This is a genomic window from Ideonella oryzae (assembly GCF_024055665.1).
Taxonomy (GTDB): domain Bacteria; phylum Pseudomonadota; class Gammaproteobacteria; order Burkholderiales; family Burkholderiaceae_C; genus Ideonella; species Ideonella oryzae.
Map to the genome: position 1 here is coordinate 57,250 of NZ_JAMXMC010000004.1, position 111,188 is coordinate 168,437.

General features: G+C 67.1%; 101 protein-coding genes, 9 tRNA genes and 1 other RNA gene (2 of these 111 only partly in view). 38 read left to right on the forward strand and 73 right to left on the reverse strand.

All coding sequences use genetic code 11. The features are described from left to right. The 13 genes from lpxA to rpsB form a co-directional block, all read right to left on the reverse strand. Positions 1–65, reverse strand: the start of a protein-coding gene (gene lpxA / locus M0L44_RS07120) for an acyl-ACP--UDP-N-acetylglucosamine O-acyltransferase (RefSeq protein WP_252768960.1). Its footprint begins 724 nt before the window's first position; 65 of the gene's 789 nt are visible here — the first part of the coding sequence; its start codon is at positions 63–65; its stop codon lies beyond the left edge, outside the window. 15 nt (positions 66–80) lie between these two features. Beyond that, positions 81–530, reverse strand: a complete 450-nt coding sequence (fabZ, locus tag M0L44_RS07125; RefSeq protein WP_252768961.1) for a 3-hydroxyacyl-ACP dehydratase FabZ — start codon at positions 528–530, stop codon at positions 81–83. Continuing rightward, entirely contained in the window at positions 527–1,579 is a 1,053-nt protein-coding gene (gene lpxD, locus M0L44_RS07130; RefSeq protein WP_252768962.1) for a UDP-3-O-(3-hydroxymyristoyl)glucosamine N-acyltransferase, read from the reverse strand. Before lpxD ends, fabZ begins: the two co-directional genes overlap by 4 nt. A gap of 16 nt (positions 1,580–1,595) precedes the next feature. After that, a complete protein-coding gene (locus M0L44_RS07135; protein ID WP_252768963.1) occupies positions 1,596–2,102 on the reverse strand; it encodes an OmpH/Skp family outer membrane protein in 507 nt (168 codons plus the stop codon). Beyond that, the gene (bamA, locus tag M0L44_RS07140) at positions 2,102–4,411 is read right to left on the reverse strand and encodes an outer membrane protein assembly factor BamA (protein ID WP_252768964.1); all 2,310 of its coding nucleotides are present in this window, start codon (positions 4,409–4,411) and stop codon (positions 2,102–2,104) included. The genes M0L44_RS07135 and bamA overlap by 1 nt, the downstream gene beginning before the upstream one ends. A gap of 14 nt (positions 4,412–4,425) precedes the next feature. Continuing rightward, complete coding sequence (gene rseP / locus M0L44_RS07145) at positions 4,426–5,793, reverse strand: RIP metalloprotease RseP (protein ID WP_252768965.1); 1,368 nt, start codon at positions 5,791–5,793, stop codon at positions 4,426–4,428. 3 nt (positions 5,794–5,796) lie between these two features. After that, entirely contained in the window at positions 5,797–6,990 is a 1,194-nt protein-coding gene (locus tag M0L44_RS07150; protein ID WP_252768966.1) for a 1-deoxy-D-xylulose-5-phosphate reductoisomerase, read from the reverse strand. A gap of 11 nt (positions 6,991–7,001) precedes the next feature. Continuing rightward, positions 7,002–7,838, reverse strand: a complete 837-nt coding sequence (locus tag M0L44_RS07155; RefSeq protein ID WP_252768967.1) for a phosphatidate cytidylyltransferase — start codon at positions 7,836–7,838, stop codon at positions 7,002–7,004. Positions 7,839–7,848: 10 nt separating this feature from the next. Next, on the reverse strand, positions 7,849–8,589 hold the full coding sequence (gene uppS / locus M0L44_RS07160) for an undecaprenyl pyrophosphate synthase (protein ID WP_252768968.1): 741 nt from the start codon (positions 8,587–8,589) through the stop codon (positions 7,849–7,851). 5 nt (positions 8,590–8,594) lie between these two features. Beyond that, complete coding sequence (frr, locus tag M0L44_RS07165; protein WP_252768969.1) at positions 8,595–9,155, reverse strand: ribosome recycling factor; 561 nt, start codon at positions 9,153–9,155, stop codon at positions 8,595–8,597. A gap of 23 nt (positions 9,156–9,178) precedes the next feature. Next, entirely contained in the window at positions 9,179–9,889 is a 711-nt protein-coding gene (pyrH, locus tag M0L44_RS07170; protein WP_252768970.1) for a UMP kinase, read from the reverse strand. 100 nt (positions 9,890–9,989) lie between these two features. Then, positions 9,990–10,886: a translation elongation factor Ts gene (gene tsf, locus M0L44_RS07175; protein ID WP_252768971.1), complete on the reverse strand. Its 897-nt coding sequence runs from the start codon at positions 10,884–10,886 to the stop codon at positions 9,990–9,992. Between the two features lie 117 nt (positions 10,887–11,003). Further along, on the reverse strand, positions 11,004–11,750 hold the full coding sequence (rpsB, locus tag M0L44_RS07180; RefSeq protein ID WP_252768972.1) for a 30S ribosomal protein S2: 747 nt from the start codon (positions 11,748–11,750) through the stop codon (positions 11,004–11,006). A 510-nt stretch (positions 11,751–12,260) separates the two neighbouring features. Here rpsB and M0L44_RS07185 point away from each other — a divergent pair. Then, the gene (locus M0L44_RS07185) at positions 12,261–13,475 is read left to right on the forward strand and encodes an NAD(P)/FAD-dependent oxidoreductase (protein WP_252768973.1); all 1,215 of its coding nucleotides are present in this window, start codon (positions 12,261–12,263) and stop codon (positions 13,473–13,475) included. 45 nt (positions 13,476–13,520) lie between these two features. Further along, positions 13,521–15,104, forward strand: coding sequence for an NAD(P)H-hydrate dehydratase (locus M0L44_RS07190; RefSeq protein ID WP_252768974.1), 1,584 nt, complete (start codon positions 13,521–13,523; stop codon positions 15,102–15,104). 40 nt (positions 15,105–15,144) lie between these two features. On the opposite strand, the gene rnr is transcribed toward M0L44_RS07190, so the two are convergent. Further along, the gene (rnr, locus tag M0L44_RS07195) at positions 15,145–17,397 is read right to left on the reverse strand and encodes a ribonuclease R (protein ID WP_252769286.1); all 2,253 of its coding nucleotides are present in this window, start codon (positions 17,395–17,397) and stop codon (positions 15,145–15,147) included. Positions 17,398–17,515: 118 nt separating this feature from the next. Between rnr and M0L44_RS07200 the strand changes: the two genes are divergently transcribed. Beyond that, a tRNA-Leu gene (locus M0L44_RS07200) sits at positions 17,516–17,600 on the forward strand. Between the two features lie 159 nt (positions 17,601–17,759). Here M0L44_RS07200 and M0L44_RS07205 read toward each other — a convergent pair. The 20 genes from M0L44_RS07205 to M0L44_RS07300 form a co-directional block, all read right to left on the reverse strand. Further along, positions 17,760–18,281: a phosphoribosyltransferase gene (locus M0L44_RS07205; RefSeq protein ID WP_151124749.1), complete on the reverse strand. Its 522-nt coding sequence runs from the start codon at positions 18,279–18,281 to the stop codon at positions 17,760–17,762. Positions 18,282–18,327: 46 nt separating this feature from the next. Then, positions 18,328–19,668 (reverse strand): adenylosuccinate synthase, encoded by a 1,341-nt coding sequence (locus tag M0L44_RS07210; RefSeq protein WP_252768975.1) that lies wholly within the window; start codon positions 19,666–19,668, stop codon positions 18,328–18,330. A 46-nt stretch (positions 19,669–19,714) separates the two neighbouring features. Beyond that, complete coding sequence (locus tag M0L44_RS07215; RefSeq protein WP_252768976.1) at positions 19,715–20,881, reverse strand: ATP phosphoribosyltransferase regulatory subunit; 1,167 nt, start codon at positions 20,879–20,881, stop codon at positions 19,715–19,717. 69 nt (positions 20,882–20,950) lie between these two features. Further along, positions 20,951–21,148, reverse strand: coding sequence for a DUF2065 domain-containing protein (locus M0L44_RS07220; protein ID WP_252768977.1), 198 nt, complete (start codon positions 21,146–21,148; stop codon positions 20,951–20,953). Between the two features lie 28 nt (positions 21,149–21,176). Continuing rightward, the gene (gene hflC, locus M0L44_RS07225; protein ID WP_252768978.1) at positions 21,177–22,067 is read right to left on the reverse strand and encodes a protease modulator HflC; all 891 of its coding nucleotides are present in this window, start codon (positions 22,065–22,067) and stop codon (positions 21,177–21,179) included. A 23-nt stretch (positions 22,068–22,090) separates the two neighbouring features. Continuing rightward, positions 22,091–23,398: an FtsH protease activity modulator HflK gene (gene hflK, locus M0L44_RS07230; protein WP_435526394.1), complete on the reverse strand. Its 1,308-nt coding sequence runs from the start codon at positions 23,396–23,398 to the stop codon at positions 22,091–22,093. Between the two features lie 26 nt (positions 23,399–23,424). After that, positions 23,425–24,651: a GTPase HflX gene (gene hflX / locus M0L44_RS07235; protein ID WP_252768980.1), complete on the reverse strand. Its 1,227-nt coding sequence runs from the start codon at positions 24,649–24,651 to the stop codon at positions 23,425–23,427. 40 nt (positions 24,652–24,691) lie between these two features. Then, positions 24,692–24,934, reverse strand: coding sequence for an RNA chaperone Hfq (gene hfq, locus M0L44_RS07240; RefSeq protein ID WP_252768981.1), 243 nt, complete (start codon positions 24,932–24,934; stop codon positions 24,692–24,694). 93 nt (positions 24,935–25,027) lie between these two features. Then, on the reverse strand, positions 25,028–26,368 hold the full coding sequence (gene der / locus M0L44_RS07245) for a ribosome biogenesis GTPase Der (protein ID WP_252768982.1): 1,341 nt from the start codon (positions 26,366–26,368) through the stop codon (positions 25,028–25,030). Between the two features lie 27 nt (positions 26,369–26,395). Then, positions 26,396–27,484 (reverse strand): outer membrane protein assembly factor BamB, encoded by a 1,089-nt coding sequence (bamB, locus tag M0L44_RS07250; protein WP_252768983.1) that lies wholly within the window; start codon positions 27,482–27,484, stop codon positions 26,396–26,398. 38 nt (positions 27,485–27,522) lie between these two features. Then, complete coding sequence (locus M0L44_RS07255) at positions 27,523–28,185, reverse strand: YfgM family protein (protein ID WP_252768984.1); 663 nt, start codon at positions 28,183–28,185, stop codon at positions 27,523–27,525. A 68-nt stretch (positions 28,186–28,253) separates the two neighbouring features. After that, positions 28,254–29,552, reverse strand: coding sequence for a histidine--tRNA ligase (gene hisS / locus M0L44_RS07260; RefSeq protein WP_252768985.1), 1,299 nt, complete (start codon positions 29,550–29,552; stop codon positions 28,254–28,256). A 110-nt stretch (positions 29,553–29,662) separates the two neighbouring features. Continuing rightward, positions 29,663–30,967 carry a flavodoxin-dependent (E)-4-hydroxy-3-methylbut-2-enyl-diphosphate synthase gene (gene ispG, locus M0L44_RS07265; protein WP_252768986.1) on the reverse strand — a complete coding sequence of 435 codons (1,305 nt, stop codon included), beginning with the start codon at positions 30,965–30,967 and terminating at the stop codon, positions 29,663–29,665. 10 nt (positions 30,968–30,977) lie between these two features. Next, entirely contained in the window at positions 30,978–31,928 is a 951-nt protein-coding gene (locus M0L44_RS07270) for a helix-turn-helix domain-containing protein (protein WP_252768987.1), read from the reverse strand. Beyond that, on the reverse strand, positions 31,921–32,721 hold the full coding sequence (gene pilW, locus M0L44_RS07275; protein ID WP_252768988.1) for a type IV pilus biogenesis/stability protein PilW: 801 nt from the start codon (positions 32,719–32,721) through the stop codon (positions 31,921–31,923). Before pilW ends, M0L44_RS07270 begins: the two co-directional genes overlap by 8 nt. 3 nt (positions 32,722–32,724) lie before the next feature. Then, the gene (rlmN, locus tag M0L44_RS07280; RefSeq protein WP_252768989.1) at positions 32,725–33,861 is read right to left on the reverse strand and encodes a dual-specificity RNA methyltransferase RlmN; all 1,137 of its coding nucleotides are present in this window, start codon (positions 33,859–33,861) and stop codon (positions 32,725–32,727) included. A gap of 39 nt (positions 33,862–33,900) precedes the next feature. Then, on the reverse strand, positions 33,901–34,326 hold the full coding sequence (ndk, locus tag M0L44_RS07285; RefSeq protein ID WP_022979854.1) for a nucleoside-diphosphate kinase: 426 nt from the start codon (positions 34,324–34,326) through the stop codon (positions 33,901–33,903). 78 nt (positions 34,327–34,404) lie between these two features. Further along, positions 34,405–36,327: a pseudouridine synthase gene (locus M0L44_RS07290; RefSeq protein WP_252768990.1), complete on the reverse strand. Its 1,923-nt coding sequence runs from the start codon at positions 36,325–36,327 to the stop codon at positions 34,405–34,407. Beyond that, positions 36,324–37,034 carry an SMC-Scp complex subunit ScpB gene (gene scpB, locus M0L44_RS07295; RefSeq protein ID WP_252768991.1) on the reverse strand — a complete coding sequence of 237 codons (711 nt, stop codon included), beginning with the start codon at positions 37,032–37,034 and terminating at the stop codon, positions 36,324–36,326. Before scpB ends, M0L44_RS07290 begins: the two co-directional genes overlap by 4 nt. Before the next feature lie 319 nt (positions 37,035–37,353). Further along, complete coding sequence (locus tag M0L44_RS07300; RefSeq protein WP_252768992.1) at positions 37,354–38,349, reverse strand: RluA family pseudouridine synthase; 996 nt, start codon at positions 38,347–38,349, stop codon at positions 37,354–37,356. A 64-nt stretch (positions 38,350–38,413) separates the two neighbouring features. Between M0L44_RS07300 and M0L44_RS07305 the strand changes: the two genes are divergently transcribed. Then, on the forward strand, positions 38,414–39,220 hold the full coding sequence (locus M0L44_RS07305; RefSeq protein ID WP_252768993.1) for an outer membrane protein assembly factor BamD: 807 nt from the start codon (positions 38,414–38,416) through the stop codon (positions 39,218–39,220). Between the two features lie 69 nt (positions 39,221–39,289). Here M0L44_RS07305 and yoaA read toward each other — a convergent pair whose 3' ends face one another. Then, positions 39,290–41,296: a DNA repair helicase YoaA gene (gene yoaA, locus M0L44_RS07310; protein WP_252768994.1), complete on the reverse strand. Its 2,007-nt coding sequence runs from the start codon at positions 41,294–41,296 to the stop codon at positions 39,290–39,292. 4 nt (positions 41,297–41,300) lie between these two features. Then, a complete protein-coding gene (locus tag M0L44_RS07315; RefSeq protein ID WP_252768995.1) occupies positions 41,301–41,456 on the reverse strand; it encodes a YdcH family protein in 156 nt (51 codons plus the stop codon). 97 nt (positions 41,457–41,553) lie between these two features. Between M0L44_RS07315 and M0L44_RS07320 the strand changes: the two genes are divergently transcribed. Next, positions 41,554–42,315 (forward strand): PP2C family protein-serine/threonine phosphatase, encoded by a 762-nt coding sequence (locus M0L44_RS07320; protein ID WP_252769287.1) that lies wholly within the window; start codon positions 41,554–41,556, stop codon positions 42,313–42,315. 34 nt (positions 42,316–42,349) lie between these two features. On the opposite strand, the gene zapE is transcribed toward M0L44_RS07320, so the two are convergent. From zapE to M0L44_RS07355, 6 genes are all read right to left on the reverse strand, one after another. Beyond that, the gene (gene zapE / locus M0L44_RS07325) at positions 42,350–43,447 is read right to left on the reverse strand and encodes a cell division protein ZapE (RefSeq protein ID WP_252768996.1); all 1,098 of its coding nucleotides are present in this window, start codon (positions 43,445–43,447) and stop codon (positions 42,350–42,352) included. A gap of 100 nt (positions 43,448–43,547) precedes the next feature. Further along, entirely contained in the window at positions 43,548–44,975 is a 1,428-nt protein-coding gene (gene lpdA, locus M0L44_RS07330; RefSeq protein ID WP_252768997.1) for a dihydrolipoyl dehydrogenase, read from the reverse strand. Between the two features lie 15 nt (positions 44,976–44,990). Further along, positions 44,991–46,265, reverse strand: coding sequence for a 2-oxoglutarate dehydrogenase complex dihydrolipoyllysine-residue succinyltransferase (odhB, locus tag M0L44_RS07335; RefSeq protein WP_252768998.1), 1,275 nt, complete (start codon positions 46,263–46,265; stop codon positions 44,991–44,993). 74 nt (positions 46,266–46,339) lie between these two features. Further along, positions 46,340–49,198 carry a 2-oxoglutarate dehydrogenase E1 component gene (locus tag M0L44_RS07340; protein ID WP_252768999.1) on the reverse strand — a complete coding sequence of 953 codons (2,859 nt, stop codon included), beginning with the start codon at positions 49,196–49,198 and terminating at the stop codon, positions 46,340–46,342. A 658-nt stretch (positions 49,199–49,856) separates the two neighbouring features. Then, entirely contained in the window at positions 49,857–50,786 is a 930-nt protein-coding gene (locus M0L44_RS07350) for an electron transfer flavoprotein subunit alpha/FixB family protein (RefSeq protein ID WP_252769001.1), read from the reverse strand. Positions 50,787–50,788: 2 nt separating this feature from the next. Then, complete coding sequence (locus M0L44_RS07355) at positions 50,789–51,538, reverse strand: electron transfer flavoprotein subunit beta/FixA family protein (protein WP_252769002.1); 750 nt, start codon at positions 51,536–51,538, stop codon at positions 50,789–50,791. Positions 51,539–51,767: 229 nt separating this feature from the next. Here M0L44_RS07355 and murI point away from each other — a divergent pair, with 229 nt between their 5' ends. Next, positions 51,768–52,580, forward strand: coding sequence for a glutamate racemase (murI, locus tag M0L44_RS07360; RefSeq protein WP_252769003.1), 813 nt, complete (start codon positions 51,768–51,770; stop codon positions 52,578–52,580). 23 nt (positions 52,581–52,603) lie between these two features. Here the strand turns inward: murI and M0L44_RS07365 are convergent. The 12 genes from M0L44_RS07365 to M0L44_RS07420 form a co-directional block, all read right to left on the reverse strand. Beyond that, positions 52,604–52,692, reverse strand: a tRNA-Leu gene (locus M0L44_RS07365). A gap of 89 nt (positions 52,693–52,781) precedes the next feature. Then, positions 52,782–52,857 (reverse strand) — tRNA-Gly (locus tag M0L44_RS07370). 62 nt (positions 52,858–52,919) lie between these two features. After that, a tRNA-Gly gene (locus M0L44_RS07375) sits at positions 52,920–52,995 on the reverse strand. Positions 52,996–53,011: 16 nt separating this feature from the next. Continuing rightward, positions 53,012–53,085, reverse strand: a tRNA-Cys gene (locus tag M0L44_RS07380). 73 nt (positions 53,086–53,158) lie between these two features. Further along, a tRNA-Gly gene (locus M0L44_RS07385) sits at positions 53,159–53,234 on the reverse strand. Positions 53,235–53,405: 171 nt separating this feature from the next. Then, complete coding sequence (lon, locus tag M0L44_RS07390) at positions 53,406–55,832, reverse strand: endopeptidase La (RefSeq protein ID WP_252769004.1); 2,427 nt, start codon at positions 55,830–55,832, stop codon at positions 53,406–53,408. A gap of 103 nt (positions 55,833–55,935) precedes the next feature. Then, complete coding sequence (gene clpX / locus M0L44_RS07395) at positions 55,936–57,207, reverse strand: ATP-dependent Clp protease ATP-binding subunit ClpX (protein ID WP_252769005.1); 1,272 nt, start codon at positions 57,205–57,207, stop codon at positions 55,936–55,938. Positions 57,208–57,264: 57 nt separating this feature from the next. After that, the gene (clpP, locus tag M0L44_RS07400; RefSeq protein ID WP_290429042.1) at positions 57,265–57,873 is read right to left on the reverse strand and encodes an ATP-dependent Clp endopeptidase proteolytic subunit ClpP; all 609 of its coding nucleotides are present in this window, start codon (positions 57,871–57,873) and stop codon (positions 57,265–57,267) included. A 157-nt stretch (positions 57,874–58,030) separates the two neighbouring features. Then, positions 58,031–59,338: a trigger factor gene (tig, locus tag M0L44_RS07405; protein ID WP_252769006.1), complete on the reverse strand. Its 1,308-nt coding sequence runs from the start codon at positions 59,336–59,338 to the stop codon at positions 58,031–58,033. A 42-nt stretch (positions 59,339–59,380) separates the two neighbouring features. Continuing rightward, positions 59,381–59,467 (reverse strand) — tRNA-Leu (locus M0L44_RS07410). Between the two features lie 193 nt (positions 59,468–59,660). After that, a complete protein-coding gene (locus M0L44_RS07415) occupies positions 59,661–62,807 on the reverse strand; it encodes an efflux RND transporter permease subunit (RefSeq protein ID WP_252769007.1) in 3,147 nt (1,048 codons plus the stop codon). Positions 62,808–62,825: 18 nt separating this feature from the next. Then, a complete protein-coding gene (locus M0L44_RS07420) occupies positions 62,826–63,905 on the reverse strand; it encodes an efflux RND transporter periplasmic adaptor subunit (RefSeq protein ID WP_252769008.1) in 1,080 nt (359 codons plus the stop codon). Positions 63,906–64,064: 159 nt separating this feature from the next. On the opposite strand from M0L44_RS07420, the gene hpnC reads away from it, so the two are divergent. From hpnC to M0L44_RS07440, 4 genes are all read left to right on the forward strand, one after another. Beyond that, a complete protein-coding gene (gene hpnC / locus M0L44_RS07425) occupies positions 64,065–64,907 on the forward strand; it encodes a squalene synthase HpnC (RefSeq protein ID WP_252769009.1) in 843 nt (280 codons plus the stop codon). Next, positions 64,904–65,752 carry a presqualene diphosphate synthase HpnD gene (gene hpnD, locus M0L44_RS07430; RefSeq protein ID WP_252769010.1) on the forward strand — a complete coding sequence of 283 codons (849 nt, stop codon included), beginning with the start codon at positions 64,904–64,906 and terminating at the stop codon, positions 65,750–65,752. Before hpnC ends, hpnD begins: the two co-directional genes overlap by 4 nt. Next, positions 65,749–67,062: a hydroxysqualene dehydroxylase HpnE gene (gene hpnE, locus M0L44_RS07435; RefSeq protein ID WP_252769011.1), complete on the forward strand. Its 1,314-nt coding sequence runs from the start codon at positions 65,749–65,751 to the stop codon at positions 67,060–67,062. Before hpnD ends, hpnE begins: the two co-directional genes overlap by 4 nt. Before the next feature lie 90 nt (positions 67,063–67,152). Next, positions 67,153–67,941 (forward strand): IclR family transcriptional regulator, encoded by a 789-nt coding sequence (locus tag M0L44_RS07440; RefSeq protein ID WP_252769012.1) that lies wholly within the window; start codon positions 67,153–67,155, stop codon positions 67,939–67,941. A gap of 72 nt (positions 67,942–68,013) precedes the next feature. Here M0L44_RS07440 and pbpG read toward each other — a convergent pair whose 3' ends face one another. From pbpG to M0L44_RS07470, 6 genes are all read right to left on the reverse strand, one after another. Further along, positions 68,014–69,192, reverse strand: a complete 1,179-nt coding sequence (gene pbpG / locus M0L44_RS07445) for a D-alanyl-D-alanine endopeptidase (protein ID WP_435526395.1) — start codon at positions 69,190–69,192, stop codon at positions 68,014–68,016. Between the two features lie 168 nt (positions 69,193–69,360). Continuing rightward, positions 69,361–70,902, reverse strand: coding sequence for a 2-isopropylmalate synthase (locus M0L44_RS07450; protein ID WP_252769013.1), 1,542 nt, complete (start codon positions 70,900–70,902; stop codon positions 69,361–69,363). A gap of 270 nt (positions 70,903–71,172) precedes the next feature. After that, positions 71,173–71,955, reverse strand: coding sequence for a CDP-diacylglycerol--serine O-phosphatidyltransferase (gene pssA, locus M0L44_RS07455; RefSeq protein ID WP_252769291.1), 783 nt, complete (start codon positions 71,953–71,955; stop codon positions 71,173–71,175). Positions 71,956–72,128: 173 nt separating this feature from the next. Further along, a complete protein-coding gene (ilvC, locus tag M0L44_RS07460) occupies positions 72,129–73,145 on the reverse strand; it encodes a ketol-acid reductoisomerase (protein WP_252769014.1) in 1,017 nt (338 codons plus the stop codon). A gap of 59 nt (positions 73,146–73,204) precedes the next feature. Next, complete coding sequence (ilvN, locus tag M0L44_RS07465) at positions 73,205–73,696, reverse strand: acetolactate synthase small subunit (RefSeq protein ID WP_022979884.1); 492 nt, start codon at positions 73,694–73,696, stop codon at positions 73,205–73,207. A gap of 162 nt (positions 73,697–73,858) precedes the next feature. Further along, on the reverse strand, positions 73,859–75,664 hold the full coding sequence (locus tag M0L44_RS07470) for an acetolactate synthase 3 catalytic subunit (RefSeq protein ID WP_252769015.1): 1,806 nt from the start codon (positions 75,662–75,664) through the stop codon (positions 73,859–73,861). A 257-nt stretch (positions 75,665–75,921) separates the two neighbouring features. On the opposite strand from M0L44_RS07470, the gene M0L44_RS07475 reads away from it, so the two are divergent. From M0L44_RS07475 to M0L44_RS07500, 6 genes are read left to right on the forward strand one after another with little or no spacing between them, the layout of a single operon-like run. After that, complete coding sequence (locus tag M0L44_RS07475; protein ID WP_252769016.1) at positions 75,922–76,494, forward strand: RNA polymerase sigma factor; 573 nt, start codon at positions 75,922–75,924, stop codon at positions 76,492–76,494. Next, a complete protein-coding gene (locus tag M0L44_RS07480; RefSeq protein ID WP_252769017.1) occupies positions 76,491–76,964 on the forward strand; it encodes a DUF3619 family protein in 474 nt (157 codons plus the stop codon). Before M0L44_RS07475 ends, M0L44_RS07480 begins: the two co-directional genes overlap by 4 nt. A gap of 10 nt (positions 76,965–76,974) precedes the next feature. Beyond that, a complete protein-coding gene (locus tag M0L44_RS07485) occupies positions 76,975–77,733 on the forward strand; it encodes a DUF3106 domain-containing protein (protein WP_252769018.1) in 759 nt (252 codons plus the stop codon). Between the two features lie 2 nt (positions 77,734–77,735). Next, positions 77,736–78,269, forward strand: a complete 534-nt coding sequence (locus M0L44_RS07490) for an RDD family protein (RefSeq protein WP_252769019.1) — start codon at positions 77,736–77,738, stop codon at positions 78,267–78,269. Continuing rightward, the gene (locus M0L44_RS07495) at positions 78,266–78,655 is read left to right on the forward strand and encodes a diacylglycerol kinase (protein ID WP_252769020.1); all 390 of its coding nucleotides are present in this window, start codon (positions 78,266–78,268) and stop codon (positions 78,653–78,655) included. The genes M0L44_RS07490 and M0L44_RS07495 overlap by 4 nt, the downstream gene beginning before the upstream one ends. Beyond that, complete coding sequence (locus M0L44_RS07500) at positions 78,652–79,248, forward strand: LOG family protein (RefSeq protein ID WP_252769021.1); 597 nt, start codon at positions 78,652–78,654, stop codon at positions 79,246–79,248. Before M0L44_RS07495 ends, M0L44_RS07500 begins: the two co-directional genes overlap by 4 nt. A 13-nt stretch (positions 79,249–79,261) precedes the next feature. Here the strand turns inward: M0L44_RS07500 and M0L44_RS07505 are convergent, their stop codons facing one another. Then, entirely contained in the window at positions 79,262–79,600 is a 339-nt protein-coding gene (locus M0L44_RS07505; protein WP_252769022.1) for a P-II family nitrogen regulator, read from the reverse strand. A gap of 45 nt (positions 79,601–79,645) precedes the next feature. Then, entirely contained in the window at positions 79,646–81,346 is a 1,701-nt protein-coding gene (locus tag M0L44_RS07510; RefSeq protein WP_252769023.1) for an NAD+ synthase, read from the reverse strand. On the opposite strand from M0L44_RS07510, the gene M0L44_RS07515 reads away from it, so the two are divergent. Continuing rightward, a complete protein-coding gene (locus M0L44_RS07515; protein WP_252769024.1) occupies positions 81,345–82,529 on the forward strand; it encodes a GNAT family N-acetyltransferase in 1,185 nt (394 codons plus the stop codon). The genes M0L44_RS07510 and M0L44_RS07515 overlap by 2 nt on opposite strands. 64 nt (positions 82,530–82,593) lie before the next feature. Here M0L44_RS07515 and ppa read toward each other — a convergent pair whose 3' ends face one another. Next, positions 82,594–83,127 carry an inorganic diphosphatase gene (ppa, locus tag M0L44_RS07520; protein ID WP_252769025.1) on the reverse strand — a complete coding sequence of 178 codons (534 nt, stop codon included), beginning with the start codon at positions 83,125–83,127 and terminating at the stop codon, positions 82,594–82,596. Between the two features lie 102 nt (positions 83,128–83,229). On the opposite strand from ppa, the gene aat reads away from it, so the two are divergent. The 6 genes from aat to M0L44_RS07550 all read left to right on the forward strand — a co-directional run bounded on the left by aat (position 83,230) and on the right by M0L44_RS07550 (position 88,502). Then, complete coding sequence (aat, locus tag M0L44_RS07525; protein WP_252769026.1) at positions 83,230–83,997, forward strand: leucyl/phenylalanyl-tRNA--protein transferase; 768 nt, start codon at positions 83,230–83,232, stop codon at positions 83,995–83,997. Continuing rightward, positions 83,994–84,752: an arginyltransferase gene (locus tag M0L44_RS07530; protein WP_252769027.1), complete on the forward strand. Its 759-nt coding sequence runs from the start codon at positions 83,994–83,996 to the stop codon at positions 84,750–84,752. The genes aat and M0L44_RS07530 overlap by 4 nt, the downstream gene beginning before the upstream one ends. 96 nt (positions 84,753–84,848) lie before the next feature. Beyond that, positions 84,849–85,598 carry a head GIN domain-containing protein gene (locus tag M0L44_RS07535; RefSeq protein WP_252769028.1) on the forward strand — a complete coding sequence of 250 codons (750 nt, stop codon included), beginning with the start codon at positions 84,849–84,851 and terminating at the stop codon, positions 85,596–85,598. Positions 85,599–85,687: 89 nt separating this feature from the next. Continuing rightward, a complete protein-coding gene (locus M0L44_RS07540) occupies positions 85,688–86,041 on the forward strand; it encodes a hypothetical protein (RefSeq protein WP_252769029.1) in 354 nt (117 codons plus the stop codon). A 35-nt stretch (positions 86,042–86,076) separates the two neighbouring features. Beyond that, the gene (locus M0L44_RS07545; RefSeq protein ID WP_252769030.1) at positions 86,077–87,597 is read left to right on the forward strand and encodes a thymidine phosphorylase family protein; all 1,521 of its coding nucleotides are present in this window, start codon (positions 86,077–86,079) and stop codon (positions 87,595–87,597) included. Further along, positions 87,594–88,502, forward strand: a complete 909-nt coding sequence (locus M0L44_RS07550; protein ID WP_252769031.1) for a ribose-phosphate diphosphokinase — start codon at positions 87,594–87,596, stop codon at positions 88,500–88,502. Before M0L44_RS07545 ends, M0L44_RS07550 begins: the two co-directional genes overlap by 4 nt. Positions 88,503–88,582: 80 nt before the next feature. Here the strand turns inward: M0L44_RS07550 and M0L44_RS07555 are convergent. The 4 genes from M0L44_RS07555 to lgt form a co-directional block, all read right to left on the reverse strand. Next, positions 88,583–88,657: transfer RNA gene (locus M0L44_RS07555), tRNA-Val, on the reverse strand. 27 nt (positions 88,658–88,684) lie between these two features. Next, positions 88,685–88,759, reverse strand: a tRNA-Val gene (locus tag M0L44_RS07560). Between the two features lie 91 nt (positions 88,760–88,850). Beyond that, positions 88,851–89,558: a DNA polymerase III subunit epsilon gene (dnaQ, locus tag M0L44_RS07565; protein WP_252769032.1), complete on the reverse strand. Its 708-nt coding sequence runs from the start codon at positions 89,556–89,558 to the stop codon at positions 88,851–88,853. Further along, positions 89,555–90,391, reverse strand: coding sequence for a prolipoprotein diacylglyceryl transferase (gene lgt, locus M0L44_RS07570; RefSeq protein ID WP_252769033.1), 837 nt, complete (start codon positions 90,389–90,391; stop codon positions 89,555–89,557). Before lgt ends, dnaQ begins: the two co-directional genes overlap by 4 nt. 122 nt (positions 90,392–90,513) lie before the next feature. Between lgt and ilvD the strand changes: the two genes are divergently transcribed. After that, positions 90,514–92,373, forward strand: a complete 1,860-nt coding sequence (gene ilvD, locus M0L44_RS07575) for a dihydroxy-acid dehydratase (protein WP_252769034.1) — start codon at positions 90,514–90,516, stop codon at positions 92,371–92,373. A gap of 45 nt (positions 92,374–92,418) precedes the next feature. Here the strand turns inward: ilvD and M0L44_RS07580 are convergent, their stop codons facing one another. Next, positions 92,419–92,667 (reverse strand): TIGR04438 family Trp-rich protein, encoded by a 249-nt coding sequence (locus M0L44_RS07580; protein WP_252769035.1) that lies wholly within the window; start codon positions 92,665–92,667, stop codon positions 92,419–92,421. Between the two features lie 124 nt (positions 92,668–92,791). Here M0L44_RS07580 and M0L44_RS07585 point away from each other — a divergent pair, with 124 nt between their 5' ends. Next, the gene (locus M0L44_RS07585) at positions 92,792–93,100 is read left to right on the forward strand and encodes a c-type cytochrome (protein WP_252769036.1); all 309 of its coding nucleotides are present in this window, start codon (positions 92,792–92,794) and stop codon (positions 93,098–93,100) included. Between the two features lie 68 nt (positions 93,101–93,168). Here M0L44_RS07585 and acs read toward each other — a convergent pair whose 3' ends face one another. After that, complete coding sequence (gene acs / locus M0L44_RS07590; protein WP_252769037.1) at positions 93,169–95,136, reverse strand: acetate--CoA ligase; 1,968 nt, start codon at positions 95,134–95,136, stop codon at positions 93,169–93,171. 240 nt (positions 95,137–95,376) lie between these two features. On the opposite strand from acs, the gene M0L44_RS07595 reads away from it, so the two are divergent. After that, entirely contained in the window at positions 95,377–95,958 is a 582-nt protein-coding gene (locus M0L44_RS07595; RefSeq protein ID WP_252769038.1) for a TIGR00645 family protein, read from the forward strand. Between the two features lie 3 nt (positions 95,959–95,961). Here the strand turns inward: M0L44_RS07595 and nhaA are convergent, their stop codons facing one another. Next, a complete protein-coding gene (gene nhaA / locus M0L44_RS07600; RefSeq protein WP_252769039.1) occupies positions 95,962–97,125 on the reverse strand; it encodes a Na+/H+ antiporter NhaA in 1,164 nt (387 codons plus the stop codon). Positions 97,126–97,258: 133 nt separating this feature from the next. Between nhaA and M0L44_RS07605 the strand changes: the two genes are divergently transcribed. Further along, a complete protein-coding gene (locus M0L44_RS07605; RefSeq protein ID WP_252769040.1) occupies positions 97,259–98,785 on the forward strand; it encodes a fumarate hydratase in 1,527 nt (508 codons plus the stop codon). Positions 98,786–98,851: 66 nt separating this feature from the next. Here M0L44_RS07605 and M0L44_RS07610 read toward each other — a convergent pair whose 3' ends face one another. Both M0L44_RS07610 and M0L44_RS07615 read right to left on the reverse strand, forming a co-directional pair. After that, a complete protein-coding gene (locus M0L44_RS07610; protein WP_252769041.1) occupies positions 98,852–100,144 on the reverse strand; it encodes a mechanosensitive ion channel family protein in 1,293 nt (430 codons plus the stop codon). A gap of 39 nt (positions 100,145–100,183) precedes the next feature. After that, a complete protein-coding gene (locus M0L44_RS07615) occupies positions 100,184–101,119 on the reverse strand; it encodes a histone deacetylase family protein (protein ID WP_252769042.1) in 936 nt (311 codons plus the stop codon). An 83-nt stretch (positions 101,120–101,202) separates the two neighbouring features. Between M0L44_RS07615 and M0L44_RS07620 the strand changes: the two genes are divergently transcribed. The 10 genes from M0L44_RS07620 to rpsU all read left to right on the forward strand — a co-directional run bounded on the left by M0L44_RS07620 (position 101,203) and on the right by rpsU (position 108,870). Beyond that, positions 101,203–102,132, forward strand: a complete 930-nt coding sequence (locus tag M0L44_RS07620; RefSeq protein WP_252769043.1) for an AAA family ATPase — start codon at positions 101,203–101,205, stop codon at positions 102,130–102,132. A gap of 7 nt (positions 102,133–102,139) precedes the next feature. Beyond that, entirely contained in the window at positions 102,140–103,120 is a 981-nt protein-coding gene (locus M0L44_RS07625; RefSeq protein ID WP_252769044.1) for a DUF58 domain-containing protein, read from the forward strand. Further along, on the forward strand, positions 103,114–105,150 hold the full coding sequence (locus tag M0L44_RS07630) for a transglutaminase TgpA family protein (protein ID WP_252769045.1): 2,037 nt from the start codon (positions 103,114–103,116) through the stop codon (positions 105,148–105,150). The genes M0L44_RS07625 and M0L44_RS07630 overlap by 7 nt, the downstream gene beginning before the upstream one ends. 8 nt (positions 105,151–105,158) lie before the next feature. Beyond that, positions 105,159–106,307, forward strand: coding sequence for a lytic murein transglycosylase B (gene mltB / locus M0L44_RS07635; RefSeq protein ID WP_252769046.1), 1,149 nt, complete (start codon positions 105,159–105,161; stop codon positions 106,305–106,307). A gap of 57 nt (positions 106,308–106,364) precedes the next feature. After that, positions 106,365–106,583, forward strand: a complete 219-nt coding sequence (locus tag M0L44_RS07640) for a cell division protein ZapB (RefSeq protein WP_252769047.1) — start codon at positions 106,365–106,367, stop codon at positions 106,581–106,583. Further along, positions 106,580–106,918, forward strand: a complete 339-nt coding sequence (locus tag M0L44_RS07645; protein ID WP_252769048.1) for a cell division protein ZapA — start codon at positions 106,580–106,582, stop codon at positions 106,916–106,918. Before M0L44_RS07640 ends, M0L44_RS07645 begins: the two co-directional genes overlap by 4 nt. A gap of 87 nt (positions 106,919–107,005) precedes the next feature. After that, a non-coding RNA gene (gene ssrS, locus M0L44_RS22270) (6S RNA) lies at positions 107,006–107,190 on the forward strand. 16 nt (positions 107,191–107,206) lie between these two features. After that, positions 107,207–107,680 (forward strand): EVE domain-containing protein, encoded by a 474-nt coding sequence (locus M0L44_RS07650; protein WP_252769049.1) that lies wholly within the window; start codon positions 107,207–107,209, stop codon positions 107,678–107,680. Then, on the forward strand, positions 107,677–108,486 hold the full coding sequence (locus M0L44_RS07655) for a sulfite exporter TauE/SafE family protein (protein ID WP_252769050.1): 810 nt from the start codon (positions 107,677–107,679) through the stop codon (positions 108,484–108,486). The genes M0L44_RS07650 and M0L44_RS07655 overlap by 4 nt, the downstream gene beginning before the upstream one ends. A 171-nt stretch (positions 108,487–108,657) precedes the next feature. Continuing rightward, a complete protein-coding gene (rpsU, locus tag M0L44_RS07660; RefSeq protein WP_012346814.1) occupies positions 108,658–108,870 on the forward strand; it encodes a 30S ribosomal protein S21 in 213 nt (70 codons plus the stop codon). 117 nt (positions 108,871–108,987) lie between these two features. Here rpsU and M0L44_RS07665 read toward each other — a convergent pair whose 3' ends face one another. Further along, on the reverse strand, positions 108,988–109,905 hold the full coding sequence (locus M0L44_RS07665) for a LysR family transcriptional regulator (RefSeq protein WP_252769051.1): 918 nt from the start codon (positions 109,903–109,905) through the stop codon (positions 108,988–108,990). Between the two features lie 69 nt (positions 109,906–109,974). On the opposite strand from M0L44_RS07665, the gene lysA reads away from it, so the two are divergent. Continuing rightward, positions 109,975–111,188, forward strand: partial view of a diaminopimelate decarboxylase gene (gene lysA / locus M0L44_RS07670; protein WP_252769052.1) — the 5' portion only. It continues 25 nt past the right edge of the window; 1,214 of the gene's 1,239 nt are visible here — the first part of the coding sequence; its start codon is at positions 109,975–109,977; its stop codon lies off the right edge, out of view.

A 111,188-nucleotide genomic window follows, 5' to 3' on the forward strand; every position in this document is an offset into this window, starting at 1 on the left:
ACAGTCACCGAGCCGTCCAGCTCGGCGGCGGGGTCCACCAGCGCTGTGGAATGGATGCTGGCCATGGCCGCGTCCCTCACTCAGGTGATGCTGCGCACCGCGCACATCAGCGAAGCCTCGGCCGCCAGCTCCTCGCCCACCAGGGCACGGGCGCTGTACTTGTAGATGCCAGCCTTGGCACGCTCGATGGTCGCCTCCAGGATCAGTTGGTCACCCGGCTCCACCGGACGCTTGAAGCGCGCGCCATCGATGCCGGCAAAGTACACCACCGTGTCTTCGCCGGGGTACTGATCCACCGAAGCAAAGGACAGCAGCGCCGCCGCCTGGGCCATGGCTTCCAGGATCAGCACGCCCGGCATGACCGGACGGTGCGGGAAATGGCCGGTGAAGAAGGGTTCGTTGATCGTGACGTTCTTGATGGCCCGGACGCGCACGTTCTTTTCCAACTCCAACACCCGGTCCACCAGCAGGAACGGATAGCGATGGGGCAGGCGCTTGAGGATGTCGTGGATGTCCATTGTGCTTGTCATGGTGTGAGCTTCTTCTCGAGCGCGCGCACTCGGCTGCGCAGGGTGTGCAACTGGCGCAGCGTGGCCGCGTTCTTTTCCCAGTTGCTGTTTTCATCGATGGGGAAAAAGCCGGTGTAGTGTCCCGGCTTGGTCAGGGAAGCCATCACCAGGCTGCCGGCGGTGACATGCACGTCGTCGACGATCTGCAGGTGCCCGCTGATCATGGCCGCACCACCGAAGGTGCAACGGGCGCCGATGCGTGCGCTGCCGGCCACGCCCACGCAACCCGCCATGGCCGTGTGGTCGCCAATCTGCACGTTGTGGGCAATCTGGATCAGGTTGTCGAGCTTGACGCCGTTGCCCAGCACAGTGTCATCCAGGGCCCCGCGGTCCACGCAGGTGCAGGCACCGATGTCCACATCGTCGCCAATGCGGACCACGCCCAGCTGCTCGATCTTCTGCCAGCCCTGCGCGGAAGGCGCGAAGCCGAAACCATCTGAGCCGACCACGGCGCCGCTCTGCAGCTTGCCGCGCTGGCCGATGAGGCAGCCCTCGCCAAACAGAGCTCGCGGGGCCAGGACCGTGAAGGCGCCAATGCTCGCATGCGCCCCCACATGACATTGGGCCCCCACCACGGCGCCCTCGCCCACCACCGCACCATCACCGATGAAGGCCAAAGGACCGATCGAGGCACTGGGGTGAATCAGGACGCCTTCGCCGATCACCGCCGACGCATGGACGCCAGCAACGGGTGCCGGACGCACCCGCTTGGCCCACCAGCCGGTGAGGCGTGCGTGGTAGAGGTAAGGGTCGGGGGTGACGATCACCGCCCCCCGCGCTGCGGCCTCGTCGCGCCATTCCGGGCGCACGATCACGCAGGCAGCTTCGGTGGTCTGCAGCAGAGGCTTCAGCTTGGCCTGGGCCAGGAAGCTGATGCTGTGCTCGTCGGCGGCCTCGAGCGAGGCCAAGCGGGTGATGACGCCATCGCCATCACCGATGAGTTCGCCGCCCAGGTCCTGAACGATGTCAGCCAGACGGACCGGAGCGGCCACGCCCGGCAGAGAGTTCATGGAAGGACGGCCTTTCTCACTTGCCGGCGTTCAGCGCGTCGATCACCTTCTTGGTGATGTCGACACGGGGGCCGGCGAACACGACTTCCTGCAGGATCAGGTCGTACTTGTCCTGCTCGAAGATCTGCTTGATGACCTTGCTGGCACGCTCGGTCACTGCAGCGAGTTCCTCGTTCTTGCGCGTGTTGAGGTCTTCCATCAACTCGCGGCGCTTGCGTTCGAAGTCGCGCTGCTGCTCCGACAGATCACGCTGCCGACGGGTGCGCTCGGCTTCGGAGAGGGTCGGGCCTTCCTTGTCGAGCTTGTCCATGTCGGCGCGCAGCTTGGTGCCGGTGTCGTTCAGTTCACCCTCGCGCTTCTTGAATTCGGCCTCCAGCCGGGCCTGGGCGGCCTTGGCGGGCGTTGCCTCGCGCAGCACGCGCTCGGCGTTCACATAGCCGATCTTGAGTTCCTGTGCCGAGGCGCCCACGGCCAGGGACAGGGCCGCGCAGGCCAGCACGGATTTCACGAGCGAAGTCATCATCAGAAAGAAGTTCCGATCTGAAACTGGAAGCGTTGGATTTTATCGCTGCTGAAGGCCCGCAAGGGCACGCCATAGCTCATCTTGAGGGGGCCCACCGGCGATACCCAGCTCAGGCCAAAGCCCGCCGAGGCGCGGAGATCGTCCAGATGCACCTGTTGCGAGGTGCCCCAGACGTTGCCGGTGTCGGCGAAGGCGAAGATGCGCAGGCTCTTGTCGTTGCCGGTGCCAGGCACCGGGAAGTACAACTCGGCGTTGGCATTGAACTTCTTGTTGCCGCCGATGTAGGCGCCGGTCACGTCGGTGGTGCCAAAGGAGTTCTGCTCGAAGACCCGCACCGAACCCAGGCCACCACCGTAGTAGTTCTTGAAGATGGGGTAGGAGCGGCCATCCAGTCCGGTGCCCACACCCAGTTCGGCGTTCAGGCCCAGCGTGAGCTTCGGGAAGTAGGGAACCGCCAGGTACTGCTGGATCTGACCGTTCATCCGGGCATAGCGCACGTCGCCCACCAGACTGAAGTCGATGTTCAGTCGCTGGTAGCGGCCGCGCGTGGGGGCCATCGGGTTGTCGCGCTCTTCGCGCGCCCAACCGATCGTGAACGGCAGATCCCAGCTGTGGGTGCCGAACTCGTCAGCGAACTTGGTGTAGCTCAGCGGCAGGCCCTTGGAGGTGCCGATGATGGTGGCCTCGGCCCCGACCCCGAAGAACACGGTGTCGAATTCGCTGAACGGCACGCCGAAGCGGATGGCCACACCCGGGGTAGCCAGGTCGTAGGAACTACCGCGGCTGTTGTAGGGCTTGGACTGCCGATAGTAGATGTCGATGGCGCGCGACACACCGTCATCGGTGAAATAAGGATCCACCGTGGAGATGGCCAGGGACCGGCTGGACTTGGCGGTGTTCACGCCGAAGGACAGCGAGTTGCCCGAGCCGAAGATGTTCTCCTTGCTGATGGACGCCGACAGCGACAGCCGGTCCGCGCTCGAATAGCCTGCGGAGAGGTTCAGGCTGCCGGTGGGCTTCTCCTTCACGTTCAGCGTCAAGTCCACCTGATCGGGGGCCCCCGGCACCTCGTTGGTGTCGACCGTGACCTCGTCGAAGTAGCCCAGGCGCTCCACCCGGTCACGCGACAGCTTGATGCGGTTGCCGTCGTACCAGGCCGACTCGAACTGGCGGAACTCCCGGCGGATCACCTCGTCCCGCGTGATGGTGTTGCCTGCCAGGTTGATGCGGCGCACGTTGACCCGCACGCCGGGGTTGGCCCGCAGCACCACCACGACCTGGCCGGTCTGGCGGTCGATCTGGGGCTGGGACTCCACCTTGGCAAAGGCATAGCCGTAGGAGGCATACAGGTCGGTGAAGCGGCGCACCGTGCCCGACACGTCGTCGCCGCGGTATGGCTCGCCCGGCTGGATCGACACGCGTGCCTGGAATTCGTCTTCCTTGCCGAGGTAGTTGCCTTCCAGGCGCACACCGGTCACGGTGTAGGGCAGGCCTTCGTCCACGACGATGCCGATGTCGATGTGCTGCTTGTCAGGCGAGATGGTGACCTGGGTGGACTTGACCTGGAACTCCAAGTAGCCGCGGTTCAGGTAATAAGACCGGATCTTCTCGAGATCGGCATTCAGCTTGGTCCGCGCGTAGCGGTCGGTCTTGGTGTACCAGGTCAGCCACCCGGTGGTGGTCAGGTCCATCATGTCCAGCAGCGTGGACTCATCGAAGGCCTGCGCACCCTGGATGTGGATGCTGCGGATCTTGGCGACGTTGCCTTCAACCACGTTGAAGGTCACATCCACCCGGTTGCGCGAGATCGGCGTGGCCGTCGTCACCACCTCGGCACCGTAGTAGCTGCGGGACAGGTACTGGCGCTTGATTTCCTGCTCGGCCCGATCGATCACCGCCTTGTCGTAGGGCTGGCCGTCGCTGATGCCGTTGTCCTTCAGGGCCTTGGCCAGGGTGTCCTTGTCGAACTCCTTGAGCCCACTGAAGTTCACCGAGGCGATGAAGGCGCGCTCCTGCACCACCACCACCACGACCCGGCCCTCGAGCTCGATGCGCACATCCTTGAACAGGCCGGTGGCGAACAGGGCACGCAGGGCCGCGGCGGCCTTGTCGTCGGTGTAACTGTCCCCCACGCGGAATGGCAGGGCGGCAAACACGCTGCCGGGGTCGCTGCGCTGCAGGCCTTCCACGCGGATGTCCGCGATGTCGAAGGGCTCCACCGCATGCACCAGGGGCGCATGGGCGACGGTCAGCAAGGCCACGCAGGCAGGAACCGGCCGAAGCCAGCGCTCAAGGGGGGATGATCGCATCGGAAAGAGTGTCACTACAGGCCCAGCAACCGGGCCACATCGTTGGATAGGGCAATGGACATCATCAGCAGCAGCACGATGGCACCACCGCGCTGCAGCCATGCCTGCCAATGGTCCGGGACCGGGTGGCCGGTCACCCCCTCGAAAACGTAATATATCAGGTGACCACCGTCGAGCATGGGCAGCGGCAGCAGGTTCAGAACGCCCAGGCTCACGCTGATCATGGCGAGAAAAGCCAGGTAGGGAACCAAGCCCATCTGGATCGATTGACCGGCATAGTCGGCGATGGTCAGCGGCCCGCTGAGCTGCTTGAGCGAAGCCTGACCGACCAGCATGCGCCCCAACATGCGCAGGCTGGTCCAAGCGGTGTCCCAGGTCTGTGCGAAGGCTTGCTGCAGGCCTTCCAACGAGCCCAGCCGCACCATCACCATCGCGGGCGCGCGGCCCACGTAGGCATCAATGCGGCCAATGGGGCCGCTGGCGTCACGGTCCTCGACACGCCGGGGCGTCACGGCGATCGACAGCCGCTGCCCCTGGCGTTCCACCAGCCACTGCATCGTGCCAGGCGCATGGGCGCCTGCGCCACGGATCGACTCACGCAGAGACTGCGCATCCGCCACCGGCCGTCCATCCACCGTGAGCACCCGGTCGCCTTCGTGCAGGCCGGCCTGCTCGGCCGGGCCACCGGCCTCCAGGCGCCCCAGCACCGGCTCGCTGAACGCATTGCCGATGCCGATGCGGCGGATCAGCGGCCCGTCCAGCTCGGCGCCCTCCAATTGCCCCACCGGCAGCACCACCACCCGCCGGTGAGCGCCCTGGGCATCGGCCACAGCCAGTTGGATGGACTGCCGATCCAGCACCGCCTGGGCCAGGGCCCTGCGCACATCGTTGAGCGAGCGTGCTGCCTGCCAGTCTCCCTCGCCCACATGGAAGGACTGCACACGGTCCCCGGCCTGAAGACCGGCGCCCTCGGCCAGGCTGCCGGCAGTCGGCGCGGCCAGGACTGGCTCGGCCTCCAGGGTCCCGATCCAGCCCGCCCCGGCATACAGCAGCACGGCCAGCAACAGATTGGCCACCGGTCCCGCCGCGACGATGGCCATTCGACGCCGCAGCGGCTGTCGGTCGAAGGCCTGCGCCGCCTGGTCGGCTGGCACCTCGCCTTCCCGGCTGTCCAGCATGCGAACGTAGCCACCCAAAGGGATCAAGGCGAGCGTGAATTCGACACCATCGCGCGAGACACGCCGCAAGAGCACACGGCCAAACCCCACGGAGAAGCGCAGGACCTTCACACCACACCAGCGGGCCACCTTGTAGTGGCCAAATTCGTGCACGACGATGAGCACCCCCAAGGTCAGCACAAAGGCCAGTGGCGTGATCGGCATGGGTCAGTTCAGGCGGGCAATGATCTCGCGTGCACGAAGGCGGGCCTGCTCATCCAGCGCGAGCAGGGCCTCCACCGGCACATCCAGCGACAGACTCAGGCGAGGCACCTCAAGTTCCAGCGTCCGGGCCACGACTTCGTGAATCTCGGTGAACCGCAGGCGGCGCGCCAGGAACGCCGCCACGGCTTCTTCATTGGCAGCATTGAGCACGGCCGTGCTGCCATGCGGACCTTCCAAAGCCTCCCAGGCCAGAAAGAGGCCAGGAAAACGGGCACGCTCGGGCGCCTCGAAAGTCAGGGATTTGAGGCTCAAAAAATCCAGCGCGGCGGCCCCCGAGGCGATGCGCTCCGGGAAGGACAGACCGTAGGCAATGGGCACGCGCATGTCGGGCGTGCCCAACTGGGCCAACACCGACTGGTCGCGGCAGACCACCATCGAGTGGATGATGCTCTGAGGATGGATGACCACCTTCACCTGGGACGGGGTCAGATCGAACAGCCAACGGGCCTCGATGACCTCCAGCGCCTTGTTCATCATCGTGGCCGAATCCACCGAAATCTTGCGACCCATCACCCAATTCGGGTGGGCACAGGCCTGATCCGGTGTCACCTCTCGCAGACTGGCCGGCTCGGCTTGGCGAAATGGGCCGCCGGAGGCGGTCAGCACGATGTGATCGATGCGTTGCGCCCAGGTCGAGCGGTCTTCGGGCAGGCACTGGAAGATGGCCGAGTGCTCGCTGTCGATGGGCAGCAGTTGCGCCCCTCCATCACGCACCGCGGCGATGAACTGGGCACCGCCCACGACCAGGGCCTCCTTGTTGGCCAGCAGCAGGCGCTTGCCCGCGCGGGCTGCGGCCATGCAGGCCGGCAGGCCGGCGGCACCGACGATGGCGGCCATCACGCTGTCCACCTCGCCGTGGGCCGCCAGGGCCACCAGGGCCTGCGGCCCGGCCAGCACCTCGGTGGGCAGCCCCTCGGCGCGCACCGCAGAGGCCAGCCGCTGCGCAGCATCCATGTCACTCATGGCCGCCCAGCGGGGCCGCCATTGCCGGCATTGGGCCAGGAGTTCGTCCACGCGCGAATGCGCGCTCAGAGCGACCACCTCGAACCGTTCGGGGTGGCGTGCCGCCACATCCAGCGTGTTGGTACCGATCGACCCGGTCGACCCCAGAATGCACAGCCTCTGCCGCGTCGTCATCGTCTTCTCCCTCACAGGCTGGCCAGCGCCATCACGGCTGGCAGCACCGGCAACAGGGCGTCCACCCGGTCCAGCACACCACCGTGTCCCGGCAGCAAGCCACTCGAATCCTTCATGCCCGCCGCCCGTTTGGCCAGCGACTCCAGCAGATCGCCCATGATGCCCAGCGCGACGAGGGCCGCCAGGGCCAGCACGGCGCCCAGCCCCCCCAAGCCGGACCACAGGCGGTCAAACAAGCTTGTCGCAGCGGCATCCACCCAGTGCTCAGCCCCCGCCCAGGCCAGGGCCAACAGGCCCACACCGACCAAGCCGGTCCAGGCCCCCTCCCAGGTCTTGCCCGGACTGATCGTCACGGCCAGCTTGCGCCGCCCCCAGGTCTTGCCACCGAAATAGGCGGCGATGTCCGACATCCAGACCAGGCACAGCGCCGAGAGCAGAAAGTTGAGCCCCAGCCCGCGGGCGTTGCAGAAAGCCAGCCAGGCGGCCGGCAGCACCAGCACCCCGATGAACCAGCGTGCACCGCGGGGCAGATGAGGCCAGGCCTGCGGGCCGCTGCGCAGGCCCAGGGCGCCGCCCACCACCCAACAGACCGTGGCCGCCCACCAGACCCAGGCGGGCGCCTGGACGGACCAGCCGGCCCAGGCGCCCAGGGCACACAAGGCCACCACCACCGCCCCCGTGCCCCAGGTGCGCCAACCTGAGAAACCGTTCAGGCGGGCCCATTCCCAGCCCCCAGCCCCGATGAGCACCAAGGTCAGCAAGGCGAAGGGCCAAGGCGAACTGGCCAGCAGCGCAGGCAGAAGCAGCGCCAGCAGGACCAGCGCGGTGATGACTCGTTGGATCAGCATGGAGACCCGATCAGGCCGACTGCTCGGGCGCCTGCGCCTGCTTGACACCGCCGAAGCGCCGATCCCGGCGGGCGAAATCGGCAAAGGCCTTGTCCAGCTCGGCTTCGTCGAAGTCCGGCCAGAGGCAGTCAGTGAAATACAACTCGGCGTAGGCCAGTTGCCAGAGCAGGAAATTGCTCACCCGCACCTCGCCACCCGTGCGGATGAACAGATCCGGATCCGGCGCATAGGCCAAGGCCATGTGACGAGACAGCGCTTCCTCGGTCAGCGCCTCGGGCGAGACACCTTCGGCCAGCGCGCGCTGGCAGGCCTGGACGATGTCCCAGCGGCCGCCGTAATTGAAGGCCACCGTCACATGCAGACCGGTGTTGTTGCGGGTCTGTTCCTCGGCCTCATTCCAAGCATGACGCACCCGCTCGGACACCTTGCTGCGGTCTCCAGCCACATGGATGCGTACGCCACGTGAGGCCAGCTTGGCCAGGTACTTCGAGATCCCGACCAGGACCAGATTCATCAGGCCGGAAACCTCGTCCTCGGGACGCTTCCAGTTCTCCGAGGAGAAGGCGTAGACCGTCAGGTATTCGACCCCGCGCTTCTGGCAATGGTCGATCACCCGCACCACGGTCTCCATGCCGTATTTGTGGCCGAAGATGCGAGGCATGAAGCGCTTGCGCGCCCAGCGCCCGTTGCCATCCATCACGATAGCCACGTGGCGCGGAATGCTGCCCTCAGGCGGAACCGAGGAGGTCATCCGTGTCAGACGGCCAGGATGTCGGCTTCCTTGGCCTGCACCGTTTTGTCGATCTCGGTGATCGTGCGGTCGGTCAGCTTCTGGACATCGTCCTGAGCGCGACGCTCGTCGTCCTCGGTGATGGCCTTGTCCTTGAGCAGCTTCTTCAGATGCTCGTTGGCATCGCGGCGCAGGTTGCGCACGGCCACCTTGGCGTCCTCGCCTTCGCCGCGGGCGACCTTGGTCAGCTCCTTGCGACGCTCTTCGGTCAGCGCGGGCATCGGCACGCGGATCAGATCGCCTTGCGAGGCCGGATTCAGGCCCAGATCCGACTCGCGGATGGCCTTCTCGATCTTGGAGGCCAGGCCCTTTTCCCAGGGCTGCACGCTGATCGTGCGGGCGTCGAGCAGGCTCAGGTTGGCCACCTGGCTCAGCGGCACCATGGAGCCGTAGTACTCGACATGGACCTGGTCCAGGATGCCCGGGTGGGCACGGCCGGTACGGATCTTCTGCAGCTCGTTCTTCAGGGCCTCGACCGACTTGGCCATCTTGGTCTCGGCGGTCTTCTTGATGTCAGCAATGGTCATGATCGTTCGCGTTCCGTAAATCCTCAGACGTGCACCAGGGTGCCCTCGTCCTCGCCCAGCACCACCCGCTTGAGGGCGCCCGGCTTGAAGATGGAAAAGACCTTGATCGGCAGCTTCTGGTCGCGGCACAGCGCGAAGGCGGTGGCGTCCAGCACCTGCAGGTTCTTGGAGATCGCCTCATCGAAGCTGATCTGGCTGTAGCGGGTGGCCGAAGGATCCTTCTTCGGGTCGGCGGTGTAGACGCCATCCACCTTGGTGGCCTTGAGCACCACCTGGGCGCCGATCTCGGCTCCGCGCAGGGCGGCGGCGGTGTCGGTGGTGAAGAAGGGGTTGCCGGTGCCCGCAGCAAACACGACCACCTTGCCCTCTTCGAGGTACTGCAGCGCCTTGGGCCGCACGTAGGGCTCGACCACCTGCTCGATCGAGATGGCGGACATCACGCGGGCGGTCATGCCTTCCTGGCGCATCGTGTCAGCCAGGGCCAGCGAGTTCATCACCGTGGCCAGCATGCCCATGTAGTCGGCGGTGGCGCGGTCCATGCCCACCGAGCCGCCAGCCACGCCGCGGAAGATGTTGCCACCACCGATCACCACGGCCACCTCGCAGCCCATCTCGGTGATCTCCTGCACTTCCTTGACCATGCGGACCATGGTCGCGCGGTTGATGCCGTAGGCATCGTCGCCCATCAGGGCCTCACCGGACAGTTTGAGCAGGATGCGCTTGTAGGCTGGCATGCGGGGTTCCCCAGAGCGGCGTGGATCTCGTGAATCGGCGGAAAGTGTACGCGGCGCGCTCCTGGTGAGGGTTGCAGCCGCGTACCGGTCAGGGCCTGACTTATTGGCCCTTGGCGGCGGCCACCTGGGCAGCCACTTCGGCGGCGAAGTCGTCCACCTTCTTCTCGATGCCCTCGCCCACCACATACAGGGTGAAACCCTTGACGCTGGTGTTGGCCGACTTCAGGTAGGCACCCACGGTCTGCTTGCCGTCGGAGGCCTTCACGAAGACCTGGTCCACCAGCGAGACTTCCTTCAGGTACTTCTGCACCGAACCTTCAACCATCTTGGCCACGATCTCGGCCGGCTTGCCGGATTCGGCTGCCTTGGCTTCGGCCACCGAGCGCTCGCGGGCGATCAGGTCGGCCGACACTTCGGCGGAGGTCAGGGCCACCGGCTTCATGGCGGCGATGTGCATCGCCACGTCCTTGGCAGCCACGGCATCGCCGTCGAACTCGACGACCACGCCGATGCGGGTGCCGTGCAGGTAAGTGGCCAGGGAGCCACCGTTGGCCCAGCGCTGGTAGCGGCGGAAGGACATGTTCTCGCCGATCTTGCCGATCAGGCCCTTGCGCACGTCTTCCAGGGTGGGGCCGAAGCCGTCCTGCTCGTAGGCCAGGGTGCCCAGGGCCGCGATATCGGCCGGGTTGTGCTTGGCCACCAGTTCGGCAGCGGCCTTGGCCATGGCCAGGAAGCTGTCGTTCTTGGTCACGAAGTCGGTTTCGCAGTTGACTTCGATCATCGCGCCGGTCTTGCCGTCGATGAAGGAAGCGACCACGCCTTCGGCGGTCACGCGGGCGGCGGCCTTGCCAGCCTTGGTGCCCAGCTTGACGCGCAGCAGCTCCTCGGCCTTGGTCATGTCGCCTTCGGCTTCGGTCAGGGCCTTCTTGCACTCCATCATCGGGGCATCGGTCTTGGCGCGCAGTTCAGCAACCATGCCGGCGGTAATAGCAGCCATGTTTCTCTCTCCGTGTGAGGTGGTCTTCGCAACCACCCGAGGTTCAATCAGAAATCGTTTCGGGGGTGTGAAAAAGGGGCTGTAGCAGCCCCTTGGTCACTGGCGCGATGCGCCTGCTCAGGCTTCTTCGCTGACTTCGACGAATTCGTCACCGTCGGCGGCCACGGCCTGCACCAGCTCGGTGGCGGCGTTGGCCTTGCCTTCCAGCACGGCGTCAGCCATGGCCTTGGCGTACAGGGCCACAGCCTTGGCGGAGTCGTCGTTGCCGGGGATCACGTAATCCACGCCATCGGGCGAGTGGTTGGTGTCCACCACGCCGACGACCGGGATGCCCAGCTTCTGGGCTTCCGCCACGGCGATCTTGTGGAAGCCCACGTCGATCACGAAGATGGCATCCGGCAGCGCGCCCATGTCCTGGATGCCGCCGATGTCCTTTTCCAGCTTGGTCAGCTCACGGTCGAACAGCAGCGCTTCCTTTTTGATGCGCATTTCGGCGCCAGAGTCCTTCTGGGCCTGCATGTCCTTGAGCTTCTTCAGCGAGCCCTTGACCGTCTTGAAGTTGGTCAGCATGCCACCCAGCCAACGCTGGTCAACATAGGGCATGCCGCAGCGGGCGGCTTCCAGAGCCACCACGTCACGCGCCTGACGCTTGGTGCCCACGAACAGGATGGTGCCGCGCTTGGCCGACAGCTGACGCACGAACTTCAGAGCTTCCTCGAACTTCGGCAGCGTCTTTTCGAGGTTGATGATGTGGATCTTGTTGCGATGGCCGTAAATGAACGGCGCCATCTTGGGGTTCCAGAAGCGGGTTTGGTGACCAAAGTGGACACCGGCTTCCAGCATTTCGCGCATCGAAACAGACATGGAGTACTCCAAAGGTTGGGTCTAGAAGCCCGGTCCTGATTGCCGCGCCGCAGAAAACCATCCGCAGGCCACACGCAACACCTTGAGAGACCGGGTTCGCGATTGAGGCAGCCACCACCACGGCAGCCACCTGTTCACCCCGCGGCAAACATTCGAAAAAGCGCCCAGAAGAAGGCCCTCAAAGAATTCCGCAGAGGTAAACCGCAAGATTGTAGCAGAAACTGCGACGCCGCCCCACCCGTTGGCGACAGCGACGGGAGACCGAGGAGAACCGTGTCCAAACGCAAGGCACAATGCCACTTGTCAACAACGCGATGCCGGGCGCCACGCCACCGCTGCACAGCGGTTCCAGCGTGCCTGGGGCACTGGGGGTCCCGCTCCCACCCCTGCCGCCCGCGGCTTTTCTGATGCAATCCCGGTTTCTGATCCCGTTCTCACCACAGCGCCCTCAGGGCTCAGCCGCCCGGCCACCGAGCCGCCCTCATCTCTGTTCAGACCGGAGCGCCTGACATGCACATTGGCATCGTGGGCGCCGGATTTGTCGGTGTTTGCACCGCCTTGGAGTTGTCCCTGCGCGGGCACCGGGTGGAGGTGTTTGAACGCCGCAGCGGGATCGCCGCCGAGTCGAGCTTTGCGGGCGCCGGCATCCTCTGCCCGACGGTGTTGCCCAGCCTGACCCGACACCCTCGGTGGCAGCAGCGCGCGCCGTGGAATCCCCAGGCCCGCCACCAGGCCCGCGCCCGCAAACAGCCGGATTGGCTCGCCCGTCAGCAGGTGCTGGTGCGTCTGTCCGAACTGGGCGAGCGCTGGCTGGAGCGGCTCGAAAGCGAGCACCACCTGGAGTTTGAGCAAAGGCGCGGCTGGCTGATCCTGCATTCCGATGAACGCAGCCTCAAGCTCGGCCCGGCGGATGCCGCCCACCTGGTCAGCCTGGGCCTGCCTCATCAGGTGCTTGGGCGCGAGGCGCTGAGCCAGGCCGAACCCGCGCTCGACACCGGCCGCCCCGCGGCGGGAGGGCTCTGGCTGCCCCAGGTCCGGGTGGTGAACACCCGCCAGCTGGCGCAGCTGCTCAGGCAACTGGCCCAGCAGGCTGGCGCCCTCTTCCACCTCAACACCGAGGTGGACGAAATCGACCCCCGGCACCCGACCCGACTGAGCCATGGGGCGATGGGCAGCAATCCACGGCAGGAGACCCGATTCGACGCCGTGGCGCTCTGCACCGGCACCACCTCCATGCAATGGCTGAAGACCCAGGGCCTGCGGCTGCCCCTGCGCGCCGCCCCCGGCTGCTCGGTGACCGCCCCCCTGAACCTGCCCGAGGCGATGCCGGATCCGGGACCGCAGGGGGCTGTCACGGACGCCCAGACGGGTCTGGTCCTGTCACGGCTGGGCACACGGGTGCGGATCACCGACCCGTGGGCCGAGCTGGACGCCAAGGGTCGGCCGTCCAGCCGCACACAGAGCCGGATGTACGGCGCGCTGGAGCGCTGGTTTCCGGAAGCCGGGCACGGCAATCCAGCCCAAGCCTGGCAAGGCACACGCGCAACGCTGCCTGACGACGCTCCGGTTGTGGGCCCCAGCCCCTGGCCGGGCCTGTGGTTGAACCTGGGCCACGGCGACCAGGGCAGCGCCCTGGCTGGCGGCTGTGCCCACCTGCTGGCCGACGGCCTGGAAGGGCGCCCCGCCCAGGATGGGCAGGACTTGCTGAGCTGCACGCGCTGGTGAGCGCTCGGGGGTGACAGCGCTGCTGACGCCCGCCACACTCCCGACATGGCGCTTCTCCCCGTTCTCGCACCAGCCTCAACCCAGCTGCCCCGCACAACGCTGCGTGTGCACGACACCGCGCATTCGCGGCAGATCGAGGCCAGCGCCCTGAAAAGGCAGACCGGCGCCGGTCAACTGATGGCACGGGCCGGACTGGCCGTTGCGCGCTTGGCCCTGGCCCTGGGGCAACCCCAGGGCACCTTCTGGGTGCTCTGCGGACCGGGCAACAACGGCGGCGACGGCCTGGTGGCCGCCCGGCTGCTGCACCAGCAGGGCCTGGCGGTCCGCGTGGTTCTGGCCGGCACGACGGAGCAGCAACCGCCGGACGCCCGTCAGGCATGGATCGATGCCCAAGCCGCCGGCGTTCCGTTCACGGATGAACTTCCCCCGCCCTCGCCCCCTCCGCGGGCCGTGATCGACGCCCTGCTGGGGCTCGGGCAGACCCGCCCCCTGGAGGGCCGGCTGGCCGAACTGGCCCACTGGTGCAACACCCAGGCCAGCCCGGTGCTGTCCGTGGACCTGCCCAGCGGGATGAACAGTGACACCGGGCAGGCCACCGGTGAGGTGGTGGTCCGGGCCCAGGCCACGCTGTCCCTGCTGACCCTCAAACCTGGACTGTTCACGGGCCGCGGGCGTGACCTGACCGGCGCGCTGTGGTGGGATGACCTGGGCATTCAACCCGATCCCGCCCTGCACCCGGCCTCGGCGTGGATCACAGGGCAGGAAACGGCCCTGGCCGTCTGGCCACCGAGACAGCACGCCCAGCACAAAGGCAGCTTCGGCGACCTCTGGGTGCTGGCTGGTGCGCGCGGCATGACCGGCGCCGCCTTGCTGGCGGGGCGAGCCGGCCTGGCCGGCGGTGCCGGGCGCGTCTATGTGAGTCTGCTGGACGAGAACCCACCACTGGACTGCGACCTGGTGCACCCCGAGCTGATGTTCCGTCGTCCCGCGGATTGGCAAGCGCCCGAGGTGCTCGAGAAGGCCACGGTGGTGTGCGGCTGCGGCGGCGGCCTGTCTGTGCGCCAACTGCTGCCGGAAGTGCTGAGTCGGGCACGTCGGCTGGTGCTGGACGCAGATGGCCTGAACGCCGTGGCAGCCGATCCAGGGCTGCAGCAGGCCCTGAAGGCCCGCGCCCAACACGGGCAAGCCACGGTGCTCACCCCCCACCCGCTGGAGGCCGCCCGTCTGGCCGGCTGCAGCAGTGCCGCCATCCAGGCAGATCGCATCCACCATGCCCAGGCACTGGCCAGACAGCTGGGGGCTGTGGTGCTGCTCAAGGGCTCCGGCACCGTGGTGGCGCCGCCGTCGGGTCCATGCTGGATCAACCCGACGGGACACGGTGGGCTGGCCAGCCCCGGCAGCGGCGATGTGCTGGCTGGCTGGCTGGGTGCCGCCTGGGGGGCGGCACAGGAAGCCGCCGACGACGAGATGGCGCTGGCAGGCCGGGTCGCAGCCGCCTCGGCATGGCTGCACGGCGCGGCAGCCATGCGGGCCCTGCCCGAGGCCCATGGCCCCCTCCTGGCCGGCGCACTGATCGACGCCATGGCCGGGCAGCTCGAAGCAGCCGCCATGGGACCTGACTCACGCTGAAGGCACGTGGCAGGACACAAAGGTTCCAGGGCGCCTCTCTTCAGCGACGTTTGGTGGCGTTCTTGCGCCCCGCGCCGGCAGCTCGCCCCACCTCGCCACCTTTGGCCGTCGTGGTGCCCTCGCCATTGCGGGCGCCTCGGCCGGACTTGCCCCGTGCCACCTTGGCTGCGCGCTTGTGGACGCGGTCTGCCTGTTCCAGCTCCGCCAGTTCCTCGGTGGCCTTCTTGCCACCGCCGCGCGCGGGGCTCTGACCGGATGCACTCTTGCGAGGCGCGGCACCCGGCCGCACCTCCTCGCCATCGCGCACCATCCGGAAATCGATCCGACGCCCATCCAGATCGACACGGCTGACCTGGATGCGCACCCGGGTACCGATGGCGTAGCGCACGCCGGAACGCTCGCCACGCAGCTCCTGGCGCACTTCGTCGAAGCGGAAGTACTCGCCGCCAAGTTCGGTGATGTGGACCAGGCCCTCGACGTAGAGCGCGTCCAGCGTCACAAAGACGCCGAAGCTGGTGACTGCCGTCACCGAGCCACTGAACTCTTCGCCCAGACGCTCGCGCATGTAGCGGCACTTGAGCCAGGCCTCCACGTCGCGGGACGCCTCGTCCGCCCGCCGCTCATTGGTGCTGCAGTGCAGACCCGCCGCCTCCCAGCGCTCAGTCTCCGCCATCTGGACCTTGGTGGGCCTGCCGTTCTTGCGTGTCGGCGCCGGCCCATGCTCCCCCTTGCCCAGGTGGTAGTGCTTGCCCGCCAGAATTGCCTTGAGCACCCGGTGCACCAGCAAGTCGGGATAGCGGCGGATCGGGCTGGTGAAGTGGGCATAGGCCTCGTAGGCCAGCCCGAAGTGGCCGCTGTTGACCGGGGTGTAAAGCGCCTGCTGCATGGTCCGCAGCAACATGGTGTGGATCTGCGCGGCATCCACCCGATCCTTGGTGGCCTCGGCGATGGCCTGGAACTCCGCTGGCGTGGGTTCCTCACTCAGGGACAGGCCGATGCCCTGCGCCTTCAGGTAGTTCTGAAGGGCCAGCCGCTTCTCGGGCGTGGGGCCCTCGTGCACCCGGAACAGGCAGGGGTGCTGGTGCACATTGATGAAGTCCGCCGCGCAGACATTGGCCGCCAGCATGGCCTCTTCGATCAACCGATGGGCATCGTTGCGCACCCGGGGCACGATCTTTTCGATGCGGCCGTTCTCGTCGCAGACGATCTGCGTCTCCGTGGTGTCGAAATCGACCGCACCGCGACGCTCGCGGGACTTGAGCAGTGCCCGATAAACCTCGTGGAGCTGCAGCAAATGCGGCAGCAGTGCGGCGCGTCGGGTGGCCTCTGGGCCACGGGTGTTGCTCAAGGCCGCCGCCACCTCGGTATAGGTGAGCCGAGCATGCGAGCAGATCACCCCCGGGTAGAACTGGTAGGCCGTCACCTCGCCCAGGTCGCTGACCACCATGTCGCAGACCATGGTCAGCCGGTCGACTTCGGGATTGAGTGAACACAAGCCGTTGGAGAGCTTCTCCGGCAGCATCGGGATGACCCGGCGCGGGAAGTACACCGAGGTCGCGCGCTCGTAGGCATCGCGGTCCAGCGGCTCGCCCGGCGTGACGTAGTGCGACACGTCGGCGATGGCCACCAGCAGACGCCAACCCTTGACCGCGGCGGCCCCGCGACCGCTGGCAAAGGGTTCGCAGAACACCGCGTCATCGAAGTCGCGCGCATCTTCCCCGTCGATGGTGACAAAGGGAACGTCCCGCAGATCCACCCGCTGCTTCAGATCCGCAGACTTGAGCTTCTCGGGCAGGGCGGCCGCCTGGGACAGGGTTTCTGGCGAGAATCGGTGCGGCACCTCGTACTTGCGCACCGCGATCTCGATCTCCATGCCCGGGTCGTCGATCTCGCCCAGCACCTCGCTGACCCGGCCCACGGGCTGCGAGTACATCGAAGCCGGCTCGGTGAGTTCCACCGCCACCACCTGGCCCACGGAGGCATTGGCGATGCCGTTCTTCGGGATCAGGATGTCCTGCCCGTAACGCCGGTCCTCAGGGGCCACCAGCCAGACACCGTTCTCGAGCAGCAGGCGACCGATGATCGGTACCTTGCGACGTTCAAGGATGTCGACCACACGCCCTTCGGGCCGCCCTTTGCGATCCAGCCGCTGGATGCGCACCCGCACGCGGTCCCGGTGCAGCACCGCCCTCATCTCCTGGGGAGACAGGTAGATGTCCCCCTCCCCATCGTCACGGCGCACGAAGCCGTGACCATCGCGGTGGCCCATCACCACCCCTTCGACATCCCCCAGCGAAGCGCTGGCCGCTGTCGAAGCACTTGTGTTCTGCTTTGTTTTAATGGTAAAGTCCTATCTTTCGCTTTCGGAGCGACTCAACACGAGTCACCCTTGAGCGGCAAAATCCTGAAATGCCCAGGTGGCGGAATTGGTAGACGCACTAGTTTCAGGTACTAGCGGGTAACTCCGTGGAGGTTCGAGTCCTCTCCTGGGCACCAAGAATAACGAGAATTTCTCGGAAATTCTTCTTCGAAGGCTGGCACGTTGTGCCGGCCTTTTTGTTTTGGGCTGCCGAGACCGGGTCGTTGTGGTGTTTCCCACACGGCACCCGATCATGCCCAGCCCCGCACCGTGCGCGGGCTGGGTCGGTCATGCGGTCAGATCGCGTGCTTGCGCTCCAAACCTTCGGGACGCAACGAGTCGTACTCCTCGAAAGGCTGATGGATCCAGGGGCTGGTGACCAGCTCCTCGACGAAGTAGTCGGGCTTGTAGGTCGACACGGCCTTGGTCCACAGCACCGCCGAGCGCAGCTCGGCGATCTGCGGCATGCCGCGCAGGCGCTCCACGACCGCCTTGAGGGTTTCGCCGGAATCGGCCAGATCGTCCACCAGCAGCACGCGGCCGGCCAGTTCACCCTTGGGCATGGTGATGTACTTGGCCATGTCCAGACGCCCCTGGATCGTGCCGGCTTCGGCCCGGTAGGAACTGGTCGACATGATGGCCAGCGGCTTGTCGAACACGCGCGAGAGCACATCGCCCGGCCGCATGCCGCCACGTGCCAGGCACAGAATCTGGTCGAACTGCCAGCCAGAGTGGTGCACCTTCAGAGCCAGCCGCTCGGTGAGCAGGTGGTACTCGTCCCAGGACACGTAAAGATGCTTGCCGTCGTCGGTGAGCATGGGTTCTCCAATCAGTCGGTGTGCGTGTGGCGCAGGGGTTCCGCGTTCAGCCCTGGTAGGGGTGGCGCAGCAGGATGGTGTGGTCGCGATCGGGGCCGGTGGAGACCATGTCGATCGGTGCGCCGATGAAGGCCTGGACGCGCTCCAGGTAGCGGCGCGCGTTGACGGGCAGGTCGTCCCAGCGGGTCAGGCCAAAGGTGCTGCCTTCCCAGCCCGGGAAGGTCTCGTACACCGGTTCGCAGGCGGCGATGTCGTCGGCATCCAGCGGCAGGATGTCCACGTCCTGCCCGTGCAGACGGTAGCCCGTGCAGACCTGGATCTCCTTGAGGCCGTCCAGCACGTCGAGCTTGGTGATGCACAGGCCGGAGATGCCGTTGATGATGATGGCGCGCTTGAGCGCGGCCGCATCCAGCCAGCCGCAGCGACGGGCGCGGCCGGTCACGGTACCGCGCTCCTGGCCGACGGTGGACAGGTGGTGGCCCACCGTGCCCTCGGCGTTGATGTCCAGTTCGGTCGGGAAAGGCCCCGAGCCCACGCGCGTCGTGTAGGCCTTGGTGATGCCCAGGATGTACTGCAGCATCTGCGGGCCTAGGCCCGAACCTGCGGCCGCATTGCCGGCCACACAGTTGCTGGAGGTCACGTAGGGGTAGGTGCCATGGTCGATGTCCAGCAGCGTGCCCTGCGCACCCTCGAACAGCAGGTTCTGGCCCGCCAGATGGGCCTTGTGCAGCGCGTAGCCCACATCGGCCATCATCGGACGCAGCTGTTCACCCATGGCCATGGCCTGGTCGAAGATCGGCTGGAATTCCAGCGCCTCGGCCTTCAGGTAGCCCTGGAGCATGAAGTTGTGCATGTCCAGCAGTTCGCGCAGCTTGACCGCGAAGCGCTCGGGGTGCTTCAGGTCCTGCACGCGCAGGGCGCGGCGGGCCACCTTGTCCTCATAGGAGGGGCCGATGCCCTTGCAGGTGGTGCCGATCTTGCCGGCACCGCTGTTCTCGCGCAGCGCCTCGCGCGCCTTGTCGACGGCCACGTGGAAAGGCAGGATCAGCGGGCAGGACTCGCTGATGTACAGGCGCGAACGCACCTCCAGCCCCACCTTCTCCAGGCGCTCGATCTCGCTGAGCAGGTGGGTCGGGTCGACCACCACTCCGTTGCCGATGTAGCAGGCCACGCCCTCGCGCATGATGCCCGAGGGGATCAGCTGCAGTGCAGTCTTCACGCCCTTGATGACCAGGGTGTGGCCGGCATTGTGGCCACCCTGGAAACGCACCACGCCCTGCGCGTGGTCCGTCAGCCAGTCCACAACCTTGCCCTTGCCCTCGTCACCCCATTGGGTCCCGACGACCACGACGTTGCGCCCGCGCGCAGAAGTATTGCCTTGTTGCATGGCGTTCCAGCGATTCAATGAAAACAGTAGGGGGTGGGTACAGCGCTCAGAGCGCCCGCACCAGCCAGTGGCCGTCGACCTGGGTCAATTCCCGGTCGCAATCAAATTCCTCGGTCTCCTGCTCGTGTCCGGGCAGGATGCAGACCACGGTCTCGCCCTGGCTGCGCAGCGTCCGGATCATCGAGCGAAGCCCGTCGTCCTCGGCCCAGGGCGCACGAATGGCAGCCCGGGCCGGGCCCGCAGGCACCAGGGCCGCCAGGTTCTTCAGGTCGATCACGCTGAAGCCCACGGCCGGACGGTTGCGACCGAACACGGCGCCGATTTCGTCGTAGCGACCTCCACGCGCCAGCGCGTCGGCCGAACCGCCGCCGTAGATGGCGAAGCGAACACCGCTGTAGTAGGCGTAGCCGCTCATGTCGGAGAGGTCGAAACCAATCTGCACCTCGGGGTAGGCCCGGCGCAGATGACCTGTCAGCCAAGCCAGATCGGCCAGCGCCGCCTGAATGGGGCTGCGTGCAGGCAGCAGGCGCCCTGCACTCTCCAGCACCTCCTCGCCGCCGTACAGATCCAGCAGGGCCACCAGCCCTTCCCGGGTCTCAGCGGGGCAGCGCGCAGCCATTGCGCGCACCGTGCTGCCATCCTTGGCGGTCAAGGCAGCCACCAACTCGGTCAGGGCTTCGCCATCCAGCAGGGCACCGGCCAGCACGGAACGGACGATGCGCGCATCGCCCAAGTCGATGGTCAGTTGCGGCACACCGGCCGCCTGCAGCCCGCCCAGCGCCAGTTCCTGCACCTCCAACTCGGCCTCCAATCCGGCGTGACCGAAGATCTCGGCGCCGAACTGCAATTGCTCACGGGTCGAATACAGGCCCGAAGGACGGGTGTGCAGCACCGGGCCGCAGTAGCACAGACGGGTCACGCCCTCACGGTTGAGCAGGTGAGCGTCAATGCGGGCCGCCTGAGGCGTGGTGTCGGCACGCAAGCCCAGCGTGCGGCCACTGAGCTGGTCGACCAGCTTGAATGTCTTGAGACTGAGCTCCCGGCCCGTCCCAGACAGCAGGGACTCCAGATGTTCGAGCAGCGGCGGCATCACCAGCTCGAAACCGTAACCGCGCGCCAGATCCAGCCACTGGCGGCGCAACTCCTCGATGCGCCTGGCCTCCGCGGGCAGGACATCGGCAATGTGCTCTGGCAACAGCCAAGCAGAGGACATGAAATGGCACCGGGGTTAAAAGCAGCATTGTACAGACCCTGGCTACCGATGACAGCCAGGCCCGTCAGCTCACCCGCCCGCCGGCCCCCACAACCACAACAGCAGCAAACCCAGGCACAGGCTGGCGCCGCCCAGGAAGCGGATCTGGCCATCGCTGAGCTGGGCCGCACGCAGGAAGATCGCCCGCCACTGCTGTGGCCCGAGAAAGGGCAGCAGCCCTTCCATCACCAGCATCAGGCCGAATGCGGCCCAGAACAGATCCGACACGGCAGCCAGATATCCCGTCGGGACGCGCTCACTTGCGCGGCGCCGGGCCGGCCGCAGCACCGCTGCCGCGCATGGCCTTGAAGAAATCGGAACTCGGGTCGACCACCATCACGTCGCTCTTGCTGTGGAAGGTGGCGCGATAGGCTTCCAGGCTGCGGTAGAACTGCGCGAACTGCGGGTCCTTGCTGAAGGCCTCGCCGTACAGGGAGGAAGCCTGTGCATCCCCCTCGCCCTTGATCTTCTGGGCGTCCCGGTAGGCCTCGGCAACGATCACCTCGCGCTGCCGGTCAGCGTCAGCACGGATCTTCTCTCCCTCGGCCTGCCCTTGCGAGCGGAGCTCATTGGCCACCTGCTTGCGCTCGGACTCCATGCGACGGTAGACCGAATCGGTGATGTTGGCCACGAAATCCACGCGCTTGATCCGCACGTCCAGGATCTCGATGCCGAACGAAGCGGCCTCGTCGGCCAGTCGCTTCCTCACGTCGGTCATGACCTTTTCGCGCTCGGTGGCCAGCACGCCGCCGACCGTTCGCTTGGTCACTTCCTCGTTGAAGGCCGCCTGCACCACCGGGCTCAGCCGGTTCTCCAGCACCCGGATGTCGGTGCCGTTGTTGCGGATGAACTGGCGCGGCTCGCGGATGCGCCACTTGACCAGCCAATCGATGATCAGACTCTTCTTCTCAGCGGTGAAGATCGGGCGGTTCTCCGGGCTGTCCAGCGTCTGGATGCGGCGATCCAGGAAGACCACGTTCTGGAACAGCGGCAGCTTGAACTTCAGCCCCGGCTCGGTGATGACTTCCTTGATCTCGCCCAGCATGTAGACCACCGCCACCTTGCGTTGATCCACCACGAACATCGTCGAGGCAGCCACCATCAGGGCCACCAGGACGCCTCCCACCAGCAATGCAATGCGGTTCATCGTGTTCTCGTCCCGTTCAGGGTTCAGCGGGTTTCACGGTCTCGGGTGCGCGCGCTGTCGCGGCTGCGCGAGTCGACGCTGCCGTTCGACGTGTCCGGCAGGGACACCGCCGGCGGATTGGTGGCAGCCGCCCCCGTGGCCGGCGCCTGCGCAGCGGCCCCCGACTGCTGCATCAGCTTGTCCAGGGGCAGATACAGCAGGGGCGACGAGGAGCGGGTATCGACCAGCACCTTGCTGACGTTGGAATAGACCTCACGCATGGTGTCGGTGTAGAGGCGATCCCGGGTGACGGCAGGAGCCTTCTGGTACTCGCGGTACACCGACAGGAAGCGCTGGGAATCCCCTTCAGCCTGGGCGACCACGCGGGATTTGTAGCCCTGCGCTTCCTCGGCCAGCCGAGCGGCCGTGCCCTGCGCCTTCGGGATGACGTCACTCGCGTAGGCCTGACCCTCGTTCTTGAAGCGATCCCGGTCGGCCCCGGCCTTCACGGCATCGTCGAAGGCCGCCTGCACCTGTTCGGGCACCTGTACGTTCTGCAGGTTCACGTTCTTGATGCTCACGCCGGCATTCAAGCGATCGAGTTGGTTCTGAATGGACTGGACCAGCTCGGCCGCGATCGCATCCCGACGCTCGTACAGCACGCCGTCGACCTTGCTGCGCCCAACGATCTCGCGCACCGCGGACTCGGCCGCCTGCACCACCGCCTGCTCGGTGTCCCGGTTCTCAAACAAGAAGGCACGGGCATCCTTGAGTGTGTACTGCACCGTGAAGCGGATGTCGACGATGTTCTCGTCCTGGGTCAGCATCGACGAATCGCGCAAGCCGGTGGCTGGCACGACGCCGGTGCCGCCCACCTCGACCGAACGCAACTGCGTCACTGGCACGATCTCATGGGCCTGGAAGGGATAGGGCAGCCGCCACTGGAAACCGGCGCCCAGGGTTGTGCTGTAGCGGCCGAAGGTCGTGATCACGGCCTGGTGGCCTTCCTGCACGATGAAGGCGCCGCTGCCCAGCCAGATGAGCGCCACCACGCCGACAATCAGGACCACGCCCTTGCCTGCACTTTTCATGTCGGGCTGGAAGTTGCCCGAACCACCCCCTTCGGGAGCGGAGGGCCCCGAGGGCTTGCCACCGAACAAGCCGGAGAGCTTGCGGTTGAAGTCACGCCAAAGTTCATCCAGGTCCGGCGGACCCTCGTTGCGTCCGTTGTTGAGGACCACCGTCGCCCCGCGCAGCCGCCCCCAACCGCCCTGCAACAGATCTCGGGCGGCCAGCGCCAGCGCGTTGAAACGCTGCGGCCAGGAAGGAGGTGCCAGGGTGTGGTCTCGCATGGTCATGCCAGTTTGAAATCGTGGTTTCAATGATAGTCAGCCGGAGGCCGCGGCGCGCCAGCGGGGCTGCCGTCGGGCAACAGATGCACCGTGCCAGCGTCCTCCTGATCGGGGATGGGCGCGGCATGCTCGGCGATGATCTGCCGCAGCACGTCCAGCCCCTCGCCGGTGAGGGCGCTGACGAAGACCCGGGGCACGCGACGCCCTGCCCCCAGTTCGAGCTCATCGCGCAGGACGCGGGGCCGCTGCCCCGCCTCGATCGCATCGAGCTTGTTGTAGACCAGGATCTGGGGGACCGATTCAGCGCCGATTTCCTCCAGCACCCGCTCCACCTCAATCTGCTGCTCGTGCAGCAAGGGGCTCGAAGCATCGATGACGTGCAGCAGCAGGTCGGCGTCGGCCGCCTCCTGCAGAGTGGCCCGGAAGGCCTCCACCAGCTTGTGAGGCAGATCGCGGATGAAGCCCACGGTGTCCGACAGCGACACGGAGCGCCCAGCTTCGCCCAGGTAGAGCGAACGGGTGGTGGTGTCCAGTGTGGCAAAGAGCTGGTTGGCCGCGTAGGCGCGGGCCTTGACCAGTGCATTGAACAGCGTGGACTTGCCCGCATTGGTGTAGCCCACCAGAGACACCCGGAAGGTCCCGCTGCGCTCGCGCGCTCGCCGCTGCGTGCCGCGTTGCCGCTTGACCTTCTCGAGCCGCAGCTTCACCTGCTTGATGCGGTCCCCAATCATCCGGCGGTCCAGCTCGATCTGGGCCTCACCCGGGCCACCACGTGTGCCGATGCCGCCCTGCTGCCGCTCCAGGTGGGTCCATCGTCGAACCAGCCGGGTGGCGATGTACTGCAGACGAGCCAGCTCCACCTGCAGCTTGCCTTCGTGGCTCTGGGCACGCGCGGCAAAGATCTCGAGGATCAGGGCCGTGCGGTCCGACACGGGCACGCCCAGGTGGCGCTCCAGATTGCGTTGCTGCGCGGGCGACAGCGCCTGATCAAAGATGACACCGTGCGCGCCATGGGCCTGCACAAGCAGCTTGATCTCATCGGCCTTGCCCGACCCCACGAAGAGGGCCGGATCAGGCGACTTGCGCTTGGCCAAGACTTTGGCGACCACACAGTCACCCGCCGACTCGGCCAACAGGCCAAGTTCATCCAGCGTGGGATCAAAAGAGGAACCAGGCCCCAGATCCACGCCCACCAGCACGGCCCGGGCCTGACCCGCAGACGCGCCAGCCTCTTCCGGCACAGCGCTCACCATGGGCACACCCCGAGTCGCAGGCCCCTCGTCAGGACGGCGCTCAGGTGGCGTCGCCGGACTCGGCCGGATGGAAGTTCACCGCCCGCCCGGGCACCACCGTGGAAATGGCGTGCTTGTAGACCATCTGGGTGACGGTATTGCGGAGCAGAACGACGTACTGGTCGAAGGACTCGATATGCCCTTGCAGCTTGATGCCATTGACCAGGTAGATGGACACCGGAACATGCTCCTTGCGCAGCAGGTTCAGGAACGGGTCTTGTAGAAGTTGCCCTTTGTTGCTCACGATATGCTCCGTGTTGAAGAGAGAAGGAATGTTGGCACGTTAACACAGGCGCCGTGCCCCCACAGACCGTGGAGATTGGCGCGGCTTCCTGTGTCAGTGTTCGGATTCGTTGAAAGGGTTCCGTGAAAGCTTCATTTCAATGCGCAGTGGCGTGCCCACCAGCTTGAAATGCTCACGGAAGCGCCCTTCCAGGTAGCGCTTGTAGACGTCCGTCACGTGCTCCAGGGAATTGCCGTGGATCACGATGATGGGCGGATTCATGCCGCCCTGGTGAGCGTAGCGCAGTTTGGGGCGGAAGGTACCGCTGCGCTTGGGCTGCTGATGCTCCACCGCCTCGTGCAGCAGACGGGTCAGCACCGGAGTGGGCATCTTGCAGGTGGCCGAAGCGTGGGCATCGGAGATGGCCTTCCACAGCGGCCCCAGGCCCTGGCGCTTGAGCGCCGAGATGTTGATGATCGGCGCAAAGCGCAGGAAGGCCAGGCGCTGTTCGATCGAGCGCTCCAGCAGCTGGCGCTGGTAGCTGTCGATGGCGTCCCACTTGTTGATCGCGATGACGACGGCCCGACCGGAATCCAGCACGTAGCCGGCAATGTGGGCGTCCTGCTCGCTCACCCCCTGGGTGGCATCGATCATCAGGACCACGACGTTGGCGTCCGCGATGGCCTGCAGCGTCTTGACCACCGAGAACTTCTCGATGGCCTCGAAAACCTTGCCCTTGCGGCGCAGGCCGGCGGTGTCGATCAGCTCGAACTTCTGCCCATTGCGCTCCAGAGGCACCTTGATGGCATCCCGGGTGGTGCCCGGCATGTCGAAAGCGATCAGGCGGTCCTCGCCCAGCCAGGCATTGATGAGGGTGGACTTGCCGACGTTGGGGCGGCCTGCCACCGCCAACCGGATGGGTTTGTCCCCCTCCTCGCCGTCCAGGGCTTCCTCATCCTCCTCCGGAAAGTCCTCCAGCGCGGCCTCCAGCAGGCTGCGGATACCCTGGCCATGCGCGGCGGAGACGGGATGCGGTTCGCCCATGCCCAACTCGTGGAATTCGCCCAGCAGGGGCGATTCGCTCATGCCCTCGGCCTTGTTCACCGCCAGCAGCACCCGCTTGTTGCATTGCCGCAGATAGCGCGCGATGTCCTGGTCCTGCCCCGACAGGCCGGTGCGCACGTCGGTCACGAGGATCACCACGTCCGCCTCCGCCACGGCCTGGCGGGTCTGCTTGGCCATCTCCTTGACGATGCCGGTGGAACTGTCTGGCTCGAAGCCACCAGTGTCGATGATGATGAACTCACGCGAGCCCAGGCGACCATCACCATAGTGGCGGTCGCGGGTCAGACCGGCGAAGTCCGCAACGATGGCGTCGCGGCTCTTGGTCATCCGGTTGAACAACGTCGACTTGCCCACATTGGGGCGGCCGACCAGGGCAATAACGGGCTTCAAGACAGACCTGGCAATCAGAAAAACGGGTTACTCGGGACGGAAGGCGAACAGCCCACCATCTTCAGTGGCCACCAACAACGTGGTGTCCGACAGCGCGGGCGCAGCCACCACGGGCGAGCCATCGGTCGGCAGCCGCAGCAGGATGTCTCCGCTGCTGCGCGACAGGAAATGCACCTGGCCTTCCAGATCGGCAAAGACGACCGTGGGGCCGACCACCACTGGGGCACTGAGGCGACGATTGAGCAGGCGCTCGTTGGACCACAGGCTGACACCATCGCTGCGACGGCGCGCCGTCACCCGGTCGGCCGCATCGGTCGCGTAGACCGCATCATTGTCCGCCGCCACACCCATGCTTCCGGTGGTGTTGACGTTCCACAGCGTGCTGCCACGCTCGCCATCCACACAGCCCACGGCGGTCTGGTAGGCACGCGCACAGAACACATTGCCCACGCGGCCAGCCGGACCGACCAGGTCAGACAGGCGCTCGATCTCGTTCGTGCCACGGGGCATGGCCACCGTGGCCTCCCAGCGCACCGTGCCCTTGAGGGGATCCAGGCCCGCCAGGCGGTTGCCCTGCCCGACCAGCAGGGTGTCCTTGTAGGCGGTCAGCACCGAAGCCTGGCCCAGGGTGAGCGCATCACCCGGGCGGCGCATGACCCAAAGCAAGCGCCCGGTCGCAGCGTCGAAGGCCTGCACCGAACGGTCCACGCCCACGATGAAGACGCGCTCTCCAGCCACCAGCGGCGCGGTCACCACCTGGATACCCAGCTTGGCACGCCAGCGCTCGGTTCCTTCCTCCAGGGTCACCAGCTCATTGCCACGGGTCACCACGGACGCCCAGTGACCATCGCTGCCCACCCCTGCGCTGAGATCATCTCCCACGCGGGCACGCCACAGTTCACGACCAGACGCGGCCTCCAAGGCCACCACATGGCCACCGTCGTCCGCGGCCAAGAACTGGCCCTTGACCGACGCGATGGCCAGCGGGAAGCGGACCTTGTCCGGCAGGCTCGCATGCCATACCTGCTTGCCAGCGATCTGCGGCTTGATCTGCTGCAGCGGCGCCGGCGGCAGACGGTCCTTGGACGCGCAGCCCCCCAGCAGGGCGAGCGCCATCGCGCCCAGGGCTGCCCCGTGAATCCAGCGAGCCCCCCTCATTCAGCCGCTCCCGAGGCCGCCGGCTGAGCGCCCACAGCGGTCAGCTTGGCCTCCACCACCCGGCGGTAGTCCAGCTTCTCGCTCAGCGCGTCCCAACCCTTCTTCCAGGCAGTCACGGCCTCGGCCTGCTTGCCTTGCGCCATCAGCACGTCACCGCGCCGATCATTGACCAAGCCTGCAAATTCCGACGACTTCACCGCATCCAGTTGCTTGAACGCACCGTCGTAGTCCTTCTTGTCCAGCAGCAGCCCCGCCAGCCGCAGGTGCGCCAGACTGCGGTAGTCCTCATCGGACGCGTCCTCTGCCACCCAGCTCAGGCTGGCGACCGCGGCGTCGGCCTGGCCCTTGTCGGCCTGCACCTTGGCGACCAGCAGACCGGCCTGCTGGGCATAGGCGGTCCGACCAAAGCGGTCCTTCAGATCCTTGAAGACCCGCCCCGCCTTGTCGGCGTCGCCCGCTTGAACCGCCTGGTCCATCTCGTCGAACATGGCACTGGCCTTCACCGCCTGCTCGCGCTGCCACCAGTTCCAGCCATTCCAGCCGGCAAAGGCCACCAGCACCAGCGTCACGGTCCAGGTGATCAGATTGCCGTACTGGCCCCAGAACGCCTTGACCGCGTCAATCTGTTCCTGTTCCTGAAGATCGAGATTCGTTGCCATGAAAACAGAGGCCCGCAGAACGCGGGCGAGAGGTGAAGTTGCGCCCCGCCAGGTGACGGGGCTCCCGATTATGCTTCGGCGCCAGAGGCCCGCAGGCTGGGGCCCCAGTCGGCCAGTTCGGCCAGGGGGCGTTGGGCCTGGATTGCCCCCGCATCCCGCAGCGGCTTGACGGTCACCATGCCCTGCGCCAACTCATCGGCACCGAAGATCAGTGCATGCCGTGCGCCACTGGCATCCGCCTTCTTGAACTGGGACTTGAAGCTGCCCTGCCCGTCCTTGCCGCCCGCATGCATCTGCACCGTGACTCCCTGGCCGCGCAGGAGTTCCAGCGTCGCGATGACCTGGGGCAGCGCCGTGGCATCTGGCACCACGGCATAGACGTCTGGCACCGCGGCCGGCACGGCCGCACCGCTGTCCTCCAGCAGCGCCAGCACGCGCTCGATGCCCAGGCCCCAGCCGACGGCCGGGGCGGACTTGCCGCCGATCTGCTCGATCAGCCCGTCGTAACGCCCACCGGCGCAGACGGTACCCTGCGATCCCAGACGGTCCGTCACCCACTCGAACACGGTGAGGTTGTAGTAATCCATGCCGCGCACCAGGCGCGGGTTGACGGTGAACGACTGCCCCACGGCCGTCAAAGCAGCCTTCACGCCCTCCAGGTGGGCCAGCGAGGCCTCACCCAGGTGGTCGATCAGCTTGGGCGCCGCTTCCACCAGGGCCTGCATGGCGGGGTTCTTGGTGTCCAGAATGCGCAGCGGGTTGCTGTGCAGGCGACGCCGCGCATCCTCGTCCAGCTGGTCCGCGTGCGCCTCGAAGTAGGCGATCAACGCGGCCCGGTGGGCCAGCCGCTCGGCCGGCTGGCCGAGGCTGTTGATCTCCAGGCGCACATCGCTGAGGCCCAGCTCACGCCAGAGCGCCCGTGCCATCAGGATGACTTCGACGTCCAGATCCGGTCCGGGGAAGCCCAGGGCCTCCACACCGACCTGGTGGAACTGACGGTAGCGGCCCTTCTGGGGACGCTCGTGGCGGAACATGGCGCCAATGTAGAACAGACGCTTGGGGCCGTCGTACAGCAGAGAGTGCTCGTTGACCGCGCGCACCACACCAGCGGTGCCCTCCGGGCGCAGGGTCAGCTGATCGCCATTGAGTTTGTCCTCGAAGGAGTACATCTCCTTCTCGACGATGTCGGTCACCTCGCCCAGCCCGCGCACGAACAGCGGTGTGGGCTCCACCAGCGGCGTGCGCACATTCTGGTAGGCGTAACGCTGCATCACGCAGCGCACGGTCGCCTCGAACCATTCCCAGCGCGCCGATTCTGGCGGCAGGATGTCGTTCATGCCTTTGACGGCCTTGAGTTGTTCGCTCATGTCAGATCATGGAAAAAGGCAGATGCCGCGCCAGGGGGCATCCGCCAGGAACAGGTAGGGAGCTTGCCGTCAGGGCGCAACGGCAGCGTCGAAATGAATGGCGATCCGCGTCAATGCGCGTCGGTCGCACGCCCGTAGCGGCGCTCGATGTATTGCTCGACGAGGGCCTGGAACTCGGTGGCAATGCCTTCGCCACGCAGGGTCAACGCCTTTTCTCCGTCGATGAACACGGGGGCGGCTGGGGCCTCGCCAGTGCCGGGCAGGCTGATGCCGATGTCGGCGTGCTTGCTCTCGCCCGGGCCGTTCACGATGCAGCCCATCACCGCCACCTTCATCTGCTCGACGCCCGGATAGTGGGCCCGCCAGACCGGCATCTGCGCCCGCAGGAAGTCGTCAATCTGCTTGGCCAACTCCTGGAACACCGTGCTGGTGGTGCGGCCACAGCCCGGGCAAGCCGTCACACTGGGGTTGAAGCTGCGCAGCCCCAGGGCCTGCAGGATCTCCATGGCCACCACCACCTCCTGGGTGCGCGCCTCACCCGGCTGCGGGGTCAGGGAGACACGGATCGTGTCGCCGATGCCTTCCTGCAGCAGCACCGACAGCGCCGCCGCAGAAGCCACCGTGCCCTTGGTGCCCATACCAGCCTCGGTCAGCCCCAGGTGCAGCGCATAGTCGCAACGTCGCGCCAGCGCCCGGTAAACGGCGATCAGGTCCTGCACGCCGCTGACCTTGCAACTGATGATGATCTGGTTGGGGTCGAGGCCCACATCCTGGGCCTGGGCCGCAGACTGCAGCGCCGACTGCACCAGGGCCTCGTACATCACCTGCCGGGCCTCCCAGGGCTGAGCGCGCCGGCCGTTGGTGTCCATCAGGGTCGCCATCACTTCCTGATCCAGGCTGCCCCAGTTCACGCCGATGCGCACAGCCTTGTCGTAGCGGCAGGCCGCCTCGACCATCTGAGCGAACTGCCGGTCGCCCTTGTCACCCTTGCCCACGTTGCCCGGGTTGATGCGGTACTTGGACAGGGCTTCGGCGCAAGCGGGATGCTCGGACAGCAGCCGGTGTCCGTTGTAGTGGAAGTCGCCGACCAGCGGCACATCCACCCCCATGCGGTCCAGCTGATTGCGGATCTCCGGCACAGCCGCAGCGGCCTCGGGCGTGTTGACCGTCAGGCGCACCAGCTCGGAACCCGCGCGCGCCAGCTCCTTCACCTGGATGGCCGTGCCGATGACATCCACCGTGTCGGTGTTGGTCATCGACTGCACCCGCACGGGCGCGTCACCGCCAACGGTCACCACCCGGTCGCCCCAGACCACCCGGGCCTGACGCGAACGGCGCGGCGCCGGAGCAGCCAACGCGATGGGCTGAGACTCTTCGGTGGGCAGAACCGTGGCGGGGCGGGTTTGTTCAGTCATGTCGATGCGATCACTTGAGTTCGAGCCGTGCCACGTTGTCACGTGCCAGCGGCTTCAGGTCCACCGGGTGGCCCTGAAAGACCACCTCGGTACCCGCCACATTGCCCACCTTGATCCGCAGGGGCAAGGCCCCCTCCAGGTTGATCATCTCACCCTGGTGCAGGATGCGCCCGACCAGGGACTGTCCGGAGGCGTCCACCACCTCGACCCAGCTCGGCGCCATGGCGCGAAGCTGCACCATGCCCCGCCCGCCAGTGGGCGCCACGGCGGGCGCCGAAGCCACTGCCGGCAGCACGCCGGAAGCCCCCAGAGGGGCCCCCGCCACCGCCGCCTCGCGCACTTCCGAGGCGCTCAGCACCGGCGAAGCTGCGGACGCGGCCGCCGCGACGGGCCCACCGGTCTCGGTTGCCGACACCGCGGCACTGGCGTCCGGTGAGACAGCACTCGCTTCCGGAACCACCGCCGACGCCACGGCAGATGCGGGCAGCACGGCCTCCACCTGGGCCGCCAGCGGCCCCCACTGGAAGAAGTTGCGAGGCAGCAGGAACATGGCCAGCGCCGCCAACACCAGCACCAGCACCAGGATCAGCAAACCGCGGCGCGGCGAAGCGCCATCGGACAGCTCGCGCGCTGGCGCGCTGCCCTTGAAGCTGGCATTGATGCCCGGGCCGATGGAGCCGAGCGGCATGACCTCCACCTTCGGCAGGCGCACCAGCACCGGGTTGGGATCGATCTTGAGGGCACGGCAGGCGGCCTGGGCCAGCGCACGCACAAAGGTCGCGCCCTGCAGCTCGTCATAACGATCCGCCTCCAGTGCCTCCAGCTTGGCCGGCGGCACCTTCAACACCGCGGCCAGCGAGGCCACATGCATGCCTTGGGCCTCGCGGGCAGCGCGCAGAAGCTGCCCGGCGCTGCGGCCATTCGAAGCGCCTTCCTGTGGCCCTTCGTTGGATTCAGTCATCGAATCGACCCTTTTCGAACAGCAGGGTTTCGGATGCGTCCGGGTACCGGTTGCGCAGCTGGTTGCCCAGCAGTTGCACCTGATCGTCCCGCCCCAACTTTCTCTCAATGCGCATGGCCAGCCACAGCGTCTGGGACGTCACCAGCTCATCCACGGCATTGACCCGGCGGATATAGAAGCGTGCCCGCTCGAACTGCTGTTCGCGGTAGAGCACCTCGGTCAGGTTGACCGCCACGGCCGGGTTGGCAGGGTCCAGCTCATAGGCACGGCGCAGGGCCTGCTCGGCATCGCCCCAATGTTGGTTCCTGGCAAGGCACACCCCCCGGGCCAGCTGGCTGCGCACGATGTCCCGGTAGGAAGGCTGGGCCAGCAGCTTGGCGAACTCGGCGTCGGCCTCGTCGTACCGGCGCTTCTGGCAAAGAAACCACGCATAGTTGTGCGCCGCATCAAAATCGCGCGGATTGAGCTGCATGGCGCGCTGGAAACTGCTTTCCGCCAGATCGTTCTGGTCCATGCTGGCGTAGATCAGCCCGCGCAGGTTGTAGGCTGCGCTCGCGTCTGGCTTGGCGGCCAGCACCTTCTTGACATCGTCCAGCGCCGCCTCGTTGTTGCCGCGCCCGAAGTAGGCCGCCGCCAGTTCCATGTGGAGCTGAGCCGCACGGTCGGCCTTGGTCTGGTCCGAATCGGTCACCAGATCATTGCTCGGCGGCTGCGAAGCGCAACCTGCCACCAGCACCACGATCGCCGCAACAACACCCGCCCACGCCCTACGGCGGCAGCCCATCCAGTTCATCGGCTACTTGACTCCCAACGGGACAATCGGAACGGGCAAACGCTTCATGCGCTCGCCCACGCGGGTCCGGTCCTGGACCTCCCCCGCAAGTTGACCACAAGCGGCATCAATGTCGTCGCCACGCGTCTTGCGGATCGTGGTCACCAAGCCAGCATCCTGCAGCACCTTGGCAAAGCGCAACACACGTTCACGCGAGGAGCGCCGCAGGCCGGAGGCCGGGAAGGGATTGAAGGGAATCAGGTTGAGCTTGCACGGCACGCGGTGCTCACCGCGGCCATGCACCAGCGCCAGCAGGGCCTGGGCATGCTCTTCGGTGTCATTGACGCCTTCGAGCATGCAGTACTCGAAGGTGATGAAGTCGCGTGGCGCAGCCTGCAGGTAGCGCTTGCAGGCCGCCATCAGCTCATCCAGCGGGTATTTGCGGTTGAGCGGCACCAGCTCGTCGCGCAGGGCATCGGTGGGTGCATGCAGGGACACCGCCAGTGCCACCGGGCAATCCTCACGCAAGCGGTCCATCATCGGCACCACGCCCGAGGTGGACACCGTCACGCGACGGCGCGACAGACCATAGCCATGGTCGTCCAGCATCACCCGCAGCGCCGGGATCAAAGCCCCGTAGTTCTGCAGCGGCTCGCCCATGCCCATCATCACCACATTGGTGATGACCCGTTCACCGGCGGGCAACTGCAGCCGCTCGCGCAACCGGTGTTCGGCAAACCACAGCTGGGCCATGATCTCGCCGGTGCTCAGGTTGCGGCTGAAGCCCTGGTGGCCGGTGGAGCAAAAACGGCAGCCCACCGCACAGCCCGCCTGGGAAGACACGCACAGCGTGCCACGGTCATCCTCGGGGATAAAGACGGTTTCGACGGCGTTGCCGCCGCCCACGTCGAACAGCCACTTGGTGGTGCCATCCGACGACACCTGCTCGGTCAAAACCGGCAGGCCCCGGATCTCGGCCCGTCCGGCGAGCTTTTCGCGCAGGGACTTGGCCAGATCGGTCATGGACGCGAAATCCTTCGCGCCCTTCTGGTGAATCCAGCGGAAGAGCTGGGTGGCGCGAAAGCGCTTTTCGCCCAGCCCTTCACAGTACGCACTCAGGCCATCCAGGTCGTGGTCGAGCAAATTGACGACATCGCCCATGGACCAGCCTCCTCTGACGTGCGTAAACCCTCGCGCCGATCAGCGCGAGTGGATGTTCATCGCCGGGAAGAAGAAGGCGATTTCGACCGCAGCAGTTTCGGCGGCGTCGGAGCCGTGCACGGCGTTGGCGTCGATCGAATCCGCGAAGTCGGCACGGATGGTGCCCTTGTCGGCCTTCTTCGGGTCGGTGGCACCCATCAGGTCACGGTTCTTCAGGATGGCGCCTTCGCCTTCCAGCACTTGCACCATCACCGGGCCTGAGATCATGAAGCTCACCAGATCCTTGAAGAAGGGGCGAGCCTTGTGCACGGCGTAGAAGGCCTCGGCATCGGCCTGAGACAGCTGCATCATGCGGGCAGCAATCACCTTCAGGCCAGCGCCTTCGAAGCGGCTGTAGATCTGGCCGATGACGTTCTTGGCCACGGCGTCGGGCTTGATGATAGAGAGGGTGCGTTCGATGGCCATTGTGGTTTTCCTCGAAAGTTCGATGAGGGTTTGGACAAAGCCTTGAATTTTAGCCTTGCCCGTTGACATTCCTGTGCGTCAGCGACGACCACGTCCGCCACCACCACCCCCGCGCCCCTGGAGCTTGCGGGTGAAGGCGTCTGCGCCGATGTAGCCCACCGAGGTCTGCATCGGGTCGGGCTGGCGCTGGTTGCCACCGCCACCGCCGCCGCCCTTGCCCTTGCCACCGCGGCCACCGCCCCGATTTTCTTGGACAAAACGGCGGTCATAGGTCTGCTGCAGCGGATTCGGGATGGGACCATCCTCGAAATCGTCGTCACGCACCGAAGCCGCGCGCTCGCGCTGGATGGCGCGGCGGTCATAGGTCTGCTGCAACGGGTTCGGAATGCGACTCGGATCGCCCGGCTCCCGCTGTGGCGCCAGATCACCCTGCTCACGGCGGCGCTTGTCATTGCTGTTGTTGTTGCGGTTGCCGCGGGCATTCTCGGGGCGAGCCCCCTCGGCGCGGCCCTCAGGGCGCTCACGGCGCTGCTCGTTGCCCCGCCCCTTCTTGCCACCCCGGTCATCGCCACGCACCGGCCGACCGCCCTGGGCGTCGCGTCCTTCGCGGCGGCCTTCGCCACGCGGTGCCCCGGCACCGTCGGTCAGGCGGCGCAGCGCCTTCACGTCGGCCTCGCCCAGGTCCACCCAGTCGCCTCGCTTGAGCCCGCGCGGCAGCACGACGCAGCCATAGCGGATCCGGATCAGGCGGCTGACCGTGAGGCCCACCGCATCGAAAAGCTTGCGCACTTCCCGGTTGCGACCTTCGGTGATCACCACGCGATACCAGTGGTTGACCCCCTCGCCGCCACCGTCCTCGATGCTCTTGAACGCGGCGGCCTGACCTTCGATCTCCACGCCGGCCAGCAGGCGCTCGCGGGCCTCCTTCTCGAGGGTGCCCAGCACGCGCACGGCGTACTCGCGCTCCACGCCAAAGCGCGGATGCATCAGCTTGTTGGCCAGATCACCGGAGGTCGTGAGCAGCAGCAAGCCCTCGGTGTTCATGTCCAGACGGCCCACCGACTGCCACTTGCCCTGCTGCAGGCGCGGCAGCTTGCGGAACACCGTGGGACGCTGTTGCGGATCGTCGTGGCTGACCACTTCACCGGCCAGCTTGTGATAGGCAATGACCCGGGCAGGCGGCGGGGCGATGCGGATGCGCACCGGCTTGCCGTCCACCGCCACTCGGTCCCCAAAGGACACGCGCATGCCGGTGTGGGCAACCTCGTCGTTCACGGTGACGCGCCCGTCCTGGATCATCTGCTCCATGTCGCGGCGGGAGCCGATGCCGGACTGCGCCAGCACCTTGTGCAGCTTGGGGGCATCCGCGTCCGGCAGCAGCACACGCTTTTCCGCGACGGCTTCGCCGGTCTCGGCCATGGCTTCAGGCTCGACCGCGCCGTCAAAATCACCAGCCACCACACTGGCAAACAGCTCGCCGACTTCGGCGGGCGGCACGGAAGCCATCTCGGCTCCCTGCGCCTGGGTGGTTTCCCCGCCCTCCGTGTCCTCGCCCCGGCCAGCACCACGCCGGCCCCGGCGGCGATTGCGCGAACGCCCTCCGGCGCCGTCTTCGGCGCCCTCACCCTCTTCGGGCGACTGGGCGGCGGCCTGCGGCGAAGCCTCGGCAGACGCCACCGGCATCGGCACGTCCTGACGCACGTCCTGAACAGCCTCCTGCGGCGCGACTTGCTGCGAACCGCCATCGGCCTCAGGCGCCTGCGGGGACTCAGCCGCCTCCATAGAGACTGGCTCGACCGCTGCGGCAGCCGTCTTGCGCGGAGCGCGGGGCTTGCGGGCCGGCTTGGCCGCCTCTGCCGCCGCCTCCGGCGCTGCTGCGCCGGCAGGCGCTTCCTCAGCGGCGGCACTCACCGGCTTGCGCGTGCGGGTGCGCTTCTTGGGTGCCTCGGCGGGAGCTTCTGCCGAGGGCAGTTGCGGGTTGTCTTGGTCAGCGTCGTTCATGCTTCAGGTGGGGTTGATGCGTTGTCCGCCTGCACGCCCTCAGTGGCTTGCGCGGAAGATTCGGTGGCGGCGGGCAGGTCGCCTGGATGGGTTGCCTCTCCAGAGGGTGCTTCCGGCGGATCCAGCGCCAGTTCCCCCTGCTCCGCCAACAGGTCAGGCTGGGTGCTGGTCAGCCCCGCCAGTGCTTCGAGGCCGCCCGGGCCTTCCAGCAGCGGCAGCTGATCCAGGCTGCCCAGCCCCAGATCGTCCAAGAATTGGCGTGTCGTGGCATAGAGGGCTGGCCGCCCCGGTGCGTCTCGGTGCCCGATGGCTTCGATCCAGTTGCGATCCTCGAGCTGCTTCATGATCTGGCTGGACACCACCACGCCCCGGATGTCCTCGATGTCCCCACGGGTCACCGGTTGCCGGTAGGCAATGATGGCCAGCGTCTCCAGCACCGCGCGGGAATAGCGGGGCGGCTTCTCCGGATTCAGGCGATCCAGATACTCGCGCAACTCCGGACGGCTCTGGAAGCGCCAGCCGGAAGCCACCCGGACCAATTCCACGCCGCGTTCACGCCAGTCCTGCATGAGCTCATCCAGAACCATCCGAAGCGAATCTGCCCCGAGCTGATCCTCGAACAGCACGCGCATTTCCCGCAGCGACAGCGGCTGGCTGGCACAAATCAGTGCGGTTTCGAGAACGCGCTTGGCATCCTGTGTGTTCATCGACAAGGGATCGAAACGCTGCCCGTCGGGGCAGTGGACTCGTCAGGCCGCTGTACCGCGGCGGCATGTGCTCGTGGCGTCCGCGCCGACTCGAGGCGACAGCAGGACGGGCATGGATACAGTTTCTTCGCCGGGCCGGTGGAGACCACAATCTGCGGCTGGGGAAGCCCCGTGACACACGGCGGCTCGTCCCATTCACCGGAAAGACAGCGGGGGGTGCAAACCGGATCTCTTCGGCACTCGCCTTTCGGTGCATGCCGGCAGCCGCTGTCAGGGCTTGGTTCCCGATTGTATTACAAGCCGAGGCACAGGCGATGCCTCATTGCGCAGTGGCCAGCACCTGTTGCCAGGCCGCTGCCAGATCGGACGGCATCGGCGCCTCGAAGGACAGCGGCTCGCGGGTGATGGGGTGGGCGAACGCCAGTTCGGCAGCATGCAGGGCTTGGCGCTGCATGCCCCGCAGCGGACGCCCCCCGTACAGCGCATCGGCGAGCAGCGGGTGTCCTTCATGAGACAAATGCACCCGAATCTGATGCGTGCGCCCCGTATGCAGCTTGCACCGGATGGCACTGACCTCGCCGTCGAAGGCCACCGGCTGGACATCGGTCCGGGCAGGCTTGCCACCCGTCGACACCGCCATGCGGGTGCGAAGGGCAGGATCCCGACCCACCGGCGCATCGACGGTGAAAGGCGCCTTCCCCACGTCGCCATGGGCCAGGGCCAAATACCGGCGGTGGATGTCGCGCTGGGCCATGTCGCGCACCAGGGCGGTCACGGCTTCCAGAGTCCGCCCCACGACCATCAGGCCCGAGGTGTCCTTGTCCAGCCGGTGCACGATGCCCGCCCGTGGCAGCTGCGCGGCTCGGGGATCCCGCGCCAGCAAACCATTGAGCAAGGTACCCGACCAGTTGCCCGCGGCCGGATGCACCACGAGCCCCGCGGGCTTGTTCACCACGAGCACATGCATGTCCTCGTGGACGACATCGAGCGCCATGGGCTCCGGCCGGAAGGCCAAGCTCTCGGCGGGAGGCACCAGGTGGACCTCGAGGCGCTGCCCGGCCCGCACCTTGCGGGAGGACAGGGTCGCCACCACGCCATCCAGGCGAACCTGCCCCGCTTCGACCAGTCCCTGCAGATGGCTGCGGGAGAACTCCGGCGCGAGGGCGGCCAGCACCCGGTCCAAGCGCTGCGCGTGCGCAGAAGCCCCCAGCACCTGCGCGCGCAGCTCAAACTCCGACTCGGCTTCGCCGTCCTCCGGAGCCAGGATGGCATCACCCTGGCAGGACGCGTCCAGGGACGCCCAGTTGCCACTCATATAATCAATCGACCTTTTGTCTGCACTCCGCGCTCCGCGGCCAACTCCGGTGGCCGCCCGATTCATGACCGCACACCCCCTGTTCCGTGCCCTCACCCGCGGCGCGCTCGCTGCGCTGATGGTGACCCTGGCTGCCTGCAGCTCCCTCAAGGACCCTGAAATCAAGGGAACGGCCGAAGAATTGTATGCATCGGGCAAGTCGGAGATGAGCTCCGGCAACTGGCCCAGCGCCATCAAGTACCTTGAGAAGGTGGAGGGCCGCGCGGGCGGCGGCCTGCTCGCCCAGCAGTCGCAGCTGGACCTGTCCTACGCCTACTGGAAGTCGGGCGAGAAGGCCCAGGCCATCAGCACGCTGGACCGATTCATCAAGCTCAACCCGTCGAGCCCCGGTCTGGACTATGCGCTCTACCTGCGCGGCATGGTCAACTTCAACGACGATTTCGGGCTCATCGGCGCGCTGTCGCGCCAGTCCCCGGCCGAGCGCGATCAGCAAGCCTCGCGGGAGTCCTACCAGTCCTTCAAGCAGTTGGTCGATCAGTTCCCGGAGTCGAAGTACGCTGCCGATGCGCGCCTGCGCATGGACTACATCGTGAACGTGCTGGCCGAGTATGAGGTCCATGTGGCCCGCTACTACCTGCGCCGTGGTGCACTGGTGGCGGCAGCCAACCGGGCCCAGCAGACGATCACCGTCTACCCGCAAACCCCAGCCACCGAGGAAGCCCTCTACATCCTGGCCCAGGCTTATGACCGGCTGGGCCTGGACAAGCTGCGCGACGATGCCACCCGGGTGCTGGCGCACAACTTCCCCGAAAGCCCGCTGCTCAAGCAGGGCATCCAGGAACGCGAAAAGCCCTGGTGGCAGCTCTGGTGAGCCGACCAGGCAGATGACATGACGACAACGGCCCCGCTTCGGGGCCGTTGTGCTTTCAAGCCCCCGCGGTCAGACCTGCGCGTGGGCTGCGGCCAGTTCGCGCAGCCAGGCCAGGGCCTGCTCGCCACTGGACAGCATGGTCATCGGCGGCAAGGCCGCCAGCAGGCGCCCCCCGTAGCGGGCCTGCAGCAGGCGCACATCGCACAGCACCAGCAGGCCGCGGTCGGTCTCGGTGCGAATCAGGCGCCCCGCCCCCTGCTTGAGCGCGATGGCGGCCTCGGCCACAAAATAATCGTTGAAGGCGTCCCGGCCCTGGCTCTTGAGCTGGCGCACGCGCGCCTCCACCAGCGGATCGTTCGGCGGCGGAAAGGGCAGCTTGTCGATCACCACGCACTGCAGCGCCTCACCAGGCACGTCGATGCCTTCCCAGAAGCTGGCCGAACCCACCAGCACACAGCGCCCCTCCTGGAAGCGCTGCAACAGGCTGCGCTTGGCCGCCGTGCCTTGCACCAGCACCTCCAGTGAACTGCCCAGGCTCTGCAGTTCGCCCTGCAGGGCCTCGGCCACCGTGCGCATGGCCCGCAGCGTGGTGGTGAGCACGAAGGTGCGCCCGCCCAGCGCGTGGGCGCAATGCGCGGAGGCCCGCCCCACCATCACCGGGTGCGCCGCCTCGTTGGGCTGTGGAAAGCGTGGCGGCACATAGACACGGGCATGGTCGGCATAGGCAAAGGGACTGCCCACCCGCAGCTTGCGGGCGTCGTCCAGACCGGCGGCTTCGCTGAACCAGCTCAGCGCCTCGTCGTCGCCCAGCGTGGCCGAGGTGAACACCCAGGCCCGGTGCCCCTGGGCACGCTGCTCACCCATCATGCTGCGGATGTCCAGCGGCGACTCGATCAACCGGGCCTGGTGCGGCGTCAGATCCACCCAGCGCACACGCTCCGGCGGAGTCTCCAACCCGAAGCGGGCCACCAGGGCCTGCAGGGCCTGCATCCGCGACTGCAGTCGCACAAAATCGGGTGAGCTGGCAGCCACCAGTTCGAGTGCGGCCCCAGCCACCCGCAGGGCCTCGGTCAGCCCGCTCAGCCCCTGATCGAGCAACTCTTGCCGACTGCCGCCCGCCACCTCCTCCCAGCGCAGACGCAGCACGCCCTTGGGCTCCCGGTGCGGACCGGCCACCGCCAGTCGCAGGGCCTTGGCCGCCTGCTCGCAGGCCGCAGCAATGTCGATCCAGGGCGCCTGGCCGCGGGCCTGCTGCTGCCCCGCGGCCAGCAGATCCTGGGCGAAATCGTGGACCTGGCCGGTCCCCAGGGTCTGGCCGAGAAACTGCACGCCAGCTTCCACCATCTGGTGGGCCTCATCGAAGACCGCGATGTCCACCGTGGGCAGCAATTCGGCCACGCCGCTGTCGCGCAGGGCCAGGTCGGCGAAGAACAGGTGGTGGTTCACCACCACCACGTCGGCGGCCATGGCCTCACGGCGAGCCTTCATCACATGGCAGGCGTGGTATTCGCCGCACTCGCTGCCCAGGCAGTTGTCGCGGTTGGAGGTCACCAGGGGGATGACCTCGGAGCGCTCGTCCAGGCCCTCCAGCTCCCCGATGTCGCCGCTGGTGGTGGCCTGGGCCCAGGTCTCAATGCGGGACAGCGCCCGCACGGCGTAACGGTCCGACAGGGTGGCCCCTTCACGCGCCTGCATCAGCCGATGCCGGCACAGGTAGCTGGCCCGCCCCTTGAGCAGTGCCACGGTCACCGGCAACTTCAGGATGTCGCGCAGCCGCGGCAGATCGCGGAAGAACAGTTGGTCCTGCAGGCTCTTGGTGGCGGTGCTGACCAGGGTGCGCCGACCAGACAGCAGGACCGGCAGCAGATAGGCGTAGGTTTTGCCCACCCCGGTGCCGGCTTCGGCCACCAGGGCTTCGCGCCGCTCGATGGCCTCGGCCACGGCCTGGGCCAGCCGGTCCTGCGGCTCACGCGGCATGAAGCCGTCGTCGGCATGGGCCAGCGGCCCCTCGACAGACAATGCCTCACGGACCGCCGAGACCAGATCGGCGGAAGGGGCTGCAGCGGGATCGGACATCCGTTCAGGCGGGTTCGGGGGGTTCCAGCATCGCCTCCAACTGGGCGATCTGGTCACGCAGTACCAGGCGCTGCTTCTTGAGCCGACGCAAGGCCAACTCGTCCGGACCCGACAGGGAATCGGCACCGTCGATGCGATTGTCCAGTTCGGCGTGTGCCATGCGCAACTCGATCAATCGCCTGAGGGGCGAATGCAGGTTGTCGGCAGGAAGAAGATCGGCATCCACAGTGGCTTGAGTTTATATTGCGCCCATGACAATGACATCCCAGGGCTACCGGATCACGGCAGCCACCGGCCTGCACAAGGGCGACCGGGCCTACCAGCAGGATCAGGTGCTCATCCTGGCCAACCCCCGCGTACCGGGTTGCGCGCTGGCCCTGGTGGCTGACGGCATGGGAGGCAAGAGCGGCGGGCGCACCGCCTCCGACCAGGTCATCATGACCGCCAAGCAGGTGTTCGACCGCTACACACCGGCCACCGACGACCCCACCGAGATGCTGCGCCAGCTGGTGGTGGAGTCCCACCTAATGATCAAGCTGACCGCCATCACGGCCGACGAGGAACCCCACAGCACACTGGCAGCCTTTCTTGTCTTGCCGGACCGCAGCGCCTACTCGGCCCACGCGGGCGATTCACGGGTCTATCACTTCCGCGGCGCCGAGATGCTGCGCCGCACGGTGGACCACTCCTATGTGCAGCGCCTGATCGACGAAGGCAAGATCACCGAGGCCCAGGCCAACACCCATCCGCAGGCCAACCTGTTGACGGGCTGCCTGGGCACCCAGCAGGACCCTCCTGTGGAGATCACTCCGCTGGACCGCCTGGAGGTGGGCGACAGCCTGCTGGCCTGCTCCGACGGCCTGTGGCATTACCTGACCCCCCGCGAGCTGGGCGCCATCGTCAGTGCCCTGGCCCCGCGAGAAGCCAGCGAGATGCTCATCGGCAAAGCCCGCCAGCGCGCCCGCGGCATGGGCGACAACCTCTCCCTCGCGCTGGTGCGCTTCGACCCCATCCATTGAGACCGGTCCGGCCGGGCGCCGGATTCCGAGGAGTTCAGGTCAGCGAGGTATCCACCGTCCTGCGCTCCAACGCCAGATACTCGGCCGAGCGCATCTCGTTCAGACGGGACACCGTGCGCGGGAACTCGTGGGCCAGCGGGCCATCGGTGTAGAGCTGCTCGGCCGGCGTGGCCGCCGAGACGACGAGCTTGACCCGGCGGTCGTAGAGCACATCCACCAGCAGCGTGAACCGCCGGGCTTCCGAGGCCAGGCGCGGTGGCATCTGGGGCACCCCCGACAGCAGCAGGGTGTGGAAGCGCGAGGCCAGTTCCAGATAGTCGTTCTGCGAGCGCGGGCCGCCGCAGAGGGTCTGAAAGTCGAACCAGATCACCCCCCCAGCGCGACGGCGGGCCTTCAGCTCCCGGTGCTCGATGTTCAGCACCGGGTCCTCGTCGGGCACCTCGGCCAGATCGTCGAAGGTCCGGGCCATGGCCACCTCGGCCTCAGGCCCCAGGGGCGTGTGGTACAGGTCCACCTGCTCCAGCGTGCGGCGCCGATAGTCGACGCCGGCATCGACGTTGATCACCTCCAGGTTGGCCTTGAGCAACTCGATGGCTGGCAGGATCCGGTCGCGGTGCAAGCCATTGGGATACAAACCGTCCGGATGGAAGTTGGAGGTGGTGACGATGGACACCCGGTGGGCGAACAGCGATTCCAGCAACCGGTAGAGGATCATCGCATCGGTCACGTCGGCCACATGGAACTCGTCGAAGCAGATCATCCGGTAGCGCCGGGCGATGCGCGCGCCCAGTTCCTCCAACGGGTTCTGGCGGCCCTTGAGCTCCTGCAACTGCCGGTGCACCTCGCGCATGAACTCGTGGAAGTGCAGCCGCGTCTTGCGGGTCAGCGGCACCGAGCGGTAGAAGCAATCCATCAGGAAGCTCTTGCCCCGCCCCACCCCACCGTACATGTAAACGCCGCGGGGGATGGCCGGCTTGACCAGGGCCTTGGTGATCGCATTGCTGCGGCGGGCCTTGTAGGCCGCCCACTCGTTCTCGCAGCGTTCCAGCGCGGCCACCGCGCGCAGTTGGGCCTCGTCGGCCTGGAAGCCGTTCTCGGCGAGCAGTTGCTCGTACAGCTGACGAACGCTCATCGTTCAAACCATCTCAAAGGACAAGAAAAGGCCCGCCGGCCTGGCAGGCGGGCGGGCCGGAGAACGGCCGGGAGCAGACAGCCCCACGGCAGCCCGGAGCTCAGAAGTTCAGCGTGCGCTTGTCCACCGCCAGGGCGGCTTCCTTGGTCGCCTCGCTCAGGCTGGGGTGGGCGTGGCAGATGCGCGCGATGTCCTCGGCCGAGGCCTTGAACTCCATCGCCACCACGGCTTCGGAGATCAGCTCCGAGGCCATCGGGCCGATGATGTGCACGCCCAGGATTTCGTCCGTCTTGGCATCGGCCAGGAACTTGACAAAGCCGGTGGTGTCGCCCAGCGCACGGGCGCGGCCGTTGGCCAGGAAGGGGAACTGGCCCGCCTTGTAGGCCACGCCCTCGGCCTTGAGCTGCTGCTCGGTCTTGCCGACCCAGGCGATCTCCGGGCTGGTGTAGATGACCCAGGGGATGGTGCCGAAGTTGACATGACCGTGCTGGCCGGCCATGCGCTCGGCCACCGCCACGCCCTCTTCTTCCGCCTTGTGCGCCAGCATCGGGCCGCGCACCACGTCGCCCACAGCCCACACGCCCGGCAGGTTGGTCTTGCACTCGGCATCGACCACGATGGCACCGCGCTCATCGAGCTGCAGGCCCACAGCCTCGGGGTTCAGGCCGATGGTGTTGGGCACGCGGCCGATCGAGACGATCAGCTTGTCCACTTCCAGCGACTGGGCCTCGCCCTTGGCGTTGGCATAGCTGAGGGTGACGCTCTTCTTGCCCTTCTTGACCTCGGCGATCTTCACGCCCAGCTCGATCTTCAGGCCTTGCTTGGTGAAGACCTTCAAGGCCTCCTTGGCCACGGCCTCATCAGCCGCGCCCATGAAGGTGGGCATGGCTTCGAGGATGGTCACTTCGGCACCCAGGCGGCGCCAGACCGAGCCCATTTCCAGGCCGATCACGCCGGAGCCAATCACGCCCAGCTTCTTGGGCACGGCGCCGACGCGCAGCGCGCCGTCGTTGGACAGGATCAGGTCCTCGTCGAACTCGGCACCCGGCAGCTGGCGGGCATTGGAGCCGGTGGCGATGATGACCTGCTTGGCCACCAGCACCTCCTCGGCAGCGCCGGCCACCTTGATCTCATAGGCGCCATCCTTGGCACCGGCGAAGGAACCGCGGCCGTGGAAGAAGCTGACCTTGTTCTTCTTGAACAGGTAGAGGATGCCGTCGTTGTTCTGCTTCACGACGGAATCCTTGCGGGCCACCATCTTGGCCACGTCCATCTTCACCGTGCCGGTGCTGATGCCGTGCTCGGCGAAGTGGTGGGTGGCGTGCTCGAAGTGCTCCGAGGACTGCAGCAGGGCCTTGGACGGGATGCAGCCGACGTTGGTGCAGGTGCCGCCCGGAGCCGGGCCGCCAGCGGCGTTCTTCCACTCATCGATGCAGGCCACGTTGAAGCCCAGCTGGGCCGCGCGGATGGCGGCGATGTAGCCACCGGGGCCGCCGCCGATGACGACGACGTCAAATTGTTTGGACATGGAAACTCCCGGGGATCAGATGTCGAACAGCAGGCGGGCCGGGTCTTCCAGCGCTTCCTTCATGGCCACGAGGCCCAGCACGGCTTCGCGGCCGTCGATGATGCGGTGGTCATAGGACATGGCCAGGTAGTTCATCGGGCGCACCACGATCTGACCGTTCTCCACCACGGCACGGTCCTTGGTGGCGTGCACGCCCAGGATGGCCGACTGCGGCGGGTTGATGATCGGGGTCGACAGCATGGAGCCGAAGGTGCCGCCGTTGGAGATGGAGAAGGTACCGCCGGTCAGCTCTTCCAGACCCAGCTTGCCGTCCTTGGCCTTCTGGCCAAACATGGCGATGGTCTTCTCGATCTCGGCAAAGGTCAGCTGATCGGCGTTGCGGATGATGGGCACCACCAGACCACGGGGCGAACCCACGGCGATGCCGATGTCGAAGTAGCCGTGGTAGAGGATGTCGTTGCCATCCACCGAGGCGTTCAGGATCGGGTACTTCTTCAGGGCGTGCACAGCCGCCTTGACGAAGAAGCTCATGAAACCCAGCTTGACGCCGTGTTCCTTCTCGAACTTCTCCTGGAACTTCTTGCGCATCTCCATCACCGGGGCCATGTTGACCTCGTTGAAGGTGGTCAGGATGGCGTTGGTGGATTGCGACTGCAGCAGACGCTCGGCGATGCGGGCGCGCAGGCGCGACATCGGCACGCGCTGCTCCGGACGGTCACCCAGGTTCTGGGCCACGGGCGCGGCCACGGCGGGCAGCGGCTTGGCCACAGATGCCGCCACCGGCGCGGCGACGGGCGCCGCCACGGCCGGCTTGGCGCCACCGGCCACGGCGGCCAGCACATCACCCTTGGTGACGCGTCCATCCTTGCCGGAGCCGGCCACGGAACCCGTGGCCAGGCCGTTGTCGGCCATCAGCTTGGCGGCGGCCGGCATGGCTACGTCGGACTTGCTGCCGCCGGTGGCGGCAGGTGCGGCCACAGCAGCGGCGGCGGCGGCCGGCGCAACGGCGGCAGCAGCCGGCGCGGGCGCGGCCACGGCACCTGCAGCAGCCTCGGTGTCGATCTTGGCGATCACCTGGTCGCTGACAACGGTGCCGCCATCGGCGACCACGATCTCGGTGATGACGCCAGCGGAGGGCGCCGGCACTTCGAGCACGACCTTGTCGGTCTCGATCTCGATCAGGATCTCGTCGATGGCGACGGCCTCACCGGCCTTCTTCTTCCACTGCAGCAGGGTGGCCTCGGCCACGGACTCGGACAGCTGCGGAACCTTGACTTCTACGATTGCCATGATGGGGGAATTCTTTGTAGGGTGTGACAAGGCTCCGGCGCACACGCGCCAGAGCCACGGTCAATGCATGGGGTTTACTTGGAGAGCACGAAGCCCTTGAGCTTGCCGAAGGCCTGATCCAGCAACGCCTTCTGCTGCTCTTGGTGCAGGTGGGCATAGCCGACGGCCGGCGACGCCGAGGCAGGACGGCCGGCATAGCCCAGCTTCTGACCCTCGAGCATGTTCTCGTGGATCTGGTGCTGCACGAAGAACCAGGCGCCCTGGTTCTGCGGCTCGTCCTGGCACCACACGATGTCCGTCGCGTTCGGGTACTTCTTGACCTCGGCGGCGAAAGCCTTGTGCGGGAAGGGGTAGAGCTGCTCGACACGGAGGATGGCCACGTCGTGCGACTTCTTCTCCTCGCGCTTCTTGACCAGGTCGTAGTAGACCTTGCCCGAGCAGGCGATCACGCGCTTGACCTTGGTCGCATCGATCTCGGCATTGCGCTCGCTGATCACCGTGTGGAACTCGCCCTTGGTGAACTCCGACAGCGGCGAGGTCGCGTCCTTGTTCCGCAGCAGCGACTTCGGGGTCATGATGACCAGCGGCTTGCGGAACTGGCGGACCATCTGCCGGCGCAGCAGATGGAAGATCTGGCTGGCCGTGGTCGGCTGCACCACCTGCATGTTGTTGTCGGCGGCCAGCTGCATGAAGCGCTCCAGGCGGGCCGAGCTGTGCTCGGGGCCCTGGCCTTCATAGCCGTGCGGCAGCATCAGGGTCAGACCGTTCGCACGGCCCCACTTCACTTCGCCGGAGGCGATGAACTGGTCGATCACCACCTGGGCACCGTTGACGAAGTCGCCGAACTGGCCCTCCCAGATCGTCAGCGTGTTGGGGTCGGAGCCGGCATAGCCGTACTCAAAGCCCAGCACCGCCTCTTCGGACAGGATGGAGTCGATGACGACGAACGGTGCCTGGCCTTCGGCGATGTGCTGCAGCGGGATGTAGATGCCTTCGTCGAACCTGTCGCGGTTCTGGTCATGCAGCACGGCATGGCGGTGCACGAAGGTGCCTCGGCCTGAGTCTTCACCGGACAGGCGCACCGGGTAGCCCGAAGCCACCAGCGAGGCATAGGCCAGGTGTTCGCCCATGCCCCAGTCGATGTTGACGTCACCGCGGCCCATGGCGGCACGGTCGGCCACCACCTTCTCGACCAGCGGGTGCAGCTTGAAGTTCGCCGGAATGGTGGTGATCTTCTCGGCCAGACGCTTGATCTCGGCCAGCGGCAGCGCGGTGTCAGCGGCGTCCGTCCACTTCTTGCCCAGGAAGGGCGACCAGTCGACCGCGTACTTGCTCTTGAAGTTGGTCAGCACCGGATCAACGGTGTGCTTGCCGGCGTCCATCGCCGCACGGAAGGCCTTGACCATCTCGTCCGGACCACCAGCCGCCAGCACGCCCTGGGCCACCAGCTTGTCGCCGTAGAGCTTGCGGGTGCCCGGGTGCTGGGCGATCTTCTTGTACATCAGCGGCTGGGTCAGCGCGGGCGTGTCCTGCTCGTTGTGGCCCAGCTTGCGGAAGCAGATGATGTCGACGACGACATCCTTCTTGAACTGCTGGCGGTAGTCCATGGCCAGCTGGGTGCACCACACCACGGCATCGGGATCATCCCCGTTCACGTGCAGCACCGGCGCCTCGATCATCTTGACGACGTCGGAGCAGTACAGGGTCGAGCGGGTGTCGCGCGGATCGGAAGTGGTGAAGCCGATCTGGTTGTTGATGACGATGTGAACGGTGCCACCGGTGTAGTAGCCGCGGGTCTGGGCCAGCGCCAGCGTTTCCATCACCACGCCCTGGCCGGCAAAGGCCGCGTCGCCGTGCACCAGCACCGGCAGCACCTGGCTGCCTTCCTTGTCGCCGCGGCGGTCCATGCGGGCCTTCACGGAACCTTCCACCACCGGATTCACGATTTCCAAGTGGGAAGGATTGAAGGACAGGCTCAGGTGGACCGGACCACCAATGGTGGTCACATCGCTGGAGAAGCCCTGGTGGTACTTCACGTCACCCGCGGGCAGGTCCTCCGGCGCGGTGTGCTCGAACTCGGCGAACAGGTCCTTGGGCATCTTGCCCAGCGTGTTGACCAGCACATTCAGGCGACCGCGGTGGGCCATGCCGATCACGATTTCCTGCACGCCCTTCTCGCCGGCATGCTGGATCAGCTCGTCCATCGAGGCGATGAAGCTCTCGCCACCTTCCAGCGAGAAGCGCTTCTGGCCGACGTACTTGGTGTGCAGGTAGCGCTCCAGACCTTCGGCCGCGGTCAGGCGGTCGAGAATGTGCTTGCGCTTCTCGGACGGGAAGCTGGGCTTGGAGCGGGCGCTTTCCAGGCGCTCCTGCCACCAGCGCTTCTCGGTCGGGTCGGTGCAGTGCATGAACTCGGCACCGACGGTGCCGCAGTAGGTTTCACGCAGGGCCTGCATGATCTCGCGCAGCGTCATGTGCTCGGCGCGCGAGAAATAGGTGTTCGCGGCACTGAACGGGATGTCCATGTCGGACTCGCTCAGGTCGTAGAACGCCGGCTCCAGTTCGGGAATCTTGGGACGCTCGGTGCGCTTGAGCGGATCCAGATCGGCCCAGCGGGAGCCCAGGAAGCGGTAGGCGGCGATCAGCGACTGGACGTGGACCTGCTTGCGGGCCACGGCGAGGTCGGTGGAGCTGGCCTTGACCGTGAAGGCGTTCGACTTCGCGCGTTGGGCGAAGGATTCGATCACGGGAGCGTGGGGCACGTCGCGGCTGGCGGTGCCGTCGACTGCAGGAACGTTCTGCAGCGCGTCGAAATACTCGCGCCAGTTGTCGGGCACGGAGCCCGGGTTGTCGAGGTAGGCCTCGTACATCTCTTCGACGTACGGCGCGTTCCCCCCGAACAGGTACGAGTTCGACCTGTATTGCTGCATCATTTCTCGCTCACCTTCCGCCCTGGTTTCCAGAGCTCCGATGGGTTGATCAACCTTCCGCGGCCCGGCTTGACCGTTTGGCGGATTGCGATCCGCCTTGCTGCCCAATGGGTAGGATCAGCAAGGGGACACAGAAGGACCTGAATTGTCAGGGTGAGACTGTAGCACCGTTGGCTTTGCCCACCGGCCCAGTAACTACCCTGCACAGCACTGGGTCATCGGAGATTCGGGGTCGAACTTGAGTGGCAAAGTCCCGCAACGATGCTCGGTCACACCCCTTCACGCACCATCTGGCTCCATCCCCATGCGCCCGCCAAGCCGGCGCTGGGCACGACCTGCAATGGCTGCGGCGTGTGCTGCGCATTGGATCCCTGCCCCGCGGGGGCAATGCTCAGCCGTCGGTTTCGCGGAGCCTGCACCGCGCTGCGGTGGAGCGACAAGGACCAGTGCTACCGCTGCGGCTTGCTCAGCGCACCGGACGAGGTGCTGGCCCGCTGGCCTGGGCCCTTGCGCAGATGGATCAGCCGCCACGCCGCACGCTGGATCGCCAGCGGTCAGGGCTGCGATGCCGACTGGACGCCGGAAGACCCTGCCTCCCCGCCTGCGCCATGAAAAAGGGCGCCCGAAGGCGCCCCTGGCAGCACACGCAGTCACTTCGGCCTCACAGGGCCTTGATCAGCTCCGGCACGGCCGTGAACAAATCGGCCTCCAGGCCGTAGTCGGCCACCGAGAAGATCGGCGCTTCGGGGTCCTTGTTGATCGCCACGATCACCTTGGAGTCCTTCATGCCGGCCAGATGCTGGATGGCGCCGGAGATACCGCAGGCCACGTACAGCTGCGGCGCGACGATCTTGCCAGTCTGACCCACCTGCCAGTCGTTGGGCGCGTAGCCGGCGTCCACCGCGGCGCGGCTGGCACCCAGCGCGGCGCCCAGCTTGTCGGCCAGGGGCGTCAGCACCTCGTTGAACTTCTCGCTGCTGCCCAGCGCCCGACCACCGGAAACGATGATCTTGGCGGCGGTCAGTTCAGGACGATCGCTCTTGGTGACTTCACGGCCAACGAAGCCGCTCTTGGCGTTGGCGGCCACGGCAGCGACGCTCTCCACGGCGGCAGCGCCACCGGTGGCGGCCGCGTCGAAGGCGGTGCCGCGCACGGTGATGACCTTGACCGCGTCGGCGCTCTGCACCGTGGCGATGGCGTTGCCGGCGTAGATGGGACGCTCGAAGGTGTCGGCGCTCACCACCTTGGTGATGTCGGTGATCTGTGCCACGTCGAGCTTGGCGGCGACGCGGGGCGCCACATTCTTGCCACTGGCGGTGGCCGGGAACAGGATGTGGCTGTAGCCCGAGGCAATGGCCAGCACCTGGGCGGCCAGGTTCTCGGCCAGGCCTTCGCCCAGGCCCGCGCCATCGGCGTGCAGCACCTTGGCCACGCCAGCGATCTGGGCGGCGGCCTGTGCAGCGGCGCCAGCGTTCTGACCGGCCACCAGCACATGCACCTCGGCGCCCAGTTGGGTCGCGGCAGTGACGGTGTTCAGGGTCGCGCCCTTGATCGACGCGTTGTCGTGTTCAGCAATGACGAGGATGGCCATGTTCAGATCACCTTGGCTTCAGTCTTGAGCTTGGCCACCAGGGTGGCGACATCCGGCACCTTGATGCCCGCGCTGCGCTTGGCCGGCTCGGCCACGCTCAGCGTCTTGATGCGCGGGGCCACATCCACGCCGAGGTCGGCCGGCTTGACGGTCTCCAGCGGCTTCTTCTTCGCCTTCATGATGTTGGGCAGCGTGACATAACGCGGCTCGTTCAGGCGCAGGTCGGTGGTGACCACGGCCGGCAGGCTCAGCTTGAGAGTCTCCAGGCCGCCATCCACCTCGCGGGTGACGGTGGCAGTCCCGTCGGCGACTTCGACCTTCGAAGCGAAGGTGGCTTGCGGCAGGTCGGCCAGCGCGGCCAGCATCTGGCCGGTCTGGTTGCAGTCGTCGTCAATGGCCTGCTTGCCCAGGATGACCAGGGCCGGCTGCTCCTTGTCGACCAGGGCCTTGAGCACCTTGGCCACAGCCAGCGGCTGCAGTTCGGCATCGGTCTCGACCAAGATGCCACGATCGGCGCCGATGGCCATGGCCGTGCGCAGGGTTTCCTGGCACTGCGCCACGCCGCAGGACACGGCCACCACCTCGGTGACCACGCCCTTTTCCTTCAGGCGCACCGCCTCTTCGACGGCGATCTCGTCAAAGGGGTTCATGCTCATCTTCACGTTGGCCAGATCCACCCCCGTGCCGTCGGACTTCACGCGTACCTTCACGTTGTAGTCGACGACGCGCTTGACGGCTACCAGTACCTTCATTTCGCGTTGCTCCTGTCGGATCGTTTGAGTGATTTGACGTTTACGTAAACTGTCAGGATTCTAGGACCTGCCCCGAGATGCGCCAAGAGGTGCACGCGGGATACTGTCCCACCAGCGATCCACAAAATCGCACGGTCGTTCTATTTTATGCTGCCACGGTGGCGCTGCGGCTCACGTATGCTTGGGGAGAACCCTAGGTCGAGCCCATCACCGACCCCGCTCTCGCACCATGCCCGATCCTCTTTCCCCCGTCCCGCCCATCGGCATTTTCGATTCTGGCGTGGGCGGCCTGTCCGTGCTGCGCGCGTTGCGCCGCCGTCGCAGCGACATCCCACTGCTCTATGTGGCCGACTCCGGCCACGCTCCGTATGGCGATCGCGATCCGGCCCACGCGCTGCAGCGCTCCATTCGGGTCACGGAACATCTGATGGCTCAGGGCGCCCGCCTGATCATCGTGGCCTGCAACACCGCCACGGCGCGAGCGATCGACACCCTTCGCCAGCGCTACCCTGACATCACCTGGGTGGGCGTGGAGCCCGGCGTGAAACCTGCCGTGCGTCACAGCAACAATGGCCGTATCGGGGTGCTGGCCACGCCGTCCACGCTGAGCAGCCCACGCTTTGATTCGCTGATCGACCGTTTCGCCCAGGGCTGCGAAGTCATTCGGGTGCCCTGCAAGGGCCTGGCGGCCGCCATCGAGACCGGCGGCCCATCCGACCCGGCCCTGGATCCGCTGCTGGACCGCTATTGCGCGCCGGTGGTCCACGCGGGCGCGGACACCGTCGTGCTGGGTTGCACGCACTATCCCTTTGTGGCGGAGCGCATCGCGGCACGGCTGGGGCCGCAGGTCCAGTTGCTGGACACGGCCGACGCCGTCGCAGCACACGCCTTGCACCTCTGGCCCCACTGCAGCGGCCAACGGCTCCCGCGCGAAACCATCGCCCCTGTCCGGCTCGAAACAACGGGCGACGCGACCGTACTCGCGCGCCTGGCCCACGAGGGCCTGGGGCTGAATGTACCCGTCCACACCATTGATCTTTGAACAAGCCCCTGGGTGGCGCGCCGTGGTGCCCGGAACCGGGTTCGAACCGGTACGCCCTGTGAGGGGCGGCGGATTTTAAGTCCGCTGCGTCTGCCTGTTCCGCCATCCGGGCTCGGGGCGGGATTATCGCGGCCGGTCAGGCCACTGCTGCGCCGAGGCAATAAAAAAGGGAAGCCGAGTGGCTTCCCTTTTTGGAGAGACTGGAGCGGGAAACGAGGCTCGAACTCGCGACCTCAACCTTGGCAAGGTTGCGCTCTACCAACTGAGCTATTCCCGCTTGGGATCACCAAGCCGTGAGGCTTGGCGCCGGCCCCGCACGAAGCGTGACCGTTTGGTGTCTGGAGCGGGAAACGAGGCTCGAACTCGCGACCTCAACCTTGGCAAGGTTGCGCTCTACCAACTGAGCTATTCCCGCGTTGCGTCTTCAATCTTGGAGGCGCGATCCAGAGTCGAACTGGACTAGACGGATTTGCAATCCGTTGCATAACCGCTTTGCTATCGCGCCTTCGAAACCGAAGGCTGTGTCACGCCAGCTGCCACCCGATGAAAAAGGGAAGCCGGGGCTTCCCTTCGGAATCTGGAGCGGGAAACGAGGCTCGAACTCGCGACCTCAACCTTGGCAAGGTTGCGCTCTACCAACTGAGCTATTCCCGCATGGCTCCTGACGGAACACGTTTCCTGAACTGTGTTTGGTGACACCGACACGGCAGTTTCTGATTTCTCAGACATTCCCGCGTCGCATCAGGAAAGCACGCATTATAGGCACGCTTTTAAGGTCTCGGCAAGCCCTCTGTCAAAAGCAGATGGGCCTGCCGTGGCCGTCACTCAGTGCGGCCGAACGTCCACCGTCCCGGCCGCCGCTGGGGCTTCGGCCGGAGCAGCAGGCGCCGCCGCAACCGGCTCCTCGTCCGGCAGGGGCGCCGGCACACGCTCCAGCGCGACCTCCAGCACCTTGTCGATCCAGCGCACCGGCACGATCTCGAGCTGGCTCTTGACGTTGTCCGGAATGTCCTGGAGGTCCTTGACGTTGTCCTCCGGGATCATCACCAGCTTGATGCCGCCCCGGTGGGCCGCCAGCAGCTTTTCCTTGAGGCCACCGATGGCGGTCACCTCGCCGCGCAACGTGATTTCGCCGGTCATGGCGACATCCGCCCGCACCGGGATGCCCGTGAGCGCCGAGACAAACGCCGTGGTCATCGCCGCACCGGCACTGGGACCATCCTTGGGCGTGGCGCCATCGGGCACGTGAACGTGCACGTCGCGCTTCTCGAAGAGCTCGTCCTTGATGCCCAGACGGCGCGAGCGGCTGCGCACCACGGTGCGTGCAGCCTCGACCGACTCCTTCATCACGTCGCCCAGCGAACCGGTGCGGATGATGTTGCCCTTGCCCGGCATGGCCGTGGCTTCGATGGTCAGCAAATCGCCGCCCACTTCCGTCCAGGCCAACCCGACCACCTGCCCGACCTGGTTGGTCTTCTCGGCACGGCCGAAGTCGTACTTGCGCACCCCCAGGAAGTCGTGCAGGTTCTCGTCCGTCACCACCACCTTGTCGGCGTAGGTCTTGAGCAGCAGACCCTTGACCACCTTGCGGCAGATCTTGGAGATCTCGCGCTCGAGCGAACGCACGCCAGCTTCACGGGTGTAGTAGCGGATGATGCCGCGGATGGCGCCTTCAGTGACCTCCATCTCGTCGTCCTTCACGCCGTTGTTCTTGGCCTGCTTGGGCAGCAAGTACTTCTGCGCGATGTGGAGCTTCTCGTCCTCGGTGTAGCCCGACAGGCGGATGACCTCCATCCGGTCCAGCAGGGCCGGCGGGATGTTCATCGAGTTCGAAGTTGCCACGAACATCACATCAGACAGGTCGAAATCGACCTCGATGTAGTGATCGCCGAAGGTGTGGTTCTGCTCGGGATCGAGCACCTCCAGCAGGGCCGACGACGGGTCACCACGGAAATCCATGCCCAGCTTGTCGATCTCGTCGAGCAGGAACAGCGGATTGCGCGTGCCAACCTTGGTCAAGCTCTGCAGCACCTTGCCCGGCATGGAGCCGATGTAGGTGCGGCGGTGCCCCCGGATCTCGGCCTCGTCGCGCACGCCGCCCAGCGCCATGCGGACGAACTTGCGGCCCGTGGCGCGGGCCACAGACTGCCCCAGCGAGGTCTTGCCCACACCAGGGGGCCCCACCAGGCACAGGATGGGCGCCTTGACCTTGTCCACGCGCTGCTGCACAGCAAGGTACTCGAGGATGCGGTCCTTGACCTTCTCCAGGCCGTAGTGGTCCTCGTTGAGCACCTCCTCGGCCAGACCCAGGTCGTGCTTGATCTTGGTCTTGCGGGACCAGGGCAGGCCGATCAGCGTGTCCAGGTAGTTGCGCACCACCGTGGCCTCGGCCGACATCGGCGACATCAGCTTGAGCTTCTTGAGCTCGGCCTCGGCCTTCTTGCGTGCCTCCTTGGGCATGCGGGCCGCGGTGATTTTCTTCTCCAGCTCTTCCAGGTCGGCGCCTTCTTCGCCGTCGCCCAGTTCCTTCTGGATGGCCTTGACCTGCTCGTTCAGGTAGTACTCGCGCTGGCTCTTCTCCATCTGGCGCTTGACGCGGCCACGGATGCGCTTTTCCACCTGCAGGATGTCGACCTCATGTTCGAGCTGCTCCAGCAGCTTTTCCAGCCGCTGGGCCACGTCGAACAGGTCCAGCACCGACTGCTTGGATTCGAGCTTGAGCGGCAGGTGAGCCGCGATGGTGTCGGCCAAACGGCCCGGATCGTCGATGCCGGCGATCGAGGTGAGGATCTCCGGCGGGATCTTCTTGTTGAGCTTGACGTACTGGTCGAACTGCTGGGTCACCGCGCGGCGCAGGGCCTCGACCTCGGGAGTCGGCTCGCCGGCCGGCTCCACCGGCAGCACCTCGGCGACGAAATGCTCGCCGGCATCGCTGACGCTCTGAGTGTGGGCGCGCTGCACGCCTTCGACCAGCACCTTCACGGTGCCATCGGGCAGCTTGAGCATCTGCAGGATGCTCGACACGCAGCCGACGCTGAACAGGTCCTCGGCCCGCGGCTCGTCCTTGCCGGCAGCCTTCTGGGCCACCAGCATGATCTGGCGACCGGCATCCATCGCGGCCTCAAGGGCCTTGATCGACTTGGGGCGACCCACGAACAGCGGAATGACCATGTGGGGGAACACCACCACGTCCCGCAGCGGCAGCAGCGGCAGCGTGGTCGGTTCCGGGGGGAGGATGGGATGTCCTGACATGGATTGCCTCACTTTCTCGAACCCACATGGGGCCCGAGGGTTGGATTGCAAGAAGCCGGACGCATCAGGGGGCTGACCGCCCGGCGTGGAAGGACATTCAGACTCAGGCGCTGGCCTTGGCCTGTTCCCTGTAAACCAGCAGGGGCTTGCCGCCCTCTTCGATGATGTGCTCGTCGACCACGACCTTGGCCACGCCGTCGAGGGTGGGCAGCTCGAACATGGTGTCGATCAAGGCACCCTCCATGATGGAGCGCAGGCCGCGCGCGCCGGTCTTGCGCTTGAGCGCACGACGGGCAATGGCGCTCAGCGCGGTCGGACGAATCTCCAGCTCCACGCCATCCATCGAGAACAGCTTCTGGTACTGCTTGAGCAGCGCGTTCTTCGGCTCGACCAGGATCTGGATCAGCGCCTCCTCGGTCAACTCGCCCAGCGTGGCGACCACCGGCAGGCGGCCGACCAACTCGGGAATCAGGCCGAAGCGCACCAGATCCTCGGGCTCGACGTTGCGGAAGACCTCAGAGACCCGCTTCTCGGACTTGCTGTGCACCGTGGCTCCGAAGCCGATGCCGGACTTCTCGGTGCGGTTCTGGATGACCTTTTCCAGACCGTCGAAAGCCCCGCCGCAGATGAACAGGATGTTGGTCGTGTCGATCTGCAGAAAGTCCTGGTTCGGGTGCTTGCGCCCGCCCTGCGGCGGCACGCTGGCCATGGTGCCTTCGACCAGCTTCAGCAGGGCCTGCTGCACGCCCTCACCCGACACGTCGCGGGTGATCGACGGGTTGTCGGCCTTGCGGGAGATCTTGTCGATCTCGTCGATGTACACGATCCCGCGCTGCGCCCGTTCTACGTCGTAGTTGCAGTTCTGCAGCAGCTTCTGGATGATGTTCTCGACATCCTCACCCACATACCCCGCCTCGGTCAGCGTGGTGGCGTCGGCGATCACGAACGGCACGTTCAGCAAGCGTGCCAACGTCTGGGCCAGCAGGGTCTTGCCGGAGCCGGTGGGGCCGATGAGCAGGATGTTGCTCTTGGCCAGTTCCACCTCGTCCTTGCTCGCGCCCATGTGCCTGAGGCGCTTGTAGTGGTTGTAGACCGCCACCGAGAGCGTGCGCTTGGCCGTCTCCTGCCCGATCACATACTGGTCCAGACTGGACTTGATCTCGGACGGGGTGGGCAGATCCGACTTGGCCGGGGACTTGGCCGAGCTGGGCTCGGCCGGGGTCTCGTCCCGGATGATGTCGTTGCACAGCTCGATGCACTCGTCGCAGATGAAGACCGAAGGTCCCGCGATGAGCTTTTTGACCTCGTGCTGACTCTTCCCGCAGAAAGAGCAGTAGAGGACTTTTTCGCCAGAGGCGCCTTTCTTGTCAGACATGGATATGTGCCTGGGCTGTGCTAAATAACCGTGGAGGGATGATAGAGCAAGCGCCGATCAGCCCCGTTTCTCCAGAACCTGGTCGATCAGACCATAGCTCTGGGCTTCGGCGGCGGACATGTAGTAGTCGCGCTCGGTGTCGGCCTGGATCTTCTCCAGGGGCTGGCTGGTGCGCTCGGCCAGGATGCGGTTGAGCTGCTCGCGGGTCTTCAGGATCTCGCGGGCATGGATCTCGATGTCCGTGGCCTGGCCCTGGGCGCCGCCCAGCGGCTGGTGGATCATGACCTTGCTGTTGGGCAGGGAGAAGCGCTTGCCCTTGGCGCCCGCGGCCAGCAGGAAGGCGCCCATGCTCGCGGCCATGCCGATGCACAGCGTGGACACGTCCGGCTTGATGAACTGCATGGTGTCGAAGATCGACATGCCGGCGCTGACGCTGCCGCCCGGAGAGTTGATGTAGAACGAGATGTCCTTGTCGGGGTTCTCGCTCTCCAGGAACAGGAGCTGTGCCACCACCAGATTGGCACTCTGGTCATTGACCGGCCCCACCAGGAAGACGATGCGCTCACGCAGCAGGCGCGAGTAGATGTCGTAGGCGCGCTCGCCGCGCCCCGACTGCTCGATGACCATGGGAACCATGCCGAGGGCTTGGGTGTCCAGTGCGCTCATGGAACTCCTTCAGGAAGAATGGTGACGGTTGTCCTGCTGCCCATTATGTCGCCGCAGAAAAACCGTGCGATCGAAGAAAAAAAGCCCGGCCAACAGGCTCGGGCGATTCTTCAGGGGGCCGGCCGATCCAACCGCCCCCTCACGGACTTGATCAGGCTCAAGCCGTCATCAGCTCGTCGAAGGGCAGCGCCTTGTCGGTGACCTTGGCCTGGGCCAGCACAAAGTCGGTGACGTTGTTCTCGATGACCACGGCTTCCACCTCGGCCATGCGCTGACGGTCCGACAAGTACCAGCGCACCACCTCGGCCGGCTTCTCGTAGGACTGGGCCATTTCCTCGATGTGGGCCTGCAGCTGCTCCGGCTTGGCTTGCAGATTGTTGGCACGCACCAGTTCGCCCACCACCAGGCCCAGGCGCACGCGCTTCTCGGCCTGCGGCGCGAAGATCTCGGCCGGGATCGGGGTGTTGTCGGCGTCCTTGACGCCGCGCTGCTTCAGGTCCTCACGGGCACCGGACACCAGGCGCTCGGTTTCGGCGGTGATCAGGGCCTTGGGCAGGTCCAGCTCGGCCACCTTGACCAGGGCATCCATCACGGCGGCCTTGTTGCGGGCCAGCACGCGGAACTTGACCTCGCGCTCCAGGTTCTTCTTCACGTCGGCGCGCAGGGCTTCGACGGTGCCGGCCTCAATGCCCAGGGACTTGACGAAGTCCTCGGTCACTTCGGGCAGGTGCTGGGCCTCGACCTTCTTCATGGTGACCAGGAAGTCGGCTTCCTTGCCGGCCACATCCTGGCCGTGGTAATCGGCCGGGAACTGCAGCGGGAAGGTCTTGGACTCGCCGACCTTCATGCCGCGCACCGCGGCGTCGAACTGCTCCAGCATCTGGCCTTCACCGACCAGGAACTGGAAGCCCTCGGCCTTGCCGCCCTGGAAGGGCTCGCCGTCGATCTTGCCTTCGAAGTCGATGGTGACGCGGTCGCCGGCCTCGGCGCCCTGGTCAGCCGGACGCTGGGCGAAGGTGCGGCGCTGCTTGCGCAGGATGTCCACGGTCTTGTCGATGGCGGCGTCGTCCACGTCGGCGGTCACGCGCTCGACTTCAGCGGTCGACAGATCACCCAGCTTCACCTCGGGATAGACCTCGAAGGTGGCGTCGAAGGCCATCTGGCCTTCGGGCGCTTCGTCCTTCTGGGTGATGTTGGGCACGCCGGCCACACGCAGCTGGGCTTCGTTGGCGGCCTGGGCAAAGGCTTGACCCAGCTTGTCGTTCATGACTTCGTACTGCACCGAGTAGCCGTAGCGCTGGGCCACGACCGACATCGGCACCTTGCCGGGGCGGAAGCCGTCGGCCTTCACGGTACGGGCCAGCTTCTTCAGGCGGGCTTCGACTTCGGAGTTGATCTCGCTGGCCGCCAGCGTCAGGGTGATGCGGCGTTCGAGCTTCTCGAGGGTTTCAACGTTGACTGCCATGGTGCGAACTCTGATGTTGCGTGTACGAAAACGTCATGGGGGTGGTGCGCGGAGCCGGACTCGAACCGGCACGCCCGTGAAGGCGTCAGGACCTAAACCTGGTGCGTCTACCAATTTCGCCACCCGCGCATTCCCGGAACGGCGCGACGACATCGACTGCCGCCGGCACGCCGGACCTGTCCCGATGACTGTTGTGTCGGAGCGGGCACCCGCGCCCTTTTCAGGCGCGAGCATCCACCCCGGGCGAACCGGTAAACCGCGTATTCTATCGATCAACCGGGCCACCGGGTGCCGAGGGGCACCCGGGATGGCAAAAAGTGGCTCAGGAGGCCGGCTTGGCCAGGTCCTTGGACGGATGCCGCACGCGGAACCAGGCGGCGTACATGGCCGGCAGCGCCAACAGGGTCAGCGCGGTGGCGGCAATCAGCCCGCCCATGATGGCCACCGCCATCGGGCCCCAGAACACGCTGCGCGAGAGCGGGATCATGGCCAGCACCGCGGCGGCGGCCGTCAGCACGATGGGCCGGAAGCGTCGCACGGCCGACTCGACGATGGCCTCCCAGGCCGGCACGCCACGCAAACGGTCCTGCTCGATCTGATCGATCAGGATCACCGAGTTGCGCATGATCATGCCCACCAGGGCGATGAAGCCCAGCATGGCCACGAAGCCGAAGGGCCGGTCCAGCAGCAACAGCGCGGCGGCCACGCCGGCAATGCCCAGCGGCGCGGTCAGCACCACCAGCATCGCACGCGAGAAGCTCTGCAGCTGCAGCATCAGCAGCGTCAGCATCAGGAAGGCCATGACCGGCAGACCGACCATGATGGAGCCCTGCCCCTTGGCGCTCTCCTCCACCGCACCTGCCAGCTCGATGCGCATGTCCGGCGGCATGCGCTGCTGCAGGGCCTGCAGTTGGGGCCACAGGGCCATGCTCACGGTGGCGCCCTGCACCCCCTCGATCACATCGCCCTGCACGGTGATGGCGTACTTGCGGGCGTCCCGCCAGAGCACGCCAGGTTCCCAGCCCTGCTCCCAGTGGGCGATCTGGCTGAGCGGAATGGCCCGGCCGCCGCTGGTGGCCACGTAGGTGCTGTCCAGCTGACTGACACTGTGGCGCTCCTCGGGCGGCTGGCGCAGCACGATGCCGATCAGACGGTCCTTCTCGCGGTACTGGCCGATGGTGCGCCCGCTGAACAGCGTCTGCGTGGCCTGGGCGATGGACTGGCTGGTGACGCCCAGGGCGCGGGCCTTGTCCTGATCGACCGACAGGCGCACGGAACGCACGGGCTCGTTCCAGTTGTCGTTCACCCCGCGCATGCGGGCGTCCGCACGCATCAAGGCCTTGACCTCGTCGGCCCAGTGGCGCACGGCCTGGGTGTCGTCCCCCAACACGCGGAACTGCACCGGGTAGGCCACGGGCGGCCCGTTGGGCAGCAACTTCACCCGCCCCCGCACTTCCGGGAACTCGGTCGCCAGCAGTTCGGGCAGGCGCTTGCGCAGCGCCTCGCGGGCCGCCAGGTCCTTGCTCAGCAGGATGAGCTGGCTGACGTTGGTCTGCGGGAAGATCTCATCGAGCGGCAGGTAGAAGCGCGGCACGCCACGGCCCACCCAGGCGGCCACGGACGCCAACCCCTGCTCCTGCAGCATGCGCTGCTCAAAGCGGCGGGCGACGCGCTCACTGTCCTGGATGGTCGAGCCCTCGGGCAGCCACAGGTCCACCAGGATCTCCGGCCGGCTGGAATCGGGGAAGAACTGCTGCTGCACCCGGCCCATGCCCGCCACGCCCAGCGCGAAGACCAGCACCGTGATGCCGATGGTCCACCAGCGATGCCCCACGCACCAGTTCACCGCGGCGCGGAAGCGGCTGTAGAACGGTGTATCGAACAGCTCGTGCTCGCCCCCTTCGGCATGAACGGCCTTGGTGCGCAGCAGCCAGGCGCCCAGGTAGGGCACGAAATAGACCGACACCACCCAGGAAATGACCAGGGCCGCTGCGGTCACGGCGAACATCGCGAAGGTGTACTCGCCCACGGTGGACTTGGCCATGCCGATGGGCAGGAAACCGGTGGCGGTGATCAGGGTGCCGGTCAGCATCGGCATCGAGGTCACCTCGTAGGCATGGGTGGCGGCGTGCAAGCGGTCGTAGCCCTCCTCCAGCTTGCGCACCATCATCTCGACCGCGATGATCGCGTCGTCCACCAGCAGGCCCAGCGCCACGATCAGCGAGCCCAGCGAGATCTTGTGCAGGCCCACGCCCCAATAGAACATGGTGACGAAGGTGATGGCCAGCACCAGCGGGATGGTGATGCCCACCACCAGGCCCGGCCAGACATCGATGCGCAGCGGCCGCGCGTGCAGCCCCAGGCTCAGAAAGCTCACCGCCAGCACCACCACCACCGCCTCGATCAGCACGTGGACGAACTCGTTGATCGAGTGACTCACCGCTTCGGGCTGGTTCTGGATCTGCCCCAGCGTCACCCCCACCGGCAGTTCGGCCTGAAGGGCCTTGACTTCCTTCTGCAGCGCCTCTCCCAGCGCGATGATGTCCCCGCCCTTGGCCATCGAGACACCCAGCGCCACCACCGGATGCCCCTGGAAGCGCACCAGGGTGGTCGGCGGGTCCACATAGCCCCGGTGGATGTCCGCGATATCACCCAGCTTGATCGTGCTCGCGGCGCCCGTCGTCGGGTTGACCGCCCGGATGGGCATCTGGCGCAGCGCATCGATGGAATCCAGCGCGCCCTGCACCCGGATCTGCACATTGCGGTGGCCGGTGTCCACCACGCCAGCTGCGGCTACCGCATTCTGCGCATTGAGCTGGGACACCACCTGGTTCATGTCCAGGCCCAGCTGGGCCAGCCGCCGCGCCGAGATCTCGACCTTCACCTCCTCGGTCTGCACGCCAAACAGCGCCACCTTGGCCACGCTGGGCACCCGCAGCAGACGGGAGCGCACGTTCTCGGCGAACACCCGCAGTTCCTCGTCCGAGAAGCCGTCCGCGGAGAGCGCGAAGATGGAGCCGTAGACATCCCCGAAGTCGTCGTTGAAGTACGGGCCCTGCACGCCCGAGGGCAGCGTGGGCGCCATGTCGCCGATGCGCTTGCGCACCTGGTACCAGGCCTCGCTCACGTCCTTGGGTGGAGTCGAGTCCTTCACCTGGAACAGGGTCAGCGACTCGCCCGGCTTGGTGTAGCTGCGGATGGTGTCCGCGTAAGGCACTTCCTGCAGGGTGCGCTCGATCTTGTCGGTCACCTGCTCGGCCACCTGTTGTGCCGTGGCGCCGGGCCAGTAGGCCTGCACCACCATGGCCCGGAAGGTGAAGGGCGGATCCTCGTCCTGTCCCAGCTGGAAGTAGGCGAACAGGCCCAGCACCATCAGCACCACCATCAGGTAGCGCGTCAGGGGCGCATGTTCCAGCGCCCAGCGGGAGACATTGAAGCGCTCGCGGCGCGGCTCTTGCGTCGGTTCCATCGTGTGTCCCGCCCTCGATCAGCGGGAAGCCGCCATCGCGGGCGGTGCCACGAAGCGCTTGACGACCTGCCCCGGTGCGAGCAGGTGGGTGCCGGCGGTCACCACCTCGTCGCCGGCCTTCAGGCCCGAGGCCACGATCACTTCAGCACCTTCCGTGCGAGCCAGCTTCACCGGCTGCAGCCGCACGCTCAGCGAGGCTCCATCCAGCAGCCACACGGCGTCCTGTCCGTTCTGACTGAACAAGGCCGTCAGGGGCAGGCGAATGACCCCGGACTCCTCGGCCCGGGGAAGAGACACCGTCGCGGTACGTCCCAGCCTCAGCTTGGCGGCGCCGACATCGGCCTTGGCCAGGAAGGTGCGCGTGACCGGGTCCGCCGCCGCGGCCACTTCCCGCAGCGTGGCAGGCCAGCGCTCGTCGCTGCCCCAGGCCTTGACGCTCACCGCACCGGCGTGCCCAAGCAGCGCCCGCGCCGCATCCACCTGGGTTTCTGGCAAGGCGAACACCGCGTCGCGCGGCCCCTCCTGAGCCAGCCGCAGCACCGGCGTGCCGGCCGCCACCACCTGTCCCGGCTCCGCAGACACGGCGGTGATCACCCCGGCGGCGTCGGCACGCAGCACCGCGTAGTCGGCCTGGTGGCGCTGGACCTGGTTCTGGGCGCGGGCCTGGTCCCACTGGGCGCGCGCGGATTTCTCGGCCGTCTGGTAGCGCTCCAATTCCGCCGCACCAATGAAGCCCTGGGCATACAGGGACTGGAAGCGCTGCAGATTGGCCGCGGCCAGGTCCAGGTTGGTCCGCGCCGCGGCTTCAGCCGCCTGTGCCGATGCTTGGCCCAGCTGCAGATCCTGCGCATCCAACCTGGCCAGCGCCTGGCCCGGCTTCACCGCCTGACCCAGGTCGACCAAGCGCTCCACCAGCTTCCCACCCACGCGAAAGCCCAGATCGGATTCGGTGCGGGCGCGGATCTCGGCCGCATACTCCACCTGCGGCCGGGCATCCGCCTGGCCCAGCTTCAGCGTGCGCACCGCACGCACCGGCTCGGGTGCCACTGGTTTGGGCGCACATGCCACCAGCAGTGCGGCACACAGCGCCGTCGTCACGGCGAGGCCTTGGCGAAACGGAAGAATCGTCATGGAGGATGGGGCGGGACAGCCCGCCAGTTAATGACCAATCGGTCAGTAATGTAGGCAAGGCCACTCGGAACGTCAATCCACTATCTCGCGCGCCAGCCGGCCGCACTGCGGCGACAATCCCGCGCCGTGAGCGTCGAACACTACGAAAACTTCCCGGTGGCCTCCTGGCTGTGCCCGCCGGCCCTGCGCCCGCCCATCACGGCCATTTACTGGTTCGCACGCTGCGCCGACGACCTGGCCGATGAAGGCGATGCCCCCGCTGCGCAGCGCCTGGCCGATCTGGCGGACTACCGCACCGAACTGCGCAAGGCGGCCACTGGCGAGCCCCCGGCACCGCGCTGGCAGCACATCTTCACGCCGCTGGCGCGACAGATCCGTGACCACGACCTGCCTGTGGCGCTGCTGAACGACCTGCTACAGGCCTTCATCCGCGATGTCCCCAATCCCCGCTACACCGATCGCCCCGCCCTGCTCGACTACTGCCGTCAGTCGGCCAATCCGGTCGGGCGCTTGCTGCTGCACCTGCATGGCATCACGGACCGGAATGCCCTGACCCAGTCCGATGCCATCTGCAGCGCACTGCAGCTGATCAACTTCTGGCAGGACCTGAGTGTGGACCTGCCCCGCGGGCGTTGTTACCTGCCGGATGAGGACCTGATGCGCCACGGCATGGATGCGACGGAACTGCCCACCACCGACACCCCGGCCACCCAGGCCCTGGTGGCCGATCTCTGCGCCTGGGCCCAGACCATGATGCTGTCCGGCGCCTCCCTGGTCCACCGCCTGCCCGGTCGGGCCGGCTGGGAATTGCGCGGGGTGGTGCAAGGCGGGCTGCGCATTCTGGAGAAAATCGCCGCCATGCACCATCGCAGCCTGACACGACGCCCCACGCTCGGCCCGGCCGATGTGGCCCTGATGGCCGCACGCAGCCTGTGGATGCCCCGCCAGACCTCTTCCGTCCAGCCATGACTCCCCAGCAGTACGTTGAGCAGAAAGCCGCCGCCAGCGGTTCATCCTTCTACTACGCCTTTCTCTTCCTGCCGCCCGAGCGCCGCGCCGCCATCACGGCCTTCTATGCCTTCTGCCGCGAGGTGGACGACGTGGTGGACGAGGTGCACGACCCCAGTGTGGCCGCGGCCAAGCTGGCCTGGTGGCGGCGCGAGGTGCAGCAGGCCTTCGCCGGCCAGCCCAGCCACCCCGCGATGCAGGCGCTGATGCCGCTGGCGCCGACCTATGGCATCACCGCCGAGCATCTGGACCAGGTGATCCAGGGTTGCGAGATGGACCTGAGCCAGACCCGCTACCTGGACTACGCCGGCCTGCAGCGCTATTGCCACCTGGTGGCCGGCGTGGTGGGTGAAGTGGCCTGCAACATCTTCGGCCGCACGCAGGAGGCCACGGTGCGCTATGCCCACACCCTGGGCCTGGCCCTTCAGCTCACCAACATCATCCGCGATGTGGGCGACGACGCCCGGCGCGGCCGCATCTATCTGCCCATCGAGGACCTGCAGCGCTTCGACGTGAAGGCCCATGAACTGCTCAAGCGCGAATCGCCCTGGGGCTACAGCGAGCGCTTCCAGGCCCTGATGCGCTTCCAGGCCGAGCGCGCCCACCGCTGCTACGACGAAGCCATGGCCTTGCTGCCGGAGGTCGACCGCAAGGCGCAGAAGCCCGGCCTGATGATGGCCAACATCTACCACGACCTGCTGCGCGAGATCGAGCGGGGCGGCTTCCAGGTGCTGCACCAGCGCATCTCGCTGACGCCGCTGCGCAAGCTGTGGCTTGCCGCGCGGACGCAGTGGCGCGGGCGATGAGCCACCCGCCCCCGCTGCGGCGCCTGGCCGTGGTCGGTGCCGGCTGGGCCGGGTTGTCGGCCGCGGTGCAAGCGACCCGGGCGGGCGCCCAGGTCGTTCTGTTCGACATGGCCCGCGAGGCCGGGGGGCGGGCACGCAGCACGCCACAGGACGGACTGGACCTGGACAACGGGCAGCACATCCTGATCGGCGCCTACCGCGACACCCTGGCCCTGATGCGCCAGGTCGGCGTCGATGTGGATCAGGGCTTCTGGCGGCAGCCGCTGGCCCTGGTGTCGCCCGATGGCTCGGGCCTGCGCCTGCCGGGTGGCCCGGCCGTGCCGGCCTTTGTGCGCGGCGTGCTGGGCTGGACCGAACTGCCCTGGCGCGCGCGCCTGGCCTTGCTGACCCACGCCGCCCGCTGGCGGCTGGGTGGCTTTCGCTGCCCCGCCGACTGGAGCGTGGCCCATCTTTGCGAACGCCTGCCACGGGCCGCCTTTGATGCGCTGATCGACCCCCTGTGCGTGGCCGCCCTGAACACGCCAGCCCGGGAGGCCAGCGCCCTGGTGCTGCTGACGGTCCTGAAGGAAGCGCTGTTCGGCCCTCCTGGCGGAGCCGACCTGCTGCTGCCCCGGCGCCCGCTGCAGGCGCTTCTGCCCGCACCGGCCCTGACCTGGCTGCAATCGCGCGGTGGCGTCTGGCGACCTGGGCACCGTGTTCAGCAGTTGGCACCAACGGACGGTGGCTGGCAGGTGGACGGCGAAGCCTTCGACGCGGTGGTGCTAGCCTGCAGCGCCACCGAGGCCGCCCGGTTGCTGGCCGGCCCGGCCCCTGACTGGGCTGCCACCACCGCAGCGCTGGCCTATCAACCCATCGTCACCGTCTGGCTGCGACACCCTGGCCTGCGCTGGCCGCAGCCCATGATGGCCTTTCCGGCACAGGCCACGCCGGGCCTGCCGGCTCCGGCTCAGTTCGGCTTCGATCTGGGCCAACTCGGCCTGGCACCCGACACCTTCGCCCTGGTGATCAGCGGGGCCGCGGAATGGGTCGACCGCGGAACGGAGCAAACCGTGCACGCCTTGCGCCTGCAACTGCGGCAGGCTTTCTCAGGCCGCCTGCCGGCCTGGGAGGACGGAAAGGTCTCGGTGCTGACCGTAAGGACAGAGAAGCGAGCCACCTTCGCCTGCACGCCCGGCTTGCGCCGTCCGTCGGGCCAGCCGCTGCCCGGCTTGGCCGTCGCGGGCGACTATGTGGCCGGCCCCTTCCCGGCCACGCTGGAAGGCGCGGTGCGCAGCGGACGCCTGGCCATCGAAGGGCTGCTGCAAGCTTGACGGGGCACGATTCTTTTTGCTGCAGCGCAACAGTGGCGCCGATTGATCATTTCGCCATATAAAATTCGTACCTCTCTTGGTCGGATTGCCATGCAAAAGAAAGACCCGCAGACCCCGAGCATCCAGGTTCTCTCCCGTGCGTTCGCCTTGCTCGACGTGCTGGCGTCACAACAGGACCCCGTGCCGCTGAAGGACCTCAGCGAACGCACCGGCTTGCACCCGTCCACCGCCCACCGCATCCTCAATGACCTGGCCGCTGGGCGGCTGGTGGATCGCCCCGAAGCGGGCACCTACCGCCTGGGCATGCGCCTGCTGGAACTGGGCAACCTGGTCAAGGCCCGGCTGGATGTGCGCGAAGCCGCCATCGGCCCGATGCGCGAACTCAACCGCTTCACCAACCAACCCGTGAACCTGTCGGTGCGCCAGGGCGACGAAATCGTCTACATCGAGCGCACCTACAGCGAGCGCTCGGGCATGCAGGTGGTGCGGGCCGTGGGTGGCCGGGCACCGCTGCACCTCACCTCCGTGGGCAAGCTCTTCCTGGCCTACGAGGAACCTCAGCGGGTGCGCAGCTACGCCACCCGTACCGGCCTGAGCGGCCACACCCGCAACAGCCTGACCTCCCTGCCCGCCCTGGAGCGGGAGTTGAGTCAGGTGCGCCGCCTGGCCGTGGCGCGGGACGACGAAGAACTGGAACTCGGCGTGCGCTGCATGGCTGCCGGCATCTTTGACGACCAGGGCAAGCTGGTGGCCGGCTTGTCCATCTCCGCCCCCAGCGACCGCCTGGAGGAGTCCTGGATGGACCGGGTCAAGGCCACGGCGGCGCAAATCTCCTCGGCCCTGGGTTACCGAGGCCCGGCCACCCCAGCCACCGCCTGAGGCAGCTACCGTCCCCTGAAACAAAAAGGCAGCCCGATGGGCTGCCTTTTTTTGGGGACCAGAGCGTGCTGCTCAGCTCGTCGGCTTGAGCTTGCTGTCCAGCGTGCCGATCGGCGTGGGCGAGGTCGTGGCAGAAGTGGTCGGGTGATTGCTCAACAGCCACTTGCGGATGCGCTCGGCATCGGCGATGCGGGAATACTTGCCGGCAGAATCCAGCAACACCATGATCAGCTTGCGTCCAGCCAGCTTGGTCTGCATGACCAAGCATTGACCCGCTTCGGTGATGTAGCCAGTCTTCTGCACGCCGATGTCCCAATCCGGGCTCCTCACCAGCCGGTTGGTGGTGTGGTACTGCAGTTGGCGGGACCCCACCTCGACCTGGTACTCCGGCGAAGTGGACAGCTCACGGATCAGTGACACCTGGGAAGCGGCCTTCACCAGCACGGCCAGGTCTTGTGCGCTGGACTGGTTCTGGCTGGACAGGCCGGTGGGCTCCACATAACGGGTGTCATGCATGCCCAGCTGCCGCGCCTTGGCATTCATCGCCGCCACAAAAGACGAAATGCCACCGGGGTAGGCATGCCCCAAGGCGCTGGCCGCGCGATTTTCCGAGGACATCAGTGCCAGGTGCAGCATCTCGCCGCGGGTCAGCTTGGTGCCCACGCGCAGACGCGAGGAGCTCATCTTCTCGGTGTCGACGTCATCCTGCGAGATGGTGATCGTCTCGTCCATCGGCAGATGCGCCTCGGTCACCACCATGGCCGTCATCAGCTTGGTGATGGAGGCGATGGGCAGCACAGCCTGGGAGTTCTTGTTCAGCAGGACCTCGTTGGTGTCCTGGTCCAGCACATAGGCCACGCTGCTGCGCAGCGCCAGCGGATCCTCGGTGTGGTGAAGACCGTACATCTCGCCAAAGGACCGGACTCCAGGACTGAAGGAGGCGGGCTCCACCGGCTTGCGCACGCTGGCCACAGCCTTGGTGGCCCGGGTCGCTTTCTGGGAAGAGGCCGAGGCGGTGCGCGTGCGAGGTTTGCTGCTGGCCGCCGCCGACTTGGACTTGGCGGAGGATGCCGCCGCAGAAGCCTTCTTGCCCTTGGCGGTCGAGGCTTTGCTGGTCGATGCGGCCTTGGCCGAGGTGCTCGCCTTGCGGCTCGAAGCATCCTTGGCATCACCGGCCCAAACCTGGGTTGCAGTCACCGAAGCCAGCAAACAGCAGGCCGCCAACCAAGCCGTGCGAAATTTCATCTTCATTCCTCGCGTCGCCTCTCGCGATCCAACGTCCTCAACGGTGCGCAACCCGCACAAGCATGACCAAAGTCATCTTCACGGGAGAATTATCCTCCCGAAGAAGCCGGCGGCGCAATGAAAAAGACATGCAAGACACGTACTTGCACGTCCTTTTTCAAGTGCGAACGCCGATCAGCCCTGTGCGGGAACACGCTCGACGCCGGCGCGCAGCTTGCTCAACGCGGACAGGTACGCCTTGGCTGACGCCACGACGATATCCGGGTCGGAGCCGACGCCGTTGACGATGCGACCGCCCAACTGCAGACGGAATGTCACCTCGCCCTGCGATTCTGTGCTGCCCGAGGTGATGGCATTGACGGAATAGAGCACCATCTCCGCACCACTTTGGACCTTGGATTCGATGGCCTTGAGGGTGGCGTCCACCGGGCCGTTGCCATCGCTCTCGACCACCACCTCTTCGCCCCCGACCATAAGCACGACACGTGCCTGAGGACGCTCGCCGGTTTCGGAGTGCTGGGACAGCGAAACGAAACGGTAGTGGTCCGACTCGGCGGCCCGGGCGCTGTCGCCCACGAGGGCGATGATGTCCTCGTCGAAGATCTCGCTCTTGCGATCAGCCAGGTCCTTGAAGCGGGCGAACGCGGCGTTCAGATCGGCTTCCGAGGCGACGTCCACCCCCAGCTCCTGCAAGCGCTGCTTGAAGGCGTTGCGGCCCGAGAGCTTGCCCAGCACCAGCTTGTTGGCCGCCCAGCCCACGTCCTCGGCACGCATGATCTCGTAGGTGTCGCGCGCCTTGAGCACGCCGTCCTGGTGGATACCGGACGCGTGGGCAAACGCATTGGCCCCGACCACGGCCTTGTTGGGCTGAACCACGAAACCGGTGGTCTGGCTGACCAGGCGGGAGGCCGGCACGATCTGCGTCGTGTCGATGTCCACCTCGAGGCCAAAGTAGTCGCGGCGGGTCTTGACCGCCATGACCACCTCCTCCAGCGAGCAATTGCCCGCGCGCTCACCCAGGCCGTTGATGGTGCACTCGACCTGACGGGCGCCACCGATCTTCACACCGGCCAGCGAATTGGCGACCGCCATGCCCAGGTCGTTGTGGCAGTGCACCGACCAGATGGCCTTGTCGGAATTGGGCACCTTCTCGCGCAGCTGTCGGATGAAGTTGCCGTACAGCTCGGGGATGGCGTAGCCCACGGTGTCGGGGATGTTGATGGTGGTGGCGCCTTCGGCAATCACCACCTCCACCACACGGGCCAGAAAATCCAGGTCCGAGCGATAGCCGTCCTCGGCCGAAAACTCGATGTCGCCACACAGGTTGCGGGCGAAGCGCACCGACAGCCGGGCCTGCTCCAGCACCTCTTCGGGCGACATCCGCAGCTTCTTTTCCATGTGCAGCGGGCTGGTGGCGATGAAGGTGTGGATGCGGCTGCGAGCAGCACCGGCCAGCGCCTCGGCGGCCCGGCTGATGTCGCGGTCGTTGGCGCGGGCCAGCGAGCAGACGGTGGACTCCTTGATCTGGCCGGCGATCGCGCGCACGGCCTCGAAGTCGCCATTGGAAGCGGCCGCGAAGCCCGCCTCGATCACATCCACGCGCAGGCGCTCCAGGTGGCGGGCGATGCGCACCTTCTCCTCGCGCGTCATCGAAGCCCCGGGAGACTGCTCACCGTCGCGCAAGGTGGTGTCGAAAATGATGAGCTTGTCGGTCATGCGGGAATCTCCTGGAACGCGGCGGCGGCCTGGACGGCTGCGCGGGGGAAGCGACGGTCAAAGGTCATGGACATCTCCGGTGAGGATGCACGCAGCCGGAGGACAAAGAAAAACGGCCCGCTGCGATGCGCTGGCGGGCCGTGATCCGAAAAACAGTTCGGTGAACTTCGATGGACGTGTTCGATCAGCGTGCCCGCAGACTGGCTAGGGGCAGCGATAGCAGCAGAGCGCGGGCCATCACGATCGAGTTCATGGTTTGAGTATAGCGCCTCAGTGCAGGCCGCGCTCGTCGGGTTCGTCCTTGGAGGTGGAGATCACGCTCACCGGCTTGCCCTTCAGGCGCTTGTAGCCGTAGACCACATAGCCCGAGACCCCATACACACAGAACAGGCCGAACAGCACGATGGGCGGGTGGATGGTGATCACCGCGAAACCCAGCGCGATCAGCACGATCACAATGAAGGGCACGCTGCGCTTGAGGCTGATGTCCTTGAAGCTGTAGAAGGGCACGTTGGTGACCATGGTCAGCCCGGCGTAGAGCGCGAAAGCGAAGGCCGTCCAGGTCAGGGCCGGCGAGCCCACCACGTCCTTGACGCCGTGGTCGTCGACCACCCAGATGAAACCGACCAGCATGGCCGCCGCGGCCGGGCTGGGCATGCCCTGGAAGAAGCGCTTGTCGACAATGCCGATGTTGGTGTTGAAACGGGCCAGACGCAGGGCCGCGCAAGCGCAGTAGACGAAGGCCGCGATCCAGCCCGCCTTGCCCAGCCCCTTCAAGGCCCACTCGTAGACGATCAGCGCCGGGGCTGCGCCGAAGCAGACCATGTCGGACAGGCTGTCCATCTGCTCGCCAAAGGCGCTCTGAGTGTTGGTCATGCGCGCCACGCGGCCATCCAGGCTGTCGAGCACCGCGGCGCAGAAGATGCCCACGGCGGCCATGTCGAAGCGGGCGTTCATGGCCATCACGACGGCATAGAAGCCGCCGAAGAGCGCGCCCAGGGTGAAGAGATTCGGGAGGATGTAGATGCCACGACGCCGACGGCGCGGCGGCATGTCGTCCAGGTCCTGGTCATCATCGTCCAGGGCGTCCGGAACGTTCGGGGTCAAGTCGGTCATAAGGAGAAAGGATAACTCAGCACCCGGCCCCGGCACGGCCAGAAACGACACGGGCCGCCCGAAGGCGGCCCGCTTTTCCGGGGGCGGTGACCCAGGGTCACCGTCAGCGATCAGTTGCGGCTCTTGTCGACCAGCTTGTTGGCCTTGATCCAGGGCATCATGGCCCGCAGCTTCTCGCCCACCACCTCGATCTGGTGCTCGGCGGTCAGACGGCGGCGCGAGGTCAGCGTCGGAGCGCCGGCCTTGTTCTCCAGGATGAAGCTCTTGGCGTACTCACCGGTCTGGATGTCCTTCAGGCACTGGCGCATCGCGTTCTTGGTGTCCTCGGTCACCACGCGCGGGCCCGTCACGTACTCGCCGTACTCGGCGTTGTTAGAGATCGAGTAGTTCATGTTGCCAATGCCACCCTCGTAGATCAGGTCGACGATCAGCTTGAGCTCGTGCAGGCACTCGAAGTAGGCCATCTCGGGCGCGTAACCGGCTTCGGTCAGCGTCTCGAAGCCGGCCTTGATCAGTTCAACGGCGCCGCCGCACAGCACGGCCTGCTCACCGAACAGGTCGGTCTCGGTCTCTTCGCGGAAGGTGGTCTCGATGATGCCGGCCTTGCCGCCACCGTTGGCCACGGCGTAGCTCAGGGCCAGATCACGCGCCTTGCCGGTCTTGTCGGCGTAGACGGCGATCAGGTGCGGCACGCCGCCACCCTGGGCGTAGGTGCCACGCACGGTATGGCCGGGGGCCTTCGGGGCCACCATCCAGACGTCCACGTCGTCGCGCGGCACGACCTGGTTGTAGTGCACATTGAAGCCGTGGGCGAAGGCCAGCGAGGCGCCGGGCTTCAGGTTGGGGGCCACCTGGCTGTTGTACACGTCGGCGATCTGCTCGTCGGGCAGCAGGATCATCACGACGTCAGCGGTCTTCACCGCGTCGGCGATCTCAGCCACCTTCAGGCCAGCCTTCTCGGCCTTGCCCCAGGATGCGCCGCCCTTGCGCAGGCCCACGGTGACCTTCACGCCGCTGTCGTTCAGGTTCAGCGCGTGAGCATGGCCCTGCGAGCCGTAGCCGATGATGGTGACGTTCTTGCCCTTGATGAGGGAGAGGTCAGCGTCCTTGTCGTAGTAAACCTTCATGGGATGTCTCTTCTTCGGTTGAAGTCAGGTCAGATAGCGGGATGGAGCGATCGCGGGGATCAGACGCGCAGGATGCGCTCGCCGCGACCGATCCCGCTGGAGCCGGTGCGCACGGTTTCGAGGATGGCGGTGCGGTCGATCGCCTCGATGAAGGCGTCGAGCTTGCCGGCATCCCCGGTCAGTTCAATGGTGTAGCTCTTCTCGGTCACGTCGATGATGCGGCCACGGAAGATGTCGGCCATGCGCTTCATCTCCTCGCGTTCCTTGCCCACGGCACGGACCTTGATCAGCATGAGCTCGCGCTCGGTGTAGTGGCCTTCGGTCAGGTCCACGACCTTGACCACGTCCACCAGGCGGTTCAGGTGCTTGGTGATCTGCTCGATCACCTCGTCGGAACCGGTGGTGACCACCGTCATGCGCGACAGCGACGGGTCTTCCGTCGGCGCCACGGTGAGGCTCTCGATGTTGTAGCCGCGGGCAGAAAACAGCGCCACCACGCGGGACAGGGCACCGGGCTCGTTCTCGAGCAACACGGCGATGATGTGTTTCATGTGCATTCTCCTGGCGCGCTCTTCAGGACGGTGGCGGTAACCATCGCCCCTTGGCCACGCCTCTTGGCACGGTTGGGGAAGTTCAGCCTTGGCTGGAAGAGCAATGGCTTCCGGCGCGACCCGTGGCACGGTAATGCCACCGACCCGCCAGGACCATCGACCTCACAGATCCTCGGCGCCGAGCAGCATCTCCGACAGACCCTTGCCCGCCCTGACCATGGGCCAGACGTTCTCGGTCGGGTCGGTGCGCACGTCCAGGAAGACGGTGCGGTCCTTCAGACGCATCATTTCCTTGAGGGCCGGCTCGATCTCCGAAGGCTTCTCGATCTTGATGCCCACGTGGCCATAGGCCTCGGCCAGCTTCACGAAATCCGGCAGTGCATCCATGTAGCTGCTGGAGTAGCGACCTTCGTAATCCAGCTCCTGCCACTGCCGCACCATGCCCAGGTAGCGGTTGTTGAGCGCAATGATCTTCACCGGCGTCTTGTACTGCTGGCAGGTCGAAAGCTCCTGGATGCACATCTGGATGGAGCCTTCGCCGGTGATGCAGAACACATCCGACTGCGGCTTGGCCAGCTTGATGCCCATCGCATACGGCAGGCCCACCCCCATCGTGCCTAGGCCGCCGGAGTTGATCCAGCGGCGCGGCTCGTCGAAGCGGTAGTACTGGGCCGCCCACATCTGGTGCTGGCCCACGTCCGAGGTGATGTAGGTGTCGGTGCCCCGGGTCATCTCCCACAGGGCCTCGACGACCTGCTGCGGCTTGATGACGTCCGGGCTGGTCCGGTAGGCCAGGCACTCGCGACGGCGCCACTCGTTGATCTGGCTCCACCACTGGGAGATCACCGCGGTGTCGGGCTTTTGCTGGGCTTCCTTGATCTGGGCGATCAACTCCTGCAGCACGTCCTTCACGTCGCCGACGATGGGGATATCCACCTTCACCCGCTTGGAGATCGACGAGGGGTCGATGTCGATGTGGATGATCTTGCGCTCCACCGAAGCGAAGTGCTTGGGGTTGCCGATCACCCGGTCGTCGAAGCGCGCGCCCACCGCCAGCAGCACATCGCAGTTCTGCATGGTCATGTTGGCTTCGTAGGTGCCATGCATGCCAGGCATGCCCAGGAACTTCGGATCGGAAGCGGGCGTGGCGCCCAGGCCCATCAACGTGTTGGTGACGGGGAAGCCCAGCATGTCGCAGAGCTGGCGCAGTTCGGCCGAAGCCTCGCCCAGGATCACGCCGCCACCCGAATAGATGTACGGACGCTTGGCGTTCAGCAGCAACTGGACTGCCTTGCGGATCTGCCCTCCATGCCCCTTCTTGACGGGGTTGTAGGAACGCATTTCCACATGGTCGGGATAGTGGAAGGTCGTGGTCTTGAGCGACACATCCTTGGGAATGTCCACCACCACCGGGCCGGGGCGGCCGGTACGTGCGATGTGGAAGGCCTTCTTCAGCGTCACTGCCAGATCACGCACATCCTTCACCAGAAAGTTGTGCTTGACCACCGGGCGGGTGATGCCGACCGTGTCGCATTCCTGGAAGGCATCCAGGCCGATGGCCGCCGTGGGCACCTGGCCGGTGATGATCACCAGCGGGATGGAGTCCATGTAGGCGGTGGCGATGCCGGTCACGGCATTGGTCACGCCAGGGCCGGAAGTCACCAGAGCCACACCAACATCGCCCGTGGCGCGGGCATAGCCATCGGCGGCGTGGACGGCAGCCTGCTCATGACGGACCAGCACGTGCTGGATGCTGTCCTGCTGGTACAGCGCATCGTAGATGTACAGGACCGAGCCACCGGGGTAACCCCAGATGTGCCTGACACCCTCGGCCTGCAGGCAGCGCACGAGGATCTGGGAGCCGTTGAGCTCCTTGGGGGAGGAAGAAGACGTGGAGGAAGCGTTCGGAGAGGTGGCGCGCCCTTCAGAAGGGGCAGCCCGCTTGACGTCCGCGGCAGACATGTTCATTTTCGAACCTCTGTGAATTTCTCTGACGAAAAACCTTCGGTGCCCCTCCCCGCGCCCTCATGAGGCGGGATCGGAACCTGCGCGATCAACAACTGCCGACACCCGCTGTCGGGGCGGCCTGAGGACCCATTCGCAATAGTGCGAGGTCGCATTATGGCATCAACCCGAATCGGTTCTGGAGCGCAGCACGCCGCCAATGACATAATCCGCGGTTCTCAGTCCGGTCTACCTGCCTTCAGGCCGGAGAGGTCCCCATCTTGGCCACCGACAAAGAACTCTCCGACTTCCTGGTCAGCGTCGAGAAACGCGCCTTCAAACGCACCGTATACACCGTGCGTGATGAAGATGCCGCCTTGGACATCGTCCAGGACGCCATGATCCGTCTGGCCGAGAAGTACGTCAGTCGCCCGGCTGCCGAGTTCCCGATGCTGTTCCAGCGCATCCTGTCCAATGCCACGATGGACTGGTTTCGGCGGCGCAAGGTCCGCCAGGCCGTGGAGCAGAACCTGTCGGACTTCGAGGGCGCCGACTCGGGAGACGGCGCGGACTTCGACCTGCTGGAGATGCTGGAAACCGTCGAGGGAAGCCTGGGTGCCGAGAGCGCGGCCGACACGGTGGGGCGGGAACAGATCCTGCTGGTCATTGAGCGGGAGGTGGCCCAGTTGCCCACCCGTCAACGGGAAGCCTTTCTCCTGCGTTATTGGGAAGAACTTGATGTGGCCGAAACGGCCAGTGTGATGGGGTGCTCGGAAGGCAGTGTGAAAACCCACTGCTCTCGGGCCGTGCATGCACTGGCCAAATCGCTCAAAGCCAAAGGTATTGCGCCGTGAACACCCGCTCCATTGCCCCGCAGCGGCTTCCCCAGGATGCCGCCAATCTGGAAACCCGGTTTGGCCTGCGCGTGAGTGCGGCCCTGTCCGAGCGCAGTGCAGCGCCCGGTCACGATGTCTCCGAACGCTTGCGGGTCGCCCGTGAGCAGGCACTCGCACGTGCCCGGGAGGCGCGGGCCGCCCTGCCCGCCCGTGAAGCCAGGCAAGCCGGCAGCGTGATCATGCAAGGTTCCGGAACGCTGGCTCTGGGTGGCTCGCCGGAGGGTTCCCGCTGGTGGGCCCCCCTGGCCTCCCTGGCCCCGCTGCTGCTGCTGATCCTGGGCCTGATTCTCATCGACGAATGGCACGATCGCCTGCAGACGGCCACGGTCGCCGAGGTCGACTCGGCCCTGTTGTCCGACGATCTGCCCCCGGACGCCTACACCGACCCTGGCTTCAGCGAATTCCTGAAGGCCCCGGAGCAGCACTGACCCTCTGCCGATGAAGCCTGCCCCCTTTCCCGCACGGTTGCACCGCCACGCCCTGGGTCTGGCGTTGTGTCTGATCGCCAGTGTCTGCGCCTGGGCCCAACCCGCTCCGGCCGCCTCGGGCACGCGCTGGCAGGAACTGTCGGCCGCACAGCAGCATGCCCTGGCCCCGCTGTCCAAGGACTGGGATCAACTCCCTGAAGAGCGTCAGCGCAAATGGCAGGACGTGGCCCGTCGCTTCGACCAGATGACCCCCGCCCAGCGCCAGCGTGTTCAGCAGCGCATGAGCGAATGGGCCCGGATGAGCCCGCAGGAGCGGGATCGGGCTCGACTGAACTACCAGAAGGCGCAGGAGCTTTCCGCCACCGAGCGACAGTCCCGCTGGGAGGCCTACCAGGCACTCAGCCCCGAGCAGCGCAACGCACTCGCCGCCAAGGCCAAGCCCGCGTCCGCCACGGGCGACGCCAACGCCTTGCGCAAACTGCGCCGGGCCCCCGTGGATGCCCAGGCGCCAAAGTCAAACATCGTGAACCCCAGCAAGGGGCCGGGCACCGCGCCCCGCCCCGTCTCGCCTGTCCTGGTTCAAGGGCGACCCGGGGCAAGCACATCGCTGGTGAACGAGCGCATGAAGCCGCCGGCTCACCAACCTGCCGGACAGCCCAAGATCACGGCCTCGCCGACCCAGGTTGATCGACACACCCTGCTGCCTCGCCAGCCGGGCCCCGCCCCGGCCAAGCAGGGAGCTCAGCCTCCCTCCGGCGCCAAGCCTTGAAGATGCCGACTCAGCGCACCGTCCCCGCCTCCGAATCCAGTGCCGGCCCCTTGACCACTCCGTCGATCCTGCGCCGTCTGGCAGCCTTCGTTTATGAAGGTGTGCTGCTGTTCGGTGTGCTGTTCGTGTCCGGGTGGCTCTACTCGACCCTGACACAGCTCAAGGATCCCGGGCAGCAGGGCACCCTGGGTCTGCAACTCTTCCTGCTGCTGGTCCTGGCGGTGTACTTCGTCTGGTTCTGGAGCCGTGGTGGCCAGACGGTGGCGATGAAGGCCTGGCACATCCGACTGATGGATCGCGAAGGGCGCCCCGTCACCCAGGCCCGTGCGCTGGCACGCTTCGCCCTGGCCTGGCTCTGGTTCCTGCCCGCCTTGCTGACCGCCAAGCTGGCTGGCCTGCACGGGGGAGCCCTGTTCGGCCTGATGTTCGTCGGCGTGCTGGCCTATGCCGCACTGGCACGGTTGCACCCGGACCGACAGTTCTGGCATGACGCCGCCTGCGGCACCCGTCTGGTGGACTGGCGTCCAGCCCGATGAGCTCCCCCTTCGAGCGTCGCACCGGCCTGTCCCGGATCATCCACGCCTTCGGCTACTCGCTGGCCGGCTTGGCGTCCGCCCTTCGCAGCGAAAGCGCCTTTCGCCAGGAAAGCGCGCTGGCCGTGGTCCTGCTGCCCGCCGCTTTCTGGCTGGGCAGCAACTGGGTCGAGATCGGCCTGCTGGCCGGTTCGATCATCCTGGTGCTGGTGGTGGAACTGCTGAACACTGCAGTGGAGTCCGCCATCGACCGGATCGGACCGGAGCGGCATGAGCTCTCCGGGCGGGCCAAGGATCTGGGCAGCGCCGCCGTGCTGTTGAGTCTGCTGCTCGCCGGCGGCCTGTGGGCGGCTGCGTTGTGGCAACGTTTTGGAGGCAGCGGCGCATGAGCCAACGGCCCTTTTCGGTGTGTGTCTACTGCGGCTCCCGTCCTGGCAGCCAAGCCATCTACGCGGACAGCGCCAAGCGCCTGGGCGCAGAGCTGGGGCGCCGGGGCTGGCGCCTGGTCTACGGTGGCGGGCATGTGGGGCTGATGGGCATCGTGGCGGATGCCGCCCTGGCGGCCGGTGCACCGGTCCTGGGGGTGATCCCGCAGCGCCTGCAAGCCCGCGAGGTGGGACACCGGGGCCTGACCGAGCTGGTGGTGGTGGACAACATGCACCAGCGCAAGCAGCGCATGGCCGAGGAGGCCGACGCCTTCATCGCCCTGCCCGGCGGCCTGGGCACCTTCGAAGAACTGTTCGAGGTCTGGACCTGGCACCACCTGGGCTACCACAGCAAGCCGATCGGCCTGCTGAACGTCGCTGGCTTCTACCAGCCGCTGCTGGATTTCATGGCCGCAGCCCACAGCCAGGGCTTTGTTGATGCCAGCCAGCAGCAGGCGCTGACGGTGGATGACACTCCCGCCCGCCTGCTGGACCGCATCGCAGCCCGCGCCGGCCTGCCGGGACAGCACGGCACCGAGGACTACGCCGCCATCTGAGGCGGCGACAAGCTCAGACCGCGTTCGCGTCGGTCTCGCCAGTGCGGATGCGCACCACCTGCTCCACGGGCGTGACAAAGATCTTGCCATCGCCGATCTTGCCCGTCTTGGCGGCCTTCACGATGGCGTCGATGGCGTGGTCCAGGTCCTCGTCGCGGACGACGACTTCCACCTTCACCTTGGGCAGGAAGTCCACCACGTACTCGGCACCGCGGTAGAGCTCGGTGTGGCCCTTCTGGCGGCCAAAGCCCTTCACCTCGGTCACGGTCAGGCCTGAAACGCCCACGCTGGCCAGTGCCTCGCGCACTTCTTCCAGCTTGAAGGGCTTGATGATGGCGGTGATCTGCTTCATGTGTGTTCTCCGTGTGGGGGATGCGCGGACGCGTGTTGCGCAGATTTAAGCACGGAACTTCGAGGTGATCGGGTAGCGCCAATCCCGCCCGAATGCCCTGTGGGTGATTCGGATGCCCACAGGGGCCTGGCGACGCTTGTACTCGTTGATCTTGATGAGCCGGGTCACCTTCTCGACATCCTCGCGCGCGAAGCCGGCCGCGACGATCTCCTCGATGCCCTGGTCTTCCTCCATGTAGCGCGCCAGGATGGCGTCCAGCACCTCATAGGGCGGCAGGCTGTCCTGGTCGGTCTGGTCCGGACGCAGTTCGGCCGAGGGCGGACGGGTGATGATGCGCTCGGGGATCACCGGCCCGATGCTGCCATCGGCACGCCGGGTCGGCTGCTGGTTCTTCCACTCGGTCAGGCGATAGACCAGGGTCTTGGCCACATCCTTGATGACCGCGAAGCCGCCCGCCATGTCGCCATAGAGCGTGCAGTAGCCGGTGGCCATCTCGCTCTTGTTGCCGGTGGTCAGCACGATGGACCCGGTCTTGTTCGACAGAGCCATCAGCAGGGTGCCGCGGATACGGGCCTGGATGTTCTCCTCGGTCGTGTCCTCGGGCAGGCCGGCAAACTGGGTAGCCAGCGCCTGCTTGAAACCCTCGAACACCGGGGAGATGGCGATCTCGTCGTAGCGCACGCCCAGGCGCTCGGCCATGTCACGGGCGTCCAGCCAGGAGATATCGGCCGTGTAGGGCGAGGGCATCATCACCGCCCGCACCTTGTCGGCCCCCAGGGCGTCCACCGCAATGGCCAGCACCAGGGCGGAATCGATGCCGCCGGACAGGCCGATGATGGCGCCGGGAAAGCCGTTCTTGCCGATGTAGTCGCGCACGCCCATCACCAGCGCCTGCCAGGCTTGGCCCTCCAGCGGTGGCAGCGGAGCCAGCGGGCCGCTCACCCGGCCGTCGGCTCCAACCGACACGAGCAGCGTGGCCGGCTCGAAGCTGGGCGCGCGAGCGCCCACCAGGCCCTGGGCATCCAGCGCGAAGGAGGCGCCATCGAACACCACCTCATCCTGCCCACCCACCATGTGGGCATAGAGCAGCGGCAGGCCCAGCGCGCGCGCGCGTCGGGCCATGAGCGACTCGCGCTCGCCATGCTTGTCCAGGTGGAAGGGCGAGGCATTGATCGCGCACAGCACCTGCGCACCGGCGGCCTTGGCGGCCTCGGCCGGCTCGTCAAACCAGGCGTCCTCGCAGATCAGCAGACCGCAGCGCAGCCCGCCCACATCGAACACCACCGGCCCGCAACCGGCATCCCGCCCAGAGGCAAAGTAGCGCCGTTCGTCGAAGACCTGGTAGTTGGGCAGCTCGCGCTTGCAATAGGTGGCCAGCACCTGCCCCCCTGCCAGCACCGAGGCCGCATTGAAGCGCCGCGGCAGGGAATAGGACTTCGACCTAAGATCGTCCTGCGCATCCCAGTCCTGCGGGTGGCCGACGACGACGTGCAGGCCCGCGCAGTCGGACAGCTCGGCGGCCAACTCGCGCAGTGTGCGGGCGCAGGCCGCCATGAAGGCCGGGCGCAGCAGCAGATCCTCGGGCGGGTAGCCCGTCAGCGCCAGCTCGGGCGCCAGCACCAGCTGGGCGCCCTGCGCATGGGCCTCGCGGGCAGCCTGGGCGATCAGGCGGGCATTGCCGGCCAGATCGCCGACGGTGGCGTTGATCTGGGCCAGGGCGACGGAAAGGGTGACCGGAGAGGACATGGCATACGAGGAAAGAGACGCGTCGGATTATCACATCGGGGTCCATGCCCGTCCCGATGAACTGGACGCCGCAGCGTGGGACGCGCTGCTGGCACAGCAGGCCCAGCCCACCCCCTTCATGCGCCATGCCTATCTGCAGGCCCTGGTGGCGTCCGGCAGTGCCACGGCCGATACCGGCTGGGCCCCGGTCTTCTTCAGCCTGCGCCGGGCGGGCCGCCTGGTGGGTGCCACAGCGGCCTGGCTGAAGAGCCACTCCTACGGCGAATACGTGTTCGACTGGGCCTGGGCGGATGCCTATGCCCGCCATGGCCTGGACTACTACCCCAAGCTGCTCGACGCCGTGCCCTTCACGCCGGTGCCGGGCAGCCGCCTGCTGGCCGAAGACGACGCCGCACGCCGCCTGCTGCTGCGCACCCTGCGGCAGTGGGCCGTGCAGACCGAACTGTCTTCGGCCCATCTGCTCTTCCTGGATGAGGACGAGCAGGCCCTTGCGCAGGAGGAAGGCTACATGCTGCGCCAGGGCGTGCAGTTCCACTGGCACACCCGGCCTGACACACCCTATGCCGATTTCGCCGAGTTCCTGGCCACCTTGCAACGCGAGAAACGCAAGAAGATCCAGCAGGAACGTCGCAAGGTGGAAGCCAGCGGCGTGCAGTTCCGGGTGCGGGAGGGCACGCAGATCAGCGAAGCCGACTGGGACTTCTTCCACCACTGCTATCGCCTGACTTACCAGGCCCACCGGTCCACGCCCTACCTGAGCCGGGACTTCTTCACCCGCATGGCCCACGAGCTGCCGGCCCACTGGCTGATGTTCATTGCCGAGCGCGGAGGCGTGCCCGTGGCAGTGTCCCTGCTGGCCATCGACCGCGCCCGCGGCGTCGCCTGGGGGCGCTACTGGGGCGCCACCGAAGCGATCGACTGCCTGCACTTCGAGGCCTGCTACTACCAGCCCCTGGCCTGGTGCATCGCCCAGGGCTTCCAGCGCTTCGAGGGCGGTGCCCAGGGCGAGCACAAGATGGCCCGGGGCCTCTTGCCGGTGCGTACTGCCTCGGCCCACTGGCTGGCTCACCCCGAGTTCTCTCGCGCGGTGGAGGACTTTTTGGCCCGGGAGGGCGCCGGCATGGACGGCTACCTGGACGAGCTGCGAGAGCGCAACCCGTTCAAGGGGGCGTCGCCAGCCTGAGGTCGCCATGAAAAAAGCCGCCTGGGACGCCCCGGGCGGCTTTCATCGCGGGAAAGCGAGGCGATCAGCCCTTGTCGCTGTAGCGCTTGAGGCCGTCGGTGATTTCCGCCTTGGCCGCCGCGGCGTCCAGCCAGCCTTCCACCTTCACCCACTTGCCCTTCTCCAGGTCCTTGTAGTGCTCGAAGAAGTGCTGGATCTGCTTGAGCACCAGCTCGTTCAGGTCTTCCAGCTTGGTGATGTGGGCGTGGCTGGGCAGCAGCTTCTCGGTGGGCAGTGCCAGCAGCTTGGCGTCACCACCGGCCTCGTCGGTCATGTTCAGCATGCCGATGGCGCGGCAGGTGACCACCGAGCCTGCCACCAGCGGGAAGGGGGTGATGACCAGCACGTCCACCGGGTCGCCGTCGGCGGCCAGGGTCTGGGGGACGAAGCCGTAGTTGCACGGGTAGTGCATGGCCGTGCCCATGAAGCGGTCCACGAACAATGCGCCGGAGGCCTTGTCCACCTCGTACTTGACGGGATCGGCGTTGGCCGGGATCTCGATGATGACGTTGAATTGCTCGGGGACCTTGGCGCCCGGGGTCACATTGTTCAGGCTCATGCTTGTCTCGGTGGTGTGAGGAAGGGAACGGGATTAGGGCGTCATTCTACGGATGCCGGCCAACGCCAGGCTGACCATGTCAAGGCACGATATGCTGCGCCCATGCAGCTGCCCTGGCTTGGCGAGCACACCCCCTTCCCCCCCACGCTGGCGGCGCTGGGGCCGGACAGCGACGCCCCGGGCCTGCTGGCGGCGGGGGGTGGGCTGAGCGTGCCCCGCCTGCGTGAGGCCTACCGCCACGGCATCTTTCCCTGGTATGGCGAGGGCCAGCCCGTGCTGTGGTGGAGCCCGGACCCCCGCATGGTGCTGCCGGTGGCCGAATTCCGCCTCAGCCGCTCACTGCGCAAGACGATCCAGAAGTTCCTGGCCCACCCCGGCTGCGAAATCCGTTTCGACCATGACTTCCGGGCGGTGATCACCGCCTGCGCCCAGACCCCGCGGGAAGGCCAGCCCGGCACCTGGATCGTGCCGGAGATGATGGAGGCCTACGTCCGGATGCACCAGGCTGGCCATGCCCACAGCGTGGAGACCTGGATCGACGGCCGTCTGGCCGGAGGGTTGTACGGCATCGGCCTGGGCCGGATGTTCTTCGGCGAATCGATGTTCGCCTGGCAGACCGACGCCTCGAAGATCGCCCTGGCCGCGCTGGTGGCCTTCTGCCGAGCCGAGCAGGTTGCCATGATCGACTGCCAGCAGCACACCCGACACCTGGCCAGCCTGGGCGCCCGGCTGCTGCCCCGCCCCCAGTTCGAAGGCCATCTGGCCGCCACCGTGGATGCACCGCCGCCCTGGCGCTGGTCCTATGATCGGGCCCATTGGGAACGGCTGGGGATCGCCGTGCCCGCCTTGCAGGCCTCCCTCGCGCCGTGACCCACCCGAAAGAGCTCCCTTTCTCGTCGCTGCAGTTCTACGCCACGGCGCCCTATCCGTGCAGCTACCTGCCGGACCAGACGGCTCGCTCCCAGGTGGCCACGCCCAGCCACATGATCCACGCCGAGACCTATTCGGCCCTGGTGGCCAGCGGCTTCCGGCGCAGCGGCCTGTTCACCTACCGACCCTATTGCGACCAGTGCCGAGCCTGCGTGCCGCTGCGCATCCCGGTCGACCGCTTCGAACCCGACCGCAGCCAGCGCCGGGCCCGCGCCGCCCACCAGCAGCTGCGCAGCCGGGTGACCCGGCTGGGCTTTTCGGAAGAACACTACGCGCTGTACCTGCGTTACCAGGCCGCCCGCCATGCCGGTGGCGGCATGGACCAGGACAGCGTGGACCAGTACACCCAGTTCCTGCTGCAAAGCCGCGTCAATTCCCGCCTGGTGGAATTCCGGGAGCCGGCTGAGCATGGCCCGGGCCTCCTGCGCATGGTGTCGATCGTCGATATCCTGGCCGATGGCCTGTCGGCGGTCTATACCTTCTACGACCCGGACGCACCGGGCAGCTACGGCACCTATGGCGTGCTCTGGCAGATCGAGCAGACCCGTCAGCTCAAGTTGCCCTACCTCTACCTGGGCTACTGGATTGCCCAGAGCCCGAAGATGGCCTACAAGACCCGCTTTCGCCCCTACCAGGTGCTGGTGGGCGACCGCTGGGTGGATGCAGACACCCCCGGCCGATCCGCCGTGGCCTGAGTTTCATCGCGCCAGAGTGCCGTTCGTCGCACGGCACTCCTCTGCCCGGGACCGCTCCGGCTAGCCTGTCAGCTTCACCTCTTCCGGAAGCACACAATGCCCACTTTGTCGCGCCGCCATCTGCTCGCCCTGCCCCTGCTTGCCACCAGCCTGGCCCTGTCGACGGGGGCCCACGCCTGGTCCTGGAGTCCGGGCAGTGCGGTCGAAGGTTCCGGCAAGATCGTTGAGGACACCCGCAGCGTGCCGGCCTTCCAGAAGCTGCGACTGGACGGCAGCTTCGATGTACGGGTCCAGATCGGCGCGCCCGCCAAGGTGGTGGTGCGGGCCGACGACAACCTGCAGGCGCTCATCGTCACCCGCGTGGAGGGCGACACCCTGGTCGTGGGCACCGAGCGTGAACAAAACGTGCACAGCCGCAGCAAGGTGCTGGTGACGGTGGTCGCCCCCAGCCTGTCGGCAGCCTCTCTGCGCGGCAGCGGCGACCTGAGCATCGAGGGAGCCACTGGCGGTCCCTTCGAGCTGTCGCTCAGCGGCTCGGGGGACGTGCGCATGGGCAGCACGAACCTGAGTCGGCTGTCGGTCACACTGGCCGGCTCGGGTGACGTGAAGCTGCAGGGCCGCGCCGAGACAGCCAGCCTTTCCATCGCGGGGTCTGGCGACATCCATGCCGCGGACCTGCAGACCCGCAACGCCAAGGTCAGCATTGCCGGCAGCGGCGATGCCGAGGTGCAGGCCAGCGACCTGCTGGACGTGAACATTGCGGGCTCTGGCGACGTGCGCTACGCCGGCTCGCCACGCGTGCAGCGCCAGCTGGCCGGCTCGGGCGAGGTCCGCCCGCTGCATTGACATTGATCCAGCTGCAACATCCAGAAACCGGCGTGGGTCCACAATCCAGACTTTTGACTGGCAGGGCCCGAGCGGCCCCGAGCAAGGCCATGAACCGCCACCGTCTCTTCCCGCTCCGCGGGCTGCTGCTGCCGCTGACCCTGTCTGCACTGAGTGCCTGCACCGCCCCTTCACCCCACGTCCGGGTGGTGTTTCAGGTGGACGATGCCGGGCACTGCCAAATGAATGGTCAGGCCCTGGCCTGTGACCATGCCGGCACAGAGGCCTCCAGCCATTGGCAGGTGGCCCAGATCCACGCCGTGCTGCTGCCTTCGGCCCACGCGCCCCAGCCGGCCGTGCAGGCCCTGGATGACAGCCTTCGCCAGGCCCATGTGGCCCATGTGCAGTTCGGGGATCCCAGCACCTTCAAGTACGACCCGAACGAGAACGGCTTCCACATCTGACTTTGGTGGCCCCCCCGGGCGGCCACCGCGCGTGCATGAGCAAACCCCAAGACCTCCGTGTGCGCCGTGTCGGCATCGACACCTGGCGCGAGAACGTGGCCTACCTGCACCGCAACTGCGCCGTCGTGCGCGCGGCAGGGTTCCAGGCCCTGTCCAAGGTGCTGGTCAAGGCCAACGGCGCGGCCATCAATGCCGTGCTCAACGTGGTGGACGACGACTGCATCGTCCAGCCCGACGAACTGGGCCTGTCCGAGGAAGCCTTCGCGCGGCTGAATGTCGAGGCCGGTCACCCGGCCCACGTGCTGCCGGCCGAGCCCCCGCCCTCCCTGCCCGCCCTGCGGCGCAAGATCGCGGGCGAGCGGTTGGACCGCAAGGACCTGCACGCCATCATCCGGGACGTGGCCCAGGCCCGCTACTCCAAGATCGAGCTGGCAGCCTTCGTGGTGGCCACCAACGGCTACGACCTGGAGCGTGATGAGGTGCTCTACCTCACCGAGGCCATGATCGACGTCGGACGTCGCCTGGACTGGCAGCACGCGGTGCGCGGCGGCCCGGTGGTGGACAAGCACTGCATCGGCGGCATCCCGGGCAACCGCACCTCGATGCTGGTGGTGCCCATCGTCACCGCCCACGGCATGCTGTGCCCCAAGACCAGCTCGCGCGCCATCACCTCGCCGGCCGGCACGGCCGACACCATGGAGGTGCTGGCCGAGGTGGAACTGCCCTTCGAGCGCCTGCGCCACATCGTGCGCGACACCAATGGCTGCCTGGCCTGGGGCGGCACGGCCGGGCTGTCCCCGGCGGACGACATCCTGATCTCGGTGGAGCGGCCGCTGGCCATCGACTCCCCCGGCCAGATGGTGGCCTCCATCCTCAGCAAGAAGATCGCCGCCGGTTCCACCCACCTGGTGCTGGACATCCCGGTGGGGCCCACCGCCAAGGTGCGCTCCATCGACGCTGCCCAGCGCCTGCGCAAGCTCTTCGAGTACGTGGCCGGCGCGCTCAACCTGCACCTGGACGTGATGATCACCGACGGCAGCCAGCCCATCGGCCGTGGCATCGGCCCGGTGCTGGAGGCCCGCGACGTGATGCAGGTGCTGCGCAACGACCCCGAGGCCCCCATGGACCTGCGGGAGAAGTCGCTGCGACTGGCCGGCCGCGTGATCGAGTTCGACCCCGATGTGCGTGGCGGCGATGGCTGGCGCATTGCCCGCGACATCCTCGAATCGGGTCGCGCCCTGGCCCAGATGGAGGCACTGATCGACGCCCAAGGCCGCCGCGCCACCCCACTGCCGCTGGGCGAACTGACCCACGAGGTGTGCGCCCAGCAGGCCGGTGTGGTCCGGGCCATCGACAACCTGCAACTGGCCCAGGTGGCCCGCCTGGCCGGCGCCCCCCAGGTACCCGGCGCCGGAGTGGATCTGCTGTGCAAGGTGGGCGATGCGGTGCAGGCCGGCGCGCCGCTGTACCGCATCCACGCCCAGTACCCGGCGGACCTGGCCTTTGCGCGCGACCGCTCCGGACGCGACAGCGGCTACACCGTGGGGGTGGCATGAGTCCGCGCTGGCCCGCCGCCACCGCCGTCCTGGCCTTCGAGGACGAACAGGCGCCCGCCCAGGCCTTGGCCACGGCCCTGCGGCTGCCCTTGCGCCTCATCCAGCGTCACCGTTTTCCTGACGGTGAACTCAAACTGACCTTGCCCACGCCCCTGCAAGGCGCGGTGCTGCTGTACCGCAGCCTGCACCAGCCCAACGAGAAGCTGGTGGAGCTGCTGATCAGCGGCCCAGCCGCACGGGCGCTGGGCGCCGAGCGCGTGCTGCTGGTCTGCCCTTACCTGGCCTACATGCGCCAGGACATCGCCTTTCACCCCGGCGAGGCGGTGAGCCAGCGCCACATCGCCGGCCTGCTGGCCAGCCGCTTCGATGGCCTGGTCACCGTGGACCCGCATCTGCACCGCATCGCCTCGCTGGACGAGGTGATGCCCGAGTGCCGTGCGGTCTCACTGTCAGCCGCCGGACTGCTGGGCCAATGGGTCAGCCAGCATGTGGCGCAGCCCTTGCTGCTGGGCCCGGACGGCGAGGCCGAGCAATGGGTGCGGGAAGCCGCCTCGGCGTCCGGCTGCGAGGGCGCCTGGTGCCTGAAGGAGCGCCACGGCGACCGGGACGTGACGGTGCGCCTGCCCGATGGCATCGACTTCCGCGGACGCGCTGTGGTGCTGATCGACGACATGGCCAGCACCGGTCGCACCCTGGTGGCCGCGGCTCGGCTGGCCCTGGCCGCCGGCGCCGCGTCGGTCGATGTGGCCGTGACCCATGGCCTGTTCGTCGGCGAGGCCCAGGCCGAGCTGGCTGCCGCGGGCGTGCGTCATGTCTGGAGCAGCGACTGCGTGCCCCACGCCAGCAATGCCATTCCGGTGGCGCCGCTGCTGGCACTGGGCGTGGAGAAAGTACTGGCCGGCTGAGCCCGCCCACGAGCGACGGCCCCAGAAACAACAACACCCCGGAGCCTGAGGCTGCGGGGTGCGTTGAAAGACTGGAGACTTGGTGGGCGGTGCAGGGTTCGAACCTGCGACCCCTGCCGTGTGAAGGCAGTGCTCTACCGCTGAGCTAACCGCCCGGTCTGCGGGTCTGGCTGAAGCGAATCTGGTGGGCGGTGCAGGGTTCGAACCTGCGACCCCTGCCGTGTGAAGGCAGTGCTCTACCACTGAGCTAACCGCCCGGCTGCTACCTCAGAACTGGCCGACTTGGCCGAGCCCTTCAGATCGCGAACAACTGCTTCAGCAAGAAGTCGTTCCCGGGAAAGTCTGCCATTATGCCATGGCCTTTTCCCACAGGGCAAGCACTTCGCCGGTCTTGTCGATGGACTTCATCAGCTCGGCATGGGCGGCCAACTCGGCATCGGCCACCGCCACCAAGGGCAAAACGAAGCTGGACAGATCCTGCGAACCCAGCTCCAGCGTGGGGCCATCGCCCCCCTCGCTGGCGTCGATCACCAGGCTGCCTTGCCCGCGGGTCATGCGGATGTAGACCTCGGCCAGCAGCTCCGCATCCAGCAAGGCGCCGTGCAGGGTCCGGCTGGAGTTGTCCACCTCCAGGCGCTTGCACAGTGCATCGAGCGAGTTGCTCTTGCCGGGGAACATGTCCCGCGCCATCAGCAACGAGTCGGTGACCGAGGCCACATGGGCGTGGAACAGCGGCTTGCCGATGCGCTTGAGCTCGGCATCCAGGAAGCCCACGTCGAAGGCCGCGTTGTGGATGATGATCTCCGCCCCGACCCAGTAGGCGATCAGATCGTCTGCCACGGCCGAGAACAGCGGCTTGTCGGCCAGGAACTCGTCGGTCAGGCCGTGCACCCGCACGGCCTCCTCGTTGTTCTTCCGCTCCGGGTTCAGGTAGAAGTGGCGGTTGTTGCCGGTCAGCCGCCGGTTGACCATTTCCACACAGCCGATTTCGACGACGCGGTCTCCGCTGTCGGGCGACAGGCCGGTGGTTTCCGTGTCCAGGAAGATCTGTCTCATGCGCCGGCTCCCATGGCGCCGATGGGGCGGGCCCGGCGGGTGGCCCAGGCCCAGACCAGCGCACCGCCGACGATCATCGGTACGCACAGCCATTGGCCCATGCTCATGTTCAGCGCCAGCAGCCCCAGGAAGGCATCGGGCTCGCGGAAGTATTCGGCGACAAAGCGGAAGAAGCCGTACCCCATCAGGAAAGCGCCTGACAGCTGGCCAGCCCAGCGCGGCTTGCTGCCATACCACCACAACAGGCCGAACAGCAGCAGGCCCTCCATGCCGAACTCATAGAGCTGGGACGGATGGCGCGGCAAGGGCGAGCCCGACTGCGGAAAGACCATGCCCCAGGGCAGCGAGGGGTCGGCAAAGCGCCCCCACAGCTCGCCGTTGATGAAGTTGCCAATGCGCCCGCTGGCCAGGCCGGTCGGCACGCAGGGTGCAATCAGGTCCATCACGTCCCAGAACGAGCGCTTGCGCAGCCAGGCGAACAGGGCCATCGCCGCCGTCACGCCCAGCAGGCCGCCGTGGAAGGACATGCCCCCCTTCCAGACCGAGAAGATCTCCAGCGGGTTGGCCAGGTAGAAGCCGGGCTTGTAGAACAGCACATAGCCCAGGCGCCCGCCCAGCACCACGCCCAGCACGCCGAAGAACAGCAGGTCCTCCACATCGCGGGCGGTCCAGCCCGCCTGGGAGAACCAGGGTTTGCGCACCCGCAGCCGGGCCAACCAAAGGAACAGGCCGAAGGCGACCAGGTAAGTGATGCCGTACCAGTGGATCTGGACAGGGATGCCAAACCGCGTCAGGTCGAGCGCGATCGGGTTGAACTGCGGGTGAATCAGCATGGGGCGGCATCATAAGCGTCCCGGCTGCGCGAAAATACGACGGCTGGAGCAGCCCCTGCCCGCAGCCCGACCGCTTTTTGCCTTCCGAGCGCCCCAACAAACGCCTTCGAGCGTCACCGCACATGCCCGCCTACCGTTCCAAGACCTCCACCGCTGGCCGCAACATGGCCGGTGCCCGCGCCCTCTGGCGCGCCACCGGCATGCAGGACGGCGACTTCAGCAAGCCCATCATCGCCATCGCCAACTCCTTCACCCAGTTCGTGCCCGGCCATGTGCACCTGAAGGATCTGGGCCAGCTGGTGGCCCGCGAGATCGAAGCCGCCGGCGGTGTGGCCAAGGAGTTCAACACCATCGCGGTCGACGATGGCATCGCGATGGGTCACGACGGCATGCTGTATTCGCTGCCCAGCCGCGACATCATTGCCGACTCGGTCGAGTACATGGTCAACGCCCACTGCGCCGACGCGCTGGTGTGCATCTCCAACTGCGACAAGATCACCCCGGGGATGCTGATGGCCGCCATGCGCCTGAACATCCCGGTGGTTTTCGTCTCTGGCGGGCCGATGGAAGCCGGCAAGGCGCGTCTGGCCGATCCGGCCACCCACACGGTCCAGATCAAGAAGCTCGACCTGATCGACGCCATGGTGATGGCCGCCGACAGCAAGGTGAGCGACGCCGACGTGGCCGAGGTTGAACGCTCGGCCTGCCCCACCTGCGGCAGTTGCTCGGGCATGTTCACCGCCAACTCGATGAACTGCCTGACTGAGGCCCTGGGCCTGTCCCTGCCAGGCAACGGCACGGTGGTGGCCACCCACGCTGACCGCGAGCAGCTCTTCAAGCGCGCCGGTCGGTTGGCCGTCGAGCTGTGCCGCCGCTACTATGAGCAGGACGACGCCTCGGTGCTGCCGCGTGCCATCGGCAAGAAGGCTTTCGAGAACGCGATGACCCTGGACATCGCGATGGGCGGCTCGACCAACACCATCCTGCACATCCTGGCCACGGCGCAGGAAGCCGGCATCGCCTTCGACATGACGGACATTGACCGCCTCTCGCGCGACGTGCCGCAGCTGTGCAAGGTGGCGCCCAACACCAACAAGTACCACATCGAGGACGTGCACCGCGCGGGCGGCATCATGGCCATCCTGGGTGAGCTGGCCCGTGCCGGCAAGCTGCACACCGACGCACCCACTGTCCACGCCAAGACCATGGGCGACGCGCTGGCGCAGTGGGACATCGCCGTCACGCAAGACGAGGCTGTCCGTACCTTCTACAAGGCCGGCCCGGCCGGCATCCCCTCCCAGGTGGCATTCAGCCAGGCCACCCGCTGGCCCAGCCTGGACCTGGACCGCGCCGAGGGCTGCATCCGCTCCTTCGAGCATGCCTTCTCCAAGGAAGGCGGCTTGGCGGTGCTGCGCGGCAACATCGCCCTGGACGGCTGCGTGGTGAAGACCGCCGGCGTGGACGACAGCCTGCTGGTCTTCGAAGGCCCGGCCCATGTGGTCGAAAGCCAGGACGAAGCGGTCGAACACATCCTGAACGACCAGGTGAAGGCCGGCGATGTGGTCATCGTGCGCTACGAGGGCCCCAAGGGCGGCCCGGGCATGCAGGAAATGCTCTACCCGACCAGCTACATCAAGTCCAAGGGACTGGGCAAGGCCTGCGCCCTGCTGACCGATGGCCGCTTCTCGGGTGGCACCTCGGGCCTGTCGATCGGCCACTGCTCACCGGAAGCCGCCGCCGGCGGCACCATCGGCCTGGTCAAGAACGGCGACCGCATCCGCATCGACATCCCGGCGCGCTCGATCAATGTGCTGGTGAGTGATGAGGAACTGGCCCGGCGCCGCGCCGAGCAAGACGCCAAGGGCTGGAAGCCGGCCCAGCCGCGCCCGCGCAAGGTGTCGGCCGCTCTGAAGGCCTACGCCCTGCTGGCCACCTCGGCTGACAAGGGCGCGGTGCGCGACCTGTCCAAGCTGGAGGACTGACGGCACCTGAAGCAGCGGACCACCCGGGAGGGTGGCCCGCTCAGTTCACTTGCGCCGCGGGTTCTTCGGGCCCAGACCCATCGCGTCGATGTTCCGACGCCGCCGCTCCTCCTTGCGCGCTGCGTCCTTCTCCATCGCGCGGCGGCGGGTCAGGCCTGTCGCATCGGCGTAACCCCACCAGGCCAGTGCCAGGCCAAAGGGCAGCAGCACCCAGACCCAGCCCCAGCCGGCCACCGGCCCCCACTCGGCGAGCTTCATCACCAGCAGCAGCACGCCCAGCACCACAAAAGCCATCGTGTTCTCCTTGCCCGCGGCCGGGTCGGCCTGATCAGTCCACCACGCGGACTTCCCTAGAATGGTTTGTCCCACTGTAAATCACCCACCCCGGGTTCACCATGGGGCCAGGGAAGGAGACTTGATGAAACTGCTGCTGCCCGCCCTGCTGTGGCTTTCTGCATCCACCGTGCTGGCCGCACCGAATGCGCAGGCCCTGGCCACCAGCAAGAACTGCCTGGCCTGCCACGCGGTGGAGCGCAAGCTGGTGGGCCCGTCTTACCAGGACGTGGCGGCACGCTATGCCGGCCAGAAGGATGCCCTGAGCCGCCTGGCCGAGAAGATCCAGAAGGGCGGCTCGGGCAGTTGGGGCCCCGTGCCCATGCCGGCCAACCCGGTCACGCCGGAAGAGGCCAAGACCCTGGCCACCTGGGTGCTGTCGCAGAAGAAGTGACGCCTTCGCACCGATCGGCCCCATGAAAAAAGCCCCGCACCGCGGGGCTTTTTGCTGAGCGTCTGGACTCAGTTGTTCTGCGACAGCTGGTCCAGGATGGCCGGGTTCTCCAGCGTGGAGGTGTCCTGGGTGATGGCCTCGCCCTTGGCAATGGAACGCAGCAGGCGGCGCATGATCTTGCCCGAGCGGGTCTTGGGCAGGTTGTCGCCGAAGCGGATGTCCTTGGGCTTGGCGATCGGGCCGATCTCCTTGCCCACATGATCGCGCAGCTGCTTGGCAATCGCCTTGGCTTCGTCACCGGTGGGGCGCGGACGCTTGAGCACCACGAAGGCGCAGATGGCCTCACCGGTCGTGTCGTCCGGACGACCCACCACCGCGGCCTCGGCCACCAGCTCGGTGCAGCTCACCAGCGCCGATTCGATCTCCATCGTGCCCATGCGGTGGCCCGAGACGTTCAGCACGTCGTCGATGCGACCGGTGATGGTGAAGTAGCCGGTCTTGGGGTCGCGGATGGCACCATCGCCCGCCAGGTAGTACTTGCCCTGGAAGTCGGCCGGGTAGTAGCTCTTCTTGAAGCGCTCCGGGTCGCCCCAGATGTTGCGGATCATCGAGGGCCAGGGGCGCTTGACCACCAGGATGCCACCCTGGCCCCAGGGCACGTCCTTGCCGGTCTCGTCCACCACCGCGGCCTGGATGCCCGGGAAGGGCAGCGTGCAGGAACCCGGCACCAGCGGAGTGGCCCCCGGCAGCGGGGTGATCATGTGGCCACCGGTCTCGGTCTGCCAGAAGGTGTCCACGATGGGGCAGCGGCCGCCACCCACATGCAGGTGGTACCACTCCCAGGCCGCCGGGTTGATCGGCTCGCCCACCGAGCCCAGGATGCGCAGGCTCGACAGGTCGTAGCTCTTGGGGTGCACGGCGTCGTTGGCCTCGGCCGCCTTGATCAGGCTGCGGATGGCGGTGGGCGCGGTGTAGAAGATCGTGACCTTGTGGTCCTGGATCATCTTCCAGAAGCGGCCGGCGTCCGGGTAGGTGGGCACGCCTTCGAAGACGATCTCGGTGCCGCCCAGGGCCAGCGGGCCGTAGGTAATGTAGCTGTGGCCGGTGACCCAGCCGATGTCGGCCGTGCACCAGAAGACATCGTCCTCGCGCAGGTCGAAGGTCCAGGAGGTGGTGAGCGCCGCATGCAGCAGGTAGCCGCCGGTGCTGTGCTGCACGCCCTTGGGCTTGCCGGTGGAGCCGCTGGTGTAGAGCAGGAACAGCGGGTGCTCGGCCTCGACCCACTCGGGCTCGCAGCTGTCGGGCAGCCCGGCCACGGCATCGGCCATCCAGAGGTCGCGGCCTTCCTTCATGGTCACCGCACCGCCGGTGCGCTTGACCACCAGCACCTTCTCGATGGCACCGCAGCCGTCCAGCGCCAGCGCCTCGTCGACGATGGCCTTCAGCGGCAGGTGCTTGCCGCCACGCACCTGCTCGTCGGCGGTGATGACCAGCTTGGCACCGGTGTCCTCAATGCGGTCACGCAGCGACTGGGCCGAGAAGCCACCGAACACCACCGAGTGGATGGCGCCGATGCGGGCGCAGGCCTGCATGGCCGCCACGCCGTCGATCGACATGGCGATGTAGATGACGACGCGGTCGCCCTTCTTGACGCCCTGGGCGCGCAGCGCATTGGCGATGCGGCAGGTGCGGGCCAGCAGTTCGCTGTAGCTGACCTTGGTGACCTCGCCACCGTCGGCTTCGAAGATCAGCGCGGTCTTGTCACCCAGGCCGCGCTCGATGTTGCGGTCCAGGCAGTTGTAGGAGGCGTTGAGCGTGCCGTCGGAGAACCACTTGAAGAAGGGTGCCTCGCTCTCGTCGAGCACCTTCGTGAACGGCGTCTTCCAGCTGATCAGCTCACGTGCGCGCTGGGCCCAGAAACCCTCGTAGTCGGTTTCCGCTTCCTTGCAGAGCGCCTCGTAGGCGGCCATGCCCGACACACGGGCCTGGGCGGCCACAGCGGGATCGGGGGCATAGATCTTCAGCTCGTCGCTCATCGTGATGTCTCCTGTGTTCTCGATTTGAGTGCTTGCATGCACTTTCCGGCGCAACTGTGGCCCTTCGGTCTGACGATGGGCTTACTCTGAATCCTGCTGCAATGCAGCAAATTGGCGGCAGATGACGTCGTCACGGCAGTCTTGCGGGACAACCCTAGAATCCCGGCATTCACGACCTTCCGGCCTGTCACCGCGGCCATCCACGACCCGATGAACACCCCGAAAACCTCCGGACGGCCCATGCGTCCCCTGCCCGCCCTGATCTTCGCCAGCCGCTGGCTGCAGCTGCCGCTGTATCTGGGCCTGATCCTGGCCCAGGCGGTCTATGTCTTCCACTTCTGGGTGGAACTCGTCCACCTGATCGAAGCGGCCTTTGGCAACACCCAGGCGCTGGACACGCTGGTCAAGAGCGTGGGTTATCTTCCTCCCACCGACGGGCAGGTCAAGCTCAACGAAACCCTGATCATGCTCGTGGTGCTGGGCCTGATCGACGTGGTGATGATCAGCAATCTGCTGATCATGGTCATCGTCGGCGGCTACGAGACCTTCGTCTCACGCATGAACCTGGAGGGCCACCCGGACCAGCCGGAATGGCTGGACCACGTGAATGCCTCGGTGCTGAAGGTGAAGCTGGCCACGGCCATCATCGGCATCAGCTCGATCCACCTGCTGAAGTCCTTCATCAGCGCGGCCAATATCGATGAAAAGACCCTGCTCTGGCAGACGCTGATCCACCTGACCTTCCTGCTGTCGGCCCTGGCCATCGCCGCCACCGACCGACTGCTGGGGCATGGCCACAAGCCGGCGGGCGAGGAACACTGAACGTCAGCGGGGGCGACGCATCAGCAGCAGCGCCCCCAGCGCGCCCGACAGCACCGAGCCGCAGAGCACCCCCAGCTTGACGGGTGTGTCATGGTCCCCCGGCAGACCGGCAAAGGCCAGGCCGCCGATGAACAGGCTCATCGTGAAGCCGATGCCACACAGCACGCTCACGCCGAAGACCTGTCCCCAGTGGGCCCCTGCGGGCGCACTGGCCCAGCCCAGCCGCACCATGGCCCACACGCAGCCGAAGACGCCCAGGGTCTTGCCCACCAGCAGTCCGGCCGTGATGCCCAGCGACACCGGCTGCAGCAGGTCCGACCAGCTCAGGCCGGCGAGCGACACACCTGCGTTGGCGAAGGCGAACATCGGCAGCACGAGAAAGGCCACCCAGGGGTACAGGCCGTGCTCCAGCGCCTCGGCCGGTGAATGGCCGTCCTCGCCGTCGCTGGGAATGAACAGCGCGGTGGCCACCCCAGCCAACGTGGCGTGCACGCCGGACTTGAGCACGCAGACCCACATCATCAGACCGATCACGATGTAGAGGTCAGCTCGGCGCACCCCCGCCCGGTTGAGCAGCGCCAGCAAGACCAAGCAGGCCACCGCGGCCCCCAGCATGGGCAGAGACAGCTGGGCGGTGTAGAACACCGCGATGACCGCGATCGCCCCCAGGTCGTCGATGATGGCCACCGCCGTGAGGAAGATCTTCAGCGAGGCAGGCACTCGCGGGCCCAGCAACATCACGATGCCGATGGCAAAGGCGATGTCGGTGGCCGCGGGAATCGCCCAGCCGCGCAACGCCACCGGGTCGCCCCAGTTGATGGCGGCATAGATCAGGGCCGGCAGGGCCATGCCGCCCAGGGCGGCCACCGCCGGCAGCGCGGCCTGGGCCGGGCGCGACAGCTCGCCGTGCACGAACTCGCGCTTGATCTCCAGCCCGACCAGGAAGAAGAACACCGCCATCCACAGGTCATTGACCCAGACCTGCAGCGGCTTGGCCAGCACCAGCCAGTCGCCGCCGATCCGCACCTCGCCCGGGATCTGGTCGAAGGCCGTGTACAGATGGGCCCAGGGCGAATTGCTGAAGATCAGGGCCGCCACGGTGGCCAGGGCCAGGACGATGCCTCCGGCCGTCGGGGCCGCGAAGAAGCGCTTGATTCCGTCGAACACGCTGGGTTGACTCCTCGTCGTTACACTGCCGGGTTGCGACCCTGGCCCATCTTGCTTCTGCTCCGGGCATTGGACCATGGCCAGCCCGCCGCCCTGGCGGCCATCATCGCAAGGACTCGACCGAGCCATCCACATGACCACCACCATCCGCTACCAAGATCTGGTCGACAGCGTCGCCGGCGCGCTGCAGTACATCAGCTACTACCACCCGGCCGACTACATCGCCCACCTGGCGCGCGCCTACGAGCGCGAGGAATCGCCGGCCGCCAAGGACGCGATCGCCCAGATCCTGACCAACTCGCGCATGTGCGCTGAAGGCCGTCGCCCGATCTGCCAGGACACCGGCATCGTCAACGTGTTCCTGAAGATCGGCATGGACGTGAAGTGGGAAGGCTTCCCCGGCTCGATCCAGGACGCCGTCGACGAAGGCGTGCGCCGCGGCTACCTGAACCCGGACAACAAGCTGCGCGCCTCGGTGCTGGCCGATCCGATCTTCGAGCGCAAGAACACCAAGGACAACACCCCGGCGGTGGTCTTCATGGAGGTGGTGCCCGGCGACAAGCTGGACGTGACCGTGGCGGCCAAGGGCGGCGGCTCCGAGAACAAGTCCAAGGTCTACATGCTCAACCCGAGCGACAACATCGTCGACTGGGTGCTCAAGACCGTGCCGACCATGGGTGCGGGCTGGTGCCCGCCGGGCATGCTGGGCATCGGCGTGGGCGGCACGGCGGAGAAGGCCGCCCTGCTGGCCAAGGAATCGCTGATGGACGACATCGACATGTACGAGCTGCTGCAGCGCGGCCCGCAGAACAAGCTCGAAGAGCTGCGCATCGAGCTGTACGAGAAGGTCAACGCGCTGGGCATCGGCGCGCAGGGCCTGGGTGGCCTGACCACCGTGCTGGACGTCAAGATCAAGACCTACCCGACGCACGCGGCCTCCAAGCCCATCGCCATGATCCCGAACTGCGCGGCCACCCGCCACGCCCACTTCGTGATGGACGGCTCGGGCCCCGTCTACCTGGATCCGCCCAGCCTGGACCTGTGGCCCAACGTGCACTGGGCGCCGGACTACAACAAGTCCAAGCGCGTGGACCTGAACACGCTGACCAAGGACGAAGTGGCGAGCTGGAAGCCCGGCCAGACCCTGCTGCTCAACGGCAAGATGCTGACCGGCCGCGATGCCGCACACAAGCGCATCCAGGACATGCTGGCCAAGGGCGAGACGCTGCCGGTGGACTTCACCAACCGAGTCATCTACTACGTCGGCCCGGTCGATCCGGTGCGTGACGAGGTGGTCGGCCCGGCCGGCCCCACCACCGCCACCCGCATGGACAAGTTCACCGACATGATGCTGGAGAAGACCGGCCTCATCAGCATGGTGGGCAAGGCCGAGCGCGGCCCCGCCGCCATCGAGGCCATCAAGAAGCACAAGTCGGCCTACCTGATGGCCGTGGGCGGCAGCGCCTACCTGGTGTCCAAGGCCATCAAGGCCGCCAAGGTGGTGGGCTTCGCTGACCTGGGCATGGAAGCCATCTACGAGTTCGATGTGGTCGACATGCCGGTGACGGTGGCGGTGGACGCCGGCGGCACCAGCGCCCACATCGAAGGCCCGAAGACCTGGCAAGCCAAGATCGGCAAGATCCCGGTCAGCGTGGCCTGATCGCCCCCCGGCCTCAAACAGCAAACCCCGCCTCGGCGGGGTTTTTTCATGGCTGCAACGCCGGCTTCAGGCCGCAGGCGGCGGCTCGGCCGACGGCAGCATCTGCACCACCCGCTGCGGGAAGGGAATCTCCACCCCCAGGCGGTTGAGCAGGCGCCAGATCGCCAGGTTCACCTCGGAGCGCACGCCACCCTGGCCATTCTCCGGGTCGATGATCCAGAAGGTGATGGTCAGCTCCAGGCCATCGGACGCGAAGTTGGAGAGTTGCACCCCGGGCGAGGGATCAGGCAGCACCCGCCGGACCGCCGACACCGCCTCGACGATCTGCGGGAACAGGGCATCCAGGTCGGTGCCATAGCCCACCTGCACCACGGTGGAGACCAGCACCTTGGGATCGGCCAGCGAGGAGTTCTCCACCCGTTGGGTGATCAGCAGCTCGTTGGGCACGATGGCCTCGCGCCCGTTGAGCGCGCGGATCACGGTGTAGCGGGTGGTGATGCGGGCAATCGTGCCCTCGAAGTTGTCCACCCGCACCGTGTCGCCGATGCGCACCGAGCGCTCGGCCAGGATCACGAAGCCCGAGACGTAGTTGGAGGCCAGTTTCTGCAGGCCGAAGCCCAGGCCCACCCCCACCGCGCCGCCCAACACCGACAGGGCCGACAGGTCGATGCCCGCCGAGGACATCGCCAGCAGCAGGCCGATGAAGATCAGCAGCGTGCGGATCAGGTTGGCGCCGGCCATGCGCAGCGAGAGCTGGTCGCCGGTGGCCCCCTTGAGCAGTTGCGTCTCCAGCGCCGCCGAGATCCACAGCGTGATGACCATCACCACGCCCACGCTGAGCGCGCCCTCCAGCAGCGAGCGCACCGACACCACCGAGGTGCCCAGCTTCCAGCGGATGTCGTCCAGTTCGTTCAGGATCTCCGGCAGCACGCCGGTGATCCAGCCCACCACCGCCAGCCAGGCCAGCCAGGAGATGGTGCGCTCGACCACCCGCATCAGGTGGGACCCCGGGAAGGCCACGGTCAGCACCCGCACCGACAGCCGGATGCTGGCAAAGGAGATCAGCACCGGCAGGACGATCTTGAACATCGCCAGCGGCACGCCCCAGCCCAGCAGGGCCCGCCGGGCCAGGTAGGCCAGCCCCAGGGCCAGCAGGGGAAACAGCACCCCGTCGACGATGCGGCGGCCGTACCAGATGGAGCGCTCGGGCACCGTGGGGCCGCGCACCACCCGCACCAGCAGCCAGGCCAGGGCCAGGCAGGTCAGCACCACGGCGCCCTCGATCAAGGCGCTGGGATGCGTCAGGGCACCGAGGAATTCGTCGAGGGTGAGGACGGGAATGACGGGGGCGGAACTCATGCCCGCGATTGTCGCCTCAGCCCATGACAGCGGCCGGCCTCAGACGTCGGCCAGCGCGCGCAGATGGGCCACCACGCTGCGGGCCAGCGAGCTCAGCGCGTAGCCACCCTCCAGGCAGGAAACCACCCGCCCCTTGGCATGGCGCCGGGCCAGCTCCACCACCCGGCGGGTGATCCATTCGAAGTCGGCCTCGACCAAGCCCATGCGGCCCATGTCGTCCTCGCGGTGGGCATCGAAGCCGGCCGAGATGAAAAGCATCTCGGGCTTGAAATCCTCCAGCCGCGGGATCCAGTTCGCCTCGATCATCTCCCGCACCTCGCCGCCGCGGGTGTAGGGCGGCACCGGCAGGTTGACCATGTTCGAGCCCAGCGGCACGCCGCCGGTGAACGGGAATATCTGGTCCTGGAAGAAACTGACCATCAGGATGCGCTCGTCCCCGGCCACGATGTCCTCGGTGCCGTTGCCGTGGTGCACGTCGAAGTCGACGATGGCCACCCGCTTGAGCCCGCGCACATCCAGCGCGTGGCGGGCCGCCACCGCGATGTTGTTGAAGAAGCAGAAGCCCATCGACTGCGAGCGCGTGGCGTGGTGGCCGGGCGGGCGGATGGCGCAGAAGGCGTTCTCGGCGCGGCCATCGATCACCGCGTCGGTGGCGGCCACCGCGGCACCGGCCGAACGCAGGGCCGCCTGCCAGGTGTGCGGGCCCACATAGGTGTCCGGGTCCAGCGCCCGGTGCTCCCCCGTCTCGATGGCCTGGCGGATGAACTCCTCCAGCTCGGTGATGTAGCCCTCGGTGTGGGCCAGCAGCAGGTCGCTGTGCGCGGCCAGCGGCACGTCGAAGCGCGTGAGTGCCACATCCACGCCGGAGGACAGCAACTGGTCCTCGATGGCATCCAGCCGCTGGGGGCATTCGGGGTGGCCGGCGCCCATGTCGTGCAGGCGGCAATCGGGGTGGGAGAAGTAGGCAGTGGTCATCGGAACAGGGCCAGCGCAGGGTCGGGACAAGTCATTCCCAGCATGCCAGTGAAACCGGGCTGGGTAAGCTATCGTCTGCCCTCATGATCAGCACAAGCCTTCTCGCCCGATTGACGAATCTCAAGGGACAGGTCAACAACGTGATCGCGGGCAAGACGGCCCAGGTGGAGGATAGCCTGGCCTGCCTGCTGGCCGGTGGCCACCTGCTGATCGAGGACGTGCCTGGGGTGGGCAAGACCACCCTGGCCCATGCCCTGGCTGCCTCGCTGGGCCTGCGCTTCTCCCGTGTCCAGTTCACCTCCGACCTGCTGCCCAGCGACCTGGTGGGGGTGAGCGTCTTCGAGCGCCAGCGCGACAGCTTCGTCTTCCACCCGGGCCCGTTGTTCACCCAGGTGCTGCTGGCCGACGAGATCAACCGCGCCGGCCCCCGCACCCAGAGCGCCCTGCTGGAGGCGATGGAGGAGCACCAGGTCAGCGTGGACGGCAAGACCCGCCCGCTGCCCCAGCCCTTCTTCGTCATCGCCACCCAGAACCCGGCCGAACAGCTGGGCACCTACCCGCTGCCCGAGAGCCAGCTCGACCGCTTCCTGATGTGCATCAGCCTGGGCTACCCCGACCGCGCCGCCGAACGGACGCTGCTCGCGGGCGAGGACCGGCGCGAGGCGGTGGCGCGTTTGCCCGCGGTGATGGAGACGGACAATCTGATCGAGGCGATGGCCGCCGTGCGCACGGTGCACGCGTCCGACGCCCTGCTGGACTACCTTCAGGCCCTGATCGAGGCCACCCGCAGCGGGCGCTGGTTCGTCCAGGGCCTGTCGCCCCGGGCCGGCATCGGCATCCTGCGGCTGGCGCGGGCCCGCGCCCTGCTGCAGGGCCGTGACCACGTGGCCCCCGACGACCTGCAAGCGCTGCTGCCCCAGGCCCTGGGCCACCGCCTGGTGCCGGTGGCTGCGGCCGGGCGCGGCCCGCGTGAGCAGGTGCGCGCCATGCTGGACGCCGTGGCCCTGCCCTGACCTCGGCATGGCAGACACCGCGATGTGGCCCCTGGCCCCGCTGCAGCGGCGCTGGCGCCAGTGGTGGCAAGCCCGCCTGCGGCCCAGCCCCCACTGCACGCTGCGCCAGCGCAACCTCTACATCGTACCCACCCGGGCGGGCCTGGTGTTCGGGCTGACCCTGCTGCTGCTGCTGGTGGCCTCCATCAACTTCCAGCTCAACCTGGGCTACGCCCTCACCTTCCTGCTGACCGGCAGCGCCATCGTGTCGATGCACATGGCCCATGCCACGCTGCGCGGCCTGCAGTTGCACCTGGGACCGCTGACGCCGGTGTTCGCCGACCGGCCGGTGGACCTGACCGTGCGGGTGGACAACCCCGGCCGCACCCGCCATGGCATCGCCCTGAGCCTGCAGCCAGAAGAAACCCCGGCGCAGGCGCCCGTTTGGTTCGACGCCGCGGCCCAGGCGCAGACCGCCGTCACCCTGCGCTGGGTGGCACCGGGCCGCGGGCACTGGCCCCTGCCCCTGCTGCGCATCGAGACCCGTTTTCCCTTCGGGCTCTTCCGCGCCTGGGGCCTGTGGCGCCCGGATGCCCAGGCCTGGGTCTACCCGGCGCCGGAGCGCCCTGCACCGCCCCTGCCCCACGGTGGGGCGCAAGCCAGACCGGGCGGCCCCCCCACCCTCGGCCCGGCCGACGAGCACGACGGCATCCGCCCCTGGCGCCGGGGCGACCCGCTGAACCGGGTGGTCTGGAAGAAGGTGGCCCGCAGCGGCGAGCTGGTCAGCCGCGAGGCCGCCGGCACCGCACGGCCGCCCACGCTGTGGCTGGACTGGCAGCAGGCCGGCCCGGGCGACGCGGAGCGTCGTCTGTCCCGCCTGTGCGCCTGGGTGCTGGCGGCCCAGGCCCGCCAGCAGCCTTATGGACTGCGTCTGCCGGGACGGGAATGGGCCTGGAGCGAGGCCCCCACCCACCGCGACAGCGTGCTGCAGGCGCTGGCCCGATGGTGAACGGCCTGCGCGCCCGCTGGGACGGGCTGCCGCGCGACACGCGCGACACCTTCTTTGTGCTCGGCCTGATCGCCTGGACGGTGGCGCCGCACCTGGCGCGCCTGCCCGTGGGCGTGGGCCTGCTGTGCGCAGGCGTGCTGGCCTGGCGCGCGGTGCTGGCCTGGCGGGACGCGGCCCTGCCCGGCCGCTGGCCGCTGCTGGCGGTGCTGCTGCTGGCCGCGGGCCTGACCTGGTGGGACCAGCACACCCTGCTCGGCCGCGAGGCCGGCATCACGCTGCTGGTGGTGCTGATGGCCCTGAAAACCCTGGAGTTGCGGGCCCGGCGCGACGCGCTGGTGGTCTTCTTCCTGGGCTTCTTCCTGGTGCTCACGCAGTTCCTGTATTCGCAGTCCCTTCTGTCGGCGGCGGCCATGCTGCTGTCGGTCTGGGGCTGGCTCACCGCCCTCACACTGGCCCACATGCCCGCCGGGCGGCCCCCCCTGCGCGAGGCCGCCGGCACGGCGCTGCGGGCTGCGCTGCTGGGCCTGCCGGTGATGCTCGCGCTCTTCCTGCTCTTTCCCCGCATTCCGCCGCTGTGGAGCATGCCTGGCGATGGCGCCCGCACCGGCCTGTCGGACCACCTGCGCCTGGGCGACGTGGCCGAGTTGGCCCAGGACAACAGCGTGGCGCTGCGGCTGCGCTTCGAGGGCCCCGCCCCACCGCTGTCCCAGCTCTATCTGCGCGGGCCGGTGCTCTCCCGCTACGACGGTCAGAGCTGGCAGGCCGATCCCTGGCCCCGGCGTGCCCCCGCCCCACAACCCGCGGCCGCTCCCTCGGCCCCCGCAGGGGGCCTGGGCTACGAGATGACGCTGGAGCCTCTGCGCATCGCCTGGCTGCCGCTGCTGGACTACGCCACCACGCCGCCGCGGGCCGAGCCGCCGTTGGACGGCCTGCGCGCGCCGGACGACGACAGCCTGCAATGGCGGCTGCGCAGCCCCCTGGGCGAGCGGACCCGTCTGCTGGCCACGGCGGCCCCGCGACGACCGGATGGGGGCATCCTGCCCCGTTGGGACCGCCTGCAGCTGACCAGCCTGCCGCCGGGCCGGCATCCCCGCACCCGGGCCTGGGCACGCGCCCTGGCCACGCAGCCTGGTCTGCTGCACGCCGATGCCCAGACGCTGGCCCAGGCCGTGCTGCGGCACCTGCGCGAGGACGGCTACGCCTACACCCTGAGCCCCGGCCCCTACGAGGGCGATGCCATCGACGAGTTCTGGATGGACCGCAAGCTGGGCTTCTGCGAACACTACGCCAGCGCCTTCGTGGTGGTGATGCGCAGCCTGGGCGTGCCGGCGCGCATCGTCACCGGCTACCAGGGCACCGATCCGACCCCCGTGGACGGCCACTGGGTGGTGCGCCAAAGCAATGCCCACGCCTGGGCCGAGTACTGGCAGGAAGGCCAGGGCTGGCTGCGGGCCGACCCCACCGCCGCGGTGGCGCCCGACCGCATCCTGCGCAGCACGGCCTTGCGCCCGCCGCCCGGTCTGGTCATGGACACACTGGACAGCATGAGCCCGGGCCTGCGCCTGCAGCTGCGACGCTGGCTGGAGACCTGGGACAACCGCTGGAACCAATGGGTGCTGGGCTACGGCCGACAGCAGCAGTTCCAGCTGCTGCGCGACTGGGGCTGGCCGGAGGTGGATGCGGCGGCGCTGGCCCGCCTGCTGGTGCTGTGCTTGTCCGGCCTGGGCCTGGCGGGGGCCGCCTGGGCCTGGTGGGATGGCCGCCGACAGGCCCCCTGGCCCCGGCTGCAGCGGCGCCTGGCGCGCCGGCTGGCCCGCTGGGGCGTGACCCTGGCTCCGGCCGACAGCCCCGCCGCACTGGCCCGGCGTCTGGCCGAGCGCCACGGAGAGAACGTCGCGCCCATGGTGGCGGCGCTGCAGGCCCTGCAGCGCCAGCGCTACGCCCCGGGCCCCGCCCCGGCCACTCTCTCCACCTGGTGGCGGACTTTCCAGGCCGCGGAGCGGCGCTGCGCTCCCCCGCGGCGCCCATAATCTCCGGCATGACCCTGTCGCTTCCCGTTCCGCTGCGGCGCGCCTGCCGCGTTCTGCCCCTGCTCGCTCTGGCCGGCCTGGCCTCCACCGCCCAGGCCGCGGCGCCCTCGGCCAAGCGCGCTCCAGTCAAAGCCGCGGCCGTCATCAGCGACGACAGCCCCGATGTGGTCATCTATGGCCAGCGGGAGGACGTGGTGCAGTTCGGCCGCGCGCTGGCTGCCGCCAACCAGTTGGACCCCGAATGGGTGGTGGCCCAGCTGGCCCAGGCCCGCTTCCAGCCCCGCGTGACCCAGCTGGTCATGCCCCCGCCCGCGGGCACGCCCAAGAACTGGGCCGCCTACCGGGCTCGCTTCGTCGAGCCGCAACGCATCGGCGCCGGGCTGCGCTGGTGGCAGGACAACGCCGACGCCCTGGCCCGCGCCGAGGCCCGCTACGGCGTGCCGCCGGAGATCGTGGCGGCCATCGTCGGCGTCGAGACCTTCTATGGCCGACTGACGGGCAGTTTCAAGGTCATCGACGCGCTGGCCACGCTGTCCTTCGACTTCCCCACCGGCCGCAGCGACCGCTCGGCCTTCTACCGGGACGAACTGGGGGCCTTCCTGCGCTGGTGTGCTGTCGAGAAGCGGGACCCGCAGAGCGTGCTGGGCTCCTTCGCCGGCGCCATCGGCCTGCCGCAGTTCATGCCCAGCAGCATCCTGAAGTACGCGATGGATTTCGACGGCGACGGCCGCATCGACCTGAACACGCACGGCGACGACGTGGTGGGCAGCGTCGCGCACTACCTGGCCGAATTCGGCTGGCAGCGCGGCCTGGTGCCCACGGTGGCCGTCACGCCCCCCGCGGACGTGCGCGAGAAGGCGCTGATGTTGGTCAACGACATCAACCCCAGCCTCAGCGCCAGCCAGATGCGCGAGCACGGCGCCACCCTGGACGCCAGCGCCACCGACGCCCTGGGACCGCTGGCCCTGGTGGAGTTGCAAAACGGTGGCAACGCACCCAGCTACGTGGCGGGCACCCGCAACTTCTACGTCATCACGCGCTACAACTGGTCGGCCTACTACGCCATGGCGGTGGTGGATCTGGCGCGCGCCCTGCGCAGCGGGCGCACCGACAGCCTGGCCACGCCTGCGGCCCCGGCCGCCTCGGCCGCGCCCTGAGGTGCGCGTGGTCGTGCCTACAATGGCCGCCTCACCGCTCGTTTCACGCACTGGCCCATGACCCGTCTGTCGGATCTTGCCGAGCGCATCGACCGCCTCGTGCTGCGGCACGAGGAGCTTGCTCGCACCAACGCCCTGCTGACCCAGCAGGTGCAGGCCTTGCAAGCCGAACGCGACAGCCTCAAGTCCCGCCTGGCCGCAGCCCGCACCCGGGTCGAGGCCCTGCTCGACCGTCTGCCCACCGATCCCACCTCGTCCGGAGGTGACGTCGCATGAAGCAGATGGAAGTCACCATCCTGGGCCAGAGCTACCTGCTGGCCTGCCCCGAAGGCGGCGAGGATCTGCTGCGCCAGGCCGTGAGCCGGGTGGACCAGGAGATGAGCGCGATCCGCGATGCGGGCAAGGTCAAGGCGCGCGAGCGCATGGCCGTGCTGGCCGCGCTGAACCTGGCCTACCTGCTGGCCGAGCAGCGCCAGGCGCCGGCTACTGCGGTGCATGCGCCCACGCCGCCACAGCCCAACCTCGAGGCCAATCTCGAGGAAGAAGCCCTGCTGGACCGCCTGATCTCCCGACTCGACGCCACCCTGGGCGACGACGGGCAGCTGCTCTAGCACAAACCCGTTTCAAAGATCGTCCGGATTCCGCACTGCGCCCGTGGCAATTGCTTCACAGCCCAGGCGGTGCTGGTCCTAGAATGGGTTCGTCCGTTGCATCCGCGTGGGTTTTATATTTCCTTGAACCGATGCTCTCGCGAGCCCGGGCTTGGAACATTGCAGAGCGGGCGTGATCGTCTCGCGTCAGATGAACCCGAAGCCCTGCTGACCTCGCCCACCTGAATCCCCTGGGTTCAGGAATGCGGCCCACGGTTTGCGACGGACACCCTCTTCCCGCATCCCCCCATGCCCCAGTACTGGCTGATGAAGATCGAGCCGGCCGAGTGCTCGATCGACGAGCTCGCGCGGCGGCCCGCCCAGACCGTGCCCTGGACCGGGGTGCGCAACTACCAGGCACGCAACTTCATGCGCGACGCCATGCAGGTGGGCGACGGGGTGCTGTATTACCACTCCTCCTGCCCCGAACCCGGCGTGGCCGGTCTGGCCGAAGTGGCCAGCACCGCCTACCCGGATGCCACCCAGTTCGACCTGGGCAGCCCCTGGTTCGACCCGAAGTCCTCGCCCGAGCAGCCGCGCTGGCTGAACGTGGACGTGCGGCTGCAGCGCAGGACACGGCTGCTGCCGCTGGCCCGCATGCGCAGCGAACCGGCCCTGCAGAGCATGGTGCTGCTGCGTCCCGGCAGCCGGCTGTCGATCACCCCGGTGACCCCGCAGGAATGGCAGGCCGTGCTGGCGCTGCTGGATGCCCCCGCGGCATGAGCCCCAGCCTCGTTGTCGAGCTGTTGTGCCTGGGCACCTTCGGCGGCTTCATGGCCGGCCTGCTGGGCATCGGCGGCGGCATGGTGCTGGTGCCCTTCATGACCATCATCATGAGCCAGCGCGGCGTGCCGGCGGACATGGCGGTGAAGATGGCCATCGCCACCTCGATGGCCACCATCCTGTTCACTTCCCTGTCCAGCATGCGAGCGCACCACAAGCGCGGCGCGGTGCGCTGGCCCATCGTGGCCAGCATCGCTCCGGGCATCCTGATCGGTGGCCTGCTGGCGGGTGCGGGCGCCTTTTCGCTGCTCAAGGGACAGGCCCTGGCCCTGTTCTTCGCCGTCTTCGTCGGCTTCTCGGCCACGCAGATGCTGCGCCACCGACAGCCCCGCCCGGGCCGTGAACTGCCCGGCCCGGTGGGCCAGACGGCGGCCGGCACCGGCATCGGCTTTGTCTCGGGCCTGGTGGGTGCCGGTGGCGGCTTCCTCAGCGTGCCCTTCATGACCTGGTGCAACGTGCCCATGCACCAGGCGGTGGCCACCAGTGCGGCGCTGGGCTTTCCCATCGCCCTGTCCAACACGCTGGGTTATCTGGTGGGTGGCTGGTCGCTGCCGGCGGCCCTGCCCGGCGCCGTGGGCTACCTTTATCTGCCTGCACTGGGGGTCATCGTGCTGGCCAGCATGAGCATGGCGCCACTGGGTGCCCGGGCCGCCCACGCCATGGACGTGGCCCAGCTCCGGCGGGTGTTCGCCCTGGTGCTTTACGGGCTGGCGGGCTACATGCTGTGGAAGTCCTTCCACACTTGACGGCCGCGCGTTTTTGCATTTATGTCGCCGGCAAGGTAGAATCTTCCGCTTTGCTAGCAACCAACCGCGTGTCGATCCGGTGGACGGGATTTCCGGAACCGGCTTTGGCATAACACCAAAGCAACGTCCATAACGGACACCGAGCGCAACTCACCGAAGGATTCTTCGCTCATGACCACCATCCGAGTCAAGGAAAACGAGCCGTTCGACGTGGCACTGCGCCGCTTCAAGCGCACCATCGAAAAGCTGGGTCTGCTGACCGAACTGCGCGCCCGCGAGTTCTACGAGAAGCCCACTGCCGAGCGCAAGCGCAAGAAGGCTGCCGCCGTGAAGCGCCACTACAAGCGCGTGCGCAGCATGCAGCTGCCCAAGAAGCTCTACTGAGCTTCGTGCCGCCCTGCGGCACTGATCGAACGACCGTCCTCGGACGTCGCACAAAAAGCCCGCGCGGGACGCCGCAGCGGGCTTTTTTGCGTCTGGCCCCGCCTCTGCCGCGTTCCCTCAACCCAGCCGCGCCAGCTGCTCCCGCAGCTCCTCCACGGCCGCGCCCAGGGCCTGCTCGAACTCGGCACGCAGGGGATGCGCAGGCCGCCACTGCGGCACCACCTTGCCCAAATGGAACGGGATGCTGACCGAGAAGGGACGCACTTGCAGGGTCTGCGCTGCCGCCATCTCCAGGGCCGTGAGCGGGTTGACGATGGCCACCCCCAGGCCCTGGCGCACCAGGGCGCAGACCGACAGCGCACTGGGCGTTTCCAGCTGCAGCTGCCGCGCCACGCCCGCCTGGGCAAACACCGCATCCACCTGCTGCCGGTAAGAGTCGCTGGGCGCCAGGCTGATGAAGGACTGGCCCGCCAGGTCGGTCGGCGTGATGACCCGCCGCTCGGCCAGCGCATGGCCGGCCGGCAGCACGCAGACCTCGTCGGCCACCAGCAAGGTGCTGAGCTGGCAGCCTGGCGGCGGTTCACGCTGCTCGGTCAGGCCCAGGTCGTGCCGCTGCTCGGTCAGCGTGCTCTCCAACTGGGGTGATTCCAGCGGCACCAGGGCCACGGCCGCCGTGGGCCGGCGCTGCCGGTAGAGCGCCACCGCCCGGGGCAGCAAGGCATGGGCCAGGGCGGGCAGACAGGCCACCTGCAGGCGCACCGCGCCCGCATCCCTCAGGTTGAAGGCGGTGGCGGCGATCCGCTCCAACCCCTCGTAGGAGCGCTCCACCTCCTCCAGCAGGGCCTGGGCCTGGGCCGTCGGCCGCAGCCGGCCCTTGACCCGCTCGAACAGCACCAGGCCCAGCACCTGTTCCAGCCGGGCCAGCTCGCGGCTGACCGTCGGCTGGGAGGTGTGCAGTAACTCGGCCGCCCGGGTGACATGGCCGGTGCGCATCACGGCCCGGAAGACCTCCACCAGTCGGTGCGTCAATTCCATATCAATACTGAATCGATGGATGAAAAGAAACTATTTTTCAGTATGGCAGAAGCGCCGCATCATCGCGGCATGAATCCGTTCGCCCCCGACCTGCTCCGCACCCTGGCCCACGCCCATGGCACACCGCTGTGGGTCTATGACGCCGCCACCATCCGCCAGCGCATCGCCGAGCTGCGGGCCTTCGACACCATCCGCTATGCCCAGAAGGCCAACTCCAACACCCACCTGCTGCGTCTGATGCGCGAGGAAGGCGTGGTGGTCGATGCGGTGTCCCGTGGCGAGATCGAACGGGCCCTGGCCGCCGGCTTCAGCCCGGCGCCCAACGCCCAGGGTGCCGCTGGCATCGTCTTCACCGCCGACCTCTTCGACCAGCCCACGCTGGACACCGTGGTGAGGCACGGCGTCACCGTCAACGCCGGCTCGATCGACATGCTGGACCAGCTGGGCGCCGTCTCCCCCGGCCACCGCGTCTGGCTGCGCATCAACCCGGGCTTCGGCCACGGCCACAGCAACAAGACCAACACCGGCGGCGAGCACAGCAAGCACGGCATCTGGCACGCCGAGCTGCCGCAGGCCCTGGCCGCGGTGGCCCGCCACCGCCTGCACTTGGTGGGCCTGCACATGCACATCGGCTCGGGTGTGGATTACGGCCACCTGCAGCAGGTCTGCGCCGCCATGGTGGACCTGGTCAAGCGCGCCGGTGTGGCCGTCGAAGCCATCTCTGCCGGCGGCGGCCTGTCCATTCCCTACCGCGAGGGCGAGTCGCGCCTGGACACCGGGCACTACTTCCAGCTCTGGGATGCGGCCCGCCGCGAAATCGCCAGCCACCTGGGCCGCGATGTGCACCTGGAGCTGGAGCCCGGCCGCTACCTGGTGGCCGAGTCCGGCGTGCTGCTGACCGAGGTGCGGGCCACCAAGCACATGGGGCGCCAACGCTTCACGCTGGTCGACGCCGGCTTCTCGGACCTGATGCGGCCTGCCATGTACGGCGCCTACCATGGCATGAGCCTGCTGCCGGCCGACGATACGCCCCGAGCGGAGGTCGACACCGTGGTGGCCGGCCCGCTGTGCGAATCGGGCGACGTCTTCACCCAGGCCGATGGCGGCGTGGTGCTGACCCGCCGCCTGCCCGAGGCCCGGGTGGGTGACCTGCTGGTGCTGCACGATGCGGGCGCCTACGGGGCCTCGATGTCCAGCAACTACAACACCCGCGGCCTGGCGGCCGAGGTGCTGGTCGACGGCGACGCCCACCGCCTGATCCGCCGCCGCCAGACGGTGGAGGA

Excerpts from the sequence above, each read along its gene's own strand:
- fabZ (WP_252768961.1), bottom strand. The coding sequence starts at position 530 with ATGACAAGCACAATGGACATCCACGACATCCTCAAGCGCCTGCCCCAT.
- lpxD (WP_252768962.1), bottom strand. The coding sequence starts at position 1,579 with ATGAACTCTCTGCCGGGCGTGGCCGCTCCGGTCCGTCTGGCTGACATC.
- M0L44_RS07135 (WP_252768963.1), bottom strand. The coding sequence starts at position 2,102 with ATGATGACTTCGCTCGTGAAATCCGTGCTGGCCTGCGCGGCCCTGTCC.
- bamA (WP_252768964.1), bottom strand. The coding sequence starts at position 4,411 with ATGCGATCATCCCCCCTTGAGCGCTGGCTTCGGCCGGTTCCTGCCTGC.
- rseP (WP_252768965.1), bottom strand. The coding sequence starts at position 5,793 with ATGCCGATCACGCCACTGGCCTTTGTGCTGACCTTGGGGGTGCTCATC.
- M0L44_RS07150 (WP_252768966.1), bottom strand. The coding sequence starts at position 6,990 with ATGACGACGCGGCAGAGGCTGTGCATTCTGGGGTCGACCGGGTCGATC.
- M0L44_RS07155 (WP_252768967.1), bottom strand. The coding sequence starts at position 7,838 with ATGCTGATCCAACGAGTCATCACCGCGCTGGTCCTGCTGGCGCTGCTT.
- uppS (WP_252768968.1), bottom strand. The coding sequence starts at position 8,589 with ATGACCTCCTCGGTTCCGCCTGAGGGCAGCATTCCGCGCCACGTGGCT.
- frr (WP_252768969.1), bottom strand. The coding sequence starts at position 9,155 with ATGACCATTGCTGACATCAAGAAGACCGCCGAGACCAAGATGGCCAAG.
- pyrH (WP_252768970.1), bottom strand. The coding sequence starts at position 9,889 with ATGCCAGCCTACAAGCGCATCCTGCTCAAACTGTCCGGTGAGGCCCTG.
- tsf (WP_252768971.1), bottom strand. The coding sequence starts at position 10,886 with ATGGCTGCTATTACCGCCGGCATGGTTGCTGAACTGCGCGCCAAGACC.
- rpsB (WP_252768972.1), bottom strand. The coding sequence starts at position 11,750 with ATGTCTGTTTCGATGCGCGAAATGCTGGAAGCCGGTGTCCACTTTGGT.
- M0L44_RS07185 (WP_252768973.1), top strand. The coding sequence starts at position 12,261 with ATGCACATTGGCATCGTGGGCGCCGGATTTGTCGGTGTTTGCACCGCC.
- M0L44_RS07190 (WP_252768974.1), top strand. The coding sequence starts at position 13,521 with ATGGCGCTTCTCCCCGTTCTCGCACCAGCCTCAACCCAGCTGCCCCGC.
- M0L44_RS07205 (WP_151124749.1), bottom strand. The coding sequence starts at position 18,281 with ATGCTCACCGACGACGGCAAGCATCTTTACGTGTCCTGGGACGAGTAC.
- M0L44_RS07210 (WP_252768975.1), bottom strand. The coding sequence starts at position 19,668 with ATGCAACAAGGCAATACTTCTGCGCGCGGGCGCAACGTCGTGGTCGTC.
- M0L44_RS07215 (WP_252768976.1), bottom strand. The coding sequence starts at position 20,881 with ATGTCCTCTGCTTGGCTGTTGCCAGAGCACATTGCCGATGTCCTGCCC.
- hflC (WP_252768978.1), bottom strand. The coding sequence starts at position 22,067 with ATGAACCGCATTGCATTGCTGGTGGGAGGCGTCCTGGTGGCCCTGATG.
- hflK (WP_435526394.1), bottom strand. The coding sequence starts at position 23,398 with ATGCGAGACCACACCCTGGCACCTCCTTCCTGGCCGCAGCGTTTCAAC.
- hflX (WP_252768980.1), bottom strand. The coding sequence starts at position 24,651 with ATGGTGAGCGCTGTGCCGGAAGAGGCTGGCGCGTCTGCGGGTCAGGCC.
- bamB (WP_252768983.1), bottom strand. The coding sequence starts at position 27,484 with ATGGCGCTCGCCCTGCTGGGGGGCTGCGCGTCCAAGGACCGTCTGCCG.
- M0L44_RS07255 (WP_252768984.1), bottom strand. The coding sequence starts at position 28,185 with ATGGCAACGAATCTCGATCTTCAGGAACAGGAACAGATTGACGCGGTC.
- hisS (WP_252768985.1), bottom strand. The coding sequence starts at position 29,552 with ATGAGCGAACAACTCAAGGCCGTCAAAGGCATGAACGACATCCTGCCG.
- ispG (WP_252768986.1), bottom strand. The coding sequence starts at position 30,967 with ATGACTGAACAAACCCGCCCCGCCACGGTTCTGCCCACCGAAGAGTCT.
- M0L44_RS07270 (WP_252768987.1), bottom strand. The coding sequence starts at position 31,928 with ATGACTGAATCCAACGAAGGGCCACAGGAAGGCGCTTCGAATGGCCGC.
- pilW (WP_252768988.1), bottom strand. The coding sequence starts at position 32,721 with ATGAACTGGATGGGCTGCCGCCGTAGGGCGTGGGCGGGTGTTGTTGCG.
- rlmN (WP_252768989.1), bottom strand. The coding sequence starts at position 33,861 with ATGGGCGATGTCGTCAATTTGCTCGACCACGACCTGGATGGCCTGAGT.
- ndk (WP_022979854.1), bottom strand. The coding sequence starts at position 34,326 with ATGGCCATCGAACGCACCCTCTCTATCATCAAGCCCGACGCCGTGGCC.
- M0L44_RS07290 (WP_252768990.1), bottom strand. The coding sequence starts at position 36,327 with ATGAACGACGCTGACCAAGACAACCCGCAACTGCCCTCGGCAGAAGCT.
- scpB (WP_252768991.1), bottom strand. The coding sequence starts at position 37,034 with ATGAACACACAGGATGCCAAGCGCGTTCTCGAAACCGCACTGATTTGT.
- M0L44_RS07300 (WP_252768992.1), bottom strand. The coding sequence starts at position 38,349 with ATGAGTGGCAACTGGGCGTCCCTGGACGCGTCCTGCCAGGGTGATGCC.
- M0L44_RS07305 (WP_252768993.1), top strand. The coding sequence starts at position 38,414 with ATGACCGCACACCCCCTGTTCCGTGCCCTCACCCGCGGCGCGCTCGCT.
- yoaA (WP_252768994.1), bottom strand. The coding sequence starts at position 41,296 with ATGTCCGATCCCGCTGCAGCCCCTTCCGCCGATCTGGTCTCGGCGGTC.
- M0L44_RS07315 (WP_252768995.1), bottom strand. The coding sequence starts at position 41,456 with ATGGCACACGCCGAACTGGACAATCGCATCGACGGTGCCGATTCCCTG.
- M0L44_RS07320 (WP_252769287.1), top strand. The coding sequence starts at position 41,554 with ATGACATCCCAGGGCTACCGGATCACGGCAGCCACCGGCCTGCACAAG.
- zapE (WP_252768996.1), bottom strand. The coding sequence starts at position 43,447 with ATGAGCGTTCGTCAGCTGTACGAGCAACTGCTCGCCGAGAACGGCTTC.
- lpdA (WP_252768997.1), bottom strand. The coding sequence starts at position 44,975 with ATGTCCAAACAATTTGACGTCGTCGTCATCGGCGGCGGCCCCGGTGGC.
- odhB (WP_252768998.1), bottom strand. The coding sequence starts at position 46,265 with ATGGCAATCGTAGAAGTCAAGGTTCCGCAGCTGTCCGAGTCCGTGGCC.
- M0L44_RS07340 (WP_252768999.1), bottom strand. The coding sequence starts at position 49,198 with ATGATGCAGCAATACAGGTCGAACTCGTACCTGTTCGGGGGGAACGCG.
- M0L44_RS07350 (WP_252769001.1), bottom strand. The coding sequence starts at position 50,786 with ATGGCCATCCTCGTCATTGCTGAACACGACAACGCGTCGATCAAGGGC.
- M0L44_RS07355 (WP_252769002.1), bottom strand. The coding sequence starts at position 51,538 with ATGAAGGTACTGGTAGCCGTCAAGCGCGTCGTCGACTACAACGTGAAG.
- murI (WP_252769003.1), top strand. The coding sequence starts at position 51,768 with ATGCCCGATCCTCTTTCCCCCGTCCCGCCCATCGGCATTTTCGATTCT.
- lon (WP_252769004.1), bottom strand. The coding sequence starts at position 55,832 with ATGTCAGGACATCCCATCCTCCCCCCGGAACCGACCACGCTGCCGCTG.
- clpX (WP_252769005.1), bottom strand. The coding sequence starts at position 57,207 with ATGTCTGACAAGAAAGGCGCCTCTGGCGAAAAAGTCCTCTACTGCTCT.
- clpP (WP_290429042.1), bottom strand. The coding sequence starts at position 57,873 with ATGAGCGCACTGGACACCCAAGCCCTCGGCATGGTTCCCATGGTCATC.
- tig (WP_252769006.1), bottom strand. The coding sequence starts at position 59,338 with ATGGCAGTCAACGTTGAAACCCTCGAGAAGCTCGAACGCCGCATCACC.
- M0L44_RS07415 (WP_252769007.1), bottom strand. The coding sequence starts at position 62,807 with ATGGAACCGACGCAAGAGCCGCGCCGCGAGCGCTTCAATGTCTCCCGC.
- hpnD (WP_252769010.1), top strand. The coding sequence starts at position 64,904 with ATGACTCCCCAGCAGTACGTTGAGCAGAAAGCCGCCGCCAGCGGTTCA.
- hpnE (WP_252769011.1), top strand. The coding sequence starts at position 65,749 with ATGAGCCACCCGCCCCCGCTGCGGCGCCTGGCCGTGGTCGGTGCCGGC.
- M0L44_RS07440 (WP_252769012.1), top strand. The coding sequence starts at position 67,153 with ATGCAAAAGAAAGACCCGCAGACCCCGAGCATCCAGGTTCTCTCCCGT.
- pbpG (WP_435526395.1), bottom strand. The coding sequence starts at position 69,192 with ATGAAGATGAAATTTCGCACGGCTTGGTTGGCGGCCTGCTGTTTGCTG.
- M0L44_RS07450 (WP_252769013.1), bottom strand. The coding sequence starts at position 70,902 with ATGACCGACAAGCTCATCATTTTCGACACCACCTTGCGCGACGGTGAG.
- pssA (WP_252769291.1), bottom strand. The coding sequence starts at position 71,955 with ATGCCGCCGCGCCGTCGGCGTCGTGGCATCTACATCCTCCCGAATCTC.
- ilvC (WP_252769014.1), bottom strand. The coding sequence starts at position 73,145 with ATGAAGGTTTACTACGACAAGGACGCTGACCTCTCCCTCATCAAGGGC.
- ilvN (WP_022979884.1), bottom strand. The coding sequence starts at position 73,696 with ATGAAACACATCATCGCCGTGTTGCTCGAGAACGAGCCCGGTGCCCTG.
- M0L44_RS07470 (WP_252769015.1), bottom strand. The coding sequence starts at position 75,664 with ATGAACATGTCTGCCGCGGACGTCAAGCGGGCTGCCCCTTCTGAAGGG.
- M0L44_RS07485 (WP_252769018.1), top strand. The coding sequence starts at position 76,975 with ATGAAGCCTGCCCCCTTTCCCGCACGGTTGCACCGCCACGCCCTGGGT.
- M0L44_RS07490 (WP_252769019.1), top strand. The coding sequence starts at position 77,736 with ATGCCGACTCAGCGCACCGTCCCCGCCTCCGAATCCAGTGCCGGCCCC.
- M0L44_RS07495 (WP_252769020.1), top strand. The coding sequence starts at position 78,266 with ATGAGCTCCCCCTTCGAGCGTCGCACCGGCCTGTCCCGGATCATCCAC.
- M0L44_RS07500 (WP_252769021.1), top strand. The coding sequence starts at position 78,652 with ATGAGCCAACGGCCCTTTTCGGTGTGTGTCTACTGCGGCTCCCGTCCT.
- M0L44_RS07505 (WP_252769022.1), bottom strand. The coding sequence starts at position 79,600 with ATGAAGCAGATCACCGCCATCATCAAGCCCTTCAAGCTGGAAGAAGTG.
- M0L44_RS07515 (WP_252769024.1), top strand. The coding sequence starts at position 81,345 with ATGGCATACGAGGAAAGAGACGCGTCGGATTATCACATCGGGGTCCAT.
- M0L44_RS07510 (WP_252769023.1), bottom strand. The coding sequence starts at position 81,346 with ATGTCCTCTCCGGTCACCCTTTCCGTCGCCCTGGCCCAGATCAACGCC.
- ppa (WP_252769025.1), bottom strand. The coding sequence starts at position 83,127 with ATGAGCCTGAACAATGTGACCCCGGGCGCCAAGGTCCCCGAGCAATTC.
- aat (WP_252769026.1), top strand. The coding sequence starts at position 83,230 with ATGCAGCTGCCCTGGCTTGGCGAGCACACCCCCTTCCCCCCCACGCTG.
- M0L44_RS07535 (WP_252769028.1), top strand. The coding sequence starts at position 84,849 with ATGCCCACTTTGTCGCGCCGCCATCTGCTCGCCCTGCCCCTGCTTGCC.
- M0L44_RS07540 (WP_252769029.1), top strand. The coding sequence starts at position 85,688 with ATGAACCGCCACCGTCTCTTCCCGCTCCGCGGGCTGCTGCTGCCGCTG.
- M0L44_RS07545 (WP_252769030.1), top strand. The coding sequence starts at position 86,077 with ATGAGCAAACCCCAAGACCTCCGTGTGCGCCGTGTCGGCATCGACACC.
- M0L44_RS07550 (WP_252769031.1), top strand. The coding sequence starts at position 87,594 with ATGAGTCCGCGCTGGCCCGCCGCCACCGCCGTCCTGGCCTTCGAGGAC.
- dnaQ (WP_252769032.1), bottom strand. The coding sequence starts at position 89,558 with ATGAGACAGATCTTCCTGGACACGGAAACCACCGGCCTGTCGCCCGAC.
- lgt (WP_252769033.1), bottom strand. The coding sequence starts at position 90,391 with ATGCTGATTCACCCGCAGTTCAACCCGATCGCGCTCGACCTGACGCGG.
- ilvD (WP_252769034.1), top strand. The coding sequence starts at position 90,514 with ATGCCCGCCTACCGTTCCAAGACCTCCACCGCTGGCCGCAACATGGCC.
- M0L44_RS07580 (WP_252769035.1), bottom strand. The coding sequence starts at position 92,667 with ATGGCTTTTGTGGTGCTGGGCGTGCTGCTGCTGGTGATGAAGCTCGCC.
- M0L44_RS07585 (WP_252769036.1), top strand. The coding sequence starts at position 92,792 with ATGAAACTGCTGCTGCCCGCCCTGCTGTGGCTTTCTGCATCCACCGTG.
- acs (WP_252769037.1), bottom strand. The coding sequence starts at position 95,136 with ATGAGCGACGAGCTGAAGATCTATGCCCCCGATCCCGCTGTGGCCGCC.
- M0L44_RS07595 (WP_252769038.1), top strand. The coding sequence starts at position 95,377 with ATGCGTCCCCTGCCCGCCCTGATCTTCGCCAGCCGCTGGCTGCAGCTG.
- M0L44_RS07605 (WP_252769040.1), top strand. The coding sequence starts at position 97,259 with ATGACCACCACCATCCGCTACCAAGATCTGGTCGACAGCGTCGCCGGC.
- M0L44_RS07610 (WP_252769041.1), bottom strand. The coding sequence starts at position 100,144 with ATGAGTTCCGCCCCCGTCATTCCCGTCCTCACCCTCGACGAATTCCTC.
- M0L44_RS07615 (WP_252769042.1), bottom strand. The coding sequence starts at position 101,119 with ATGACCACTGCCTACTTCTCCCACCCCGATTGCCGCCTGCACGACATG.
- M0L44_RS07620 (WP_252769043.1), top strand. The coding sequence starts at position 101,203 with ATGATCAGCACAAGCCTTCTCGCCCGATTGACGAATCTCAAGGGACAG.
- M0L44_RS07625 (WP_252769044.1), top strand. The coding sequence starts at position 102,140 with ATGGCAGACACCGCGATGTGGCCCCTGGCCCCGCTGCAGCGGCGCTGG.
- M0L44_RS07630 (WP_252769045.1), top strand. The coding sequence starts at position 103,114 with ATGGTGAACGGCCTGCGCGCCCGCTGGGACGGGCTGCCGCGCGACACG.
- mltB (WP_252769046.1), top strand. The coding sequence starts at position 105,159 with ATGACCCTGTCGCTTCCCGTTCCGCTGCGGCGCGCCTGCCGCGTTCTG.
- M0L44_RS07640 (WP_252769047.1), top strand. The coding sequence starts at position 106,365 with ATGACCCGTCTGTCGGATCTTGCCGAGCGCATCGACCGCCTCGTGCTG.
- M0L44_RS07645 (WP_252769048.1), top strand. The coding sequence starts at position 106,580 with ATGAAGCAGATGGAAGTCACCATCCTGGGCCAGAGCTACCTGCTGGCC.
- M0L44_RS07650 (WP_252769049.1), top strand. The coding sequence starts at position 107,207 with ATGCCCCAGTACTGGCTGATGAAGATCGAGCCGGCCGAGTGCTCGATC.
- M0L44_RS07655 (WP_252769050.1), top strand. The coding sequence starts at position 107,677 with ATGAGCCCCAGCCTCGTTGTCGAGCTGTTGTGCCTGGGCACCTTCGGC.
- rpsU (WP_012346814.1), top strand. The coding sequence starts at position 108,658 with ATGACCACCATCCGAGTCAAGGAAAACGAGCCGTTCGACGTGGCACTG.
- M0L44_RS07665 (WP_252769051.1), bottom strand. The coding sequence starts at position 109,905 with ATGGAATTGACGCACCGACTGGTGGAGGTCTTCCGGGCCGTGATGCGC.